At 68.9% G+C, this 113,826-nt stretch carries 102 protein-coding genes (2 of these 102 running past the window's edge); 55 read left to right on the top strand and 47 right to left on the bottom strand.

The window, feature by feature from the left end; all coding sequences use genetic code 11:
- Both betB and betA read left to right on the top strand, forming a co-directional pair.
- Positions 1-253, top strand: partial view of a betaine-aldehyde dehydrogenase gene (gene betB, locus FA743_RS02435; RefSeq protein ID WP_136884270.1) — the 3' end only. 1,193 nt of this gene lie to the left of the window's left edge; only the last 253 of its 1,446 coding nucleotides appear in the window; its start codon lies beyond the left edge, outside the window; it ends in the stop codon at positions 251-253.
- Positions 240-1,901, top strand: a complete 1,662-nt coding sequence (gene betA / locus FA743_RS02430; RefSeq protein ID WP_136884269.1) for a choline dehydrogenase — start codon at positions 240-242, stop codon at positions 1,899-1,901. Before betB ends, betA begins: the two co-directional genes overlap by 14 nt.
- Positions 1,902-1,933: 32 nt before the next feature.
- Here betA and metH read toward each other — a convergent pair whose 3' ends face one another.
- The 8 genes from metH to FA743_RS02390 all read right to left on the bottom strand — a co-directional run bounded on the left by metH (position 1,934) and on the right by FA743_RS02390 (position 11,874).
- A complete protein-coding gene (gene metH, locus FA743_RS02425) occupies positions 1,934-4,657 on the bottom strand; it encodes a methionine synthase (RefSeq protein WP_136884268.1) in 2,724 nt (907 codons plus the stop codon).
- Complete coding sequence (locus tag FA743_RS02420; protein WP_136884267.1) at positions 4,650-5,687, bottom strand: homocysteine S-methyltransferase family protein; 1,038 nt, start codon at positions 5,685-5,687, stop codon at positions 4,650-4,652. The genes metH and FA743_RS02420 overlap by 8 nt, the downstream gene beginning before the upstream one ends.
- 160 nt (positions 5,688-5,847) lie before the next feature.
- The gene (locus FA743_RS02415) at positions 5,848-6,891 is read right to left on the bottom strand and encodes an ABC transporter substrate-binding protein (RefSeq protein WP_136884266.1); all 1,044 of its coding nucleotides are present in this window, start codon (positions 6,889-6,891) and stop codon (positions 5,848-5,850) included.
- Positions 6,892-6,983: 92 nt separating this feature from the next.
- Positions 6,984-7,727: an SDR family oxidoreductase gene (locus FA743_RS02410; protein ID WP_136884265.1), complete on the bottom strand. Its 744-nt coding sequence runs from the start codon at positions 7,725-7,727 to the stop codon at positions 6,984-6,986.
- A 69-nt stretch (positions 7,728-7,796) separates the two neighbouring features.
- On the bottom strand, positions 7,797-8,681 hold the full coding sequence (gene ppk2 / locus FA743_RS02405) for a polyphosphate kinase 2 (protein ID WP_425467156.1): 885 nt from the start codon (positions 8,679-8,681) through the stop codon (positions 7,797-7,799).
- Between the two features lie 3 nt (positions 8,682-8,684).
- Complete coding sequence (locus tag FA743_RS02400) at positions 8,685-9,611, bottom strand: homoserine O-succinyltransferase (RefSeq protein WP_136884264.1); 927 nt, start codon at positions 9,609-9,611, stop codon at positions 8,685-8,687.
- Positions 9,612-9,615: 4 nt separating this feature from the next.
- On the bottom strand, positions 9,616-10,479 hold the full coding sequence (locus tag FA743_RS02395; protein ID WP_136884263.1) for an ATPase: 864 nt from the start codon (positions 10,477-10,479) through the stop codon (positions 9,616-9,618).
- A gap of 222 nt (positions 10,480-10,701) precedes the next feature.
- Positions 10,702-11,874 (bottom strand): OmpP1/FadL family transporter, encoded by a 1,173-nt coding sequence (locus tag FA743_RS02390; protein ID WP_136884262.1) that lies wholly within the window; start codon positions 11,872-11,874, stop codon positions 10,702-10,704.
- 209 nt (positions 11,875-12,083) lie between these two features.
- Here FA743_RS02390 and guaB point away from each other — a divergent pair, with 209 nt between their 5' ends.
- From guaB to FA743_RS02375, 3 genes are all read left to right on the top strand, one after another.
- On the top strand, positions 12,084-13,532 hold the full coding sequence (gene guaB / locus FA743_RS02385) for an IMP dehydrogenase (RefSeq protein ID WP_136884261.1): 1,449 nt from the start codon (positions 12,084-12,086) through the stop codon (positions 13,530-13,532).
- A 238-nt stretch (positions 13,533-13,770) separates the two neighbouring features.
- Positions 13,771-14,499, top strand: a complete 729-nt coding sequence (locus tag FA743_RS02380) for a cytochrome c oxidase assembly protein (RefSeq protein WP_136884260.1) — start codon at positions 13,771-13,773, stop codon at positions 14,497-14,499.
- The gene (locus tag FA743_RS02375; protein ID WP_246054795.1) at positions 14,496-14,996 is read left to right on the top strand and encodes a CopD family protein; all 501 of its coding nucleotides are present in this window, start codon (positions 14,496-14,498) and stop codon (positions 14,994-14,996) included. Before FA743_RS02380 ends, FA743_RS02375 begins: the two co-directional genes overlap by 4 nt.
- Before the next feature lie 29 nt (positions 14,997-15,025).
- Here FA743_RS02375 and FA743_RS02370 read toward each other — a convergent pair whose 3' ends face one another.
- Positions 15,026-15,550 (bottom strand): DUF2231 domain-containing protein, encoded by a 525-nt coding sequence (locus FA743_RS02370; RefSeq protein WP_136884259.1) that lies wholly within the window; start codon positions 15,548-15,550, stop codon positions 15,026-15,028.
- A 45-nt stretch (positions 15,551-15,595) separates the two neighbouring features.
- On the opposite strand from FA743_RS02370, the gene FA743_RS02365 reads away from it, so the two are divergent.
- The 5 genes from FA743_RS02365 to FA743_RS02345 all read left to right on the top strand — a co-directional run bounded on the left by FA743_RS02365 (position 15,596) and on the right by FA743_RS02345 (position 22,672).
- Positions 15,596-16,399 (top strand): cytochrome c oxidase subunit II, encoded by an 804-nt coding sequence (locus FA743_RS02365; protein WP_246054793.1) that lies wholly within the window; start codon positions 15,596-15,598, stop codon positions 16,397-16,399.
- Positions 16,396-18,963 carry a cytochrome c oxidase subunit I gene (gene ctaD / locus FA743_RS02360; protein ID WP_136884257.1) on the top strand — a complete coding sequence of 856 codons (2,568 nt, stop codon included), beginning with the start codon at positions 16,396-16,398 and terminating at the stop codon, positions 18,961-18,963. The genes FA743_RS02365 and ctaD overlap by 4 nt, the downstream gene beginning before the upstream one ends.
- Positions 18,960-19,268: a hypothetical protein gene (locus FA743_RS02355; RefSeq protein ID WP_136884256.1), complete on the top strand. Its 309-nt coding sequence runs from the start codon at positions 18,960-18,962 to the stop codon at positions 19,266-19,268. Before ctaD ends, FA743_RS02355 begins: the two co-directional genes overlap by 4 nt.
- Positions 19,269-19,349: 81 nt before the next feature.
- Positions 19,350-20,498, top strand: a complete 1,149-nt coding sequence (locus tag FA743_RS02350; protein WP_136884255.1) for an RsmB/NOP family class I SAM-dependent RNA methyltransferase — start codon at positions 19,350-19,352, stop codon at positions 20,496-20,498.
- A gap of 65 nt (positions 20,499-20,563) precedes the next feature.
- Positions 20,564-22,672, top strand: a complete 2,109-nt coding sequence (locus FA743_RS02345) for a hybrid sensor histidine kinase/response regulator (RefSeq protein ID WP_246054791.1) — start codon at positions 20,564-20,566, stop codon at positions 22,670-22,672.
- Positions 22,673-22,719: 47 nt separating this feature from the next.
- On the opposite strand, the gene FA743_RS02340 is transcribed toward FA743_RS02345, so the two are convergent.
- Positions 22,720-23,304, bottom strand: coding sequence for a sulfotransferase family protein (locus FA743_RS02340; RefSeq protein WP_136884253.1), 585 nt, complete (start codon positions 23,302-23,304; stop codon positions 22,720-22,722).
- 241 nt (positions 23,305-23,545) lie between these two features.
- On the opposite strand from FA743_RS02340, the gene recA reads away from it, so the two are divergent.
- The 4 genes from recA to FA743_RS02320 all read left to right on the top strand — a co-directional run bounded on the left by recA (position 23,546) and on the right by FA743_RS02320 (position 28,627).
- A complete protein-coding gene (recA, locus tag FA743_RS02335) occupies positions 23,546-24,628 on the top strand; it encodes a recombinase RecA (protein WP_136884252.1) in 1,083 nt (360 codons plus the stop codon).
- Positions 24,629-24,824: 196 nt separating this feature from the next.
- Complete coding sequence (alaS, locus tag FA743_RS02330; RefSeq protein WP_136884251.1) at positions 24,825-27,476, top strand: alanine--tRNA ligase; 2,652 nt, start codon at positions 24,825-24,827, stop codon at positions 27,474-27,476.
- A complete protein-coding gene (locus FA743_RS02325; protein WP_136884250.1) occupies positions 27,473-27,772 on the top strand; it encodes a DUF1330 domain-containing protein in 300 nt (99 codons plus the stop codon). The genes alaS and FA743_RS02325 overlap by 4 nt, the downstream gene beginning before the upstream one ends.
- A 60-nt stretch (positions 27,773-27,832) precedes the next feature.
- Complete coding sequence (locus FA743_RS02320; protein WP_136884249.1) at positions 27,833-28,627, top strand: class II glutamine amidotransferase; 795 nt, start codon at positions 27,833-27,835, stop codon at positions 28,625-28,627.
- Between the two features lie 2 nt (positions 28,628-28,629).
- Here FA743_RS02320 and FA743_RS02315 read toward each other — a convergent pair whose 3' ends face one another.
- Both FA743_RS02315 and gatB read right to left on the bottom strand, forming a co-directional pair.
- Positions 28,630-28,956: a DUF4177 domain-containing protein gene (locus FA743_RS02315; RefSeq protein ID WP_136884248.1), complete on the bottom strand. Its 327-nt coding sequence runs from the start codon at positions 28,954-28,956 to the stop codon at positions 28,630-28,632.
- Positions 28,957-29,021: 65 nt separating this feature from the next.
- Positions 29,022-30,533: an Asp-tRNA(Asn)/Glu-tRNA(Gln) amidotransferase subunit GatB gene (gene gatB / locus FA743_RS02310; RefSeq protein ID WP_136884247.1), complete on the bottom strand. Its 1,512-nt coding sequence runs from the start codon at positions 30,531-30,533 to the stop codon at positions 29,022-29,024.
- Between the two features lie 297 nt (positions 30,534-30,830).
- Here gatB and FA743_RS02305 point away from each other — a divergent pair, with 297 nt between their 5' ends.
- Positions 30,831-31,460, top strand: coding sequence for a lytic transglycosylase domain-containing protein (locus FA743_RS02305; RefSeq protein WP_136884246.1), 630 nt, complete (start codon positions 30,831-30,833; stop codon positions 31,458-31,460).
- A gap of 102 nt (positions 31,461-31,562) precedes the next feature.
- On the opposite strand, the gene FA743_RS02300 is transcribed toward FA743_RS02305, so the two are convergent.
- Positions 31,563-32,948: a M20/M25/M40 family metallo-hydrolase gene (locus FA743_RS02300; RefSeq protein ID WP_136884245.1), complete on the bottom strand. Its 1,386-nt coding sequence runs from the start codon at positions 32,946-32,948 to the stop codon at positions 31,563-31,565.
- 163 nt (positions 32,949-33,111) lie between these two features.
- Between FA743_RS02300 and hemA the strand changes: the two genes are divergently transcribed.
- Both hemA and FA743_RS02290 read left to right on the top strand, forming a co-directional pair.
- The gene (gene hemA / locus FA743_RS02295; RefSeq protein WP_136884244.1) at positions 33,112-34,341 is read left to right on the top strand and encodes a 5-aminolevulinate synthase; all 1,230 of its coding nucleotides are present in this window, start codon (positions 33,112-33,114) and stop codon (positions 34,339-34,341) included.
- Positions 34,342-34,503: 162 nt separating this feature from the next.
- On the top strand, positions 34,504-35,730 hold the full coding sequence (locus FA743_RS02290) for a helix-turn-helix domain-containing protein (RefSeq protein ID WP_246054789.1): 1,227 nt from the start codon (positions 34,504-34,506) through the stop codon (positions 35,728-35,730).
- Positions 35,731-35,770: 40 nt separating this feature from the next.
- Here FA743_RS02290 and FA743_RS02285 read toward each other — a convergent pair whose 3' ends face one another.
- Positions 35,771-36,820 carry a dipeptidase gene (locus tag FA743_RS02285; RefSeq protein ID WP_136884242.1) on the bottom strand — a complete coding sequence of 350 codons (1,050 nt, stop codon included), beginning with the start codon at positions 36,818-36,820 and terminating at the stop codon, positions 35,771-35,773.
- 132 nt (positions 36,821-36,952) lie between these two features.
- Between FA743_RS02285 and FA743_RS02280 the strand changes: the two genes are divergently transcribed.
- Positions 36,953-37,273: an antibiotic biosynthesis monooxygenase family protein gene (locus FA743_RS02280; RefSeq protein ID WP_136884241.1), complete on the top strand. Its 321-nt coding sequence runs from the start codon at positions 36,953-36,955 to the stop codon at positions 37,271-37,273.
- Between the two features lie 83 nt (positions 37,274-37,356).
- Positions 37,357-37,989, top strand: a complete 633-nt coding sequence (parA, locus tag FA743_RS02275) for a ParA family partition ATPase (protein WP_136884240.1) — start codon at positions 37,357-37,359, stop codon at positions 37,987-37,989.
- A 25-nt stretch (positions 37,990-38,014) separates the two neighbouring features.
- On the opposite strand, the gene FA743_RS02270 is transcribed toward parA, so the two are convergent.
- Positions 38,015-38,317: a hypothetical protein gene (locus tag FA743_RS02270; protein ID WP_136884239.1), complete on the bottom strand. Its 303-nt coding sequence runs from the start codon at positions 38,315-38,317 to the stop codon at positions 38,015-38,017.
- Positions 38,318-38,471: 154 nt separating this feature from the next.
- Complete coding sequence (locus FA743_RS02265; protein ID WP_136884238.1) at positions 38,472-38,660, bottom strand: heavy-metal-associated domain-containing protein; 189 nt, start codon at positions 38,658-38,660, stop codon at positions 38,472-38,474.
- Positions 38,661-38,812: 152 nt separating this feature from the next.
- Between FA743_RS02265 and FA743_RS02260 the strand changes: the two genes are divergently transcribed.
- The 3 genes from FA743_RS02260 to lepA all read left to right on the top strand — a co-directional run bounded on the left by FA743_RS02260 (position 38,813) and on the right by lepA (position 42,440).
- Positions 38,813-39,736: a DMT family transporter gene (locus FA743_RS02260; protein ID WP_136884237.1), complete on the top strand. Its 924-nt coding sequence runs from the start codon at positions 38,813-38,815 to the stop codon at positions 39,734-39,736.
- A gap of 130 nt (positions 39,737-39,866) precedes the next feature.
- The gene (locus FA743_RS02255; protein WP_136884236.1) at positions 39,867-40,562 is read left to right on the top strand and encodes a type 1 glutamine amidotransferase domain-containing protein; all 696 of its coding nucleotides are present in this window, start codon (positions 39,867-39,869) and stop codon (positions 40,560-40,562) included.
- Between the two features lie 78 nt (positions 40,563-40,640).
- Positions 40,641-42,440: a translation elongation factor 4 gene (gene lepA, locus FA743_RS02250; RefSeq protein ID WP_136884235.1), complete on the top strand. Its 1,800-nt coding sequence runs from the start codon at positions 40,641-40,643 to the stop codon at positions 42,438-42,440.
- Between the two features lie 74 nt (positions 42,441-42,514).
- Here lepA and FA743_RS02245 read toward each other — a convergent pair whose 3' ends face one another.
- From FA743_RS02245 to guaA, 8 genes are all read right to left on the bottom strand, one after another.
- Complete coding sequence (locus tag FA743_RS02245; protein ID WP_136884234.1) at positions 42,515-42,904, bottom strand: hypothetical protein; 390 nt, start codon at positions 42,902-42,904, stop codon at positions 42,515-42,517.
- A 248-nt stretch (positions 42,905-43,152) separates the two neighbouring features.
- Positions 43,153-43,260, bottom strand: coding sequence for an entericidin A/B family lipoprotein (locus FA743_RS02240; protein ID WP_136884414.1), 108 nt, complete (start codon positions 43,258-43,260; stop codon positions 43,153-43,155).
- A gap of 104 nt (positions 43,261-43,364) precedes the next feature.
- Positions 43,365-43,748 (bottom strand): D-ribose pyranase, encoded by a 384-nt coding sequence (rbsD, locus tag FA743_RS02235; protein ID WP_136884233.1) that lies wholly within the window; start codon positions 43,746-43,748, stop codon positions 43,365-43,367.
- 10 nt (positions 43,749-43,758) lie between these two features.
- Positions 43,759-44,937 carry a dipeptidase gene (locus FA743_RS02230; protein ID WP_136884232.1) on the bottom strand — a complete coding sequence of 393 codons (1,179 nt, stop codon included), beginning with the start codon at positions 44,935-44,937 and terminating at the stop codon, positions 43,759-43,761.
- 137 nt (positions 44,938-45,074) lie between these two features.
- Positions 45,075-46,895, bottom strand: coding sequence for a M3 family oligoendopeptidase (locus FA743_RS02225; protein ID WP_136884231.1), 1,821 nt, complete (start codon positions 46,893-46,895; stop codon positions 45,075-45,077).
- A gap of 142 nt (positions 46,896-47,037) precedes the next feature.
- A complete protein-coding gene (locus FA743_RS02220) occupies positions 47,038-47,838 on the bottom strand; it encodes a GNAT family N-acetyltransferase (RefSeq protein WP_136884230.1) in 801 nt (266 codons plus the stop codon).
- 66 nt (positions 47,839-47,904) lie between these two features.
- Complete coding sequence (locus tag FA743_RS02215) at positions 47,905-49,428, bottom strand: cryptochrome/photolyase family protein (RefSeq protein WP_136884229.1); 1,524 nt, start codon at positions 49,426-49,428, stop codon at positions 47,905-47,907.
- Positions 49,429-49,528: 100 nt separating this feature from the next.
- On the bottom strand, positions 49,529-51,088 hold the full coding sequence (gene guaA / locus FA743_RS02210; protein WP_136884228.1) for a glutamine-hydrolyzing GMP synthase: 1,560 nt from the start codon (positions 51,086-51,088) through the stop codon (positions 49,529-49,531).
- A gap of 133 nt (positions 51,089-51,221) precedes the next feature.
- Here guaA and FA743_RS02205 point away from each other — a divergent pair, with 133 nt between their 5' ends.
- Positions 51,222-51,737, top strand: coding sequence for a CAP domain-containing protein (locus FA743_RS02205; protein ID WP_136884227.1), 516 nt, complete (start codon positions 51,222-51,224; stop codon positions 51,735-51,737).
- Between the two features lie 57 nt (positions 51,738-51,794).
- Here FA743_RS02205 and FA743_RS02200 read toward each other — a convergent pair whose 3' ends face one another.
- The 7 genes from FA743_RS02200 to proS all read right to left on the bottom strand — a co-directional run bounded on the left by FA743_RS02200 (position 51,795) and on the right by proS (position 59,035).
- Positions 51,795-53,129: a branched-chain amino acid ABC transporter permease gene (locus tag FA743_RS02200; protein WP_136884226.1), complete on the bottom strand. Its 1,335-nt coding sequence runs from the start codon at positions 53,127-53,129 to the stop codon at positions 51,795-51,797.
- A gap of 10 nt (positions 53,130-53,139) precedes the next feature.
- The gene (locus FA743_RS02195; protein ID WP_136884225.1) at positions 53,140-54,147 is read right to left on the bottom strand and encodes a branched-chain amino acid ABC transporter permease; all 1,008 of its coding nucleotides are present in this window, start codon (positions 54,145-54,147) and stop codon (positions 53,140-53,142) included.
- A gap of 4 nt (positions 54,148-54,151) precedes the next feature.
- Positions 54,152-54,979 carry an ABC transporter ATP-binding protein gene (locus FA743_RS02190; protein ID WP_136884224.1) on the bottom strand — a complete coding sequence of 276 codons (828 nt, stop codon included), beginning with the start codon at positions 54,977-54,979 and terminating at the stop codon, positions 54,152-54,154.
- A complete protein-coding gene (locus tag FA743_RS02185; protein ID WP_136884223.1) occupies positions 54,976-55,758 on the bottom strand; it encodes an ABC transporter ATP-binding protein in 783 nt (260 codons plus the stop codon). The genes FA743_RS02190 and FA743_RS02185 overlap by 4 nt, the downstream gene beginning before the upstream one ends.
- Positions 55,759-55,875: 117 nt before the next feature.
- Positions 55,876-57,060 (bottom strand): ABC transporter substrate-binding protein, encoded by a 1,185-nt coding sequence (locus FA743_RS02180; RefSeq protein ID WP_136884222.1) that lies wholly within the window; start codon positions 57,058-57,060, stop codon positions 55,876-55,878.
- A 116-nt stretch (positions 57,061-57,176) separates the two neighbouring features.
- Positions 57,177-57,677: a DUF2937 family protein gene (locus tag FA743_RS02175; protein WP_136884221.1), complete on the bottom strand. Its 501-nt coding sequence runs from the start codon at positions 57,675-57,677 to the stop codon at positions 57,177-57,179.
- Positions 57,674-59,035 carry a proline--tRNA ligase gene (proS, locus tag FA743_RS02170; RefSeq protein ID WP_136884220.1) on the bottom strand — a complete coding sequence of 454 codons (1,362 nt, stop codon included), beginning with the start codon at positions 59,033-59,035 and terminating at the stop codon, positions 57,674-57,676. The genes FA743_RS02175 and proS overlap by 4 nt, the downstream gene beginning before the upstream one ends.
- Positions 59,036-59,172: 137 nt before the next feature.
- Between proS and FA743_RS02165 the strand changes: the two genes are divergently transcribed.
- The 4 genes from FA743_RS02165 to FA743_RS02150 are packed head-to-tail and all read left to right on the top strand — an operon-like array spanning position 59,173 to position 64,870.
- On the top strand, positions 59,173-60,384 hold the full coding sequence (locus tag FA743_RS02165; protein ID WP_136884219.1) for an AI-2E family transporter: 1,212 nt from the start codon (positions 59,173-59,175) through the stop codon (positions 60,382-60,384).
- 6 nt (positions 60,385-60,390) lie between these two features.
- Positions 60,391-61,098 (top strand): P-loop NTPase family protein, encoded by a 708-nt coding sequence (locus FA743_RS02160; RefSeq protein WP_246054786.1) that lies wholly within the window; start codon positions 60,391-60,393, stop codon positions 61,096-61,098.
- 28 nt (positions 61,099-61,126) lie between these two features.
- A complete protein-coding gene (locus FA743_RS02155) occupies positions 61,127-63,292 on the top strand; it encodes an RNA degradosome polyphosphate kinase (protein WP_136884218.1) in 2,166 nt (721 codons plus the stop codon).
- Between the two features lie 54 nt (positions 63,293-63,346).
- Positions 63,347-64,870, top strand: a complete 1,524-nt coding sequence (locus tag FA743_RS02150) for a Ppx/GppA family phosphatase (RefSeq protein WP_136884217.1) — start codon at positions 63,347-63,349, stop codon at positions 64,868-64,870.
- Between the two features lie 145 nt (positions 64,871-65,015).
- Here the strand turns inward: FA743_RS02150 and groL are convergent, their stop codons facing one another.
- Complete coding sequence (gene groL, locus FA743_RS02145) at positions 65,016-66,659, bottom strand: chaperonin GroEL (protein WP_136884216.1); 1,644 nt, start codon at positions 66,657-66,659, stop codon at positions 65,016-65,018.
- Between the two features lie 46 nt (positions 66,660-66,705).
- A complete protein-coding gene (locus FA743_RS02140; protein WP_131574468.1) occupies positions 66,706-66,993 on the bottom strand; it encodes a co-chaperone GroES in 288 nt (95 codons plus the stop codon).
- Between the two features lie 202 nt (positions 66,994-67,195).
- On the opposite strand from FA743_RS02140, the gene FA743_RS02135 reads away from it, so the two are divergent.
- On the top strand, positions 67,196-68,203 hold the full coding sequence (locus FA743_RS02135) for a TraB/GumN family protein (RefSeq protein ID WP_136884215.1): 1,008 nt from the start codon (positions 67,196-67,198) through the stop codon (positions 68,201-68,203).
- A gap of 3 nt (positions 68,204-68,206) precedes the next feature.
- Here FA743_RS02135 and FA743_RS20205 read toward each other — a convergent pair whose 3' ends face one another.
- Complete coding sequence (locus FA743_RS20205) at positions 68,207-71,446, bottom strand: hypothetical protein (RefSeq protein WP_169308738.1); 3,240 nt, start codon at positions 71,444-71,446, stop codon at positions 68,207-68,209.
- Positions 71,447-71,650: 204 nt separating this feature from the next.
- Here FA743_RS20205 and FA743_RS02125 point away from each other — a divergent pair, with 204 nt between their 5' ends.
- Positions 71,651-72,553, top strand: a complete 903-nt coding sequence (locus FA743_RS02125) for an SIMPL domain-containing protein (RefSeq protein WP_136884214.1) — start codon at positions 71,651-71,653, stop codon at positions 72,551-72,553.
- Positions 72,554-72,662: 109 nt separating this feature from the next.
- Here FA743_RS02125 and FA743_RS02120 read toward each other — a convergent pair whose 3' ends face one another.
- Positions 72,663-73,505: an AAA family ATPase gene (locus FA743_RS02120; RefSeq protein WP_136884213.1), complete on the bottom strand. Its 843-nt coding sequence runs from the start codon at positions 73,503-73,505 to the stop codon at positions 72,663-72,665.
- Between the two features lie 174 nt (positions 73,506-73,679).
- Here FA743_RS02120 and dksA point away from each other — a divergent pair, with 174 nt between their 5' ends.
- On the top strand, positions 73,680-74,102 hold the full coding sequence (gene dksA, locus FA743_RS02115) for an RNA polymerase-binding protein DksA (protein ID WP_135312456.1): 423 nt from the start codon (positions 73,680-73,682) through the stop codon (positions 74,100-74,102).
- An 81-nt stretch (positions 74,103-74,183) separates the two neighbouring features.
- Complete coding sequence (locus FA743_RS02110) at positions 74,184-75,314, top strand: FAD-dependent oxidoreductase (RefSeq protein ID WP_136884212.1); 1,131 nt, start codon at positions 74,184-74,186, stop codon at positions 75,312-75,314.
- A gap of 108 nt (positions 75,315-75,422) precedes the next feature.
- Here the strand turns inward: FA743_RS02110 and glmM are convergent, their stop codons facing one another.
- The 5 genes from glmM to FA743_RS02085 all read right to left on the bottom strand — a co-directional run bounded on the left by glmM (position 75,423) and on the right by FA743_RS02085 (position 82,069).
- The gene (gene glmM, locus FA743_RS02105) at positions 75,423-76,766 is read right to left on the bottom strand and encodes a phosphoglucosamine mutase (protein WP_136884211.1); all 1,344 of its coding nucleotides are present in this window, start codon (positions 76,764-76,766) and stop codon (positions 75,423-75,425) included.
- Positions 76,763-77,755, bottom strand: coding sequence for a dihydropteroate synthase (gene folP, locus FA743_RS02100; protein WP_136884210.1), 993 nt, complete (start codon positions 77,753-77,755; stop codon positions 76,763-76,765). The genes glmM and folP overlap by 4 nt, the downstream gene beginning before the upstream one ends.
- Positions 77,756-77,760: 5 nt before the next feature.
- Positions 77,761-78,549, bottom strand: a complete 789-nt coding sequence (locus tag FA743_RS02095; protein ID WP_136884209.1) for a dihydroneopterin aldolase — start codon at positions 78,547-78,549, stop codon at positions 77,761-77,763.
- A 56-nt stretch (positions 78,550-78,605) separates the two neighbouring features.
- Positions 78,606-79,256 carry a cell wall hydrolase gene (locus FA743_RS02090; protein WP_136884208.1) on the bottom strand — a complete coding sequence of 217 codons (651 nt, stop codon included), beginning with the start codon at positions 79,254-79,256 and terminating at the stop codon, positions 78,606-78,608.
- A 269-nt stretch (positions 79,257-79,525) separates the two neighbouring features.
- On the bottom strand, positions 79,526-82,069 hold the full coding sequence (locus tag FA743_RS02085) for a putative PEP-binding protein (protein ID WP_136884207.1): 2,544 nt from the start codon (positions 82,067-82,069) through the stop codon (positions 79,526-79,528).
- A 585-nt stretch (positions 82,070-82,654) separates the two neighbouring features.
- Here FA743_RS02085 and FA743_RS02080 point away from each other — a divergent pair.
- Entirely contained in the window at positions 82,655-83,116 is a 462-nt protein-coding gene (locus FA743_RS02080; RefSeq protein WP_136884206.1) for a hypothetical protein, read from the top strand.
- Between the two features lie 158 nt (positions 83,117-83,274).
- Positions 83,275-83,442 (top strand): 50S ribosomal protein L33, encoded by a 168-nt coding sequence (gene rpmG, locus FA743_RS02075; protein WP_135312657.1) that lies wholly within the window; start codon positions 83,275-83,277, stop codon positions 83,440-83,442.
- Positions 83,443-83,539: 97 nt separating this feature from the next.
- Here rpmG and FA743_RS02070 read toward each other — a convergent pair whose 3' ends face one another.
- Positions 83,540-84,454: a LysR substrate-binding domain-containing protein gene (locus FA743_RS02070; RefSeq protein WP_136884412.1), complete on the bottom strand. Its 915-nt coding sequence runs from the start codon at positions 84,452-84,454 to the stop codon at positions 83,540-83,542.
- Positions 84,455-84,576: 122 nt separating this feature from the next.
- Here FA743_RS02070 and FA743_RS02065 point away from each other — a divergent pair, with 122 nt between their 5' ends.
- From FA743_RS02065 to FA743_RS02040, 6 genes are all read left to right on the top strand, one after another.
- Positions 84,577-85,860 (top strand): NAD(P)/FAD-dependent oxidoreductase, encoded by a 1,284-nt coding sequence (locus FA743_RS02065; protein ID WP_136884205.1) that lies wholly within the window; start codon positions 84,577-84,579, stop codon positions 85,858-85,860.
- A gap of 181 nt (positions 85,861-86,041) precedes the next feature.
- A complete protein-coding gene (gene amaB, locus FA743_RS02060) occupies positions 86,042-87,559 on the top strand; it encodes an L-piperidine-6-carboxylate dehydrogenase (RefSeq protein WP_136884204.1) in 1,518 nt (505 codons plus the stop codon).
- Positions 87,560-87,589: 30 nt separating this feature from the next.
- Entirely contained in the window at positions 87,590-88,504 is a 915-nt protein-coding gene (locus tag FA743_RS02055; protein WP_136884203.1) for an aminotransferase class IV, read from the top strand.
- Positions 88,505-88,650: 146 nt separating this feature from the next.
- Positions 88,651-89,694 (top strand): NAD(P)-dependent alcohol dehydrogenase, encoded by a 1,044-nt coding sequence (locus tag FA743_RS02050; RefSeq protein WP_136884202.1) that lies wholly within the window; start codon positions 88,651-88,653, stop codon positions 89,692-89,694.
- 164 nt (positions 89,695-89,858) lie between these two features.
- Positions 89,859-90,692, top strand: a complete 834-nt coding sequence (locus FA743_RS02045; protein WP_136884201.1) for an XdhC family protein — start codon at positions 89,859-89,861, stop codon at positions 90,690-90,692.
- The gene (locus tag FA743_RS02040) at positions 90,689-91,231 is read left to right on the top strand and encodes a nucleotidyltransferase family protein (RefSeq protein ID WP_136884200.1); all 543 of its coding nucleotides are present in this window, start codon (positions 90,689-90,691) and stop codon (positions 91,229-91,231) included. The genes FA743_RS02045 and FA743_RS02040 overlap by 4 nt, the downstream gene beginning before the upstream one ends.
- A gap of 78 nt (positions 91,232-91,309) precedes the next feature.
- Here the strand turns inward: FA743_RS02040 and FA743_RS02035 are convergent, their stop codons facing one another.
- The 3 genes from FA743_RS02035 to FA743_RS02025 form a co-directional block, all read right to left on the bottom strand.
- Positions 91,310-92,680, bottom strand: a complete 1,371-nt coding sequence (locus tag FA743_RS02035; RefSeq protein WP_136884199.1) for an aspartate aminotransferase family protein — start codon at positions 92,678-92,680, stop codon at positions 91,310-91,312.
- Between the two features lie 10 nt (positions 92,681-92,690).
- Entirely contained in the window at positions 92,691-94,151 is a 1,461-nt protein-coding gene (locus tag FA743_RS02030) for an NAD-dependent succinate-semialdehyde dehydrogenase (protein ID WP_136884198.1), read from the bottom strand.
- A 117-nt stretch (positions 94,152-94,268) separates the two neighbouring features.
- Positions 94,269-94,754 carry an Lrp/AsnC family transcriptional regulator gene (locus tag FA743_RS02025; RefSeq protein ID WP_136884197.1) on the bottom strand — a complete coding sequence of 162 codons (486 nt, stop codon included), beginning with the start codon at positions 94,752-94,754 and terminating at the stop codon, positions 94,269-94,271.
- 65 nt (positions 94,755-94,819) lie between these two features.
- On the opposite strand from FA743_RS02025, the gene ehuR reads away from it, so the two are divergent.
- From ehuR to doeB, 9 genes are all read left to right on the top strand, one after another.
- The gene (gene ehuR, locus FA743_RS02020; RefSeq protein ID WP_136884196.1) at positions 94,820-96,217 is read left to right on the top strand and encodes a MocR-like ectoine utilization transcription factor EhuR; all 1,398 of its coding nucleotides are present in this window, start codon (positions 94,820-94,822) and stop codon (positions 96,215-96,217) included.
- Positions 96,218-96,377: 160 nt separating this feature from the next.
- A complete protein-coding gene (locus FA743_RS02015) occupies positions 96,378-97,388 on the top strand; it encodes a TRAP transporter substrate-binding protein (RefSeq protein ID WP_136884195.1) in 1,011 nt (336 codons plus the stop codon).
- Between the two features lie 75 nt (positions 97,389-97,463).
- The gene (locus FA743_RS02010; RefSeq protein ID WP_136884194.1) at positions 97,464-98,156 is read left to right on the top strand and encodes a TRAP transporter small permease; all 693 of its coding nucleotides are present in this window, start codon (positions 97,464-97,466) and stop codon (positions 98,154-98,156) included.
- Positions 98,153-99,439 carry a TRAP transporter large permease gene (locus FA743_RS02005; RefSeq protein WP_136884193.1) on the top strand — a complete coding sequence of 429 codons (1,287 nt, stop codon included), beginning with the start codon at positions 98,153-98,155 and terminating at the stop codon, positions 99,437-99,439. The genes FA743_RS02010 and FA743_RS02005 overlap by 4 nt, the downstream gene beginning before the upstream one ends.
- A gap of 4 nt (positions 99,440-99,443) precedes the next feature.
- Positions 99,444-100,148, top strand: coding sequence for a maleate cis-trans isomerase family protein (locus FA743_RS02000; RefSeq protein ID WP_136884192.1), 705 nt, complete (start codon positions 99,444-99,446; stop codon positions 100,146-100,148).
- Positions 100,142-101,089, top strand: a complete 948-nt coding sequence (gene eutB, locus FA743_RS01995; protein ID WP_136884191.1) for a hydroxyectoine utilization dehydratase EutB — start codon at positions 100,142-100,144, stop codon at positions 101,087-101,089. The genes FA743_RS02000 and eutB overlap by 7 nt, the downstream gene beginning before the upstream one ends.
- Positions 101,086-102,057, top strand: coding sequence for a cyclodeaminase (locus FA743_RS01990; protein WP_136884190.1), 972 nt, complete (start codon positions 101,086-101,088; stop codon positions 102,055-102,057). Before eutB ends, FA743_RS01990 begins: the two co-directional genes overlap by 4 nt.
- Entirely contained in the window at positions 102,050-103,246 is a 1,197-nt protein-coding gene (doeA, locus tag FA743_RS01985) for an ectoine hydrolase DoeA (RefSeq protein ID WP_136884189.1), read from the top strand. Before FA743_RS01990 ends, doeA begins: the two co-directional genes overlap by 8 nt.
- On the top strand, positions 103,243-104,229 hold the full coding sequence (gene doeB / locus FA743_RS01980) for a N(2)-acetyl-L-2,4-diaminobutanoate deacetylase DoeB (protein WP_136884188.1): 987 nt from the start codon (positions 103,243-103,245) through the stop codon (positions 104,227-104,229). The genes doeA and doeB overlap by 4 nt, the downstream gene beginning before the upstream one ends.
- A gap of 69 nt (positions 104,230-104,298) precedes the next feature.
- On the opposite strand, the gene FA743_RS01975 is transcribed toward doeB, so the two are convergent.
- From FA743_RS01975 to FA743_RS01965, 3 genes are all read right to left on the bottom strand, one after another.
- Positions 104,299-104,733, bottom strand: coding sequence for a PRC-barrel domain-containing protein (locus FA743_RS01975; RefSeq protein ID WP_136884187.1), 435 nt, complete (start codon positions 104,731-104,733; stop codon positions 104,299-104,301).
- A gap of 72 nt (positions 104,734-104,805) precedes the next feature.
- Entirely contained in the window at positions 104,806-105,828 is a 1,023-nt protein-coding gene (locus tag FA743_RS01970) for an AbrB family transcriptional regulator (protein ID WP_425467153.1), read from the bottom strand.
- A 118-nt stretch (positions 105,829-105,946) separates the two neighbouring features.
- Positions 105,947-106,630, bottom strand: coding sequence for an alpha/beta fold hydrolase (locus tag FA743_RS01965; RefSeq protein WP_136884186.1), 684 nt, complete (start codon positions 106,628-106,630; stop codon positions 105,947-105,949).
- Between the two features lie 92 nt (positions 106,631-106,722).
- Here FA743_RS01965 and FA743_RS01960 point away from each other — a divergent pair, with 92 nt between their 5' ends.
- The 7 genes from FA743_RS01960 to FA743_RS01930 all read left to right on the top strand — a co-directional run.
- Positions 106,723-107,604, top strand: a complete 882-nt coding sequence (locus FA743_RS01960; protein ID WP_136884185.1) for a LysR family transcriptional regulator — start codon at positions 106,723-106,725, stop codon at positions 107,602-107,604.
- 86 nt (positions 107,605-107,690) lie between these two features.
- Positions 107,691-108,179 (top strand): formate dehydrogenase subunit gamma, encoded by a 489-nt coding sequence (locus FA743_RS01955; RefSeq protein ID WP_136884184.1) that lies wholly within the window; start codon positions 107,691-107,693, stop codon positions 108,177-108,179.
- Entirely contained in the window at positions 108,176-109,693 is a 1,518-nt protein-coding gene (locus tag FA743_RS01950) for a formate dehydrogenase beta subunit (RefSeq protein ID WP_136884183.1), read from the top strand. The genes FA743_RS01955 and FA743_RS01950 overlap by 4 nt, the downstream gene beginning before the upstream one ends.
- Entirely contained in the window at positions 109,690-112,632 is a 2,943-nt protein-coding gene (gene fdhF, locus FA743_RS01945; protein WP_136884182.1) for a formate dehydrogenase subunit alpha, read from the top strand. The genes FA743_RS01950 and fdhF overlap by 4 nt, the downstream gene beginning before the upstream one ends.
- A gap of 11 nt (positions 112,633-112,643) precedes the next feature.
- Entirely contained in the window at positions 112,644-113,462 is an 819-nt protein-coding gene (fdhD, locus tag FA743_RS01940) for a formate dehydrogenase accessory sulfurtransferase FdhD (protein ID WP_136884410.1), read from the top strand.
- Positions 113,452-113,652 carry a formate dehydrogenase subunit delta gene (locus FA743_RS01935; protein WP_136884181.1) on the top strand — a complete coding sequence of 67 codons (201 nt, stop codon included), beginning with the start codon at positions 113,452-113,454 and terminating at the stop codon, positions 113,650-113,652. The genes fdhD and FA743_RS01935 overlap by 11 nt, the downstream gene beginning before the upstream one ends.
- Positions 113,653-113,727: 75 nt before the next feature.
- Positions 113,728-113,826, top strand: partial view of a diacylglycerol/lipid kinase family protein gene (locus FA743_RS01930; protein ID WP_136884180.1) — the beginning only. It continues 858 nt past the right edge of the window; only the first 99 of its 957 coding nucleotides appear in the window; its start codon is at positions 113,728-113,730; the stop codon falls past the right edge of the window.

Raw genomic sequence — 113,826 nt, 5'->3', positions numbered from 1 at the left:
CGCCAATGCCACGGGCTTCGGCCTGGCCGCGGGCGTCTTCACCCAGGACCTGACCCGCGCGCATCGCGTGGTGGCGGGGCTGGAGGCCGGGACCTGCTGGATCAACACCTACAACCTGACCCCGGTCGAGATGCCCTTCGGCGGCGTCAAGATGTCGGGGCTGGGCCGCGAGAACTCGGCCGCCGCCATCGAGCATTACTCGCAGCTGAAATCCGTCTATGTCGGCATGGGAGGCGTCGATGCACCCTACTGAGACCACGACCCCCGCCCCGCGCGGGGCCGCCCCCGCCGATTACGTCATCATCGGCGCGGGCAGCGCCGGCTGCGCGCTGGCTTACCGGCTGACCGAGGCCGGGCGCCGCGTCACGCTGATCGAGTTCGGCGGCAGCGACATGGGGCCCTTCATCCAGATGCCCGGCGCGCTGTCCTATCCGATGAACATGCCGCGCTATGACTGGGGATTCGCCAGCCAGCCAGAGACGAATCTGGGCGGGCGCCGTCTGGCCACCCCGCGCGGCAAGGTGATCGGCGGGTCGTCCTCGATCAACGGCATGGTCTTCGTGCGCGGCAATCCGATGGACTTCCAGCACTGGGCCGACAGCGGGGCTGCGGGCTGGGACTATGCGGGCGTGCTGCCCTATTTCAAGCGGATGGAGACCTGGCACGGCGATCCCGACGGGGCGCAGACCTCGCCCCTGCGGGGCACCGACGGCCCGCTGCACATCACGCGGGGCAAGCGCAAGAACCCGCTGTTCAACACCTTCATCAAGGCGGGCCAGCAGGCCGGTTGGCCGCGCACCGAGGATTACAACGGCGCCCGGCAGGAGGGTTTCGGCCCGATGGAGGCCACCATCTGGAAGGGCCGCCGCTGGTCCGCCGCCAATGCCTATCTGCGGCCCGCCAAGAAATCCGGCCTGCTGACCGTCGTGCGCGGCATGGCGCGGCGCATCCTCTTTCAAGGAAAGCGGGCCTATGGCGTTGAACTTGAAATGAAAGGCCGGATCGTCACGCTGGAGGCCACGCGCGAGGTCATCGTCTCGGCCAGCACGATCAACACGCCCAAGCTCTTGATGCTGTCGGGGATCGGCCCCGCCGACCATCTGGCGCAGCACGGCATCACCGCCCTGGCGGACCGGCCCGGCGTGGGGGCGAACCTGCAGGACCATCTGGAGGTCTACATGCAGTACACCTCGCTGAAGCCGATCACGCTCTACACCTATTACAACCTTCTGGGCAAAGGTCGGGTGGGCGTCGAATGGCTGCTGCAGAAGACCGGCCTCGGCGCGTCGAACCAGTTCGAAAGCTGCGGCTTTATCCGCTCCTCGGAGGCTGTGGACTATCCCGACATCCAGTATCACTTCCTGCCCCTGGCGGTGCGCTATGACGGCAAGTCGGCGGCCAAGGGTCACGGGTTCCAGGCCCATGTCGGGCCGATGCGGTCCAAGTCGCGCGGCTCGGTGCGGCTGTCCAGCGCCGATCCGGCGGCGGCGCCACAGATCCGCTTCAACTACATGTCGCACGAGGATGACTGGACCGAGTTCCGCGCCTGCGTCCGCCACACGCGCCGCATCTTCGACGCCCCCGCCTTCGCCGAGTTCCGGGGTGCCGAGATCCAGCCCGGCGACGACGTGCAGTCGGATGCCCAGATCGACGCCTTCATCCGCGAGCATGCCGAATCGGCCTATCACCCCTGCGGGACGGCCCGGATGGGCGCGGCCAGCGATCCGATGGCGGTCGTGGACCCGGAACTGCGGGTGATCGGGGTCGAGGGGCTGCGGGTGGCGGACAGTTCCGTCTTTCCGCGCATCACCAACGGCAACCTGAACGGCCCCTCGATCATGACGGGCGAGAAGGCCGCCGACCATATCCTGGGCCGCCCGATGCTGCGCGAGGACGCGTAACAAAGGGCCTGCATCGCTGCGGGCCCCTGTCGTCAGGCGGCGTCCGCGTCGGCGGCCGCCTGACGCTTGGTATAGTTCAGGACCGGAGCCAGCCAGCGCTCGGCCTCGTCCAGGGTCCAGCCCTTGCGGTCGGCATAGTCGCGGGCCTGATCCTCCTCGATCTTGGCCACGCCGAAGTAATAGCTGTCGGGATGGCCGATATAGAGGCCCGAAACCGACGATCCCGGCCACATCGCCATGCTTTCGGTCAGTTCCACCCCCGTCGCAGATTCCGCGTCCAACAGCCTGAAGAGCGTCAGTTTTTCGGTATGGTCGGGCTGGGCCGGATAGCCCGGCGCGGGGCGGATGCCCGAGAAGGCCTCGCCAATCAGTTCGGCGGGGGTGTAGTTCTCGTCCGGCATGTATCCCCAGTAGTCCCGCCGCACGCGCTCGTGCAGCATCTCGGCCATGGCTTCGGCAAAGCGGTCGGCCAGCGCCTTGACCATGATCGCGCCGTAATCGTCATTCGCACGCTCGTAGCGGGCCGAGATCTCGGATTCCTCGGGGCCTGCGGTGACGACAAAGCCGCCCACATGATCGGGGATGCCCGCGGGCGCCACGAAATCCGACAGCGCCACGTTGGGCCGTCCGTTCCGCTTGGTCACCTGCTGGCGCAGCATGTGCAGCGTCGCCAGGACCTCGGTCCGGTCCGCGCCGGTGAACAGCTGCACGTCGTCGCCCGTGGCATTGGCGGGCCAGAAGCCCACCACCGCGCGGGGCTTGAACCAGCCGCCCTCGATGATCCGGGCCAGCATTTCCTGCGCCTCCTCGAACAGCTGCCGCGCGGCCTCGCCCTGTCGTTCGTCCTCCAGGATGCGGGGATAGACGCCCTTCATCTCCCATGTCTGGAAGAACGGCGTCCAGTCGATATAGCGCGCGATCTCGGCCAGATCCCAGTCCTCGATCACCCGCGCGCCGGTGAAGCTGGGCGCGGTCGGGGCATAGGCCGACCAGTCGATCTTGAGCGCATTGGCCCGCGCCTTGGCCAGCGGCAGGCGGCTTTTCGAGGCCTCGGAACGTTCGTGCTTGTCGGCCACCGCCGCGTAATCGGCGCGGATGCCGTCGATATAGGCCTCCTTCTGCCCGGCATTCAGCAGGGACGAAGCAACGCCCACCGCCCGGCTGGCATCGGTGACATAGACCGCCGCCCCCTTGGTATAGCGCGGCGCGATCTTGACCGCCGTATGGATCTTTGAGGTCGTGGCCCCGCCAATCAGCAGCGGGATGTCCAACCCCTCGCGCTCCATCTCGGAGGCCATGTGCACCATCTCGTCCAAGGACGGGGTGATCAGCCCCGACAGCCCGATGATGTCGACCTTTTCGTCGCGGGCGACCTGAAGGATCTTCTGCGCGGGCACCATCACGCCCAGGTCGATCACCTCGAAATTGTTGCAGGCCAGCACGACGCCGACGATGTTCTTGCCGATGTCATGGACGTCGCCCTTGACGGTGGCCATCAGGATCTTGCCCGCCGTCTCGCGTTCTGTCCCGCCCGACAGGCGCTTTTCCTCTTCCATATAGGGCAGCAGCACGGCCACGGCCTGCTTCATCACCCGGGCCGATTTCACCACCTGCGGCAGGAACATCTTGCCCGCGCCGAACAGGTCGCCCACCACGTTCATCCCCGCCATCAGCGGGCCCTCGATCACGTGCAGCGGGCGCGTCGCGGCCTGCCGTGCCTCCTCGGTATCGGCCTCGATGAATTCGGTGATGCCGTTGACCAGCGCGTGTTCCAGCCGCTTCTCCAGCGGCCATTCGCGCCAGGACAGATCCTTCTCGCGCTTGGCGCCCGTGCCGTCGCCCCGGAACCGCTCGGCGATCTCCAGCAGGCGCTCGGTCCCGTCGTCGCGGCGGTTCAGGACGACATCCTCGCAGGCCTCGCGCAGATCGGGGTCGATCTGGTCATAGACCGCCAGCTGCCCCGCATTGACGATGCCCATGTCCATGCCCGCCTGGATGGCGTGATACAGGAACACCGCATGCATCGCCTCGCGCACCGGCTCGTTGCCGCGGAAGCTGAAGGACAGGTTCGACACGCCGCCCGACACGTGGGCGTGGGGCAGGTTCGCCCGGATCCAGCGCGTCGCCTCGATGAAGTCGACGCCGTAGTTGTTGTGTTCCTCGATCCCCGTGGCCACGGCGAAGATATTGGGATCGAAGATGATGTCCTCGGGCGGGAAGCCCACCTCGTCGACCAGGATGCGATAGGCCCGCTCGCAGATCTGGATCTTGCGGGCGCAGGTATCGGCCTGCCCCTGCTCGTCAAAGGCCATGACCACGACCGCGGCGCCATAGGCCAGGCACAGCCGCGCCTGCTCGCGGAACTGGTCCTCGCCCTCCTTCATGCTGATCGAGTTCACGACCGGCTTGCCTTGAACACATTTTAGGCCGGCCTCGATCACCTCCCATTTGGAGCTGTCGATCATCACCGGAACCCGGGCGATGTCGGGCTCGGCCGCCAGCAGGTTCAGGTATTCGACCATGGCGGCCTTCGAATCGATCAGCCCCTCGTCCATGTTGATGTCGATGATCTGGGCGCCGTTCTCGACCTGATCGCGCGCGACTTCCAGGGCTGCGGCATAGTCGCGGTTCTTGACCAGCTTGCGGAACCGCGCGGACCCGGTGACATTCGTTCGCTCGCCGATATTGACGAAGGGAATGTCGGGGGTCAGCACGAAGGGCTCCAGCCCCGACAGGCGCAACAAACGATCAGGCATAGGCGGGCACCTTTCTGGGGGCGAAGGGGGCCACGGCCTCGGCGATGGCGCGGATATGGTCGGGCGTCGTGCCGCAGCAGCCGCCGACCACGTTGACCAGCCCCGCGCGCGCGAAATCGGCGACCTGGGGGGCGGTATCCTCGGGGCCCTCGTCATACTGCCCGAAGGCATTGGGCAGGCCCGCATTGGGATAGGCGCAGATCAGCGTGTCCGCCACGCCCGACAGCTCGACCAGATGCGGGCGCATGGCGGCGGCGCCAAGCGCGCAGTTCAGGCCGATGGTCCAGGGGTTCGCATGGCGCACCGAATGCCAGAAGGCGGTGGGCGTCTGCCCCGAGAGCGTGCGCCCGGAGGCATCGGTGATCGTGCCGGAAATCATCATCGGCAGGCGCTGCCCATGGGCCTCCATCGCCTCGAGGCAGGCAAAGATCGCCGCCTTGGCGTTCAGCGTGTCGAAGATCGTCTCGATCAGGATGATGTCGGCGCCGCCGGCGATCAGCCCCTTGGCCTGCTGCAGATAGGCCACCCGCAGATCGTCGAAGCTGACCGCGCGATAGCCCGGATCGTTGACGTCGGGGCTCATCGAGGCGGTGCGGTTCGTGGGCCCGATCGCGCCGGCGACGAAACGCGCCCGCCCGTCCTCGGCCGTGGCGCGGTCCAGCGCCCGGCGCACCACCCGCGCGCCCTCGACGTTCAGGTCGTGGACGGCGTCCTGCAGCCCGTAATCGGCCTGCGCGATGGTGGTGGCGGAGAAGGTGTTCGTCTCGACGATGTCGGCGCCGGCGATGGCATAGCGGTAGTGGATCTCCTCGACCGCCTCGGGCTGGGTCAGGATCAGCAGATCGTTGTTGCCGGTCTGCGGATGGTCGGAATGATGTCGGCAGACATGGCCCGAACCCTGGCCGGTGTAATCCTCCTCGGCCAGACGCAATTCCTGGATTTGCGTCCCCATCGCGCCATCCAGGATCAGGATGCGTTCGGCGGCGGCGGCGTTCAGCGCCGCGAAGGCTGGCGAGGGGGGCAGGGGCATGGGACGGCCTTTCCAAGGGAACACCTCATATAGCCCCTGCACCTCCCATCGGCAAATTCATCCTTCTCGACAAGGTTATGAATCCCGCTCAAGTCGCCGCACCCTTTCATCTTGGCGAAAATATCCCGGGGGGTGCGGGGGGGCTGGCCCCCCGCCGTTGTCAGAACCCCGCCTTGATCTTCTCGAACTCCTCCAGCTGCCGCTGGCGCTGCTCGGGATCGTTGGGGGTCTGGGCCAGCACCGGTGCGTCGATTTCGGACAGCCCCTCGGTCACGGCGGGCTCGTCCGCGATGGTCGCCATCGCCTCGGTCGAGGTATGGCCATAGCCGATCGTGTCCAGCAGCGCCTTGCCGGCGGAGGGCTCCAGCCAGGCGTTGATGAAGTCATAGGCCTTGTCCTCGCTGCCCGGCCCGTCCTTCACGTTCACATAGCCACAGGTGAAGGTCGACGACCCCTCGACCGGCTCGCGCTGGAAGCCCACCGGATAGTCGTCGGCCTGCAGATAGGTCACGCCGTCGTTCCACGACCAAGCGACATCCACCGCCCCGGACGCCATCAGCTGCGCCTGCTCGGACGGATCGGCCCAATAGGCCGCGACATTCATATGCGCCTCGCGCAGCCAGGCGGCGGCGGCCTGGAACTGCTCCTCGGTGACGCCGTCCCAATCGGTCACGCCGGTCGCCAGATAGGCCAGCGCCCAGACATCGTCCTGACTGTCGGGCAGCGAGGTGCGGCCCTGATACTTGGGCGAGGTGAAGACGCTCAGGCTGGCCACGTCCTCGGCCGGGACGGTCTCGGTGTTGTAGGCGATGGCGGTGACGCCCCAGTCGGTCGGGATGAACCAGACGCCCTCGTCGTCGCGGAACACCTCGCTGTCCAGGAAGCGCTCGTCGATCTTGTCGAAGTTCGGGATCCGCGCGGTGTCCCAGGGCTCGATCAGCCCGGCATCGCGATACTTGCCGACCATCTGGCTGCAGGGATGGATGACATCGGCCCGGAACCCCGAGGCGACCTTCTGGAAGGCCTCGTCGTCGTCGCCGTAGAAGGAATAGGTCGGGCTGTCGCCATGCGTGTCCACATAGGACTGGAAGATCGAGGGTTCTTCGAACCCCGCCCAATCGAAGACGGTGAATTCGGGATCGGCGGCCAGCGCGGCTGCGGGCAGGGCGGCGGCGGCCAGGATGGTGGTTGTCAGCAAGCGCATGAAATCGGGCCTCTCTGGGATCGGTTTTTCATGACGCTAGACCCGCCTTTGCGCCCGCGCAAGCGTTTCGCACAACCGCCGCGCGCAGATGCTCAACGCATCCGCAATGCGCCGTCCAGGCGGATGGTTTCGCCGTTCAGATAGTCGTTCTCGACGATGACGGCCACCATCCGGGCATATTCCGACGGATCGCCAAGCCGCTTGGGAAAGGTCACCTCGGCGGCCAGGCTGTCCTGCACCTCGTCGGGCAGGCCCGCCAGCATCGGCGTGCCGAAGATGCCCGGCGCGATGGCGCAGACACGGATGCCCACCCCCGCCAGATCGCGCGCCAAAGGCAGGGTCATCCCCGCGATCCCCGCCTTGGAGGCCGCATAGGCCGCCTGTCCCTTCTGCCCGTCGAAGGCCGCGATGGAGGCCGTGTTCACGATCACCCCGTTCCGGTCGCGCCCGTTCGCGGCCATCCGCTCGGCGGCCAGGCGCAGGACGTTGAAGCTGCCGATCAGGTTGATCTCGACGGTGCGGCGAAAGCTGTCCAGCCGGTGCGGCCCGTCGCGGCCATAGGTCTTCTCGCCGATGGCGATGCCCGCGCAGTTGACGCAGACATCGATGCCGCCCATCACCGCCACGGCATGATCCAGCGCCGCCGTCACGCTGGCCGCATCGGTCACATCGGTCCGGGCAAAGCCCGCGCCGATGGCCGAGGCGGCCGCCTCGCCGCCTGCGTCCAGATCCAGCACCACGACCTGCGCGCCGTGCTGGCGGAAATGCGCGGCGGTCGCCGCCCCCAGGCCCGAGGCGCCCCCGGTCACGATGGCGCGGCATGTCGACAGATCCATCGGATCCTCCCTTGATGTCCCCGCCCGAAGATGTCGCACGGGCGGGCGCCGCCGCCAAGAGGCCCCGCCTCAGTCGCGCAGCAGGTCCGGCCCGCCTGCGATCAGCGGGTCGCGCGGTCCGATGGCGGCGCCGTCCTTGCCCGCGTAATCGACCGCGCCCAGGATGGTCTGGATCGCCGCGATCCGCGCCCGGCGCTTGTCGTCCGAGCGGATCAGCGTCCAAGGCACGATGGGCGAATGCGACCGTTCCAGCGTGTCGCGGATGGCCGCCGTGTAATCGTCCCACCGCGCCAGCCCCTCGACGTCGATGGGGCTCAGCTTCCACTGCTTCAGCAGGTCGGTCTCGCGGTCCAGGAAGCGGCGCAGCTGCTCGGCCCGGCCCACGTTCAGCCACAGCTTGACCAGGATGATGCCGTCATCGACCAGCGTCTGCTCGAAGCTGGGCAGCTGCCGGAAGAACGAGGCCCGCTGCGCATCGGTGGCAAAGCCGAAGACCCGTTCGACGACGCCCCGGTTGTACCAGCTGCGGTCGAACAGCGCGATCTCTCCGGCGGCGGGCAGCCAGTCGACATAGCGCTGGAAATACCACTGCCCGGCCTCGCGCTCGTTGGGCTTGGGCAGCGCCACGATGCTGGCCGAGCGGGGGTTGAGGTTCTCGCGCACGCGCTCGATCGTGCCGCCCTTGCCGGCGGCGTCGCGCCCCTCGAAGATCACCACCAGCCGCTTGCCGGTCGCGATCACGTCATGCATCATCCGCACCAGCTGCAGCTGCAGCGCCGCCAGATGCGCCTCGTAGTCGGCCTTGGGCATTTCCGCAGCGTAGGGAAAATCGGGGTCCAGGATGTCCTTGGACCCGGCCTTCTCGATCGCCTTGCGGATCGGGGCCGGGGCGCCCGTCTTCAGATAGTCGCTGATCTTGCCGACCAGCGGCAGGTCCGGCTGCATGGCGGTCATCGCTTAGCCCTCTCCGATGCGGGACATGTCGTACCATGTCGTCTGATAGATCTCGTTGATCCAGTTCCCATAGAGCAGATGCGCATGGCTGCGCCAACGGTTCGCGGGCATCTGCGCGGGATCATCGTCGGGATAATAGTTCGCGGGCAGGGTCACGGGCTTTCCGGCCGCCAGATCGCGGTCGTATTCCTCCTTCAGCGTGGTGCTGTCATATTCGAAATGGTTGAAGACATAGATGGCCCGGTGCCCCGGATCGGCCAGCAGGCAGGGGCCCACGTCGGGGCTGGCCAGCAGGGTGGTCAGGGCCGGGCGGGCATCGACCTCGTCCTGGCGCACCTCGGTCCAGCGGCTGACGGGCACCAGCACGTCGTCAGAAAAGCCGCGCAGGTAGGGCGAGGCCGGGACCAGGTTGCGGTGCCGGAAGCAGCCGAAGGCCTTGGCGGACAGGGGATGCTTGGGCAGCCCGTGGAAATGCCAGGCCATCGCCATGCCGCCCCAGCAGACCCCGAAGGTCGAATGCACATGGGTCTGCGTCCAGGCGAAGACGCGGGCCAGCTCGTCCCAATAGGTGACCTGATCGAAGGGCAGGTGTTCGATCGGCGCGCCGGTGATCACCAGCCCGTCGAACTTCTCGCCCGTGGCCTCGACCTCGCGGAAGGGGCGGTAGAAGCTTTCCAGATGGTCGGCGGCGGTGTTGCGGCTTTCATGGTCCGACATGCGGATCAGCTGGAAGTCGATCTGCAAAGGCGTGGCGCCGATGACGCGGGCGAACTGGTTCTCGGTCTGAATCTTCTTGGGCATGAGGTTCAGAAGCCCGATCCGCAGGGGCCGGATGTCCTGCGTCGCGGCCCGGCCCGGCGACATCACCATCACCCCCTCGTCCGAGAGGATGCGATAGGCGGGCAGGTTCTCGTTCAGCGTGATGGGCATGGGACTAGTTTTCCTTGCGCGCCAGGGCGCGGGCAATCAGGTCGGTGAAATCCTGCGGCGTGGCGACCCGGGCCACCTCTTCGGCCAGCACGGTGACGCCGCGCCGCGCCATCGCCGCATAGCGCGGCTGGCGGTGGGCCAGCGCCCGGGCATAGGTCCAGCGGATGAAGTCGTCGGGATTGACCTGAGGTCCCTCCAGCCCCTTCTCGACGCGGTAGGCGATCCAGGCGCGTTCCAGGAATTGCGGCTGGTAATACATGGGCTTGGGCGCGCGGTCGAAGCGGCGCACCAGCTCGGCCGTATGGGCGTCGCTGCCCTTGATCCAGACCAGCAGAAGGTCGCGTTCCAGCGCGGCCAGCACCGGATCGTCGGGGTCCTCGGGGTCCACGACCTCGCAGATCGACCCGCCGCTGTCGCAGACGAAATGCGGATGGCCATAGATGTCCCGGGCGCGGTCCATGAAATGGCGGGTGTCCAGCAGCGAGGCGATCTCGGCCCGGCGGTGCTGGTCCTGGCGCGCGCAATAGGCGTCGAAGTCCAGGCCCCCGCGCGACGGGCTGCCGGGCTTGCCCAGATAGGTGGACAGGGGCGCGAGATTGTCGAAGGTGATGTTGCTGGCGATATAGACGCTGTCCGACAGCAGCAGCTCGCGCAGGAACGGGACCTTCATGGCCTCGCGCTTGAAGTTGTCGGCGATGTATTCGCCCATGTAGCGGGTGCCGATGCGGTAATCGACCGAATAGTGGAACCAGGCCCCCGTCTCGCGCAGCATCGAGGACAGATGCGTCTTGCCCAGGCCCGACATGCCGAACAGCACGATCCTGCGCGAGGCCGCCGCCTGCCATTCCGCCGCGCTGCGATAGATCATGCCACGTCCCCTTCTGTGCCGGCGCCCCTGACTAATCCGCGGGCCCGACATTGGAAAGAGGCGCCGGCCACCTGCCGCGCACTCCGACCCGGACCCTTCCTCGGCCCGGCCTTTCATCTTGGCAAAAATATCCCGGGGGGTTGCCGGCTGGTGCGCCACTGGTCCGAGGACCAGCCGGCAACGGGGCTGGCCCCCCTGCCTGTCCCCGCGCGCCTGCCGGGATCAGAAGCGATAGCCGATCCGCACCCCGATCCCCAGGGCGTCGCCATCCTCCATCCGCGCCCGCTGCACGTCCGGCGTGCCGGTCTCGGGGCTGGCATCGCCAGGCTCGGTATAGTTGATGCCGGTGGTCACGCGCAGCGGTCCCTGGTTGTAGATCGCCGCCAGGGTGATGCCCTTGCGCCCGTTGGTGGGGGCCAGCGGCGAGACCAGATCGTCGCCCGCCTTCTCGAAGGTGAACGAGGCCGAGCCCGACCAGCGGTCGGTGAACTTGCGCCCGACGCCCAGGGTGTAGGTCGTCGTGTCCTCCAACTCGACCAGCCCGCCGCCGCTGACGGCCAGGAACTGCTGCGGATCGACGCGGAAGGCGCTCCACTCGACCCACCGGATCGAGCCGAAGACCAGCGTGTCCGCCGCGACGCCGGTCTGGAAATCCAGGTTCCAGCTTTCGGGCGTGGTGACGGTGGTGGTCGAGCTGGCATTCAGCAGCGGCAGCGCAGGCGCCGGGCCCGGACCGTCGGGATCGACCAGCGGGCCGGTCTCGACCGTGTCGAATTCGTGCTCCACATCCGAATTGTAGGTCAGCGAGACGCGGGCGCCGATCTCGGGGCGCTCCCAGGCGACGCCGGCCACCCAGCCGAAGGCCGTGTTGGCGTCCAGTTCGACATTATAGCCTGCGACCGGCCCGTAGGCGGCGCCGTTCAGCGTCACCTCGCCATCGGCGCGCGAGCCGCGCAGGCCGCCATGGACCGAGAAGGCGTTCCGGAACTGATAGCGGCCCAGTGCCGTGAAGGTGGTCGAATCGACGCGCGCGGCGGTGCCGCCCAGCAGGACCGAGCCCTCGGCGGACGGGTCGGGCAGCAGGCCGGGCTGCGACGGATAGAGGATGTCGGCGCCGAAGGGCTGCTCGACGATGATCGCGCCCGAGAAGCTGGGCGTGAACTGGTGCTTGTAGGACAGGCCCGCAAAGCCATAGCCCTGCGCCACGTCGCCGGTGCGGAAGCCCAGCGCGTCGGTGCCCTCGACGGTCGGATCGACGCCGCCGAAGCTGAGCTCGACATAATTGCCCTCTTCGAACAGCGCGGCCAGCGATTGCGGCGCGCGTTCGATGCCCCCGGCCCAGACAGGCGCTGTGCCTGCCAGCAGTGCGGCCATGCCTGTCATTGCGAATTTCATGTCAACCTCCCTCGAAGAGCCTGTCGCTCTTTTGATCACCTTATCGTCGAATATGCCTGGATCAATCGGACTTTTCGATCTGACGCCACGTCCTCTGCCACGCCGGGCCCGCGCGTGGCGCGAATGCCACGGCCCGCGACGGGCTGGACAATCCCCCCTGCCCGTGAAAGGGGAAACTGCCAAACGAGATTGCCGCAAGGACACCCCCCATGCAGATTCGTGAGGCCCTCACATTCGACGACGTTCTTCTGGTTCCGGCGGCATCGACGGTGCTGCCCTCGACCGCCGACGTGACCACCTTCGTCACCCGCGCGATCCGGATGAACATCCCGCTTCTGTCCTCGGCCATGGACACGGTCACCGAAAGCCGGATGGCGATCGCGCTCGCGCAGGCAGGGGGGATGGGCGTCATCCACCGCAACCTGACGACCGACCAGCAGGCCGACGAGGTGCGCCGCGTGAAGCGCTTCGAAAGCGGCATCGTCTACAACCCGATCACCCTGACGCCCGACCAGACCCTGGCCGATGCCAAGGCCTTCCAGGACCGCTACAATGTCACCGGCTTTCCGGTCGTGGACGCGGATGGCCGCGTGCTGGGCATCGTGACGAACCGCGACATGCGCTTTGCCGATGACATGCGCACCCCCGTCCGCGCGATGATGTCCTCCGAGAACCTGGCGATCCTGCGCGAGCCCGCCGACCGGGCCGAGGCAATCAGCCTGATGAAGGCGCGGCGGATCGAGAAGCTGCTGGTGACCGATGCCTCGGGCAAGCTGACCGGCCTCTTGACGCTGAAGGACACCGAAAAGGCCGTGCTGAACCCGCAGGCCTGCAAGGACGATCTGGGCCGGCTGCGCGTCGCCGCCGCCTCGACCGTGGGCGACGAGGGATTCGAGCGCAGCTGCGCGCTGATCGAGGCCGGGGTGGACATGGTGGTGATCGACACCGCGCATGGCCATTCGGCGGGCGTGGCGCGGGCGGTCGAACGCGTCAAGGCCTTCCGCGGCGACGTCCAGGTCGTCGCCGGCAACGTGGCGACCGCCGAGGGCACGCGCGCGCTGATCGGCGCGGGCGCGGACGCGGTCAAGGTGGGCATCGGGCCGGGCTCGATCTGCACCACCCGGATCGTCGCGGGCGTGGGCGTGCCGCAGATGACCGCGATCATGGATGCGGCAGGGGCGGCGGGCGACATTCCCGTCATCGCCGATGGCGGCATCAAGTATTCGGGCGATTTCGCCAAGGCGATCGCGGCGGGCGCCAGCTGCGCCATGGTCGGCAGCGCCATCGCCGGCACCGACGAAAGCCCGGGCGAGATGATCCTCTATCAGGGCCGCAGCTTCAAATCCTATCGCGGCATGGGCTCGCTCGGCGCCATGGCGCGGGGCTCGGCGGACCGGTATTTCCAGAAGGATGCGGCCTCGGACAAGCTGGTCCCCGAGGGGATCGAGGGACAGGTGCCTTACAAGGGCTCGGCGGGCGCGGTGATCCACCAGCTGGTCGGCGGCTTGCGCGCCGCGATGGGCTATACCGGCTGCGCCACCGTGGCCGAGATGCGCCGCAATTGCGAGTTCGTCCGCATCACCGGGGCGGGGCTGAAGGAAAGCCATGTCCATGACGTGCAGATCACCCGGGAATCGCCCAATTACCGTCTGAGCTGAGCGCGTCCGACCGGCGGGCCCGCCCCGACAAGGGCGGGTCCCTTTCCTGTCGCACGGCATTTTTTTCGCAAGACATCTGTCGCGTCCGCAGGGTCGGGGACGGCCTTGGCCCGGCCGCGCGCTTTTGCCCGACATTGCAAAGGTCTTTCGGCGGAACCTGCGCGGGAAGAGAGGGTTGACCCGGGGTTCCCGCGCCAGTTTTCCGATGCGGCCAACCTCCGGATGACAGGGACAGATGATGACCGACGCAGCCATGACCTATTGCGGCCCCGCGCCCGTGCCCGAGCAGATCTGGCGCGCCTGGAATCTGGACCCGGTCCTGCTGGCGGCACTGGCCGTGGCGGGAGGGCTGCTGCTATGGCGCACCGACCGCGAGGGGCGCACGCCCGCGCTGATCGCGATCGGAGCGCTGGTCGTGGCCTTCGTCTCGCCGCTCTGCGCGCTGACGGTGGCGCTGTTCTCGGCTCGGGCGGCGCATCACCTGCTGATCATCACCGTGGCCGCCCCCGCGCTGGCCCTAGCGCTGCCCTTGGCGGCGCGGCTGCCTGCCAGCCTGTCGCTGGTGGCCCTGTCGGCGGCGATGATCGCGTGGCACCTCCCGTCGGTCTATGCGGCGATCTGGTGGTCGGATGCGCTGTATTGGGGCCTGCAGGCGGCGATGCTGCTGCCGGCCTGGGCCTTCTGGTCCGCTGTCCTTGCGCCCGGCATCACCGCCGAGGACGCCGTCGCCCGCGCCCTGCTGATCGGGGGTCTGGCCGGGATCATGGGCCTTCTGGGCGCGGCGCTGACCTTCACGCCGGGCATCCTCTACATTCAGCACGTCACCGGTGCCGCGCCCTGGGGCCTGCCCGCGCTGGCCGACCAGCAGCTGGCCGGGCTGATCATGTGGGTGCCGGGCTTCGTGCCGCTGGCCGCGCTGGCGGGGCTGATGCTGCGCCGGGGCTGGGTGGCGGGATTTCGGGCATGATGATCGCCTCGCTGAAATACCTGCATCTGGCGGCCATGCTGTGCTGGTGCGCCTCGCTGATCGCCCTGCCGCTGCTGCTGAGCCTCTACGGCAGCACCTGGCGCAGCAGGGAGGGCGGCGAGGAACGGCAGGCCCGCTATGCCGAGTTCCGGCTGATCACCCATTACGGCTATGTCGCCTTCGCCACGCCTGCCGCCGTCATCGCCATCGCGGCGGGGACGGGGCTGATCTTCGCCGCCCAGATCTTCGACCTGTGGTTCGCGGCCAAGCTGGCGCTGGTGGCAGGCATGGCGCTGGTCCACGCCTGGCTGGGACATATCGTCCTGGTCTCGGCGGAACGTCGCGGCACGGGCTGGATGCCCTCGCCGCTCTATGCGCTGTTCATCGTCATTCCGCTGATGATGGGGGTCTTGTGGCTGGTGCTGGCCAAGCCCGATCTGGCCTGGATCGCCGACTGGCTGCCCGCCTTCATGCTGGCGCCCCGGGGCCAGGCATGAGCCGGTCGGATCAGAGGGAGGCGCCGCGCCTACTTGCTGCGCGTCTCCTGCTTGGTGCCGATCTGATAGTCGAAGACCAGCTTGCCGCCATGCCAGCCGGTGATGCCGGTCATCCCCGCGCCCAAGGCCGAGATCATGAAGCCCCAAGGCAGGACAGATCCCACCGGGTCGTCCAGCCGGTATCCCCAGTTCAGCCCCAGCACCGACAGCAGCATCACCGCCAGGATGAAATGCGTCCAGCTGGCGCTGCGGATGCGGATGCCGGGCACCATCAGCAGCTCGATCGTGCCGGTCACACCGGCGATCACGCCGATGCCGAAGGCCACGCCCGCCGCCCACAGCGCGACGCGCGGCCAGAACTCGTCGCCGGTCAGCCAGTACATCCCGTCGGCGCCGAAGACGGAAAAGGCCAAGGCGATGGGAAAGGCCACCATCATCGCATGCAGCGGATGGCCCGCGAAGGCGATCTTGCTCTCGGTGTCGCTGAAGGCGACATGCTCCTCGATCGGGTCGGTCAGCCGCCGGCGCTGCTTCCACGAATATTTCTGACGCATCGGAGATCCCCTCTGTTCCGCATTCACGGTCACAAGTCCGCGGCTTTGCTGGCGGTTCCGCTTCTGGCGGCCTGCAACGGTCCCCTCAGCACCCTGAACCCCGCAGGCCCCGCCGCCCAGCACGGCGCGCGCCTGTGGTGGGTCATGCTGGCGGGCAGCGCCCTGATCACCCTGCTGGTCGGCGTGATGCTGGTCCTGGCCATGCGCCATCGCGGCGAGGGCGGCATCGGCCGCGCCCCCGATCCGGCCCGCGAACGGCACTGGATCATGGGCTGGGGCCTGGGCTTTTCCCTGACGGTGCTGACCGCGCTGCTGACCTTCGCGCTGTGGACCGGAGAGCGGATCATCACCCGCGATGACGGCACCCTGCAGGTGCAGGCCGAGGCCGAGCAATGGGGCTGGACCTTCACTCAGCCCGGCCCGGGCGGCGCGCCGGTGCGGACCGAGGGGATCCTCTATGTCCCCGCAGGTCGACCCTTCGACGTGGCGCTGACCTCGCAGGACGTGATCCACAGCTTCTGGGTGCCGCAGCTGGGTGGCAAGATGGACGCGATCCCCGGCCATCAGAATGTCCACCGGCTCAGCGCCGACCGCCCCGGCATCTACGAGGGGCTCTGTGCCGAATTCTGCGGTCTGGGCCATGCCACGATGCGCTTCACCGTCGTGGCCTATGACCCGGACGGCCCGCTGCCGGCCTTCGAGAGCCAGCTTGCCGACACCGCGACCTCGCCCGTGCCGCCGGCGGAGGTCAGGGCAGCCGAACCCGATTCTGACCGGCTCGAACCAGGCGAGCCGACCCCAGAGCAATCCGCCACCGACCCGACCGACCCCGAGGAGCCCCGCCCATGACCGATGCCACGCAGCAGGGGTCCCAAGGACGCGCGGGCGCCCTGCCGGACGGGACCGTGGTCGAGGATGCCGACATCGCCGCCAACCCGCCGCAGCGCGCGCTGGTCCTGCACCGGCAGCTGGACGATGTCTGGCGCGATCTTCCGGGGTGGAGGGGCTTCTTCACCTCGGTGAACCACGGCACGATCGGGCTGCGCTTCATGGCGACCTCCTTAGTGTTCTTCGCCATCGGCGGCGTGCTGGCGATGATGATCCGCGCGCAGCTGGCCACCCGCGACGGCGCCTTCCTGGATGTCGAGCTGTATAACCAGATCTTCACGATGCATGGCAGCATCATGATGTTCCTCTTTGCCATTCCCCTGCTGGAGGGGCTGGCCCTGTGGCTGCTGCCCAAGATCCTGGGGGCGCGGGACATGGCCTTCCCGCGCCTCAGCGCCCTGGGGTATTTCTGCTATCTCTTCGGCGGCACGGTCATCGTGCTGTCGCTGCTGTTCGGGGTCGCACCCGATGGTGGCTGGTTCATGTACACGCCCCTGACCTCGCGGGCCTATTCGCCGGGCATCAATTCCGACATCTGGCTTCTGGGCGTCACCTTCGTCGAGATCAGTGCCATGGCGGCGGCGGTCGAGATCACCGTGACCATCCTGCGCTGCCGCGCCGCGCACATGCCGCTGACCAAGATGCCGTTGATGGCGTGGTACCTGCTGGGCACGTCCGTGATGATGCTGCTGGGCTTTCCGCCGCTGATCCTGGGCTCGATCCTGCTCGAGGTCGAGCGCGCCTTCGGCTGGCCCTTCTTCGACGTGGCGCGAGGGGGCAGCCCGCTGCTGTGGCAGCACCTCTTCTGGCTGTTCGGCCATCCCGAGGTCTATATCATCTTCCTGCCCGCCGCCGGTGCGCTGTCCACGATCATCCCGATCCTGTCGCGCACCACGATCCTGGGATACGGCGCCATCGTCGCGGCGGTCATCGGGCTGGTCTTCCTGTCCTTCGGGCTGTGGGTGCATCACATGTTCACCGTGGGCATCCCGCATATGGCGCTGGCCTTCTTCAGCGCCGCCTCGGCGCTGGTGGCGGTGCCGACCGCGATCCAGATCTTCGCCTGGATCGGCACCATGTGGGAGGGGCGCGTGACGCTGCGCCTGCCCATGCTCTATGTGATGGGCTTCTTCGCGACCTTCGTGATGGGCGGGCTGACCGGGGTCATGCTGGCCATGGTGCCCTTCAACTGGCAGGCGCATGACACGCATTTCGTCGTGGCCCACCTGCATTACGTGCTGGTCGGAGGTTTCGTCTTTCCGATGCTGGCCGCCGTCAGCTACTGGATGCCGCTGATCAGCGGGCGCTGGCGCGTGGCGGGCCTGGGCGAGGCCGCCTTCTGGCTGATCCTGATCGGCTTTCACGGCACTTTCTTCATCATGCACCTGACGGGCCTTCTGGGCATGCCGCGCCGCGTCGCCACCTATCCGGGCGATCCGGAATGGGAATGGCTGAACCTGATCTCGTCGATCTTCGGGATGGTGCAGGCGGCGGGCTTCGCGCTGTTCGCCTTCGACATCGTCATGCAATGGCTGTTCGGGCGGCGCAGCTGGCGCAACCCGTGGAAGGCGCCGACCCTGGACTGGGCGATGCCGCTGCCCGCGCCCTCCTACAACTTCGCATCCTTGCCCGGGCCGCGCCAGCCCGATGCGGATGCGATCCTGCCCCTGGCCCGGGGCGAGGGGCTGCTGCCCGGCGCGCCGCGCGGCTGGCGCGAGACGCTGGTCGTGGAACCCGGCAGCGGGCGGCCCCAGCATGTCATGGTGCTTGCCACCAACACCGCCCTGCCGGTGGCCACCTCGGCCGCGATCGGCAGCTTCTTCGCGATGATGCTGGCCGGGCTCTACTGGCTGGCGCCCCTGGGGATCCTCGCCACGCTGATCATGGCTTGGCGGTGGGGCGAGATCATGGGCACCACCACCGACCATCCCCCGGCCCAGGTCGCGCCGGGCCTGACGCTGCCGCTGCACTGGCAGGTGCGCAACACCCTGGCCCATACCGGCGCGGTGGCGCTTCTGGTGGCGGATGCGACGCTGTATGCCTCGCTGCTGTTCGGGGTGGGCTTCCTGACCGTCGTGGCGCCGGGCTGGCCCGCGCCCGAGACGGGCTTCGGCCCCTGGATGCTGCCCCTGGCGCTGGCCTCCCTGGCGGCGATGGCAGTCTCCACCGTGGTCGCGCATCTGTCCGAGACGCGGCGTGACAGCGCCGCGCTGCGGGTCTGGACGCTGGCGGGCCTCGTGGCGGCGGGCCTGGGCCTGGCCCTGCTGGCGCCGCTGGCTTGGGGCCTCGACGATCCGACCCGGCATGCGCGCGATGCGCTGCGCGGGGCGGTGGTCGGCTTTGCCGCGGCCCATGGCGTGATCGCGGTGATGCTGGCGCTGCGCGCCCATGTCGATGCGGTGCGGGGTCGGATCGGCGGCGACCGGCGCGGCGCCCTGCCGGTCTGGCAGCTGTTCCAGAAGTTCTGGCTGGCCACCTCGATCGTCTCGGTGGCGCTGATCTGCGCGCAGGAGGTGCTGGCATGATCTGGATGGCGCGCGTCCTGGCGGGCCCGGTGCTGTGGGCGGTGCTGTTCTCGGCCGTCTATGCGCTGCACGGCGCGGGCTGCCATCTGGGCTGGACCGACCGGCCCCTGGGCTTCACCGACCTGCATCACGGCGCGATGTGGGCGGCCTGGATCGGCGGTCTGCTGCTGCATGCGGCGCTGGTCGTCTGGATGCCGACGGGGCAGGGCCGGGCGCGCTGGATCATCGTGGCGGGCACTTGGATCGGGCTGGTGTCCAGCGCCTTCACGCTGTTCCCGGTCATCGTCACCTCGACCTGCTTCTGACGGGGGCGTTTGCCCAATTGAGGCGGGGCGGTCGGGCATGCTAGGCGGCACCAACCTCTGCTACCCGCGAAAGGCCCGCCCATGACCCCCGCCGCCCGCATCGCCGCCGCCATCACCGTTCTGGACCAGATCCTGTCCGGCAGCCCGGCCGAGCAGGCTCTGCTGCGCTGGTCCCGGGCCAGCCGCTTTGCCGGATCGGGCGACCGCATGGCGCTGCGCGATCTGGTCTTCGGCGCGCTCCGCCGGCGCGACAGCCTGGCGGCCCTGGGCGGGTCGCTGACCGGGCGTGGGCTGATGATCGGCCATGCGCGCCAGGCCGAGCTGGACCTGCCCGCGATCTTCACCGGCGCGCGCCACGACCCCGCCCCCCTGACCGAGGCCGAGGCGGCGCTGACCCCGCCCGAGACGCTACCCGACGATCTGCCCGACTGGCTGCGCCCCGCCTGGACCGCCGCCCTGGGTCCGCAGGCGGCCGAGGTCGCTCGCGCCATGACCGACCGCGCGCCCCTGTGGCTGCGAGTCAATCCGGCCCGCACGACGCCCGACGCCGCCGTTGCCGCGCTGGCCGCCGAGGGCATCGACACCGTGCCCGCCCCCGATTTTCCCCAAGCCCTTCGCATGACGTCGAACGAGCGCGCGCTGGCCCGCTCGGCCGCCTACCGGGACGGTCTGGTCGAGCTGCAGGACCTGTCGCCCCAGCAGGCCTGCGCGCTTCTGCCGCTGGCCCCGGGGCTGCGGGTGCTGGACTATTGCGCCGGCGGCGGCGGCAAGGCGCTGGCCCTGGGGGGTCGGCAGCCCGGCATGACGATCACTGCCCATGACGCGCTGCCCGACCGGATGGCCGACCTTCCCGCCCGCGCCGAGCGCGCCGGCCTGCGCATCGCGCTGGAGGCCCGCCCGCGCGGCCCCTTCGATCTGGTCGTGACCGACGTACCCTGTTCGGGCTCGGGAACATGGCGGCGGACGCCGGATGCAAAATGGCGGCTGGACGCGGCGCAACTGGACGAATTGCTGGCGCTGCAGGCCCACATCCTGGACCGCGCCGCCCCGCTGGTGGGGCCGGGCGGGCATTTGGCCTACATGACCTGCTCGCTTCTGACGGCCGAGAACGAGGACCAGATCCGTGCCTTCCATGCCCGCCAATCGGGCTTCGTGGCGGTGATGCAGCGCCTCTGGACGCCTCTGCAGGGCGGGGACGGCTTTTTCTTAGCACTATTGCGCCGCGATTAATGTAATTTTAACATTTGATAAGTTACCTCTGAGACATGGTTGCCCGAAAGAGGAGGCTGCTTGCCATGCTGGATCTGGACAAACAGGTTGGCCTGCCCCGCGGGGCCCTGGCCGCCTTGCCCCTGCTTCTGGCGCCGATGGTGCTGGGCGCGGCGGTGCTGGTGGTGCGTCCCGGCTCGCCCGTAGGGCTGGGGGGGCTGATCGTCTCGACCGTGGCGGTGGCATGGTACCTTCTGGGCGGCCTCGTCACCCTCTCGCAGGTGCTGCAGGGCTTTGCCGCGCGCCGTGCCCTGCTCGCCATCCGGGCCGAGGTCGCCGCCTCCCCGGATCCGATCTGGCTCAGCGATGCGCGGGGCCATGTGCTGTACCAGAACTCGGCAGCCCACCGGGCCTTCTCGGACCTGAACGGCCGGCCCATCCTGATGCTGATGGCCAAGCTGCGCGCCGATGCCGAGGGGCAGATGGCGCAGCTGACCGCCCGGGCCCTGCGCTTGGGAACGGCCGATCTGGACCTCGAGGGGGGCCGGATCCTGACGCTCAGTTGCCTGCCCGAGGCGCCCTTGCAGATCTGGTCGGTCACCCGCGCGGGCGCCGCCACGGTCGAGCTTGCCCCGGACCCCGGCGACGCGCCCTGCGACGACTTCGACGCGGTGCCCGTGGCCCTGCTGCGCCTGACCCCGGACGGGCAGATCTGCCGGGCCAATCCCGGCGCCCGCCAGCTTCTGGGCGGCCTGCCGTCGGCAGAGGAAGACCGGCAGAACCTGTCGGAACTGCTCGAGGGGCCGGGGCGGCCCCTGTCGGACTGGCTGGCCGATCTCTGCGCCGGACGCGCCACGAACGGCACCCAGATGCTGCGCCTGCGCCATGCCGAGACCCGCCCCGCGGACATGCGCGACCATCACCTGCAGCTGACCGTGGCGCAGGATCCCTCGACGCCGGGACGGCTTCTGGGGGTGCTGACCGATGCCAGCGCGCTCAAGACGCTCGAGGCGCAATTCGTCCAGAGCCAGAAGATGCAGGCGATCGGCCAGCTGGCCGGCGGCATCGCGCATGACTTCAACAACCTGCTGACGGCCATCATCGGCCATTGCGACCTTCTGATGCTGCGGCGCGACAAGGGCGATCCCGATTACGCGGACCTGGACCAGATCGGCCAGAACGCCAATCGCGCCGCCGCCCTGGTGGGCCAGCTGCTGGCCTTCTCGCGAAAGCAGACGCTGCAGCCCCAGATCCTGGACCTGCGCGACACGCTGGCCGACCTGACGCATCTGCTCAACCGCCTCGTGGGCGAGCGGATGGGGCTGACCATCACCCACGACCCGGCGCTCTGCGCGGTGCGCGCCGACAAGCGGCAGCTGGAACAGGTGATCATGAACCTGGTCGTCAATGCCCGCGACGCCATGCCCGGCGGCGGAGAGATCACCGTGCGGACCGAAAACCTGCACCTGACCGAGCCGATGACCCGCGACCGCGTGACCCTGCCTGCGGGGCGCTACGTGCGCATCTCGGTCTCGGACCGGGGCTGCGGCATCGCCGCCGACCACCTGGGCAAGATCTTCGAGCCCTTCTTCACGACCAAGCGCACCGGCGAAGGCACCGGGCTGGGCCTGTCCACGGCCTATGGCATCGTCAAGCAGACCGGCGGCTTCATCTTCTGCGACAGCATCCTGGGCGAAGGGAGGACCTTCACGCTGTATTTCCCCGCCCATGCCCATTCGGATGCCAAGGTCACGACCTTGCCTCGGCCCGTCCTGCGCCCCGTGGTGCAGTTGCCCACCGGACCGCGCGCCACCGTGCTGCTGGTCGAGGACGAGGCCCCCGTCCGCGCTTTCGCGGCGCGGGCGCTCAAGCTGAAGGGCTACGAGGTGCTGGAGGCCGGATCGGGAGAGGCGGCCCTGGCCCTGCTGGAGGCCGGCGACCGCAAGGTCGACATCTTCGTCACCGATGTGGTGATGCCCGGCATGGACGGGCCAACCTGGGTGCGCGAAGGGTGCCGGCTGTTGCCCTCGGCGCGGGTGATCTTCATGTCGGGCTATACCGAGGACATCTTCGTCGACGGGCAGGTGCCGGTCCAGGGCGCGGCCTTCCTTGCCAAGCCCTTCACGCTGATCGAGCTGACCGGACTGGTCGAGGCCCAACTGTGCAACCCCGAGGGGGGCAATCGGCTGAACTGAAAGGTCCGTCGGGGATGCCGTCCCTGACGGATCTCGTCAGCGGCACGCTACAACGAGTCGTAAAGCGCCAGATCGCGCGCCATGGCCACACGCAGTGCGGCCTCGGCCCCGGGGTCCAGATTGACGTCCACACTGGGCGGCACGTTGATGCGCGGCAGCTCGATCGCGCAATCCAGCCGGCCCTCCAGGAAGTCGACGAAGCCGTCGATCCGGTCATAGCGGAAGATCCGGTCGACCCGCGTGTCCGCCTCGGTCAGGAAATCGACCTGGCGGCCGATGCCCATCCGTGCCGGCCCGTCGGGCTGGCCGTACTCCGCCGCGAAATCGGCGAACCCGATCCCCGCCATGGCATGCTGCGGATCGTCGTCATCGTCGCGCAGCTTGAAGCGGTACCAGCTGCGCAGCCAGTCCACCGGCTCGCGCATCAGCGCCACCGTGGTGAAGGTCTCGCCGGTCTGGGCCGCGAGCCAGGGCCCCAGATAGCGGCGGAAGCTGCCGACATCGGTGTGCTTCAGCGCCGCCGGGCGTTGCAGCGAGGCCGAGGCCAGCGAATCCAGCGCCATCTCGATCGCGGTCGACCCGGCCTTGGGCGTGGCCAGGAAGACCAGCCTCTGGTCCCAGAAAATCAGCATGCGTCAGGCCCCGATCTGTTGCTTTGGCTGCATCGGGTGCTGGATAGCGGCCCCGTCCGGGGCTGTAAACGTCTTGTTAACCGCGCTGCGCCATCCTGAGACGAGACGAATCGGAAATCGGCCTCTGCGGCCTTGAAACTTGCCGTGCAAAGGCGCATCTAGTCGTGAACAAGACAAGAACATCCGGTCGGCCGAACTGATTGCCCCGCCCGGAGGGCTGTGAAATAACAAGGTGGATCACATGGCACAGGCGAGCATCTTCGACATGACGGACAAACGCGCGGCGGCAGACAAGCAGAAGGCTCTGGACAGCGCCCTGGCCCAGATCGAACGGCAGTTCGGCAAGGGCTCGATCATGAAGCTGGGCAAGGACAACCCGGTGGCCGAGATCGAATCGACCTCGACCGGGTCCCTGGGTCTGGACATCGCCCTGGGGATCGGCGGGCTGCCCAAGGGCCGCATCATCGAGATCTTCGGGCCGGAAAGCTCGGGCAAGACCACGCTGACGCTGCATGTCGTGGCCGAGGAACAGAAAAAGGGCGGCGTCTGCGCCTTCGTGGATGCCGAACACGCGCTGGACCCGCTCTATGCCCGCAAGCTGGGCGTGAACCTGGACGAGCTGCTGATCAGCCAGCCCGACACGGGCGAGCAGGCGCTGGAGATCGTGGACACGCTGGTGCGCTCGGGCGCGGTCAGCCTGGTGGTGGTCGACTCGGTCGCCGCCCTGACGCCCAAATCCGAGATCGAGGGCGACATGGGCGACATGCAGATGGGCAGCCAGGCCCGGCTGATGAGCCAGGCGATGCGCAAGCTGACCGCCAGCATCGGGCGCAGCAATTGCATGGTCATCTTCATCAACCAGATCCGCATGAAGATCGGCGTCATGTTCGGCAACCCCGAGACGACGACGGGCGGCAATGCGCTGAAATTCTATGCCTCGGTGCGCCTGGACATCCGCCGCATCACCTCGGTCAAGGACCGCGACGAGGTCGTGGGCAACTCGACCCGCGTCAAGGTGGTCAAGAACAAGGTCGCGCCGCCCTTCCGACAGGTCGAATTCGACATCATGTTCGGCGAGGGCATCAGCAAGGTGGGCGAGCTGGTCGATCTGGGCGTCAAGGCCGGCGTGGTCGAGAAATCCGGTGCCTGGTACTCTTATGGCGACGAGCGCATCGGCCAGGGCCGCGAGAATGCCAAGCAGTTCCTGCGCGACCGTCCCGAGATCGCCTTCGCGATCGAGGACAAGATCCGCGCCAGCCACGGGTTGGAATTCGGCGTCGGCAACGATGCCGTCACGGATGACGGGGCCGTCACCGAGGAGTGATCTGACCGGAACGTCAGGAACGGCGCGCGGGGGGTGACCCTCGCGCGCCGTTTGCCTTCGCCCCGGCCGGCCGATGCGCCGGGATCTTTTCCCGAAGGTGCGGGCGGGGCGATTGCTGGACAGGGATGCGGGGCGCGGATAGACCGGGGGCCAGACCGGCCTGGCCGGACCCACCGATCTGCGATGAAGGCCTGCCATGCCCAGTCTGAATGACATCCGCTCGACTTTCCTTGGATATTTCGAGAAGAACGGCCACCGGGTCGTCGACTCGAGCCCGCTGGTGCCACGCAACGATCCGACGCTGATGTTCGCCAATTCCGGCATGGTGCAGTTCAAGAACCTGTTCACCGGGCTGGAGACGCGCGACTATAACCGCGCCACGACCGCGCAGAAATGCGTGCGCGCCGGCGGCAAGCACAACGATCTGGACAATGTCGGCTACACCGCCCGGCACCACACCTTCTTCGAGATGCTGGGCAATTTCAGCTTCGGCAACTATTTCAAGACCGAGGCGATCCCCTATGCCTGGGAGCTGCTGACGAAGGAATTCGGCATCCCCAAGGACCGGCTGCTGGTCACCGTCTATCACACCGATGACGAGGCCGCGCAGATCTGGAAGAAGGTCGCGGGGCTGACCGATGACCGCATCATCCGCATCCCGACCAGCGACAATTTCTGGCAGATGGGCCCGACCGGCCCCTGCGGCCCCTGCACCGAGATCTTCTTCGATCACGGCGACAAGATCCCCGGCGGCCCTCCGGGCAGCCCCGACGAGGATGGCGACCGCTTCATCGAGATCTGGAACTTGGTCTTCATGCAGAACGAGCAGTTCGAGGACGGCTCGATGCGGGCGCTGGACATGCAGTCCATCGACACCGGCATGGGGCTGGAGCGGATCGGCGCGCTGCTGCAGGGCAAGCACGACAACTATGACACCGACCTGATGCGGTCCCTGATCGAGGCCAGCGCCCATGCGACCAGCGCCGATCCCGACGGGCCAGGCAAGGTCCATCACCGGGTGATCGCGGACCACCTGCGCTCGACCAGCTTCCTGATCGCGGATGGGGTGATGCCCAGCAATGAGGGGCGCGGCTATGTGCTGCGCCGGATCATGCGCCGCGCCATGCGGCATGCGCATATGCTGGGCGCGCAGGATCCGGTCATGCACCGGCTGGTGCCGGCGCTGGTGCGCCAGATGGGCGCGGCCTATCCCGAACTGACCCGCGCGCAGGCGATGATCGAGGAGACGCTGCGCTCCGAGGAGACGCGCTTCCGCCAGACGCTGGACCGGGGCCTGCGCCTGCTGGACGACGAGCTGGCGCGGCTGCCTGAGGGCGCGGATCTGCCGGGTGCTGCGGCCTTCAAGCTGTACGACACCTTCGGCTTTCCGCTGGACCTGACGCAGGACGCGCTGCGCGAGAAGGGCCGCGCGGTCGAGGTCGAGGGCTTCGACAGTGCCATGGCCGAGCAGAAGCGCATGGCGCGGGCGGCGTGGAGCGGCTCGGGCGAGGCGGCGGATGCGACGATCTGGTTCGAGCTGGCCGAGGCCCATGGCGCGACCGAGTTCCTGGGCTATGACACCGAAGAGGCCGAGGGGCAGGTGCTGGCGCTGGTCAGCGACGGCGCGGATGCCCCCGAGGCGGGCGAGGGCGCATCGGTCGCCATCGTGGTGAACCAGTCGCCCTTCTATGCCGAAAGCGGCGGGCAGGTCGGGGATCAGGGTCTGATCCGCACCGAGACGGGTGCGGCGCGGGTGACCGACACCAAGCGGGTTGCGGGCATCGTCATCCATCAGGCCGAGGTCACGATGGGCACGATCAGCCGCGGGCAGGGCGCGACCCTGTCGGTCGATCACGACCGCCGGAGCGCGATCCGGGCCAACCACTCGGCCACGCATCTTCTGCACGAGGCGCTGCGGCGCGCGCTTGGCGATCATGTCGCGCAGCGGGGCAGCCTGAACGCGCCCGACCGGCTGCGCTTCGATTTCAGCCACAACCATGCGGTGACGGCGGAACAGTTGGCGCAGGTCGAGGCCGAGGTGAACGGCTTCATCCGCCAGAACAGCCCGGTCGAGACGCGGATCATGACGCCCGACGACGCCCGCGCGATCGGCGCGCAGGCGCTCTTCGGCGAGAAATACGGCGACGAGGTGCGCGTCGTGTCGATGGGCGCCCATCCCGGCAGCGGCAAGGGGGCGGATGGCGCGACTTATTCGCTGGAGCTGTGCGGCGGCACCCATGTTGCGCGGACGGGCGACATGGGGGCCTTTGCGCTGCTGGGCGACAGTGCCTCCAGCGCCGGGGTGCGGCGGATCGAGGCGCTGACCGGACAGGCCGCGCTGGACCATCTGCGCGATGCCGACCGCCGGCTGACCGAGATCGCGGGCATCCTGAAATCGCAGGCCGCCGAGGTCGTGAACCGCGTCCGCGCGCTGGCCGACGAGCGCAAGGCGCTGGCCAACGAGGTCGCGCAGCTGAAACGCCAGATGGCGATGGGCGGCGGCAGCGAGGCCGAAGAGATCGCAGGCGTCAGGTTCATCGCCCGGCAGGTCGAGGGCGTGGGTGGCAAGGAGCTGGGCGCGCTGGTCGACGAGATGAAGGCGCAACTTGGCAGCGGCGTCGTGCTGGTGCTGGCCGAGGCCGATGGCAAGGCCACCGTCGCGGCGGGCGTGACCCCGGATCTGACCGCCCGCGTCAGCGCCGTGGCGCTGGTGCAGGCCGCGACCGCGGCGCTTGGCGGCAAGGGCGGCGGCGGCCGTCCCGACCGCGCGCAGGGCGGCGCCCCCAGCCTGGAGGCCGCCGAGGCCGCCTTCGCCGATGCCCGCAAACTGATCGAGGAAAGCGCATGACCGCACTCTGGATTGCCCATGTGACCGTCACCGACCCTGAGGCCTATGGGCGCTATGCCCAGGGCGCCGGCCCGGCCATCGCCGCGCATGGCGGGGTGTTTCTGGCCCGCGCCGGGCGCTATCACGTGCTGGAGGGTGCGGATCACGCCCGCCATGTGGTCGCCCGCTTCCCCAGCCTTGATGCGGCGGTTGCCTGTTATCACAGCAGCGAATACCAAGCGGCATTGGCACATGCCAAAGGCGCCAGCGAACGCGACCTCGTGATCGTGGAAGAGGCAGCGCCCGCGACGGAATGAGGTGAAACCTTCATCCTTTCGTGCTAGGGCTGTCACAAAGCAGACACGAAGGGGCAGGGCATGTGCCGGTGGGCCGCCTATCTGGGCGAACCGATCTTTCTGGAAGACATCGTCAGCCGTCCGGCGCATTCGCTGATCCGGCAGAGCCAGGGGGCGACGCGCTGTCCCACGCCGGTCAATGCCGACGGCTTCGGCATCGCCTGGTACGGCGAACGCCCCGAGCCCGGCCTGTATCGCGATGTCATGCCCGCCTGGTCGGACCCGAACCTGCGCAGCCTGGTGGGGCAGGTCCGCTCGCATCTGTTCATGGCCCATGTGCGCGCCTCGACCGGGACGGCGACCAGCCGCAACAACTGCCATCCCTTTGCCGCCGGGCGCTGGTCCTTCATGCATAACGGCCAGTTCGGCGGCTACGAGGCGTTCCGCCGCCATGCCGACGTGCTGATCCCCGACGAGTTCTATCCGCATCGCAAGGGCGCCACCGACAGCGAGGCGCTGTTCCTGGTCGCCTTGGGCAAGGGGCTGGACAGCGACCCGCAGGGCGCGATGGAGCGGGCCCTGGGCAAGCTGGGCGCCTTGGCCTTCCAGCGGGGCACGGCGCCCCATGTCCGCGCCGCCTGCGCCTTCTCGGACGGGCAGCGGCTTTATGCGCTGCGCTACAGCAGCGACGATCAGGCGCCGTCCCTGTACCACCGCTGGTCGGCCTCGCGGCAGGGCTGGGCGGTGGTCTCCGAACCGCTGGAGACCGATCAGGCCGACTGGCAGGAGGTGCCGCCGGGCAGTTTCTGCATCTTCGAGAAGGACCGGGTGCAGATCCTGCCCTTCCATCCCGAAAGGCTCAGCGCCGCCGCCTGAAATTAGGCCGGCGCGGCGCCGGTCGGGGCAGGGGTCGCGATGGGGCCCGTCTCAGGGGTCGCCTCGGGCTGGGGCAGGCGCTTGACCTCGGGGTCCGCCGCCTGCGGACGGCGGAAGACCAGCACGTTGTGATAGACCGTCGCGCGCCCGGTCAGGCCGCTGCGCTCTTCACTGGGCAGCACGTCGGCGCGCAGATATTCCCAGCCCTCGGCCGCCATCCGGTTCAGCTCGGCCGTCAGCGACAGGGCGAAGCGGTCGGTCGGCGTCTTGGCCTCGCGGGCCTTCTCGGTCCGGGTCGGGGCCGGAATGACGGAATATTCGAAACGCATGGGCGGGTCCTGTCGCGGATGGGGGCCGAAAGGGGGTGCGGCCCGGAGGGGCCGCAGATCGGGGCTTACAGCCCCAGCTTCTGCGCCACCAGATCGTTGACGGCGGCCGGGTTGGCCTTGCCGCCGGTGGCCTTCAGGACCTGACCCACGAACCAGCCCGCCAGCTTGGGATTGGCCTTGGCCTTCTCGACCTGCGCGGGGTTGTCGGCGATGATCTGGTCGACCGCCGCCTCGATGGCGCCCAGATCGGTGACCTGCTTCATGCCGCGCGCCTCGACGATGGCCGCCGGATCGCCGCCCTCGGTCCAGAGGATCTCGAACAGGTCCTTGGCGATCTTGCCCGAGATGGCCTTGTCCGCGATCAGGTCGATCACCCCGCCCAGTTGCGTGGCCGAGACCGGAGAGGTGGCGATCGTCAGCCCCTCCTTGTTCAGCCGGCCGAACAGCTCGTTGATGACCCAGTTGGCGGCCATCTTGCCGTCGCGGCCTGCGGCCACGGCCTCGAAGTAATCGGCATTCTCGACCTCGGCGGTCAGCACGCCGGCGTCATATTCCGACAGGCCCATGTCGCGCACGAAGCGCGCCTTCTTCTCGTCGGGCAGTTCAGGCATGGAGGCCGCGATGTCGTCCACCCAGGCCTGCTCGATCTCCAGCGGCAGCAGGTCGGGGTCGGGGAAGTAGCGATAGTCATGCGCCTCTTCCTTGGACCGCATCGACCGCGTCTCGCCCTTGTCGGGATCGTAGAGGCGGGTTTCCTGCACGATGCTTCCGCCATCCTCCAGGATGGCGATCTGGCGCCGCGCCTCGTAATCGATGGCCGCCTGGATGAAGCGCATCGAGTTCATGTTCTTGATCTCGCAGCGCGTGCCCAGATGGCCGAAATCGCCGGTTTCCTGGAAGCGCTCGTAATCGCCGGGCTTGCAGACCGATACGTTCACGTCCGCGCGCAGGTTGCCGTTCTGCATGTTGCCGTCGCAGGTGCCCAGATAGCGCAGGATCTGGCGCAGCTTGACGACATAGGCGGCGGCCTCCTCGGGGCCGCGGATGTCGGGGCGGCTGACGATCTCCATCAGGGCGACGCCGGTGCGGTTCAGGTCGACGAAGCTCATCGTCGGGTCCATGTCGTGGATCGACTTGCCGGCATCCTGCTCCAGGTGGATGCGCTCGATCCGCACGCGGCGGGCGATGCCCGGGGCCATGTCCACGATCACCTCGCCCTCGCCCACGATGGGGTGATAGAGCTGGCTGATCTGATAGCCCTGCGGCAGGTCGGGATAGAAATAGTTCTTGCGGTCGAAGGCCGACCACAGGTTGATCGCGGCCTTCAGCCCCAGCCCGGTGCGCACGGCCTGCGCCACGCAGAATTCGTTGATCACCGGCAGCATCCCCGGCATCGCCGCATCGACGAAGGCCACATTGCTGTTGGGTTCGGACCCGAAGCGCGTCGAGGCGCCCGAGAACAGCTTGGCGTTCGAGGCGACCTGGGCATGGACCTCGAGGCCGATCACCAGTTCCCACTCTCCCTGCGCGCCCTGGATCACCTTGGGCTGGGGGGCGGTATAGGTCAGGTCAAGCATGGCGGGCCTCGTTGGCGGCAAACGGTCTGGCAGGGCTTTTAGGGCACGCCTGCGCGATTGTCACGGGCCGCTGCGGTCCGGACCGGCTTTGCCGCGCGAATCGGCAGGGTCGCGGCGCATCTGCAAATCTGCGTCAAATTGCAGGCGCTTGGACCACCGCCGCCTCGCCGTCGGCGGGAATCCGACCATGATGTCGCAGGGGTGCGGCAGGTTCCCGCCGACCTCGATCGGCGTCGCTTGCCAGAGGACCGGGACCGTCTAAGGCAGGATGCAGCGAAACAATCCCCTGAGGTCCCGATGCGCGCTGCGCTCTCCCTTGCTGCCCTTGTGCTGATGGCCGCCTGCGCCGCGACCCCGTCGGGTCCCTCCGAGGCCGAGGTCGAGGCCGAGGTCGCGGCCCAGGAGATGTCCCTGGCCCAGGTGCCTCCGATGCGGTGGGGAGACAAGAGCGGCTCCGAGGCCTGGACCCGGGCGACGCTGGAGGCGCTGGACCGCGAGGGCGTGGTGATCATGTCGCGCGTGCCCCATGACATCCAGGAATACTGCCCCAACTATCGCGCGCTGACCCAGACCGGGCGCAAGGCCTTCTGGGCCGGGCTCCTGTCCTCGGTCGCGCGCCATGAAAGCACCTTCAATCCGCAGGCGGCGGGCGGCGGCGGGCGCTGGCTGGGCCTGATGCAGATCGCCCCCGCGACCTGGCGGCATTACGGCTGCGACGGCAATATCCGCGACGGGGCCGACAACATGGCCTGTTCGGTCAAGATCATGTCGCATCAGGTCGGGCGCGACAATGCGGTCGCCCGGGCCGATGGCGGCTGGCGCGGAGTCGCCCGGGACTGGGCCCCCCTGCGCAGCGCCAAGAAGCGCGCCGACATCGCCGCCTGGACTTCCAGCCAGAGCTATTGCACGGCCACGGCGGAGAGCTGAACAGGCCGGGGGTTGAAGAAAGCCGGGGGCCAGCCCCCGGACCCCCAGGGATATTTGGACCAAGATGAAGGGGCGGGCCGCAGGGTCCGCCCCTTTCGTCGTTCAGCGCAGCGCGGTCAGGATGCGCGCCCAGGAGCGGGCGCCCTTGGCGAAGCTTTCGACATCGTATTTCTCGTTCGGCGAATGGATGCGGTCGTCGTCGCGGGCAAAGCCGATCAGCATCGAATCCATGCCCAGGATCTGCTTGAAATCCCCCGCGATCGGGATCGAGCCGCCCGCGCCGATATAGGCCGCATCCTGCCCCCACTCCTCGCTCAGCGCTTCCTTGGCCAGACCGAAAGCCGGGTCCGAGATGTCCATGACGCTGGCCGGGCTGGCGCCGTGATCGTGGAAGGTCGCGCGGCAATCGGCGGGCAGATGGGCGCGCACATGGTCCTGGAAGGCGGCGCGGATCGCTGCCGGGTCCTGGGTGCCGGTCAGGCGGAAGCTGACCTTGGCGCGGGCCTGCGCCGGCAGGACGGTCTTGAACCCGTCGCCCGCATAGCCGCCGGCGATGCCGTTGATCTCGGCCGTGGGGCGGTTCCACATCATCTCCAATGCCGTGCGGCCCGCCTCTCCGATGGGGGTGGACAGGCCCACGCGGCCCAGGAACTCGGGCGCGTCAAAGCCCAAAGCCTGCCAGTCGCGCGCGAGTTCCGGGGCCAGATCCTCGACCCCGTCGTAGAAGCCGGGCAGGGTGACGCGGCCCTGGTCGTCCTTCAGCGCAGCCAGGGCAGCCGCCAGCACCATGATCGGATTGGCGGCCAGCCCCCCGAAGCTGCCCGAATGCAGATCGCGGTCGGCGGCGTCGATCACCACCTCCTGTCCCACCAGCCCGCGCAGCTGCGTGGTAATCGCCGGGCGCCCGTCGGCATGGCGCCCGGTGTCGCAGATCACCGCCAGCGAGGCGCGCAGATCCTCCGCATGGGCACGCAGGAAGGGCCTGAGCGAGGGCGAGCCGGATTCTTCCTCGCCCTCGAAGAGCAGGATCAGGTCCGAGGGCAGGGTGCCATGCACCGCCTTCCACGCGCGGAACGCCTCGATGAAGGTCATCAGCTGGCCCTTGTCGTCCGAGGCGCCGCGTGCGCGGATGACGCGGCCCTGGGCCGTGTCCTCGATGATGGGATCGAAGGGGGGTCGGTCCCACAGGGCCAGGGGATCGACGGGCTGCACGTCGTAATGGCCGTAGAACAGCAGCGACCGCGCGCCGCCAGGCTGGCTGCGGGCGGTCACCATCGGATGGCCGGGCGTGTCGTGGACGGTGACCTCGAAGCCCAGATCGCGAAGCTCGTCCGCCAGCCAGGCGGCGGCGGCACGCACATCGCCCGCATGGGCCGGATCGGTCGAGATTGACGGGATCCGCAGGAAGCGGGCCAGCCGCTCCAGCCCCGCCTCCAGGCCCTCGTCCAGATGCGTCAGGATGTCCTGCAGTCTTGCGTCATTGCCCATGATTTCTACCTTTTGTACCGAAGATCTCGGGTCCATGCCTGCCCCTTTCGTCGAATTGCGACGTTTTCGGCCTGTTTTCTTCGCGCTTTGACCTCTATCAAGGCAATCAGCGCGCGGTCGGAGAATGATCGCACCCAGCCAGCTACGCAAGGGATCGCCCGCAATGAAGTACGACGCCGCTCTGGATCAGGCCATTTCACGCCTTCACGAAGAAGGGCGCTATCGCACCTTCATCGATATCGAGCGGGCCAAGGGCAAGTTCCCCAAGGCCGTGTGGAACCGTCCCGACGGCGAACGCCAAGACATCACCGTCTGGTGCGGCAACGATTATCTGGGCATGGGCCAGCATCCGGTCGTGCTGCAGGCGATGCACGAGGCGCTGGATGCAACCGGCGCGGGTTCGGGCGGCACGCGCAACATCTCGGGCACCACGGTCTATCACAAGCGCCTGGAAACCGAGCTGGCCGACCTGCATGACAAGGAGGCCGCGCTGGTCTTCTCCAGCGCCTACATCGCCAATGATGCGACGCTGTCGACGCTGCCCAAGCTGTTCCCCGGGCTGATCATCTATTCGGACGAGCTGAACCACGCCTCGATGATCGAGGGGATCAAGCGTCATGGCGGCGCCAAGCGCATCTTTCGCCACAACGACCTGGCCCATCTGCGGTCCCTGCTGGAGGCCGACGATTCCGACGCGCCCAAGCTGATCGCCTTCGAGTCGATCTATTCTATGGATGGCGATTTCGCCCCGATCGGGGCGATCTGCGATCTGGCGCAGGAATTCGGCGCGCTGACCTATCTGGACGAGGTCCATTCGGTTGGCATGTACGGCCCGCGCGGCGGCGGCGTGGCGGAGCGCGACGGGCTGGCCGGACGCATCGACATCCTCAACGGCACGCTCGGCAAGGCCTTCGGCGTCTTCGGCGGCTATATCGCGGCCAGCGAGAAGATGTGCGACGCGATCCGCTCCTATGCGCCGGGCTTCATCTTTACCACCTCGCTGCCGCCCGCCGTGGCCGCCGGGGCCGCGGCCTCGATCGCGCTGCTGAAGACGCCCGAGGGGCAGAAGCTGCGCGACGAACAGCAGTTGCATGCCCGCATCCTCAAGATGCGGCTGAAATCGCTCGGCATGCCGATCATCGACCATGGCAGCCATATCGTGCCGGTCCATGTCGGTCATCCGGTGCATTGCAAGGCGCTGTCCGACATGCTGCTGCAGGATTACGGCATCTACGTCCAGCCGATCAACTTTCCCACCGTCCCGCGCGGGACGGAACGCCTGCGCTTCACCCCCTCGCCGGTGCATGATCCCAAGCAGATCGACCATCTGGTTCGCGCGATGGATGCGCTTTGGTCGCACTGCGCCCTGAATCGCGCGGAATTGAGCGCGTAACTCAATCCACGGATGAACTGCTCTCGCCTGCGTGATACTCTCTGATTTAAGAAGACTTGAGGGCGTGCGATTCGCGGCCCTCACATAACGGGCGACGAGGCATAGGCAATGAGCAGGCTGCGGGCAGATGACCCGGCAGAAGGGATCTCGCAGGTGGAGGATATGGCACATATTCTCGATGACGACACCCGCTTGGGAGATCTGATGCGCGGGGAACGGGCGACGTTGGGCAAGTCCCTTCTGGACGTCCAGAGAGAGCTGCGGATTCGCGCCTCCTACGTGGCCGCGATCGAGAATTGCGACATTTCCGCCTTCGACACGCCCAGCTTCATCGCGGGCTATGTGCGGTCCTACGCCCGCTATCTGGGCATGGACCCCGATTGGGTCTTTCGCCGCTTCTGTCAGGAATCGGGATTTCAGCCCATGCATGGCATGGCGGCCTCGGCCGCCGGTCCCAAGCCCGGGCGCCGTCCCTCGGACCCGGCCGAGGCGCTGGCCAATCCGCGCGCGCTGTTCATCCCGCAAGAGCGGGGCTTCCTGTCCGAGATCGAGCCGCGCGCCATCGGCGCCATCGCGGTGCTGATCGCGCTGATCGGCGGCCTCGGCTATGGATCCTGGTCGCTTCTGCAGGAGGTGCAGCGTGTCACCCTGACGCCGGGCGACGATGTGCCCGCCGTGGTGGCCGAACTGGACCCGACTCAGGGTGCGGGCTTGTCCGACCCGACCCTCGAAGGCGCGGCGGTGGGCGATCTGGCCCAGACCCTGCCGCAGCCCGAGGCGCTGGACCGGCTTTATCGCCCGCAGATCCTCGAGGCGCCGCTGATGACCGCGCGCGACGGCCCCATCGCCGCCATCGACCCCGGCCTGCTGAGCGGCGCCACTTCGGTCGAGGATGTGATCGCCTCCGCCGGCAGCGTGACCGAGGTGCCGCAGCCCGCGCCCGATGCCGTGCAATCCCAGCCCGCCACGCCCGGCGCCCAGCAGGTTGCCGAGGCGCCGGTCGAGGGCGGCGTGCGCACGCTGGCCCCGGATGCGCCAGGGTTGGAGCTGTTGTCCGTGCGCCCGGCTTGGGTGCGCGTGACCTCGGCCGATGGCACGGTGCTTCTGGAAAAGATCATGGATGCGGGCGAACGCTTCGCCCTGCCGCCCCTGGAGCAGCCGCCGGTCCTGCGGACGGGCAATTCCGGCGCGGTCTATTTCGCGGTGAACGGCCAGACCTACGGCCCCGCCGCGCCGGGCGCACAGGTCATCAGCGGGGTGGAACTGTCTCCCTCAAGCCTGACCGAGCGGTTCGACCTGGCCGATCTGCAGACCGATCCCGAACTGGCGCAGATGATCGCGATGGCCCAGATCGACGCGCCCGAGGATCAGGCCGACAGCGACGAGTGACCGAAACCCGCGGGGCGACGCTTGCCGTCCCGCTCAGGCTTCAGCGCCCCCAGACCCGCTCCAGCATGGCGATCCAGTTGTCGCAGGCGATCTTGGCGATCAGCTTCGTGCCATAGCCCGCAGCCTCCATCGCCGCGATCAGCCGGGGCAGGGCGGCAGCATCGGCCAGATCGCGCGGCATCAAGGCGCCGTCGAAATCCGACCCAAGCGCCACGCCGTCCTCGCCCAGGATCGCCAGCAGGTGATCCAGATGCCGGATCACCACGCCCAGCTCCTCCAGAGGCTGCCGACGCCCGTCCGGGCGCAGGAAGCTGGAGGCGAAGTTCAGCCCCACCAGCCCGCCGCTGTCCGCGATCTGGCGCAGCTGCCGGTCGGTCAGGTTGCGGCTGCTTTCGCAAAGCGCATGGACCGCGCTGTGGCTGGCCACCAGCGGCGCATCCGACAGGCGGGCCACATCGTCGAACCCCGCCTGATTGAGATGCGACAGGTCCAGAAGGATGCCAAGCGCGTTGCACTCGGCGACCAGCGCGATCCCGGCGGGCCTCAGCCCCTCGCCGATATCCGGGCCGGCGGGATGGGCGAAGGGCACGCCGTGGCCATAGCGCGTGGGCCGCGACCAGACCGGACCCAAGGACCGCAGCCCCGCCGCGTGCCACAGATGCAGCGCGTCCCTGTCGCGGATCGCCTCGGCGCCCTCCATATGCATCACGGCGGCGATGCGCCCCTCGGCCAGACAGGCGCGCAGCCCGGCCGCGTCGCGCACCACCCGCAGCGTGCCCGTCCGCTCCAGCGCCAGCAGGGCCGCAGCCTGGGCAAAGGCATGGGGCAGGGCGGCGTCATGGGGGATCTCTTCCGCCAGAAGCAGGGCGAAGGGTGGGTTCTCCATTGCCCGCAGCGCATCGGGGTCGGAGAGGCCGGCGGGCGAGGGGATCCAGATCGCGAAGAACCCGCCCACCAGACCGCCCGCCTGCATGCGCGGCAGATCCAGATGCCCCGTCCCGTCGCCCTGCAGCCACAGCCGCGCCGCCTCGGGCCCCGCGCCGACCAGCCGCTGCAGGAAATCGTTATGGCCGTCGAACACGGGTGTCATGGCAGATCCTCTCATGATGTTGCCGACAGCTTGCACGTCCTGCAATCGCCCCGCAATGACGCATCGCGCTTGCACGGGCCGCGCGCCGCTCTAGGCTGAAGGCCCCAGCCCTGCCTGAAGGAAGGCCAGCCCATGCCCCAGATCACCGCCGCCTTCGACGGCCAGACCGTCATCACCACCTTCGAGGTCACCCCCGGCAGCGCGCAGGACGTGCTGGATCTGCTGACCGCGGCCTGGGCCGAGGTGATCAGCGAGCGCCCCGGCTGCCTGGGCGGCGCGATCCACCTGAACGACGCGCAGACCCGCATCGCCACCTATTCCCAGTGGCGCGACCGCCGCGACTATCAGGGCATGCTGCGCGATCCCGAGATGCGCCGCCGCAACCGCCAGATCCACGAGATGTGCAAAAGCTTCGAGCCGGTGATGTACGAGGTGCAGTCGGTCTATCCCTGAGGCCGATGCTGCAGGCGCAGAAACCCCGTGCAATCGCCCGTGGCGCTGACTAGGCTCGAGCGAATCGGACGGAGGATGGCGGCATGGCGGGGCGGATCATCACGGTGGCCCAGCAGAAGGGCGGCTCGGGCAAGACCACATTGGCGGTGAACCTTGCGGTTTGCCTTCACGCGCGCGGACATTCCGTGGCGCTGGTGGACACCGACCCGCAGGGCAGCATGGGCCGCTGGTTCATCGAGCGGATGACCGCACGGGGCGAGGACGAGGCGCTGGATTTCTCGACCTCCTCGGCCTGGGGGGCCAGCTACGAATCCGAAAAGCTGAAGAAGCGCTTCGATTACGTCATCATCGACACGCCGCCCAAGATCGACAGCGATTTGCGCCCGGCGCTGCGGGTGGCCGATCTGGTGGTGGTGCCGGTGGCGACCAGCCATGTCGATCTGTGGGCGACCGAGGGCGTTCTGGATCTGGCGCGGCGCGAGAAGGCCGAGGTGCTGGTGGTGCTGAACCGCACCCGCCCCCATACCAAGCTGTCGGTCGAGGTGGCGCAGAAGGCCATCGAACTGGGGGCCGAGGTGGCGGCGACGCAGGTGTCGAACCGCGTGGTCTATGCCGAGACCCTGGGCCTGGGCCTGGGCGCGATCGAGCGTCCCAAGGGGCCTGCCACGGCCGAGATGGCCGCGCTGACCGACGAGATCCTGGCCCGGATCGGCTGACCGCCCTTTCAGGCGGTCAACGTCCTTAGCGGCACAGACGCTCGGATTGCGCGGCAAAGTTGCGATAGCGGCGCCAGAAGGCATTGTCGGCATCGGTCTTGGACGTGCGGACCTCTTGCGCGCGATGCGGGTCGCGGAAGAACTGCGCCGCGCGGCGCTGGTCGGACCGCGACAGGGTCTGGTTGGCGACCTGCTGGATGCAGCCGCAGAGCGGCGCATTGCCCCGCGCCCGGTCGGACCTGACGCAGGCGCTGTCGACCGGCCCCGCCATCGCCAGCGGGGTCGTCATGACGATCGCGGCGGCCGCGATGATGAAACGGTTGAGCATGGACTGTCTCCTCGATTGCCTCGGGCCTGCGGCGTGCCGGTTCGTCCGGTCTTGGTCGCTCAGGCGCCTGAGAGTGTCATACCAGCATCGGCGCTTCGGCTCAATCACGCTTGCGGGAACGATCGCACGTCAAGCGTGCAATCATGGCCGCATGTCACGCCACAGGTTGCGCCGGAAACCCCGCCGCGCGCAGCACTGCCTCGGCTTGGGTAGGGTCCAGACCCTCGACCGTGACGCGCTTTTGCGGCAAATCCACTTGCGCCCGGCCTCCGGCCCCGGCAATGGCGGTTTCGATGGCGGCCTTGCAATGGCCGCAGCTCATGTCGGGAACGGAATAGATCATCGGACCTCCACGGATGTGTCTGGGGCGATCATGCGGCGCCCCGCGCGCCGTGGCAAGCGATGCGGGAACATCCGGCGGGGACAGGAAAGCAGGGCGGCGATGAGGGATCAGCAGACCACGGACCGGACCGCCCGCCGTGCGGGACCGCGCCCATGATCGGCGCGGGCCTGACCGACAACGGGCGCGCGGCGCTGTTCATGATCGCCTCGATGGCGATGTTCGCGATCGAGGACGCCTTTCTCAAGACGCTGACGCAGACGATGCCGATCTGGCAGATGCTGGTGATCGTCGGCGCGGTCTCGACCGTGATCTTCGGGCTGCGCCTGCGGCTGCGCGGGCAGCGGCTGTGGACGCGGGGGCTGGGCCATCCGATGGTCCTTCTGCGCAATCTGGGCGAGATCGTGGGCGCGGTCACCTTCGTCACCGCGCTGGCCTTGGGGGATCTGTCCGCGACCTCGGCCATCCTGCAGGTGCTGCCGCTGACGCTGGTGCTGGGGGCGGCGCTGTTTCTGGGCGAGGCGGTGGGCTGGCGGCGATGGGCCTCGGTCGGGGTGGGGTTCGCGGGGGTGCTGCTGATCCTGCGCCCCGGCACGGCGGCCTTCGATCCGGCGATGCTCTGGGCCTGCGCGGGGGTGGCGGGGCTGACGCTGCGCGATCTGGCGACGCGGCGCATCCCTGCGGGCGTGGCCTCGGACCAGCTGTCGGGATCGGCCTACGGGGCGATCACCGTGGCGGGGCTGGTGCTGGGACTGGCGACGGGGCCGAGACCGGTGATGCCGGATCTCGTGCAGGCGGGCCTTCTGGCGGGGACGGTGGTCTTCGGCGTCCTGGGCTATGCCACGCTGGTCGCCGCCTCGCGTTTGGGCGAGGCCTCGGTCGTGGCGCCCTTCCGCTATGCCAGGCTGGGATTCGCCCTGCTGGTCGCGGCGGTGGTCTTTGGCGAGCGGCCCGACCTGCCGATGCTGGCCGGATCGGGGCTGATCGCGCTGGCGGGCGGCTATGCGATGTGGCGCGAGGCCCGCAAGCCGCGCCGCCCCGCCCCGGTCGACGGGCTGATCCGCCCCGGCCCCAACTGAGCCCCCCCAGCCAATCTGGTGACGCTGCGGCAGGGGAACCGGGGCCGGGCGCCGATCATTGACGCGGTGACAGAGGGCGCGCCACCCGGGCGCGACCCTCGCGTTTCCCCATTCCCCAAGGAGGCATCCCATGCCCAAGGCCCTGATCATCCTCACCTCGCACGACCGCTTGGGCGACACCGGCACGCCCACCGGCTTCTACTGGGAGGAACTCGCCGCCCCCTACTGGATCCTGTCGGATGCCGGCTGGCAGGTCGAACTGGCCAGCGTGCAGGGCGGCAACCCGCCCGCCGATCCCTCCTCGGCCACCGACGAGACGATGACCGACGAGGTCCGCCGCTTCATGGCCGATGACGCCGCGATGAACCGTCTGGCCCATACCGAGAAGCTGGACGAGATCGACGTGTCGGGCTGCGACATCGTCTATCTGCCCGGCGGCCACGGCACCATGTGGGACCTGCCCGAGTCGCAGGCCCTGGGCCAGCTGCTGGCGACGGCCTGGGACAAGGGCGCGGTGATCGGCGCGGTCTGCCACGGCCCGGCGGGGCTCTTGTCGGCACGCCTGCCCTCGGGCAAGCCGCTGGTCGACGGGCGCCGCGTCGCGGGCTTCACCAACAGCGAGGAAGAGGCCGCGGGCCTCACCGACACCGTGCCCTTCCTGCTCGAGGATCAGCTGAAGGCGCAGGGCGCGCGCCACGAGAAGGGTCCCGACTGGCAGCCCTTCGCGCTGGCCGACGGGCGGCTGGTGACGGGCCAGAACCCTGCCTCCTCGGCCGAGGTGGCGCGGCTGATGCTGCAGGCCGCCGATCAGCCCGCCATGCGCTGACCGGGCAGGCCGCGACCAAACGCACGGGCGCCGCGAAACCCTCTTTTCGCGGCGCCTTTCGCCCTGTATAGCCCGGCCATGACCGACCTTTCCCTCATCCGCAATTTCTCGATCGTGGCGCATATCGACCACGGAAAATCCACCTTGGCCGACCGGCTGATCCAGTCCACGGGCACTGTCGCGGATCGCGACATGAAGGCCCAGATGCTGGACAGCATGGATATCGAGCGCGAGCGGGGGATCACCATCAAGGCCAACACGGTCCGGATCGCCTATCCGGCCAAGGACGGCCAGACCTATGTGCTGAACCTGATCGACACGCCCGGCCATGTGGACTTCGCCTACGAGGTCAGCCGGTCGATGCGCGCGGTCGAGGGGTCGCTGCTGGTCGTGGACGCCACGCAGGGGGTCGAGGCGCAGACGCTGGCCAATGTCTATCAGGCCATCGACGCGGGCCACGAGATCGTCCCGGTCCTGAACAAGATCGACCTGCCCGCCGCCGAGCCCGACCGCGTGAAGGCGCAGATCGAGGATGTGATCGGCATCGACGCCGCCGACGCCATCGCGATCAGCGCCAAGACCGGCCTCGGGATCCCCGACGTGCTGGAGGCGATCGTCACCCGCCTTCCCGCCCCCAAGGGCGACCGCGACGCGCCCTTGAAGGCGATGCTGGTCGACAGCTGGTATGACGCCTATCTGGGCGTCGTCGTGATGATCCGCGTCATGGACGGGGTGATCCGCAAGGGCGACCAGATCAAAATGATGCAGACGGGCGCCTCGCACCGCATCGACAAGCTGTCGGTCCTGACGCCCGCCATGGTCGACATCCCGGAACTGGGCCCGGGAGAGATCGGCGTCTTCACCGGCTCGATCAAGCAGGTCCGCGACACCCGCGTGGGCGACACGATCACCCATGAGAAACGCGCCTGCACCACGGCGCTGCCCGGCTTCAAGCCTGCGCAGCCGGTGGTCTTCTGCGGCCTCTTTCCGGTCGACGCCAACGATTTCGAACCCCTGCGCGACGCGATCGAGAAACTGGCCCTGAACGACGCCAGCTTCTCGAGCGAGATGGAGACCTCGGCCGCGCTCGGCTTCGGCTTCCGCTGCGGCTTCCTGGGCCTCCTGCACCTCGAGGTCATCCGCGACCGTCTGGAACGCGAATACGATCTGGACCTGATCACCACCGCCCCCTCGGTCGTCTTCCGCCTGCACATGCGCGACGGCGAGGTGAAGGAGCTGCACAACCCCGCAGACATGCCCGACCTGTCGCTGGTCGATCATATCGAGGAGCCGCGCATCAAGGCCACGATCATGGTCCCCGACGACTATCTGGGCGACGTGCTGAAGCTGTGCCAGGACCGCCGCGGCATCCAGCTGGACCTGACCTATGCCGGCGCCCGCGCCATGGTCGTCTATGACCTGCCGCTGGCCGAGGTGGTCTTCGACTTCTACGACCGGCTGAAATCGGTGACCAAGGGCTATGCCAGCTTCGACTATCAGATCAGCGAATACCGCGAGGATTTCCTGGTCAAGATGTCGATCCTGGTGAATGACGAGCCCGTCGACGCCCTGTCGATTATGGTCCATCGCGACCGCGCCGAGGCGCGGGGCCGGGTCATGGTGGAGAAGCTGAAAGAGCTGATCCCCCGGCACATGTTCAAGATCCCGATCCAGGCCGCCATCGGCGCCCGCGTGATCGCGCGCGAGACCCTGTCCGCCATGCGCAAGGACGTCACCGCCAAATGCTATGGCGGCGACGCGACGCGCAAGAAGAAGCTGCTGGAAAAGCAGAAGGCCGGCAAGAAGAAGATGCGCCAGTTCGGCAAGGTCGAGATCCCTCAGACCGCTTTCATTCAGGCATTGAAGATGGACAGCTGATCGGGCCTCGGACAAGGGCCGCGCCGGCTAGGCGCGATCCCTTGTCCGGCCCTGACGATCTGCCGCGCGTGACCTCACTCCCGCCACAGTGGCACGATCACCCGGCAATGCCCCGACACCGCCGCGCCGACCGAGATCGCGCCATCCTGCGGTCCCCCGCCGAATTGCGACAGCCCGGCACCCTCGGCCCGATCGGCCGGGTCCAGCGTGAAGAGGATCCCCGCGCCGGCCTCGCGCGGCTTGGGGCTGGCGCGCCACAGCCGGGTGCCGACCGGCTGGTTCAGCACCCGCTGCGCATAATCGCCCGCCGCGCACCAGTAATCCGTATCCGACCGCCCCGAGCGGAAGGCGACCGCGATCCCGGTCGGACCGGCCTGCGCGACCTCCATCCCGTTGCGGGCCGTGAAGGCCGCCGCCGGCAGCGGCAGCATCAGCATCAGCAAGACGATCAGCAAGGCGCGCATGTCGACCTCCTCCGGTCTCCGGGGTCCCGTGCAGAATGATCCCATCCAAGGGCAGGATATTCAATCGCGACGATCCCGCAGGGCACTGCCTGACGGTAAACAATTCCTGAACCGACCGTCCGCACCCTGTGCACGCCCTGTGTCGCCCCTGTGCCACGACGGTGCAGTCCCGGTGCGCCTGCCGCCGGACAGAAAAAAGCCCCCCGGCAGCGCGCTGCGGAGGGCTTTCGCTGACGGTCAGCAGGGGATCACATCCCGGACTGAACCTCGGCGCTCTCTTGCTGCACGACCGCCCCAGCGGTGGAAATGTCGCGCCCGGCGCCTTGCACGGTCTCGCAGGCAGCCAGCGTCATCATCGCCAGAACGGCGCTCAGGCCCAGGATCTTCTTTTGCACGGTACATTCTCCTTGTGGGTAACCATCTGACCTTGCAACGCAATCCTTCGCCATCGGTTCCCAGATTAAAAGGCGACCCCCGCATATAGGCAGATATTGGCATAGGGCGTGAATTCGCCCGTGCGCACCACCGCCCGCGCCTCTGCCATCCCGGCCTTCAGCGCGTCATGCGGCATCAGCGCGACGGCCCCGATCTGCCGCGCCCGGAAACGCCCTGCCAGATCCGCCCCCGCCTCTTCGGCCAAGGCCGAGCGTTCCACCACCATCTCGGCCAGCACCGCGTCCAGGACATCGAAAACCCCGGGAATTCCGCGCGTGACCGCCAGATCGACGACGCGCACCCCGCGCGGCACCGGCAGCCCGGCATCCCCGATGACCAGCAGATCCCCATGCCCCATCGCGGCCACCAGCCTCGACAGCTCGGCATTCAACAGCACGCTGCGCTTCATTCGATGTCCCTCATGCGTCCGGAAGCATCTCGGCCAGATAGCGCATCATGTTGCCGCCCATGACCTTGGCGATCTGCGCCTCGTCCAGACCCTGATCCAGCAGCGCCTGCGTCAGCGCCGGCAGATGTGCCGCATCGAAGGGCACGTCCACCGACCCGTCCCAGTCCGAGCCGAGCGAGACGTGATCCTCGCCCGCCACCTCGATCGCGGCAACGATCGCCCTGGCCACATCGGCGGGCGTGGTGCCGCAGACGACATCCGACCAGAAGCCGATGCCGATAATTCCCCCGGCCCCGGCGATGCGCGCCACCAGTTCGTCGGGCAGGTTGCGCGGGCTGGGGCAATGGCTGGCGATGCCGGTATGGGACAGCACGGGCCGCGTGCCGGGCAAAGCCAGCACATCCTCGACCATCTGCGGGGCGGCATGGGTCACGTCGATGATCATGCCCCGCGCGACCATCGCCTGCACCACCTCTCGTCCGAATTTCGACAAGCCGTCGCCGCTGCCGCCCTCGCCATGCAGGCTGCCGCCCAACTCGTTGTCGAAGAAATGCGTCAGCCCCATCAGCCGGAACCCGGCATCGTAGAGCACGTCCAAGTTGGCCGGATCCCCCTCCAGCGGATGCCCGCCCTCGGACCCCAGCAGGGCGCCCAGAACCTGCTCGCCCGCCGCCCGCCGGGCCAGCAGATCCTGCAGATCCCCGCGCGAGCGAATGATCATCAGCCGGTCGGGCGCCCTGTCGGCGGCCCGCTGCAGCGCCTCGGCCTGCACCAGCGCCCGCTCGCGCAACGAGCCCCACGCCCGCACCGGCCGCAGCTGGCCGATGAACAGCGGGGTGATGTTGTCGCCCGCCGCCGTGCTGTTCTGGTCATAATTCTGCCCGCGCGGGCTTTTCGTCACGGTGGTGAAGACCTGCAGCGCCATATTGCCCTCCAGCAGGCGCGGCACATCCGCATGGCCCCGGTCGACCCGCCGCAGTAGGTCGCGATCCCAAAGGAGCGCATCCGAATGCCAGTCCCCGATCACCAGCCGGTCATGCAGCGCCTGGGCCCGGGGCCCGACCGGCCAGCCCTCGGCGGGCATGGTGACCGGGTTCATGTCGCGCTCCACATAGCCCGGGGCGATCATCAGAAACGCCGCGACCGCTGCCACGACCAGCGCCCCCACCCCAAGACCGATCCGCTTCATCGCCTCTCCCCTGCGCCCGAGGACGCGACGCTGCTCAGGCCCGCCGCGCCCCCCCTGCATTGGTCCTCAAATATCCGCGGGGGTGCGGGGGCGGCAGCCCCCGTGGGCCAGGCGCACCGCTCCATGCCCCCCGAGGATCACGCCTCCAGCGCCTCCAGCTCGTCGATGAAGCCCTCGATCATCGACAGGCCCTTGTCCCAGAAGGCCGGGTCCGAGGCGTCCAGCCCGAAGGGGGCCAGCAGCGTGCTGTGATGCTGCGATCCGCCGGCCTTCAGCAGCGCGAAGTACTTTTCCTGGAACTCGGGCAGCCCGTCCTCGTAGGCGGCATAGAGCGCGTTCACCAGCCCGTCGCCGAAGGCATAGGCATAGACGTAGAAGGGCGAATGCACGAAATGCGGGACATAGGTCCAGAAGGTCTCATAGCCCGGCATGTACTCGAAGACCGGGCCCAGGCTTTCGTGCTGGACCTCCATCCACAGCGCGTTGATGGCGTCGGGGGTCAGCTCTCCCTCGGCGCGGGCGGCGTGCAGGCGGCATTCAAAGTCATAGAAGGCGATCTGGCGCACGACGGTGTTGATCATGTCCTCGACCTTGCCGGCCAGCAGGGCCTTCCGCTGCGCCGGATCGGTCGTCTTCGCCAGCAGCGCGCGGAAGGTCAGCATCTCGCCGAAGACCGAGGCCGTCTCGGCCAGCGTCAGGGGCGTCGAGGCCAGAAGTTCCCCCTGCTCTGCCGCCAGCCGCTGGTGGACGCCGTGGCCCAGCTCATGCGCCAGGGTCATCACGTCGCGCGGTTTGCCCAAGTAGTTCAGCAGGATATAGGGATGCGCGGTGGTCACGGTCGGATGGGCGAAGGCGCCGGGCGCCTTGCCGGGCTTGACGGCGGCGTCGATCCAGCCGCGATCGAAGAAGGGTTCGGCCAGCGCGGCCAGTTCAGGCGAGAAGCCCGCATAGGCGTCCAGCACCGTCGCGCGCGCCTCGGGCCAGTCGATGCTGCGGGGCGTCTCGGTGGGCAGGGGCGCGTTGCGGTCCCAGACCTGCAGCTTGTCCAGCCCCAGCCATTTGGCCTTGAGCGCATAATAGCGGTGCGAGAGGCGCGGATAGGCCTTGGTCACGGCATCACGCAGCGCCTCGACCACCTCGGGCTCGACATGGTTGGACAGGTGGCGGCCATGCTGGGGGCTGGGCATCTTGCGCCACCTGTCCTCGATGGCCTTCTCCTTGGCGAGCGTATTGTGGACGCGCGCGAAGAGGCCGACATTGGCGGTGAAGACCTTGGCCAGCGCCCGGGCGCCCGCCTCGCGACGCGCGCGGTCGTGGTCGGTCAGGAGGTTCAGCGTCGCCTCCAGCCCCAGGGTTTCGCCACCCACCTCGAAGCTCAGCCCGGCCATCGTCTCGTCGAAGAGCCGGTTCCAGGCGGCGGCGCCCACGACCGAGGTGTCGTGCAGGAACTGCTCCAGCTCGTCGGAGAGCTGATGGGGGCGCATCGCGCGCATCCGGTCGAAGACCGGCTTGTAGCGGACGGGCCCGTCTGAGGCCGCGAAGACCGAACTGTAGATTTCATCGGGGATGCGGTTGAATTCCAACCCGAAGAAGACCAGCGGCGTGGTCAGGTCGGTGATCTTCGCCTGCAGGTCGCCCATCTGCTTGGCGCGCAACGGATCGGTTGTGTTCTGGTAATAGCGCAGGCCCACATAGGACATGATCCGCCCCGCCAGGATGTCGATCTGCTGATAGGTCTCGATGCAGGCCAGCATCGCTGCGGGCGAGAGGTCGGCCAGCTTGCCCTGATACGCGGCGGCGAAGGACCGGACCATGGTGCCGAGCCGGTCGATATCGGCGGCCAGTTCCGGGCTGTCGGGCGCGGGATAGAGGTCGGCCAGGTCCCATTCCGGGAGGGCGCCGAAATCGCCCTGCGCCATGTTGGCCTCTGCGGCGTCGAATACCATCTGGGTCGGCATGATCGGTCCTTTCTGTCGGTTGGTCCCGATGTGGAGGCTGGGGCGGCCGGGTGCAAGGCTGCGCGGGGTGGCGAGGGTGGCGGGGGGCGCTGCCCCCATCGCGTTCCGCGATCCCCCCGGGATATTTTCGCCAAGATGAATGTCAGAGCTCGTGGAAGGCCGGGGCGTGGGTGATCCGTGAGCCGGGGGGCAGCGCGCCATGGATCTGCAGGGCAGGGCCAGACCAAGGGGAGGCGAGATCGGCGGGGAGGAAGCCGCAGCCGGCGTAGAGGCCGGGATCGCCGAGGGCGACGACCGGGCGGTCGCCGGCGGCGGCGAGGGCGGCGGCGGTCAGGGCCCGGCCCAGACCGCGGCGCTGCAGGGCGGGGTGGACGGCAATCGGCGTCAAGGCCAGGGCGGGCCGGTCCGCCTGCAGGGGCGAGAGGGCGACATGGGCGATGGGCACGCCTTCGGCATGGGCCAGCAGCGAGACGGCCAGATCGCCATCGGCCCGCAGGCGGCGCAGCAGGCGCGCCTCGTCGGGGCGGCCGAAGGCGAGGGTCAGCAGGCGGTCCAGCGCCTCGTGGTCGCCGGGGGCCTCGGAGCGGATCAGGGGCTGCACCTCGTGGCGGTGGAAGTCGCGGGTGAGGGCGCGGCTGGCTTGGCCCCAGGGGCTGGCCGTGGTGCGGGTCTGGTGGGCGGCGAAGGCCGCGTCATCGGCGAACAGCTCGGTCAGGGTCCAGACCATCGGGTCCTCGGACTGTTCGACATCAAAGCGCAGGCAGCCCGGCTCGGCGCGGCTGAGGGCCCGGTGGTCGGGCAGCAGGTCCAGCGCCGTCAGCATCTGGGACATGTCGGTGCAGATGAGGCGCCCGTGGAGCGCCACCAGGGGCCGGGCCAGCGGGACCGGGCGGCCCGAGACATCTGCCGGGGCAGGGTGGTGGTGGCCGCAGGCGCAACTCATCGGGGATCCTTCCGGTCGGGTCGCCCGCAGCATCGGCGGTGCGGCGCGGGACGTCAAGCGGTCGGCTCAGACCGGCTCGCCCGCATCCAGGCGCTGCAGGAAATCCGCCGCTTCGGCCCGGATCGTCCGGCGCCGGTCGTCCTCCATGCGGTCCCAGGTGCCGTAGACCCGGCCGATGCGGGGATTGGCCTCGAACCGGTCGCGGTGGCGGGCGAGAAAGTCCCAATAGAGCAGGTTGAAGGGACAAGCGTCCGGGCCGGTCTTGGCCGCGACCTTGTAGGCGCAGCCCTTGCAGTAATCCGACATCTTGTTGATGTAGTTGCCGGAACTGACATAGGGCTTGGAGCCCACCACGCCGCCATCGGCGAACTGGCTCATGCCGATGACATTGGGCGCCTCGACCCATTCATAGGCGTCTAGATAGACCTCGAGATACCATTCATGCACCTGATGGGGATCGCAGCCCGCCAGCAGGGCGAAATTGCCGGTCACCATCAGGCGCTGGATGTGATGGGCATAGGCATGCTCGCGCGTCTGGCCGACCGCATGGGCCAGGCAGTTCATCTTTGTGGGCGCCCCCCAGTAGAGCGGCGGCAGGTCGCGGTGATGGCCAAGCGCATTGCGCGCGGTGTAATCCGGGCCTTCGAGGAAGTAGATGCCGCGCATGTATTCGCGCCAGCCGATGATCTGGCGGATGAAGCCCTCGGCCGAGTTCAGGCGCACGCGGCCCTTGGCATAGGCATCGGCGGCGGCCTGGCAGACCTCCAGCGGCGACAGCAGGCCTGCGTTGATATAGGGCGACAGGATCGAATGGTTCAGGAAGGGATCGTCCTGCAGCATCGCGTCCTGGGTGGGGCCGAACTCGTCCAGCGCATGGGCGATGAAATGGTCCAGCACCTGCAGGGCGCCGTCGCGGTCGGTGGCGAAGGTGAAGGGGCGCAGCCGGCCGAAATTCTCGGGAAAGCGGGCCTCGACCAGATCGAGCACCTGGGCGGTGATGTCGTCGGGGTCGAACCGGGGCGGCCTGGCGCGTAACAGGTCGGCTTGGGCGGGCTTGCGGTTGTCGTGGTCGTAGTTCCACTTGCCGCCCTCGGGCTGGTCGCCCTCCATCAGCAGCCCGGTCTTGCGGCGCATCTCGCGATAGAACCACTCCATCCGCAATTCCTTGCGGCCCTCGGCCCAGGCCTCGAACTCGGCATGGCTGGCCAGGAAGCGGTCGTCGGGCAGTTGGCGCAGGGGGATGGGCAGATCGTCCAGCGCGGAGATCAGGCGCCATTCGCCGGGCTGGGTGGCGAAGACCTCGGAGGCGCCATGCTCGGCCGCGCGGCGCAGCAGTTCCGAGGGGATGGACTGGCCGTTGTCGGGATCGTCCAGCGCGGTGTAGGCGACGGTCAGCCCCTCGGCGCGCAGCGCATGGGCGAACTTGCGCATCGCGGCGAAGAGGAAGGCGATCTTCTTGGGGTGGTGGCGGACATAGCTGGCCTCAGACATCACCTCGGCCATGACGATCACGTCACCGGGGCGGGCCTCGCGCAGGGCGGACAGGTCGCGGGACAGCTGGTCGCCCAGCACAAGGATCAGACGCGGCATGGGGCACCCCCGAAGACGACAGGACGCACAGGGTGCCCCGCGCGGTCCCGTTTCACGATGCGGCGGGGTGCCGCGTCAGCCTGTCATTCCCACTCGCCCGTCATTCCCATTCGATCGTGCCCGGGGGCTTCGAGGTAATGTCATAGGTGCAGCGGTTGATGCCGCGCACCTCGTTGATGATCCGCGTCGCGGTCTCGCCAAGGAACTCGTGGGTGAACGGATAGTAATCCGCCGTCATCCCGTCGACCGAGGTCACGGCGCGCAGCGCGCAGGCGAAATCATAGGTGCGCCCGTCGCCCATCACGCCGACCGTGCGCACCGGCAGGATGGCCACGAAGGCCTGCCAGATCTCGTCATAGAGACCGTGGCGGCGGATCTGGTCGATGAAGACGGCATCGGCCTTGCGCAGGATCTCCAACTTCTCGCGGGTGATCTCGCCGGGGCAGCGGATGGCGAGGCCCGGGCCGGGGAAGGGGTGGCGGCCGATGAAGCTGGCGGGCAGGCCCAGCTCGCGGCCCAACTCGCGCACCTCGTCCTTGAACAGCTCGCGCAGCGGCTCGACCAGCTTGAGGCCCATCTTTTCGGGCAGGCCGCCCACGTTGTGATGGCTTTTGATCGTGACCGAGGGCCCGCCCGAGAAGCTGACGCTTTCGATGACGTCGGGATAGAGCGTGCCCTGCGCCAGGAACTCGGCCCCGTCGATCTCGCTGGCGTATTTCTGGAAGACGTCGATGAACAGCCGCCCGATGGTCTTGCGCTTGACCTCGGGGTCGCTGACGCCCTCCAGCGAGCCCAGGAACAGCTCGGCCTCGTCCGCATGGATCAGCGGGATGTTGTAGTTGTCGCGGAACATCTTGACGACTTCGGTGCCCTCGTTCAGGCGCAGGAGGCCGTGATCGACGAAGACGCAGGTCAGCTGGTCGCCGATCGCCTCGTGGATCAGCACCGCCGCGACCGAGGAATCCACGCCGCCCGACAGGCCGCAGATGACCTTGCGGTCGCCCACCGTCTCGCGGATTTTGCGGATCGCCTCGTCCTTGTAGCTGGCCATGGTCCAGTCGCCGGTGAAGCCCGCCAGCCGGACGAAGTTCTCCAGCATGGTGCGGCCATTGGCGGTGTGATGCACCTCGGGATGGAACTGGACGCCGTAGAAATGGCGCGTCTCGTCCGCGATCATCGCGATGGGGGCATTGGGCGAGGTGCCGATCACCTCGAAGCCGGGCGCCAGGCTGGTCACGCGGTCGCCATGGCTCATCCAGACCTCTTCGCGGCCCGTCCCGAAGAGGCCCGCGAAGATGCCGTCGGTCTTGTGGCCCGGGGCGGGGGTGATGTAGGCGCGGCCGTATTCGGCATGGTGGCCGGCTTCGACCTGGCCGCCCAGCTGCTCCATCATCACCTGCTGGCCATAGCAGATGCCAAAGACCGGCACGCCCAGCTCGAAGACGGCCTGGGGCGCGCGGGGGCTACCTTGCGTCGTGACGCTGGCCGGGCCGCCGGACAGGATGACCGCCTGCGGGGCCATGTCGCGCAGGGCCTGGTCGGTCACCGCGTTGAACGGGTGGATTTCGCAATAGACGTTCAGTTCCCGCAGGCGACGCGCGATCAGCTGCGTCACCTGGCTGCCGAAGTCGATGATCAGAAGGCGCTGGTGCTGGGTCATGGATGCGCTTTAAGCGCGGAAACAGCACCTTGCAAGAGTGTCGCGACCCTTCGGGGGCGGAACCGGCGACAGGCGGGGGCGTTTGCCCGCAACAGACCCGCGCCCGCGCGCCCGAACCGGAGGTTTCCGTCCCATGTTCCGATCGTCCTTGTCCCTTGTCTGCCTGATGTCCCTCTCCGCCTGTGCGACCGGCCCGATGATATCGCTGCCCGAGACCGCCCCCGCCGCCGAGGAGGCACTGGCCGCCCAATGCGCGGGCAATCCCGAGCAGGGCGCGCGGCTTGGCGCCGCCGTGAACGCCGCGCGGGCCGCCGATGGCAAGACCGTGCTGGCCCAGAGCGAGGCGCTGGACACGATCGCGCTGTCCCATGCCTGCGACATGGCCCAGCAGGGGCGCGCGGATGTGGCGGGCTCGAACGGCTCGAACGTGGTCGATCGCGCCCGCTCGGTCGGCTATCCGACCTGCGGCGTCGCGCAGCTTGTCGGCAGCGGCGGCACGCCCGAGGGCACGGTCGCGGCCTGGACGGTGCCGGGCCCGCAGCGCGAGCAGGTGATGGGCCAGCTGAGCTACGAGATCGGCAGCGGCGTGGTGCAGGGCGCCGACGGGCGGCTGTGGCACAGCGTCGTTCTGGGCAACGACTGCCAGTAAGACGACGGCCAAGCAGACGGGAAAGGGGCGCGGATCAGACCGCGCCCCTTTTTCAGGTCACTTCTCGGGCAGCAGACCCCGGGGCGCGAAGCGCAGCACCAGAAGCAGCACCAGACCCATCGCGATGAAGCGCATATGCGGCGCGCTGTCCAGAAGGTGGGACTTGAAGGCGCTGTCCGGCAGCGGCGCGGTCAGTAGCGCGAACAGCGCCGGCCCCCAGACCTCGGCCTTGATCCAGAGGAACCAGATCGTCACCGCGCCCAGCACCGCGCCCCAGTTGTTGCCGGACCCGCCGACGATCACCATCACCCAGATCAGGAAGGTATAGCGCAGCGGGTTGTAGCTGGTCGGCGCCAGCAGCCCGTCCAGCGTCACCATCATCGCGCCCGCCACCCCGATCACCGCCGATCCCAGGATGAAGACCTGCAGGTGGCGGCGGGTGACGTCCTTGCCCATCGCCTCGGCGGCGGTCTCGTTGTCGCGGATCGCGCGCATCATCCGGCCCCAGGGGGATTTCAGCGCCAGTTCGGCCAGCAGGATGATCGCCAACAGCACGACCAGGAACAGCGACATGTAGGACAGCTTGACCCAGATCCCCGAGGCCTCGGCGGCCGCAAAGCCCCAGCTTGAGGCGAACTCGACGAAGTCGGGGTTGTTCTGCAGGTCGACCTCCTGCGCGACGGGGCGCGGGATCGAGGTGATGTTCATCACCCCGCGCGCCAGCCAGTTCTCGTTCTTCATGACCGCGACGATGATCTCGCCGATGCCAAGCGTGGCGATGGCCAGATAGTCCGACCGCAGGCCCAGGGCGACCTTGCCGATGGCCCAGGCCGCGGCGGCGGCGAAGAGGCCCCCCACCGCCCACGACAGCAGCACCGGCAGGCCGAGGCCGCCGATATTGCCGTGGCGGGCGGGGTTGTTGGCCTCGATCGCGACGACCGCCGGGTCGAAGAGCCAGCGATAGGCGACGAAGCCCGCGATCAGCACCGCCGTGGTGGCGATGCCGCTGCGCGTGCGCGTCCAGGCCAGCTTGGCCATGGCCAGCGTGCCCAGGCCCACCAGCAGCGCCCCCATCAGCCGGGTGCCGCCGGCGGCCCAGGCCCCCTCGACCGGGGGCAGGGACACCAGCACCGGGGCCAGCGCGCCCATGGCCAGAAAGCCCACGACGCCGACGTTGAAGAGGCCCGCATAGCCCCATTGCATGTTCACGCCCAAGGCCGTGATCGCGGATATCAGCCCCATGTTCAGGATCGCCAGCGAGGTGTTCCAGCTGCCCGAGAACATGGAATTGCGCACCGTCCCCTCCAGCACGAACAGCACGGCGAGGACGGCGAACAGCACCGGCGCGCGCCAGCGGCTGGAGGAGGAGGCGGCTTGACGGTTGGTGGCCATGATCTTCCCCTTACACCGATTTTCCGCGGAACAGGCCCGTGGGCCGGAACAGCAGGACGACGATCAGAATGACGAAGCTGACCGCGAACTTGTATTCGGTCCCCAGCAGCTGCATCAGCCCCGAGGGCTCGTAGCCCGGCACCAGATAGCCCACCACGCGGACCCAAGGGTAGGTCACCGCCACCTCGGAAAACGCGACCAGGAACCCGCCCGCGATGGCGCCGAGCGGATTGCCGAGGCCCCCCACGATGGCGGCGGCGAAGATCGGCAGCAGGATCTGGAAATAGTTGAACGCCTTGAAGGACTTGTCCAGCCCGTAGAGCGTGCCCGCGATGGTCGCCAGCCCCGCCGCGATGATCCAGGTCAGGCGCACGACCCGCTCGGGGTCGATGCCCGACAGCAGCGCCAGATCCTCGTTGTCGGAATAGGCGCGCATGGCCTTGCCGGACTTGGTGCGGTTGAGGAACCAGAACAGCGCGACCATGACGACCAGCGCCACCCCCACGGTCAGCGCCTGCGTGGACCGCAGCGCCAGACCCTCGGGCAGGCCGGTCATCTCGCGGAAGGTGCGCACGTCCATGATGAAGCGCGCGCCGTCGTCGAAGCGGTATTCGTCCACGCCGATCAGCACCCGCGTCAGCCCGTTCATCACGAACATGACGCCGACCGAGGCCATGACCAGGATGATCGGCGCCGCCTTCTGCTTGCGGTAGAAGCGATAGACCGCGCGGTCGGTGCCCAGCACCAGAAGCGCGGTCAGCGCGATCCCGAAGGGCAGGGCGATCAGCGCGGTGGGCAGGGGCCCGGCGCTGATCCCCATGGCCTGCAGCCCCCAGGTCAGCAGGATCACCGTTCCGGTCCCGAAGGCCATCGTGTCGCCATGCGCGAAGTTGGAAAACCGCAGGATGCCATAGACCAGCGTCACCCCAAGCGCACCAAGCGCCAGCTGCGCGCCATAGGCGGCGGCGGGGATGAAGACGAAGTTCAGAAAGACCACGAGGGCGTTTGCGATATCCACAGGCTCAGCCCCCCAGGAAGGTGCGACGCACCTCGTCGTTCTTCATCAATTCCTCGCCCGTGCCGGTATGCGCATTGGCACCCTGCACCAGCACATAGGCCTTGTCGGCGATCATCATCGCCTGGCGTGCGTTCTGTTCGACCATCAACACCGGCAGCCCGCCCCGCGCGATGGCGATGATGCGGTCGAACAGCTCGTCCATGACGATGGGGCTGACGCCCGCGGTCGGCTCGTCCAGCATCAGCACCTTCGGTTGGGTCATCAGCGCGCGGCCCACGGCCACCTGCTGGCGCTGGCCGCCCGACAGCTCTCCGGCCGCCTGGCGGCGCTTGGCGGCGACGGCGGGGAACAGGTCATAGACCTGCGCCATCGTCGCCTTGATGTCGTCGCGGCGGATATAGGCGCCCATCTCGAGGTTCTCCTCGACCGTCATCGAGGGGAAGATGTTGTTCACCTGCGGCACGAAGCCCATCCCCGCCTTGACGCGGTCCTGCGGGTTCAGCGCGGTGATGTCCTGCCCGTTCAGCCGGACCGAGCCCTGGCGCAGGTTCAGCATCCCGAAGATCGCCTTCATCGCGGTCGACTTGCCGGCGCCGTTCGGGCCCACGATCACCGCGATCTGGCCCTGCTCCACGGCGATGGTGCAGTCATGCAGGATGTCAGCGCCCTTGCCATAGCCGCCGGTCATCGCCTCGCCGATCAGGAAGGGATCCCCCGCCTGTCCCGGTCCCAAAGGACCCGAGCGGCGGGTGCCGTCGATGGTGCCGCGCCCCTTGGGGTTCACCACCGAGGCGTCGCGATTGCCCCGGTTGCCGAAGGTCGTGTCGCTCATGCGCCCACCATGTCCTTGTTCTTCAGGCCGGTGCCCAGATAGGCCTCGATCACCGCCTCGTTCTTCATGATGTCCTGCGCGCTGCCGGTGGCCAGGACCTTGCCCTCGGCCATGACGATCACCGGGTCGCAGAGCTTGCCGATGAAATCCATGTCATGCTCGATCACGCAGAAGGTATAGCCGCGCTCGCGGTTCAGGCGCAGGATCGCGTCGGCGATGGTCATCAGCAGGGTGCGGTTCACGCCCGCGCCGACCTCGTCCAGAAACACGATCTTGGCGTCGACCATCATCGTGCGGCCCAGTTCCAGCAGCTTCTTCTGCCCGCCCGACAGGTTGCCGGCCTTCTCGTGCGTCAGGTGGCGGATGGTCAGGAAATCCAGAACCTCATCGGCCTTGCGCCGCAATTCGGCCTCTTCGCGCTCGATCCGGCCGCGCTGGAACCAAGTCTTCCAGATCGTCTCGCCGGCCTGTGCGCCCGGCACCATCATCAGGTTCTCACGCACGGTCATCGAGCTGAATTCATGCGCCATCTGGAAGGTGCGCAGCAGGCCCTTGTGGAACAGCGTGTGCGGCGGCAGGCCGGTGATGTCCTCGCCATCCATGAAGACGCGCCCCGAGGTGGGGGGCAGCACGCCCGCGATCACGTTGAACAGCGTCGACTTGCCCGCGCCATTCGGGCCGATCAGCCCGGTGATGGAGCCGGTCTCGATGGTCAGGCTGGCGCCGTCGACGGCGCGGAAGCCGCCGAAATGTCTGTGAAGGTCCTCGACCCTGATCATGCTTCTACGTCCCTGTCTTCACATTCGGGGTGAAGATGTGCCTGCAAGAGGCTGTTATAAATTTGGAAAACAGCCCGGTGCGCGATCGCGCCCCGGGCTGTCCGCCGTCAGATGGGATCAGCGATAGCCGACCACCTCCAGCTTGCCGTCGGTGATCTGGACCTCGCGATAGCTGCCGGCGGATTCGCCGCCGCCCACCATCTCGACCGCCGTGGCGCCGACATAGTCGACATCGCCACCCTCGGCGATGATCTCCAGCGCGCGGGCCAGCTGGCCGGGCAGGATCTCCTCGCCGGGCGCGTTGGACACGTCCATGATGCTGTCCTTGTAGGTCGCCGGATCCGACGAGCCCGACTTGGCCATCGCCAGCAGGATCAGCGCCGCCGCGTCATAGGCCTCGGCCGAGAAGGCACCGGTGCCGTCGAAGCCCGCCTCTTCGGCCATCGCCAGATAGGCGTCGCGGCCCGGGCCTTCGGCGGCCGGGTTCTGGCCGAAGCTGCCCTCGATTTCGGACCCGAAATTGGACTCCAGCGCGTTGCCGACCATGCCGTCGGGGAAGACGAAGGTCTCGAAGGCGCCGGTGTCCAGCGAGGCGCGGACCACGCCCGAGCCGCCCTGATCGACATAGCCCGCCACGACCAGCGCCTCGCCGCCGGCGGCGGCCAGTGCGGCGACCTCGGCCGAATAGTCGGCCTTGCCGTCGTCATGCGCGCTGTTCACGGTCACGCTGCCGCCGGCCTCCTCGAAGGCCGCCTGGAAGCTGTCGGCCAGGCCCTTGCCATAGTCGTTGTTGGTATAGGTGACGGCCACGCTGGTGATGCCGCGATCGGACAGGATGTCCGCCATCACCTGCCCCTGGCGCGCATCCGAGGGCGAGGTGCGGAAGAACAGCCCGTCATCCTCGATGGTCGACAGCGCCGGCGAGGTGGCCGAGGGCGAGATCATCACCACGCCATTGGCCTTGGCGACGTTCTCCAGCGAGGCGATGGTCTCGCCCGAGCACATGCCGCCGATGATGCCCTTGACGCCTTCCGAGGCGATCAGGCGCTCGACCGTGGCGGTGGCGGCGGCGGCATCGATGCAGGTCGAATCGCCGGTGACGGCGGTGACGGTCGATCCGTCCAGCAGCAGGCCCGAATCGCTGACTTCCTTCATCGCCAGCTCGGCGCCCTGCTGCATGTCGGGGGCCATGGATTCCAGCGGTCCGGTGAAGCCGAGCGAGATGCCCAGCTTGATCTCCTCGGCGCCGACGGCACCGGCCATCAATGCACCGGCGGCGGTCGCAAGAAGAAGATTTTTCATTTGGTTGTCTCCCAGTTGGAACATTGTCCTGCGCGTCACGTTAGAAGCGGGTTTCCGAAAAAGGAAGGGTGAACTGGTCCGCCCTGCGTACCGGGGCGCCACGTCAAGGGCGTGCCTCAGCGCCAGCCAAGCCGCTCGTCGCGCCGCAGCGTCCGGCCCGCAAGGCGCCCCAGCAGCGCCGCCAGCACCCAGCCCAGGGCAAAGCCGATCCCAGCCGCGATCAGCCCCGACGAGGTCAGGGGCAGGGCAGGCCGGAAGTCTGTCCAGGTGGCGCGCAGCGTGTCGGCGTCGCGCAGACGGTGGGGCAGGACCATCCGTTCCAGCGGTCCGGCCAGGCGCAGCATCGCCAGATCGGCCTGCGCCCGGTCCAGCCGCCCGAAGGCGCGCAGCATGTCGGCGCGGTGGCCGTCGCGGAAGGCGCTGCCCGACAGGTCGGCCAGCGCCTCGTCGCGGGTCATGTCGGCGCGGGCGGCGCTGGCGTCGAAATCCTGCGCCACCAGTGTCAGCGCATCGACCTGCCCGCCAAGCCGCTGCACGTAATGGTCCGAAAACGCCGGGAACTGCGACAGCAGCGCGGCCACGACCGCCGCCAGCGCCAGTCGCAGCAGCCCGATCACCGGTCCTGGACCGTCAGGCCCAGCACCGGCTGATAGATCTGCGCCACCCGGTGGATCGCATCGGCGGGGGACAGTTCCTCGGTCTGGCCGGTGCGGCGGCAGGTCAGCTCGACCTTGTTGTTGGTCAGGCCGCGCGGCCCCACGGTGATGCGCCACGGCAGGCCGATCAGGTCCATCGAGGCGAATTTCGCCCCCGCCCGCTCGTCCCGGTCGTCATAGAGCGGGTCCATCCCGCGATGCTGCAATTCGGCATAGATCGCCTGGCAGGCGCTGTCGGTCGAGTTGTCGCCCTGCTTCAGGTTCACGATGCCCACGTGGAAGGGCGTCACGCCCTCGGGCCAGATGATGCCCCGGTCGTCGTGGTTGGCCTCGATGATCGCGCCCAGCAGGCGGCTGACGCCGATGCCGTGGCTGCCCATGTGGACCGGCACCTGGCTGCTGTCCGAGGTGCGCACGGTCGCGCCCATCGCCTCGGAATACTTGGTGCCGAAATAGAAGATCTGGCCGACCTCGATGCCGCGCGCGGTGCGGCGGCGCTCCTCGGGGATCTGATCGAAGATGGCCGCGTCATGCGTCTCGTCGGTGCGGGCATAGCGCGAGGTGAACTCCTCCAGCACCGCCTGGCATTCGACCACGTCGTCATAGTCGATCTGCCGGTCGCCGAAGGTCAGGTCGGTGATCTGGCTGTCATAGAAGACCTCGGATTCGCCGGTCTCGGCCAGCACCAGGAATTCATGCGTGTAGTCGCCGCCGATCGGCCCGCCATCGGCGCGCATCGGGATGGCCTGCAGGCCCATGCGCTCGTAGCTGCGCAGATAGCTGACCAGATGCCGGTTATAGGCATGCAGCGCGTCTTCCTTGGTCAGGTCGAAATTGTAGCCGTCCTTCATCAGGAACTCGCGGCCGCGCATCACGCCGAAGCGGGGGCGGATCTCGTCGCGGAACTTCCACTGGATGTGGTACAGCGTCAGCGGCAGGTCCTTGTAGCTGTTCACATGCGCGCGGAAGATATCGGTGATCATCTCCTCGTTCGTGGGCCCGTACAGCAGGTCGCGCTTGTGGCGGTCGGTGACGCGCAGCATCTCCTCACCGTAATCGTCATATCGGCCGGATTCGCGCCACAGGTCGGCGGGCTGCAGCGTGGGCATCAGCATGGGGATATGGCCCGCGCGCTGCTGCTCCTCGTGGACGATCTGCTCGATCCGCTTGAGGACCTTGAAACCCAGGGGCAGCCAGGAATAGATGCCCGCCGCCTGCTGCTTGATCATGCCCGCGCGCAGCATCAGGCGGTGGCTGACGATCTGCGCCTCCTTGGGGTCTTCCTTCAGCACGGGCAGGAAATATCGCGACAGGCGCATGGTCGAAGTCCTTCGAAACGGTTTGGGCAGCGTTACCGGATCGGCCCGGCCTTGCCAAGCATGGCGCTTGCAACCGGCGCGCGGGGGCGGCACATTCGCCGCAGTTTTCAGGGCAGAGTCAGGGCAAAGGTCGAACCATGCGCATCCCCGTACGCAAGCAGGTCATGTGGTGGGGGATCGCGGCCTTCACGCTGGCGCTGACCCTGTGGCTGCTGGGCCAGGCCGTGCTGCCCTTCATCTTGGGCGCCGGAATCGCCTATCTTCTGGACCCGGTCGCCGACCGGCTGGAGCGGGCGGGCCTGTCGCGCACCCTGGCGGTCGTCGTGATCACCTTCGCGGTCGTGCTGGCCTTCGTGGCGGTGATGCTGCTGATCGTGCCGATCCTGCTGCGCCAGGCCACCGCCCTGGTCGAGACCGCGCCCGAGATGCTGGAGCAGGGCCGGATGTTCTTCGACAGCCGCTTTCCCGACCTGATCCCGCAGGGCGCGGGGCTGCAGCAGACGCTGGTCGACCTGCAGGCCGCGGTGGGCGAGCAGGCGGGGCGGCTGGCCTCGACGGTGCTGGGCTCGGTGACGGGCGTGCTGGGCTGGATCGCGCTTCTGGTCATCGTGCCGGTGGTGGCCTTCTACCTGCTGCTGGACTGGGACAACATGGTCGAGGCCATCGACCGCTACCTGCCGCGCGAACATGCCGGCACCATCCGCCAGCTGGCCTCGGAAATCGACGACGCGCTGTCGGGCTTCCTGCGCGGGCAGGCGGTTGTGATCGCGATCCTGGGGACATGGTACGCCTTCGGGCTGATGCTGGTCGGGTTGCCCTTCGGCTTCTTCATCGGGATCATGGCGGCGGTCCTGTCCTTCATCCCCTATGTGGGCGTGCTGATCGGCGGGGCCACCGCCATCGGCGTGGCGCTGTTCAGCTTCTGGGGCGATCCGCTGTGGATCGGCGCGGTGGTGGCCATCTTCGCCATCGGCCAGATCGTCGAGGGCAACTATCTGCAGCCCAAGATCGTCGGCGGCCATGTCGGCCTGCATCCGGTCTGGCTGCTGCTGGCGCTGTCGGTCTTCGGCACGCTGTTCGGTTTCGTGGGGCTGGTCATGGCGGTGCCGATGGCGGCGGCGCTCGGCGTGCTGGCCCGCTTCCTGATCGCACAGTACCGCGACAGCTCGCTGTTCACGGGCCAAGCGGTGCCGGACGAGCCGGCCCAGCCCCTGCTGGTCGAGATGGTGCCCACCGGCACCGTGGCCGACCGCCTGCGGGCCGCGCGCATGGCCTCGGACCGGGTGCGCAGCCGGCAGCAGATCGAGGACATGCAGGAAGACCTGTCCCGCCGGGACGCCGAAGGGTAGGGCCGCGTGACGACGGGCTTTCCCCTCTCTCGGCAACTGACGCTGGACCTGACCACGCCGCCCGCCCATGCGCGGGCGGATTTCCTGCCCGCGCCCGCCAATCATGCGGCGCTGGCGGCGCTGGAACGCCCGCAGGACTGGCCGCAGGGGCGGATGCTGCTGATCGGCCCCGAGGGGTCGGGCAAGTCCCATCTGGCGGCCTTCTGGGCGGCCGAGAACGGCGCGCGGCGCATCACCGCCGCCGCCCTGCGCCCCGACGGGGCCGATCTGCTGGCGGCCGAGGGCGGCGCGGTGGTGGTCGAGGATGCCGACCATGCGGGCTTCGCGGCGGGGGCCGAGCAGGCGCTGTTCCACCTGTGGAACCTCTGCGGGCCGCGCGAATGCCTGCTGCTGCTGACCGCGCGCACGCCGCCGCGCGATTGGGGGCTGGTGCTGCCGGACCTGCGGTCCCGGATGGATGCGATGCCGCAGGTGCGGCTTGGCCCCCCGGACGAGGCGCTGCTGGCCGCCGTGCTGGTCAAGCTGTTCGCGGACCGGCAGCTGGCGGTGCCCTCGGGGCTGATCGATTGGCTGGTGCTGCACATGGACCGGGATCTGGGTCTGGCGCGGCGTCTGGTGGCGGCGATGGACCTGGCCGCGATGGCGCGCCAGGGCCCGGTGACGCGCCGCATTGCCGCCGACCTGCTGGACAAGCTGACCGAGGCTGACGCATGATCGGCCCATTGCCCGATCCCGGAACACCATGACCCAAGCCGACTTCCTCCGCACGCCCTTTCCCGATGCCAAGGATCTGCCCGGAGGGACGCCCGAAGGCCCCGCCCGGTTCTTCAACCGGGAACTGTCCTGGCTGTCCTTCAACTGGCGCGTCCTGGACGAGGCGCGCAATCCCCGCGTGCCTTTGCTGGAACGCCTGCGCTTCGTGTCGATCAGCGCCACCAACCTGGACGAGTTCTACAGCGTCCGCGTGGCCGGCCTGCGCGAACTGATGCGCGAGGGCAGCACGACGCCTTCGGATGACGGGCTGACGCCCGCCGAGCAGCTGGCCCTGATCAACGCCGATGCCCGCCGCCTGATGGGCGCGCAGCAGGGCGTCTGGACCGCGCTGCGCCGCGAGATGGAACAGGCGGGCATCGTCATCCTGTCCCGCCAGCGCCTGACCCGCGCCGAAGAGGAATTCCTGCGCGACCATTTCCAGAACCTGGTCTTTCCGGTCCTTTCGCCCCTGGCCATCGACCCGGCGCATCCCTTTCCCTTCATCCCGAACCTCGGGTTTTCGCTGGCGCTGGAACTGGCGCGCGAGACCGACGGGCGGCAGATGCAGGCGCTGCTGCCGATCCCCGCGCAATTGCCGCGCTTCGTGCCCCTGCCGGGCGGCCAGCGCTTTTTGCGGCTGGAGGATCTGCTGCTGATGCACCTCTCCAGCCTCTTCCCGGGCTATCGCGATGTGGGCCATTGCAGCTTCCGCGTGCTGCGCGACAGCGATCTGGAGGTCGAGGAAGAGGCCGAGGATCTGGTCCGCGAGTTCGAGACCGCGCTGAAGCGCCGCCGCCGGGGCAGCGTCATCCGGCTGAAGATCACCGGCGGCGCCCCGGACCGCCTGCGCCGCCTGATCATGGACGAGCTGGAGGTCAGCGCCGACGAGGTGATCGAGGTCGAGGGTCTTCTGGGCATGGCCGATCTGTCCGAACTGGTGCTGGACAGCCGCCGCGACCTTCTGTGGCCCGCCTTCGTGCCGCGCGTGCCGGAACGGGTGCAGGACCATGACGGCGACATGTTCTCGGCCATCCGGCAAAAGGACATGCTGCTGCACCATCCCTACGAGACTTTCGACATGGTGGTGCGCTATCTGGCGCAGGCGGCGCGCGACCCCGACGTGCTGGCGATCAAGCAGACGCTGTACCGCACCAGCCGCGACAGCCCCATCGTGGATGCGCTCTGCGAGGCGGCCGAGGCGGGCAAGTCGGTGACCGCGCTGGTCGAACTGAAGGCCCGCTTCGACGAGGCCGCCAATATCCGCCAGTCGCGCCGTCTGGAACGGGCGGGCGCGCATGTCGTCTACGGCTTCGTCAACTACAAGACCCATGCCAAGATCAGCACCATCGTGCGCCGCGAAGGGGCGGGGCTGGTCACTTACACGCATTACGGCACCGGCAATTATCACCCGATCACCGCGCGCATCTATACCGACCTGTCGCTGTTCACCTGCAACCCGGCGCTTGGGCGCGATGCGACCAAGGTCTTCAACTATCTGTCGGGCTATGTGCAGCCTGCGGGGCTGGAGAACCTGTCGATCTCGCCCATCGATCTCAAGACGCGGCTTCTGGACCTGATCGGGCGCGAGGCGGAATATGCGCGGCAGGGACGCGCGGGCGCGATCTGGGCCAAGATGAATTCGCTGATCGAAAAGGACGTGATCGAGGCGCTCTATGCCGCCAGCGCGGCGGGCGTCAGGATCAGCCTGATCATTCGGGGCATCTGCGGAATCCGTCCTGGGATCAAGGGCTTGTCCGAGAATATTCGCGTGAAGTCGATCGTCGGGCGCTATCTGGAACACAGCCGGATCGTCTGCTTCGGCTCGGGCCACGGGCTGCCCTCGGCCAAGGCGCGGGTCTTCATCAGCTCTGCCGACTGGATGGATCGCAACCTGAACCGCCGGGTGGAAACGCTGGTCGAATGTGTCAACGACACGGTCAAGGCGCAGATCGTCAATCAGGTCATGTCCGCCAACATGGCCGACGAGGCGCAAAGCTGGCTGTTGCAGCCGGATGGGCGGTTCCTGCGTTATCTTCCCGAAGGCCGGGATGATCTGTTCAATTGTCATCGCTTTTTCATGGAAAACCCCTCCCTGTCGGGGCGGGGAACGGCAGGCGCGCGCGATGTGCCGGCGCTGACCCATTCGGCGGATTGACGGTTGGCCCCGCCCGGGGCCATCAACCCCAGACCTAAGGCAAGGGATATCAAGATGAACGGGGTGCGAACCACCAGCGGCCGGATGATCGACCCTTTCGGGCCGAAATTCCGCAAGCTGCCCAAGCGGGCGCTGAGCCGGCTTGGCGTCGTCGATGTCGGATCGAACTCGATCCGGCTGGTCGTCTTCGACGGGGCGGCCCGCTCGCCGGCCTATTTCTACAACGAGAAGGTCATGGCGGGCCTGGGTCAGGACATGGCCCGCACGGGCAAGCTGAACCCCAAGGGGATCGAGAGGGGCTTTTCCGCGCTGGTCCGCTTTGCGGCGCTGGCCCGGGCGATGAAGATCGAGCCTTTGACCTGCGTGGCCACCGCCGCCGTGCGCGAGGCCGAGGACGGCCCCGCCTTCCAGCGCCGGGTCGAGAAGGAGACCGGCCTTAAGCTGCATGTCATCGACGGCGAGGAGGAGGCGCGGCTGTCCGCGCAGGGCGTCCTTCTGGGCTGGCCCGATGCCAAGGGGCTGGTCTGCGACATCGGCGGCAACTCGATGGAGCTGGCCGAGGTGGCCGGCGGCAAGGTGGGTCGGCGCGTGACCTCGCAGCTGGGGCCGTTCCGGCTGCAGCAGATCCCGCCCGAGGACCTGCGTGCTCATATCTCGGGCGTGCTGCGGGGGTTGGCCGAGCAGATCGGCACCGATCACGAGCGGATCTATCTGGTCGGCGGGTCGTGGCGCGCCATCGCCCGGCTGGACATGGAGCGCTGCGGCTACCCGATGACGGTGCTGCACGAATACCGCATGACCCCCGAGGCGGTCGCCCAGACCGTCGACTGGATCGGCCAGCACGACCTGAACGCGCTGCGGGCGACGGTCGGCATCTCGGCCTCGCGGATCGAGCTGGTGCCCTTGGCGGCCCAAGTGCTGTCGCAGATGATCGAGGTCTTCGGGCCCAAGGAACTGGCCGTCTCCAGCTACGGGATCCGCGAGGGGCTGCTCTACGAGCACATGTCCACGACCCTGCGCAAGCGCGACCCCCTGCTGGAAGCCGCGCGCTTCACCGAAAAGCAGATGGCCCGCCTGCCGGGCTTCGGCAAGAAGCTGTACCAGTTCCTGCTGCCGCTGTTCCCCGACATGGCCCCCGAGCGTGACCGGCTGGTGCGCGCGGCCTGCCTGCTGCATGACACGGCGTGGCGCGCGCATCCCGACTATCGGGCCGAGGCCTGCTTCGACAATGTCACCCGCGCCAACATGGCCGCGCTGAGCCACCCCGAGCGCATCTATCTGGGGCTGGCCCTGCTGCACCGCTACAGGAACAGCCGCGCGCAGTCGCAGATGGCGCCGCTCTTCGCGCTGCTGGACGAGGCGCAGATCCGCGAGGCCGAGATCCTGGGCAAGGCGATGCGCTTCGGCGCGATGTTCGCCACCGACGATCCCTCGGACGCGGCCAGCCTGAAGCTGATCCCGGGCGAGGCGGTCGAATTGCGCCTGACCGCGACGGGCCGCAACCTGATGGGCGAGGTCGCCCTGTCGCGCTTCCAGTCTTTGTGCAAGTCGATGGGGGTCGAGGGCGTGCTGCGCTAGGCCCGTCCGCCACCGCATCTGAAAGAGGGCGCCCCACCGGGCGCCCTTTTTACATGTCCCAGGATCGCCCCCCGGATGCCACCATGAAAAAGGGCGCCCGATGGGGCGCCCTTTTCCGTCAGTCCTGCAAGGGGCAGGGGGATGATTACATCATTCCGCCCATGCCGCCCATGTCGGGCATGCCGCCACCGCCGCCCTGGCCTTTCGGCTCGGGCTTGTCGGCGATCATGGCTTCGGTGGTGATCAGCAGGCCTGCGACCGAGGCTGCATCCTCCAGCGCGGTGCGGACGACCTTCGCGGGATCGATCACGCCGAACTTGAACATGTCGCCATATTCTTCGGTCTGCGCGTTGAAGCCGAAGGTCTTGTCGGTCGACTCGCGGACCTTGCCGGCCACGACGGCGCCGTCGACGCCCGCGTTCTCGGCGATCTGGCGCATCGGAGCTTCCAGCGCACGACGGACGATGGTGATGCCCGCGTTCTGGTCGCTGTTCTCGCCGGTCAGACCTTCCAGAACCTTGCCGCCCTGAACCAGAGCCACGCCGCCGCCGACGACAACGCCTTCCTGGACTGCTGCACGGGTCGCGTTCAGCGCGTCATCGACGCGGTCCTTGCGCTCCTTGACCTCGATCTCGGACATGCCGCCGACGCGGATGACTGCGACGCCGCCGGCCAGCTTGGCCACGCGCTCCTGCAGCTTTTCCTTGTCATAGTCCGAGGTGGTTTCCTCGATCTGCTGACGGATCTGGGACACGCGTGCCTCGATCTCGGACTTCTCACCGGCGCCGTCGACGATGGTGGTGTTGTCCTTGTTGATCGTGATCTTCTTGGCACGGCCCAGCATGTCGATGCCGACATTCTCCAGCTTCATGCCCAGGTCTTCGCTGATGACCTGACCGCCGGTCAGGATCGCGATGTCCTGCAGCATCGCCTTGCGACGATCGCCGAAGCCCGGTGCCTTGACGGCCGCGATCTTCAGGCCGCCGCGCAGCTTGTTGACGACCAGCGTGGCCAGGGCCTCGCCTTCGACATCTTCCGAGATGATGACCAGCGGCTTGCCCGACTGGATCACGGCTTCCAAGAGCGGCACCATCGGCTGCAGCGAGGACAGCTTCTTCTCGTGCAGCAGGATATAGGCGTCTTCCAGATCCGCGATCATCTTGTCGGGATTGGTGACGAAGTAGGGCGACAGGTAGCCGCGGTCGAACTGCATGCCTTCGACGACTTCGACCTCGGTCTCCATCCCCTTGTTCTCTTCGACGGTGATGACACCCTCGTTACCGACCTTCTGCATCGCGTCGGCGATGAAGCGGCCGATATTGGCTTCGCCATTGGCCGAGATCGTGCCGACCTGGGCGACTTCGTCGCTGTCGGTGACGGGACGCGAGGCGGCCTTGATGGCCTCGACGACCTTCAGCGTGGCCAGGTCGATTCCGCGCTTCAGATCCATCGGGTTCATGCCGGCCGCAACGGCCTTCATGCCCTCTTTGACGATGGCCTGAGCCAGCACGGTGGCGGTGGTGGTGCCGTCGCCCGCTTCGTCATTGGTGCGCGACGCGACTTCGCGGACCATCTGCGCGCCCATGTTCTCGAACTTGTCGGACAGCTCGATTTCCTTGGCGACCGTCACACCGTCTTTGGTGATGCGCGGCGCGCCGAAGGATTTGTCGATGACCACGTTGCGGCCTTTCGGGCCCAGGGTCACCTTGACGGCATCGGCCAGGATGTTGACGCCTTTCAGCATGCGATCGCGCGCGTCGGTGCTGAACTTGACTTCTTTGGCAGCCATTATGAATCTCCTAAATTCTGGGGGGAAGGATGGAACAGTCCGGGGATCAGTTGATCACGCCCAGGATGTCGCTTTCCTTCATGATCAGCAGCTCTTCGCCGTCGATCGTGACTTCGGTGCCCGACCATTTGCCGAACAGGACGCGGTCGCCGGCCTTGACCGACGGTGCGATCAGCTCGCCCGAGTCCTTGCGTGCGCCTTCGCCGGTCGAGATGATCTCGCCTTCGGCGGGCTTTTCCTTGGCGTTGTCCGGGATGATCAGACCGCCCTTGGTCTTCTCTTCGCCTTGGACGCGGCGGACCAGCACGCGGTCATGCAGGGGTGTGAAAGCCATGATAGAACACTCCGATATTTCAGGTTGCAGTGTTTCGTTGTTGGCACTCACCGACTGCGAGTGCCAATGACGGTGATCTAGGCAAATCGGGGGCCCGTGTCAACAGCCGTCATGCCCCCGGCGGGCTGGATTCCGCCCGCCGGACGTGACAGCCTGCGCCCCGAACCGACCGAGACGCCGACCGATAAGGACCTGATCCCCCATGCGAATGACGATCCCTGCCGCCCTGTTCCTGTTGGCGGGTCAGCCTGCCTGGGCCGCCTGCGAGGGCCAGAACCTGTTCGACACCATGCCCCCCGAACGTGCTGCCGCCATCGAGGCCGCGACCGAGGGCGTGCCCTATCGGCGCGGCCTTCTGTTCGAGGCGCGGCAGGGCGATCGGCACATCATCCTGGCCGGAACCTATCATTTCGCCGATTCGCGCCATCAGGTCATGGTCGACCGGCTGCGCCCGATGATCGCCGAGGCGCAGGCGCTGTATGTCGAGGCCGGCCCCGAGGAGGAGGCGCATCTGGCCGAGGCGCTGACTGCGGACCCCACGCTGATGGTCGATCCCGACGGCCCGACCCTGCCCGAGCGGCTGTCGACGCCGGAATGGCAGGCGCTGGCCGCGGCCATGTCGGATCGCGGCACCCCGGCGGTGATCGCGGCCAAGATGCGGCCTTGGTATGTGGCGATGATGCTGGGCGTGTCGCCCTGCATGGTCCGCACGATGGCCGAGACGGGCGATGCGGGCGGGCTGGACCACCTGCTGGTCGCCGAAGCCGAGGCGGCCGGCACCCCGATCCGTGCGCTGGAGCCCTGGGACACGATCTTCGGCCTCTTCCAGGGGCTGACGCCCCAGCAGGAGCTGGACATGATCCGCGCGGGCCTGCCCGCGGCGGGCTATGCCGATGATTACGCGGTGACGCTGACGGATGCCTATTTCGACGGCGACGTGTGGAAGATCTGGGAGTTCGGGCGCTTCGACGCGCTGGCCAATTCCGGCCTGCCCGAGGCCGAGGTCGACCGCCAGATGACCCTGGCGCAGACCCGGCTGATGGATGACCGCAACCGTGCCTGGATCGCGCCCCTGACGCGCGGCGCTGCCGAGGCCGCGTCGGAGGGGCAGGGCATCGTCGCGGCCTTCGGGGCGTTGCACCTGCCCGGCGCGGCGGGGGTGCTGGCCCTGCTGGAGGCCGAGGGCTTTGCGATCCGGCGGCTGGACTGACGCCTACTGCCCGTTCAGCACGCCCAGGGCATGGGCGCGGCCCTGCTTCTGATAGGTGATGCGGCTGTCGCCGATCTCGCTGATCGTGCCGCCATTGATGCGGTCGCCGATCCGCAGCGTCAGCACCCGCCCGTTCGACAGGCGCACCAGCGCCCGGCTGGCGCGACCCGCGCCGATGGTGCCGATGATCTGGGTGCTGTTCAGCTGGATGCCGTCGCTGACGGTGGCGCTGGCGGCGGCATTGCCCACGGCATTCTGCGGCACGGCGGCGACCACGTCGGGCTCGGCATCCACCTCGGGCGGCTGATAGCGCTGGTTGCGCGCGGCGGCCCGCTGCTGTTCTGCCTGGGCCTGTGCGCGGGCGCGGGCCTCGGCGGCGGCGCGGGCCTGCGCGTCGGCGCGCGCATCGGCGGCAGCCTGGGACCGGGCCCGCGCCTCGGCCTGGGCCTGCAATTCGTCATCCTGGCGGCGCTGCGCGGCAAGGGCGGCCTGTGAATTCTGGGCCGCCGCGGCGGCGGCTGCGGCGGCCTGTGCCTCGGCGGCGGCCCGCAGGTCCGAGGCCGAGGGCGTCAGCGCGGCGGCGACCGGCGCGGCCGAGGCCATCATGGAATTGACCGCGGCCCCGGTGGCCCGTGCCGCCCGGCGCGGCGGCACCTGCGACGAGGTCAGCGCCGTCAGGGCGACCGCGCCGGGCCGGGCCGGGCTGTCGTCGATGGCCGAGGCGATGGCCTCTTCGACCGCCGCGCCCGAGACGCGGTTGGGGGCGGCCTGCGTCTCGGGCCGGCTGGCGGGCCGGGCCGAGCGCTGGATGGTCCCCGTGGAGGCTGCCGTGACGGCGGGTGCCGGGCTGGCCGAGGCGGGGGGCGAGACGACATCCGCCGCGATGCTGGCGCGCGCGGCGGGGCGGGGCGCGGACACGGAACTCTGCGCGGCGCGCGGCGCGGGGACGGCGCCTGCCGTGGGCTTGCGGATCGGGCGGGCATCGGCCAGCTGGAAGACCATCCCGCGCTCGGCCCGGCTCAGCGGCGCCGCGCCGGCCTGCGCCGTGCGCAGGTCGCGCTGCTGCTGCCGCAGGCGGTCCTCGGCGGCGTCGACCCGCGCAAGGCGCACCGGGTGCACCAGCGGATCGCGGTCGGCCAGGGACCCGACGCCCATCTGGGGCACGCCGAGGTCGCTCAGCTGCAGGGCGGTCTGGCCCCGCTCGGCCAGGGTCAGGCGGCGCGGCTGATCCGCCTCGGCGGCGCTGCCCTCGTCCAGCTGCGACAGGCTCTGAGGCCGGGCCGGCGGACGCGAGGTCGATTCGACCGGGGTCGCCGTCGGCGCCGGGGCGGGGCTTGGCGCAGAGGTCGGGGCAGGGTTCGGGCTTGCGCTGGCAGCCGGGGGCCGGGCCCCGTCAGGCCGCGCCGCCGGAGCCGTGGCGGTCGGAGCCGCCGGTGCCGGGGTCGGTGCGGCGGCTGCCGGCGCAGGCGTTGCGGGGCCGGTTGCCGCGGGCGCCGGAGCGGGCGCGTCGGCTTGAGGTGCCGCCGCCGGGACGGTCGGGCGCGACCGGGGCCGCGTGGCGGCAACGGCGGGCGCCTCGGGCGCGGGCTGCACCTCTGCCTGGAAGGGCAGAGGGCTTTCGGGCACGGTCGGGCGGCTGTCGGGGGCCGCGGGCTGCGCGGCGGCCTCGGGCGCCGTCCGGGGGGGCGGGCGCACGGAACGGGCCAGCGGGCCGGTGGCCGCTGCCGAAGGCGCTGTGGCAGGAGGTGCCGCAGGCGGTGGGGTCGCGCCCTCCGTTTCGGCGGGGGATCCCGGCGCCGGCGCGGCAGGGGCGTTCTCGGCGGGAACGAACTCCGATGCCGGAGCCGTCGCGGAGGCCGTTCCGGTCGCCGCGCCCGTCACGGGAAGACCCGCCGCCGCAGAGGCGGCGGTCGCGGCGCTGGCGGCGGCCTCGGGCGTCACGCCCGCAGCCGGAGGCGCCGTCCCGAGAGCCTCGGCCAAGGCACGGTCCAGCGCATCCGGTTCGGTCGCGGGCGCTTGGGTCGGGGCGACCGGCGCCGGCGCGGCACTCTCAGCCGGGGCGTCCGGTGCCTCGGCCAGAGGGGCATCAGGTGCCGTGACGGGGGCCGTCTCAGCCGCCGTCTCGGGCGCCGTCTCCGGCACAACCGGCGCCACCTCGGCGGGATCCGCCGCGGGCGCAGGGGCCGCCGGCAGCTCGCCCTCGGGTTGTGCCGAAGGCGCCTCAGCCACTGGAACCTCCGTCGGCGGCGCCTCGGCGACCGGGGTCTGCGAGGTCGGGCGGCCGAAGACCAGCAGCGCCAGCACCAGGATCAGCACCAGCCCGCCCAGCATCACCGGCAACCGCCCGGGATCCAGCGCCCGCAGCCGATCGGCAAGACCGCGCGTCGGGACGGGATCCGCGGCCTCGGCCGCGCGCTGCGCCTTCGCCGTGGCGGCACGCTGATGCAGGGCCTCGGCCCGCGGCGAGAGGCGGCTGGCGGTCAGCGCCCCGCCATGCCGGATGACGGCGCCAGACGCCCCCCCCTCGGCCGGACTGGCGTCCCCGGCATCGGCATCGGCGACAGCATCCGTCGCGACCACCGCATCCGCCGGCATCTGCACCGGCACATGCGGGGTGATCCGCGAGACGGCGGGCTGCGCGGCCATCGCCGGGGCCGCGCCCGGTTCGACCTCGATCACCGGGGCGGTGACGCGGGCCTGCATCAGGTCGGGCGCGCTGAAGGGACGGCGGTCGAACTGTTCCTGCGCCAGGCGCGTGGGGCCGAAATCGGGCTGCCCCTCGAAACGGTCATCGCCCGGCCGGGCCTGGAAGCCCGAAGGGCGGAACCCCTGCGCGCGCGCGAAATCCTCGGCCTCGTCCAGGGTGCGGCGGGCCACGGCGGCCACGCGCAGCGTCTCGATGTCGCCATTGGCGGCGGGACACCAGTCGAAGGCCAGATCCTCGGCCCGGTAGGGCGACGAGGCCTCCAGTGCGCGCGCGATGGTGGCCGCCGTGTCGGACCCGAAGGGCACCGTCAGCACCGTATACAGGATCTGGTCGTCGGGGATCACCAGCACGGTGTCCAGCTCGCCGGCCTGACCCCCGGCCTCCTTGCGCAGGGCGTTGAGGACCGAGGCCAGGTCGCCGCCGGCAAAGCGGGCCTGGCCGAGCGGCTGCCATTCGGGGCCGTCGCGACATTCCAGTTGCACGGCCTCCTGGGTAAAGCTCATGGCGAATTCAGGGGACGCGGCATGCTGGTTCATGGATGTGTTCACTGCTCGGTTTGCATGGTGCGATGCGTGCGCGCCATGTCGTTGGCCTCGTCGTCCTCTCTACCGCAAATTGTGGAGTGTTGAAAGAAGAACTGCCACATCTGTGATCGGATTTGCGCGCAAAAGGGCTGTGCATCGCAGGAGGTCCGAGGCATCACAAGGCACGCCCAACGTGTGATCAGAAAGGATCCCCCGATGCGACCTTCCCTCCGTGCCCCGCATGCCCGCCGCCTGGCCCTGAGCGTGGCGCTGGCCGCGCTGACCGCCGGTCCCGCCCTCGCCGCGCCGATGGCCTGCGGCCCCGCCGGCCCCTCGCGCATGACCGTCACGGGCGAGGGCCAGTCCCGGACCGCCCCCGACATGGCCAGCATCCAGCTGGGCGTCACCACCCAGGCCGACAGCGCCGCCGAGGCGATGTCGCAGAACAACGACCGCCAGAGCGCGGTGATCGCGGCCCTGACCGACACGGGGATCGACGCCGCGCAGATCCAGACCTCGGGCCTGTCGCTGAACCCGCTGATGCAATATGGCGAGAACCAGGCGCCCACCGTGACGGGCTATCAGGCCAGCAACATGGTGACCGTCCGCGTCTCGGATCTGGGGACCTTGGGCGAGGTGCTGGACGCGATCGTGGGCGCCGGCGCCAACGAGATCAACGGCATCACCTTCACCCGCGAGGATGGCGCCTCGACCCAGGACGACGCCCGCCGCGAGGCGGTCGCCGATGCGCGGCGCAAGGCCGAGGTCCTGGCCGAGGCCGCCGGCGTCGAGCTGGGTCCGCTGATGACCCTGCGCGACGTGGCGACCGGCAATGGCGGCCCGCGCCCGATGATGCGGATGGAGGCGGCGATGGCCGACAGCACTCCCGTCCAGCCCGGCGAGGTCGAGACCACGGCGCAGGTCGAGGTCGAGTTCGCGCTGGCGGGCGAGGGCGCCTGCGCCCCGATGCCCTCCCATGGCCGCCACCATGGCGGGCCCCAGGGTGGGCCCGCCCCCGCCCCGGTCGATCCCCCGATGCCGGGCGACGGCGCCCCCGCCGCCGATGAACCCATCGTCCCGGGCATCGTCGAGCCGCTGCCCGAGGCCCCCGCAAACTGACCGTTGGACCGGGGCCCGGGCCCCGGTCCTCACGCCCACCTTTCATCTTGGCTGAAATATCCCGGGGGGAGTCCGCAGGACGGGGGGCAGCGCCCCCCTCCAACCCCGCCTACCGCCCCTGACGCCGGGCCATGAAGGCCAGCTTCTCGAACAGCGCCACATCCTGCTCGTTCTTCAGCAATGCCCCGTGCAGGCGCGGCAGCATCGTCGCGGGATCGCGCGCCAGATCCTCGGGCGCCAGATCCTCGGCCAGGATCAGCTTCAGCCAGTCCAGGAACTCGCTGGTCGAGGGCTTCTTCTTCAGCCCCGGCGCCTCGCGCAACTCCAGAAACTGGGTCAGCGCGGTGTCCAGCAGCCGCGGCTTCAGGCCCGGATGATGCACCTCGACGATGGCCTTCAGCGTCGCGGCATCGGGAAAGCGGATGTAATGGAAGAAGCAGCGCCGCAGGAAGGCGTCGGGCAGCTCCTTCTCGTTGTTCGAGGTGATGATGACGACCGGGCGATGCGCGGCGCGGACGGTCTCGCCGGTCTCGTAGACATGGAACTCCATCCGGTCCAGTTCCTGCAGCAGGTCGTTGGGGAACTCGATATCGGCCTTGTCCACCTCGTCGATCAGCAGCACGACCCGGGCTGGCGCCGCGAAGGCCTGCCACAGCTTGCCCCGCCGGATATAGTTCGACACGTCGTTGACCCGCGCATCGCCCAGCTGGCTGTCGCGCAGCCGGCTGACCGCGTCGTATTCGTACAGGCCTTGCTGCGCCTTGGTGGTCGATTTCACATGCCATTCGAGGATCGGCATCCCCATGCTGGCGGCGACCTGCCGGGCCAGCTCGGTCTTGCCGGTGCCGGGCTCGCCCTTGACCAGCAGCGGACGCTGCAACGTGATCGCCGCATTGACCGCCAAGGCCAGGTCGGGCGGCGCCACATAGCTGTCGGTCCCGATGAATTGCATGAAGACTTCTCCTTCTGGCCAAGGTGCTTGGCCGCGATGGCCCGCGCGGGCGGGCAGATTTGCACGCCGCGCATGATTACCCTGCGCAACCCTAGTGACAAGCGCCACGCCATACTTTATGGGGGCGCGCAAGGTGCCGGTAAATTAGCTCCGCCCGGCGCTGCCGGAGGACGTATGAAAGCCCAGACCTTCCTTCCCCAGGATTATCGTCCCGCCGAGGACGAGCCCTTCATGAACGAGCGTCAGCTCGAATATTTCCGGCGCAAGCTGGAAGCCTGGAAGCAGGAATTGCTGGACCAGTCGGCCGAGACGCTGGAAGGCCTGCAGGACAGCGCCCGTGCGGTGCCCGACCTGGCCGACCGCGCCAGCGAGGAAACCGACCGCGCGCTGGAACTGCGCACCCGCGACCGCCAGCGCAAGCTGGTCAGCAAGATCGACTCGGCACTGCGCCGCATCGAGACCGGCGATTTCGGCTATTGCGAGATGACCGGCGAGCCGATCAGCCTGCGCCGTCTGGATGCCCGCCCCATCGCCACCATGACGCTGGAGGCGCAAGAGCGTCACGAGCGCAAGGAGCGCGTCCATCGCGACGACTGACCGGCCCGCAAGCCGCGGCCCCCATACCGGGCCGGTCCGCGATGCTTCAGGGCATCTGACCGGCGCCCCTCGGGGGCCGCGATGACCGGCGCCCTGACCGGCCGGCCCGCCACCGTGATCGGCGCCGGGATCGGCGGCCTGACCGCCGCGCTGGCCCTGGCGCGGCGCGGCGCCCGCGTGACCGTCCTCGAACGCGCCCCGGCCTTGTCCGAGGTCGGCGCAGGCATCCAGCTCTCGGCGAATGCGGTGCGGGTGCTGGACGCCCTCGGGCTGGGTCCGGCGCTGGACAGCGCCAGCCTGCGCAACCGCGCGGTCCAGTTGAACGACGCCCAAGGCCGCCGCGTGCTGCGCATGGACCTTGCCGCGCACCGGCCCGAGGCGCGCTTCCTGCTGATTCACCGCGCCCGGCTGATCGAGCTGTTGGCCGATGCGGCCTTGGGCGCCGGGGTCGATCTCCGCCTGGGACAGGACATCGCGACGCCCCCCGACCTGCCGCTGCTGATCGGCGCCGAGGGCGTCAGAAGCCCCCTGCGCCGCGCGCTGAACGGCCCCGAGACCCCGTTCTTCACCGGCCAGACCGCCTGGCGCGCGCTCATCCCCGAGACCCCCGGGGCCCCGCCCGAGGCGCAGGTCTTCATGGGCCCGGGTCGCCATCTGGTCAGCTATCCGCTGGCGGGCGGGCGGCGCAATCTGGTGGCCGTCCTCGAGCGCGCCGACTGGCAGGACGAGGGCTGGTCCCGGCCCGGCGACCCCGGTGATCTGCGCACGGCCTTCGCGGGCTTCGGCGGCCCGGTGCCCGGCTGGCTCTCTGCTGTTTCAAAGGTCCATCTCTGGGGCCTCTTCCGCCACCCCGTCGCCGCCCGCTGGCACGACGATCGCCGCGCGATCCTGGGCGATGCCGCCCATCCGACCCTGCCGTTCCTGGCGCAGGGCGCGGGCATGGCGATCGAGGATGCCTGGGTGCTGGCCACCTGCCTCGACGCGGGTCCCGATCAGCCCGCAGCCCTTGCCCGCTATCAGGCCCTGCGCCAGCCGCGCGTCACCCGCATCACCGAGGCCGCCACCGCCAATGCCCGCAACTATCACTTCAAGGGCCCGATGCGCCTCGCCGCCCATACCGTGCTGCGCCTGGCCGACCGCCTCGCCCCCGCTTTGATGCCCGGCCGCTTCGACTGGCTCTACGACCACGACCCGGTCACGGCCAGCCCCTGAGGCACAGACCGGCACCCCTTTTCATCTTGGCAGAAATATCCCGGGGGGTGCGGGGGGCTGGCCCCCCGCCGTCGCGGGACGCGCTCAGGCCCCCACCGCGGGACGCGATCAGGCCGCGTGTTCGACCGCCGCGACGATGCCCTCGACCACCTCGCGCAGGACATGCTCGTCCTCGGCCTCGGCCATGACCCGGATCAGGGGCTCGGTGCCCGACTTGCGGATCAGCACCCGGCCGGTGCCGGCCAGCCGCGCCTCGGCCTCGGCGATGACGCGGCGGACCGGCTCGGCTGCCAGGGGATCGGCGCCGGCGGCATAGCGGACGTTCTTCAGCATCTGCGGGACTGGGTCGAACTGGGCGACCAGCTCGCTGGCGGGCAGGCCGGTCTCGGCCATGGCCCCCAGAACCTGCATCGCCGCCACCAGCCCGTCGCCGGTGGTGGCATAGTCGGTCATCACGATATGGCCCGACTGCTCGCCGCCCAGGTTGAACCCGCCCTCGCGCATCCGCTCGACCACATAGCGGTCACCCACCTGGGTGCGCTCCAGCCGCAGCCCCTGGGCCGCCATGAAATGCTCCAGCCCCAGGTTGGACATGACGGTGGCGACCAGCGCCCCGCCCTTCAGCCGGCCCTGCGCGGCCCATCGGCCCGCCAGCAGCGCCATGATCTGATCGCCATCCGCCACGCGGCCCGTTTGGTCCACGATCACCACCCGGTCGGCATCGCCGTCCAGGCTGATGCCCAGATGCGCGCCATGGGCCAGCACCGCCTTGGCGCAGGCCTGCGGATGGGTGCTGCCCACGCCGTCATTGATGTTGAAGCCGTCGGGCTTCACGCCAAGCGGGATCACTTCGGCGCCCAGCTCCCACAGCACGTCGGGGGCGGCGCGATAGGCCGCGCCATGCGCGCAGTCCAGGACCACCTTCAGACCGTCCAGCCGCAGACCCGAGGGCAGGGTCGTCTTGGCATATTCCATGTAGCGCCCGCGCCCGTCGTCGATGCGCTTGGCGCGGCCGATATTGGCGGGCTGGGCGGGGGCGACCTCGCTTGCGACGATGGCCTCGATCTCGGCCTCGGCCTCGTCGGACAGCTTGAAGCCGTCGGGGCCGAAGAACTTGATGCCGTTATCCTCGGCCGGGTTGTGGCTGGCCGAGATCATGATGCCCAGATCGGCGCGCATGGACCGGGTCAGGAACCCCACCGCGGGCGTGGGCACCGGGCCCAGCAGCAGCACGTTCATGCCCGTGCTGGTCAGCCCGGCGGTCAGCGCGTTCTCCAGCATGTAGCCCGACAGGCGCGTGTCCTTGCCGATCACCACCCGATGGCGGTTGCGCCCGTCGCGGCGGAAATAGCGCCCGGCGGCGGCGCCGAGGCGCAGCGCCATCTCGGCGGTCATGGGATGGGTGTTGGCGCGTCCGCGCACCCCGTCGGTCCCGAAAAGCTTCCTGCTCATGTCCCCGTCTTTCCTTCTTCGTCGTTCAGCGCCGCGATCAGGCGCAGCCCCTGTGCATGCTCGGCCACGTCATGGACGCGGTGGATCTGGACCCCCTGCGCCACCGCCATGACGGTCAGCGCCAGCGTGCCGGGCATCCGGTCGCCGGGCGCCTCGGCCCCGCCGATCGTGCCGATGAAGCGCTTGCGCGACAGGCCCAGCAGGATCGGGCAGCCCAGACCGTGATAGACCGAGATGCGCCGCAGGATCGCCAGATTATGCGCCATCGTCTTGCCGAATCCGATGCCCGGATCGATCACGATCCGCTGCGCGGGAATGCCCGCCGTCACCGCCCGCGCGATCCGCGCCTCCAGCGCGTCATAGACGTCCAGCAGCACGTCGCCATAGCGCGGATCGTGCTGCATCGTCGCCGGTTGGCCCTGGGCATGCATCAGGCAGACCGGCACGTCCGCCTGCGCCACGACGCCCGCCAGATCCGGGTCGAAATCGAAGCCCGAGACATCGTTGACCATGCCCGCCCCCGCCGCCAGAGCGGCCTGCGCGACGCGGGCCTTGCGGGTGTCCACGGACAGCGGCACCGCGCCCGCCATGGCATGAAGGGTCGGCAGGATGCGCGCGATCTCGTCGTCCTCGGGCACCTCCTCGGCGCCGGGGCGGGTTGATTCGCCGCCCAGATCCAGCAGATCGGCGCCCGAAGCGACCAGCGCTCGGGCCTGCTGGGGCGGATCGTAATGCCCGCCATCCGAAAAGCTGTCGGGGGTGGCGTTCACGATCCCCATCAGGCGCGGGCGGTCAAGCGACAGGCCCAGCAGCGGCGCGCGGGGCGCGGTCAGGGCGGCCATGACCTCGTCCGGGGCGCGGTCCACCACCTGCGGGGGCTGGCCGCGCTGCAGGCGCTCGAACAGGGTGAAGCCGGTCCAGCCTCCGGCCAGCCGCCAGCGGGCGGCGCCGGGCTGCGGAATCGGGCGGTAATAGGCGCGCTCGGACATGATCCCTACCGCGCGGGCAGGCGGGAGAGGGTCAACACCAGACCCTCGGGCAGCGCGGGCAGGGGCAGGGGCTCGGGGCGCGCCACATCCAGCCGATGCGCGCCGATCCGGCCCGCCAGCCACAGCGACAGGCTGTCGGGGGTCTCGCCTGCCGCAGGGGCATCGGCGGCCAGCCGCGCGGGCGCCCAGACCACCGGCTGGCCGGCCTGGATGGCGGCCTCCAGTTCGGTCCGCGTCTCGGCGATCTCCAGATCCAGCGCTCCGGCCAGCGCCCAGGCCATCTGATCCAGCGCCAGCAGCGCGATGCGCCGGGCGTGGGGGCCCTCGGCCGGCACGGGCGCATCGCCCGGCAGCACCACGACCGCGCCCTGCGGGGCGGGTGCGCCGGGGCCGTGGATCAGGATTGCCACCGAGGCCGCGACGCCCGAGGCCGGCACGCGGCCCCGATGACGGGTGATCGACACGCCAAGCGCGCCGGGGCCGCGATCCAGCTTCTCGACGGTGACATGGATGCAGGCGGCGCGGGGATGGGCCAGGACCTCGGCGGCGATGCGCTCGGCCAGGGTCTCGACCAGGTTGTAGCGCTGGTCGGCCAGCGCGGTCGTCACGCCCTGGGTCAGCACATCATAGGACAGGATCTGGTCCACATGATCGTCGCTGCCCGCGACCGTCTCGCGCAGTTCGACGGTCAGGTTGAAGCGCAGGCGCTGGTCGCGGCCGCGTTCGGACTGGAAGGCGCCGATCTCGGCCGAGAGGACGTGATCGCGCAGAAAGATGCGGTCGGGATGTTCCATCAGGCCATTCACAGCAAATCGCTGGCGCGGGCAAGTCCCGCCCGCATCCCGCAGCCTCAGTTCGAGGCGACGCGCTGGTTGCCGCGATAGAAGATGTGGCGGCCGATCTGCACGGTGCGCTGGAAGCGGTGCGACCAGGCGGGGCGCACGGCGGGGGTGTGGAAATAGGTGGCGCCGCCGGTCAGGGCGCGGGGGGCGCCCGACAGGGCAGCCTCGGCGATGTCGCGGGCGCGCAGATAGGCGCCCTTGTTGCGGATCGGCTTGGCGCCGCCGATGGTGTAGCTGAACTGGCTGGGCTGGTTGATCACCCCGCAGACGGTGCCCGGAAAGGCGCCGCTGTCGACGCGGTTCAGGATCACCTCGGCCACGGCGGCCTGGCCCTGGCGACCCTCGCCGCGCGCCTCGTGATAGAGGGCCTCGGACAGGCATTCCAGATCGGCGCGGGAATAGCTGGACCGGGTGCTTGCCAGATGAAGTTCTTCGACCGGCGCATCGGGTGTAATTTCCACTTTCGCAGGCTCGGCGCCGGTGTATAGAAGCGGCGTCAGGCGGGCATGGCTCGAGGTCGATTGCAGGGCGCTCAGAAGGACCGCGTCGGACGAAAACAGCGATCCGTTCCCCCCTGCGGTGGCGATGGTCGAGGCGAAGGGGACGGCGAAGGCGGCACATAAGGTCACGTGCGCCAGCCGGTGAAGCAGCTTGGGCATGGATCGTCCTATAACAGGGCACCCGTTGACGGGGCATTAAGGCCCGGCGACAGGAGCAGACCGTCATGCCGGGCGGTCTGACGAAGTGATTAGGATTTTCGACACGCCTCCGGCTATCCCCGTTCCCTGCGAAGGGGGGATTGGGCCGTGTCCAAGCAGTTTTGGGCAGTAATCCGCTGGACGGTTCAGTCCAGTTTGGCGGGTTCCGGCGCATGGGCCCCAAATAGGTCCGAACCGTCCCGATTGGTCGGCAACTTGTGGTTGCAGACTCAGATTTCCGCGCGACCCTGAGACATGCGAATCGCCGATTGCGCCGCCGCCAGCCGCGCCACCGGCACCCGGAAGGGCGAGCAGGACACGTAATCCAGCCCCGCCTTGTGGCAGAAGGCGATGGATTCCGGGTTTCCGCCATGCTCTCCGCAGACGCTCAGCGTGATGCCGGGCTTGTGGGCGCGGGCGCGCTGGACGCCGATCAACAGCAACTCGCCCACCCCGTCCTGATCCAGCACATGGAACGGATCCTCGGCATAGACGCCCTGACCGACATAGGTGCCCATGAAGCGGCCCGCATCGTCGCGCGACAGGCCGTAGGTCATCTGCGTCAGATCGTTCGTGCCGAAGGACAGGAAGGCGCATTGCCCGGCGATGTCGCCCGCCCGCAGCGCGGCGCGCGGCGTCTCGACCATGACGCCAAGACGATAGGTGAAATCCGTCCGCGTCTGGTTGCGGACGGCGGCGGCGACGGCGTCGATGCGGGTCTTGACCAGCTCGACCTCGCGCATGGCGCTGACCAGCGGGATCATGATCTCGGGGACCACCGGATCGCCCTTGCGGCTGGCCTCGATGGTCGCCTCGAAGATGGCGCGGGCCTGCATGTCATAGATCTCGGGGACGGTGATGCCCAAGCGCACGCCGCGCATGCCCAGCATCGGGTTGAACTCGGTCAGGGCCTCGACGCGGCGGGTCACGTCGGCCAAGGGCAGGTCCAGCGATTCCGCCAGCTCGCGCAGGCCCTCGCGGTCATGGGGCAGGAATTCGTGCAGGGGCGGGTCGAACAGGCGGATGGTCACCGGCAGTCCGGCCATGATCTCGAACAGGCGGCTGAAATCCTGGCGCTGCATGGGCAGGATGCGGTCCAGAGACAGGCGGCGATCCTCGGGGCTGTCGGCGAAGATCATCTCGCGCATGGCCGGCAGGCGCTCGCCGTCGAAGAACATGTGCTCGGTCCGGCAGAGGCCGATCCCCTGGGCCTGGAAGCGGCGCGCGGTGATCGCATCCTCGGGCGTGTCGGCATTGGCGCGCACGCCCATGCCCCCGGCATCGGCGGCCCAGTCCATCAGCTGGGTGAAGGCGTCGTCCAGCGCCGGGGGCAGCAGCACGGCGGCCCCGGCCAGCACCTCGCCCGAGGAGCCGTCGATGGTGATCTCGTCGCCCTCGCGCAGCATCCGCGTGCCCGCGCGCAGGGTCCGGGCGCGGGCATCGATGCGGATCGCGCTGGCCCCCACGATGCAGGGCAGGCCCAGGCCGCGCGCGATGACGGCGGCATGGCTGGTGGTGCCGCCCCGTTCCGTCAGCACGCCGACCGAGGCATGCATGCCGCGGATATCCTCGGGGATGGTCTCGCGCCGGACCAGGATGCAGGGCTCGCCCCGGGCATGGGCGGATTGCGCGGCGGCGGCGGAAAAGACGATGCGCCCGGTGGCGGCGCCGGGGCTGGCATCGATGCCGCGGGTAATCACGTCGCGGGGGGCGCGCGGATCGACCTGATGGTGCAGCAGGTCGGCCAGGGCGCGGGGCTCGACCCGCATCAGAGCCTCGGTCGGGGGGATGATGCCGTCACGCGCCAGGCTGACGGCGATGCGCACGCTGGCGCGGCTGCCGCGCGCGACGCGGTCGGCGTCGATGACGCTGATCTGCCCGCCGGTGACGACGAACTCGATCTGCATCTCCTCGCGCAGGCGTTCGCGGGCGGCGATGCCGAAGCGGACCAGATCGGCAAAGATCTCGGGCGCGGTCTCCTCCAGCGAGGGGCCGCGCGTGTCGCGGGTCAGGTACAGCGTCTCGGCCCCGGTGCCGATGGTGGGGCCGTGGCGCTGTCCGCGGAACCGCCCGGTGACGCGGGGGGCGCCGGTGACCGGATCGATGAACTGGATCGTGCCGGAGCCGCAGATACCCGGCCCCAAGGCCAAGGCCATCTCCTGCACGACCAGCCCCAAGGGCGCGTCGGGCGGCGCGCCCTTGGCCTGACGCAGCAGCCGGGCGGTCGGGCCGTCCCAGGCCCGCGCCATGCTGCGCAGTACCTCGGACAGCTGTTCGGCGGGATCCTGGGGGAAGGGGGCGTCCATTTCGTCGCAATAGCAGCGCAGAGCGCCCGCCAGCGCGCCGGGGCCGTCCTGGGTGAACAGGTCGGGATCCAGCCGGGCGATGTGGATGGCATAGCTTTGCACGAAGGACAGATAGACCGCATCCGCATTGGCCTGGCCGATCCGGCCCGCCAGCCGGTCGTGCAGCGCGTCGTTGATGCCCACGTTCAGCACCGTGCCCGGCCCGCCCCATTCGGGCATCACCGCCGAGGGGCGCACGCTGACCAGCCCGCTGCCGTCGAAGATCGGCGACAGATCGGCGGGCGGGGGGCGCCGCCCTTGGGCGATCATCCGCACGTTGTCGCAGCCGATGGCAAAGCTGCGCGGGACCGGCAATTCCATGCGGATCAGCCGTTGCAGGCACTTTGCCCGCCAGCCGTGCAGATCGCGCACGACCGGGGCCGAGGGCGTGATGCGGATTGCCGTGGGGGGCGGGGGTGCGATGGTCATGACGGCTGCATCCTAGGGGTCATGCCGTTCCTGTCGCAAGGGATATATGCGGCGCCGCAGCACGCCGCCACGGGGCGCAGCAGGTGCCGATTGCCGCACCCCCGTCGATCGCGCCGCCCCGCCGATCCCGAGGGACCCCTGCTGGAGAGGCGGGGCAGGGGTCTGCGGTGCCCCGCGCCCATGCTGTCTTGGCATTTCGGAGGTTCGGTACGCCCCCGTCGGAAAAGGGGCCCTGCCTTGCGGCGGGCCCCTTTTACGGTTCGAACGACATCTGCAACTTGCTACGTCCCCTCAACATGCCGCAGCGCAGAACGTTCCCTCGCAATCGCAGGATTTGGGGCGAAAACCGGTCCTTTTTTGCAGCGGTCACGCGCCGTCCGCGCGGAATGAACCCAAGCCGCGCCCGTCGCGTTGGCCCCGACACCAAAGGAGAAACCCATGTTCCGTCTTTTCAAGTATTTCGCGATCTTCAAGATGATCCGCCGTTTCATGCGGCGGCGCTGAGGACATTGCCACGGCCCGGATGCAGGGCGCGTCCGGGCGTGATACCATGCCCACCTTGAGACCCCGGACAAGGATGACGCGGTGTTTGCGCAATGGAAGCAGGAAAAGGCCATCTCGGGCCTTGTCGACGAGGCGCAGGCGCTGGCCGACCGGCTGGCCGGGACCAAGCCGCATTTCGTGGAAAGCCACGCTGCCGCCGCCCAGTTCTGGGCTGCCCATCACCTGTCCCAGGGGCAGGATCTTCACGACCTCGCGCAATGGCCCAAGAAGGACGTCGCGCGTTTCGTCTCCAGCGCCCAGACCCGGATTGCGGCCCTGCGCAAGGAGCGTCACTACGACAGCAGCGACGGGCTGGCGGTCTGGCTGCACACCGCGCGGGCGGTGACCGAACCCCGGATCCTGCCGGCCATCCGCGAGGTCTGGCAGCATCTGATGAAGGCCGGGCCGAATGCCGATTCCATGGCCGAGGACCTGATCCGCGAGGCCGACCTGCCGCCCGGCAAGGGCCGGCAGATCCCCACCGGGTTCACGACCGAGGACTGACGCCGAAATGCGGCCCGTCCCTTGGCGCCGACCCGCACTTTCCCGACAGCGGGTCGGTTTGGCGGTTGACACTCCCGCGCCTGAGGCTAAAAGGCGTCTTCATCAGGAATTCCACGGGGTGTGCGGCGCGCGATTGCCCCGAAGCAGGAGCGATTATCATGGCGAAGCCGACCACCATCAAGATCCGGCTGAACTCGACCGCCGGGACCGGCCACTTCTATGTGACCAAGAAGAATGCCCGCACGATGACCGAGAAGATGGCCGTGCGTAAGTACGACCCCGTCGTCCGTCAGCATGTCGAATACAAGGAAGGCAAGATCAAGTAAGGATCCTGCCGACCGGCTTGGCACGCGCCGGGCCCATCTGAACTGTAGAAATGGGGTGCCACGGCAATGTGGCGCCCCGTTTTCCCATGCGCCGCCCTCAGCCGGGTCCGGGCGCGTCGGGGGTGGGGCCGGCGGTCTCCTCGATCAGCCAACGGCGCAGGTGCTGCAAGGGCGGGAAATCGTCGCGGTCGCGGGGCCAGGACAGGTAGTAGGCCTCGGTGCCGCGAAAGGGCAGGGGCAAGGCCTCGACCAGCCGGCCCTCGGCCCGTTCCGCCTGGAACAGTTGCTCGGGCAGCAGCGCCACCCCCAGGCCCGCCACCGCCGCCGCGCCCAGCAGCGCGAACTGGTCGAACAGCATCCCGTGGATGGCGCTGTCATCCACGTCATATTCGCGCAGCCAGCGTTCCCAGGCATCGGGGCGGGTGGTCAGGTGCAGAAGCGGCATCCCGCGCAGATCCTGTGGCAGGCGCGGCGCGTGGCGTGCGGCCAGTTCGGGCGCGCAGAGCGGCAGCACCGTCTCGGGCTGCAGCATCACGGCGGGCTCCTCGCCGCGCCCGGGGCTGCCGAAGCGGATGGTCGCATCGACGATGCCGTCGCGGAACTCGAACCGGGCCGCGCGGCTGAGGATGTTGACGGTGATGTCGGGGCATTGTGCGGTGAAGCGCGGCAGGCGCGGGATCAGCCAGCGCGCCCCGAAGCCCGGCGGCACGCCCAGGGTCAGGGCGCCTGCCGGGCTGGCGCGCAGGTTCATCGAGGCCGCCGAGATGCGCTGCAGCGCGTCGCGCACCTCGCGCGCATAGCCTTGGCCGCCCAGGGTCAGCGCGATCGTCTGCTTCTCGCGCACGAACAGCGTGACGCCCAGCTGCCCCTCCAGCGCCCGGATCTGGCGCGAGACGGCGGATTGGGTCAGCGCCAGCTCCTGCGCGGCCTGGGTGATCGACCCGGTCCGGGCAGCGGCTTCGAAGGCTGCCAGTAGCGGCAGCGAGGGCAGGAACCTGCGGGGCGTGGCCATGGTCATTCCGGGATGGGCAGATGTCATGAAAAACTGGCGCTATCTTAACTGCCGGGGCCGGCGGACAAAAGTCCCCCGAGGGGCGTGGCGACACGGGCCCCGCCATGAAAGGGGCCCGACCGATGCGCGATGATCCCTGCACCCACGGATTGTGGGAACGCACCGCCCCCGCCGCCCCGCCGACAGGCCGGCTGGAGGGCGAGACCACCGCCGAGGTCGTCATCGTCGGCGCGGGCTATACCGGCCTCTCCACCGCCCTGCACCTGGCCGAGCGCGGCATCGACGCGGTCGTGCTGGAGGCGGTCGAGATCGGCTTCGGCGGCGCGGGGCGCAATGTGGGGCTGGTCAATGCGGGCATGTGGGTCATGCCCGACCAGCTGGTGGCGACGCTCGGCCCCGATCAGGGGGGGCGCCTCATCGCGCTGCTGGCCGAGGGTCCGGCCCGGGTCTGGGACATCGTGCGCCGCCATGACATCGCCTGCGAGGCCACGCCCACGGGCACCCTGCACGCGGCGGTCGGGCCTTCGGGCTGGGCCGAGCTGTCCGAACGCGCCCGCCAGTGGCAGCGCCTCGGCGCCCCGGTCGAGCTGCTGCCGCCCGACGAGGCCGCCGCGATGATCGGCAGCAAAGTCTATGCCGGTGCGCTTCTGGACCGCCGGGCGGGCACGATCCAGCCCTTGGCCTATGCGCGCGGGCTGGCCCGGGCGGCTTTGGGGCAGGGCGCGAGGATCTTCACCGGCTCGCCCGCGACGGGGCTGCAGCGGCAGGGCGCGGGTTGGCGCGTGACCACCCCGGCGGGATCGGTCACCGCGCGGCGGGTGGTCATGGCGACCGACGCCTATACCCGCCACCTGACGCCGGAACTTCGCACGCAGCAGGTCTTCCTGCCCTATTTCAACCTGGCGACCGAACCCCTGTCTGACGATGTCGCCCGGACCATCCTGCCCGGGCGGCAGGGCGGATGGGACACGCAGGAGGTGCTGACCTCGTTCCGGCTGGACCGGCAGAACCGGATGGTCTTCGGCTCGGTCGGCGCGCTGCGCAACAGCGGCGATCTGGTCCACCGGGCCTGGGCACGGCGCGCGCTGCGGCGGATCTTTCCGCAGATCGGAGAGGTCAAGTTCCAGACGGGCTGGTTCGGGCAGATCGGCATGACCGGCGACAACCTGCCCCGGTTCCACCGGCTGGACGAGGGTGTCTACAGCTTCTGCGGCTACAATGGCCGGGGGATCGCACCGGGCACGGTCTTCGGGCAGGTCCTGGCGGGCTATCTGTCGGGTGAGATCCCCGAGGCCGACCTGCCGCTGCGCCCTTGCCAGCCCCAGCCCGCCGCGTTTGGACGCCTGCGCGCCGCCGGGTTCGAGATCGGCGCGCAGATGGTGCATCTGGTCGATGCGCGGCGCTGACCAAGGAGACGCGCCCCGCCCGCGCCATTCCGGGGCCGCATCACCTCAGTCCCAAACAACCCGTTCCAAGGTGGGGGCGATGCTGTAAGAAGGCCCCCGAACCCGCGCCCCTGCGGCACGCCGACATCCACAGACCTGAACGGGCCTCGCGCCCTCGCACGACCGACAAGGACCCATCCCCATGACCGACAGCATCGCCACCGTGACCCGCGACGTTCTGGACCGCCTCGGCGTCGGATCCGCGCTCTATACCGGCGGCACGCTGGACAGCTTCTCGCCGGTCACCGGCGAGCGCATCGCCACGCTGCCCGAACAGGGCGCCGCCGAGGTCACCGCCGCTATCGACCGCGCTGCGGTGGCCTTCCGCGCCTGGCGCACGGTTCCCGCGCCGCGCCGGGGCGAGCTGGTCCGGCTGCTGGGCGAGGAATTGCGCACCGCCAAGGACGATCTGGGCCGCCTCGTCTCGATCGAGGCGGGCAAGAGCCCGTCCGAGGGCGCGGGCGAGGTGCAGGAGATGATCGACATCTGCGATTTCGCCGTGGGCCTGTCGCGCCAGCTCTATGGCCTGACCATCGCCACCGAACGCCCCGGCCACCGGATGATGGAGACCTGGCACCCGCTTGGCGTCGTGGGCGTCATCTCGGCCTTCAACTTCCCGGTCGCGGTCTGGTCGTGGAACACCGCGCTGGCGCTGGTCTGCGGCAATCCGGTCGTCTGGAAGCCGTCCGAGAAGACCCCGCTGACCGCGCTGGCCTGCCAGGCGATCCTGGACCGCGCCCTGGCCCGCTTCGGCGACGCGCCCGAGGCACTGAGCCAAGTGATCGTCGGCGGCCGCGAGACGGGCGAGGCGCTGGTCGAGGGTCCGCGCGTGGCGCTGGTCTCGGCCACCGGCTCGACCCGGATGGGGCGGCAGGTGGGGCCCAAGGTGGCGGCGCGCTTCGGGCGCACGATCCTGGAGCTGGGCGGCAACAATGCGGGCATCGTCTGCCCCTCGGCCGATCTGGACATGGCCCTGCGCGCCATCGCCTTCGGCGCGATGGGCACGGCGGGCCAGCGCTGCACGACGATGCGGCGGCTGTTCGTCCATGACAGCGTCTATGACCAGCTGGTCCCGGGGCTGGTCAAGGCCTACGCCTCGGTCACGGTGGGCAACCCGCTGACGACGCCCGCGCTGGTCGGCCCGCTGGTCGACCGCGCGGCATATGACGCCATGCAGGCGGCGCTTCAGGCCGCGAAGGCCGCCGGCGGCACCGTCCATGGCGGCACGCGCGTCACCGAGGCAGGCCCCGAGGCCGCCTTCTACGTCCGCCCCGCGCTGGTCGAGATGCCCGCCCAGACCGGCCCGGTGCTGGAGGAGACCTTCGCGCCGATCCTCTATGTCATGCGTTACGGCGATCTGGACGAGGCGATCGCGCAGCACAATGCGGTCGGCGCGGGCCTCTCGTCCTCGATCTTCACCACCGACCTGCGCGAGGCCGAGACGTTCCTGTCGGCGGCGGGGTCCGATTGCGGCATCGCCAACGTGAACATCGGCACCTCGGGCGCCGAGATCGGCGGGGCCTTCGGTGGCGAGAAGGAAACCGGCGGCGGGCGCGAAAGCGGCTCGGACGCGTGGAAGGGCTACATGCGCCGCGCCACCAACACGATCAACTACTCGCGCGAGCTGCCCCTGGCGCAGGGCGTCAGCTTCGACATCTGACCTGCAGACATCCCGACAGAAGGCCGCATCATGACCCCGCTCAGCAGTTCCTCGTCGCAAAGCTATGTGAAGGATCCCCGCAACGAGGGGGTGCAGATCTATGTGAACGGCGACTTCTTTCCCCGCGATCAGGCCAAGGTGTCGATCTTCGATGCGGGCTTCGTGCTGGGCGACGGCATCTGGGAGGGGATCCGCCTGATCGACGGGCGCCTTCTAGCCATCGACGACCATATCGACCGCCTCTTCGAAGGCGCGACGGCGATCCAGCTGGACATCGGCTTCACCAAGGCCGGGCTGGTCGAGGAAATCTGGAAATGCCTGCGCCACAACGACATGCAGGACGGCGTGCATATCCGCATCATGATCTCGCGCGGGGTGAAATCGACGCCGAACCAGGACCCCCGCTTTATCACCGGCGGCGCCACCATCGTCATCGTGGCCGAATGGAAGCAGCCGAACCCGGCCCTGAAGGAGACCGGGATGGCGCTGATGACCTCGACCATCCGCTGTTCCACGCCGGATGTGTTCGACCTGCGCCTGAATTCCCATTCGCGGCTGAACTTCATCCAGGCGCTGCTGCAGGCGATCAACATGGGCGCGGACGAGGCGCTGATGCTGGACGACCGGGGCTTCGTCGCCTCGTGCAATTCGACGAACTTCTTCATCTTCCGGGGCGACGAACTGTGGACCTCGGACGGGCTGACCTGCTTCAACGGCATCACCCGCAAGGCCGCCATCCGGCTGTGGCGGCAGGCGGGGCTGACGGTGCGCGAGGCGCCCTTCACCCTGGCGCAGGTCTATTCCGCCGACGAGGCCTTCGTCACCGGCACGCTTGGCGGCATCACCCCGGTGGCGACCATCGACGGGCGGCCCATCGGGGATGGCCGTCCCGGGCCGCGCACCGCCCGGATGAACGCGCTCTATCAGGACTATCTGGCGGGCTGACCCCTGCAGTCCCGCCCGCAAGGCCGATCGCTTTTTTCCTGTCTTGCGAAATTTGCCGCGATTTCCCGCGGGGCGACATTGACACCCCGCGGCGGTCGCCGTCCTGCTGGCCGCGCAGAGAAACGACCCGCAGGGAGGGGATCACCATGGCGAAATCACTGGTGCTGGAGGCCAAGGGCCAGCTGTCGCTGCGCGAGATCGCGCTGGACACGGATCTGGGGCCGGACGATGTGCGCATCGCCATCCGCACGGTCGGGGTCTGCGGATCGGACGTGCATTACTATACCCATGGCAAGATCGGCCCCTTCGTCGTCACCGAGCCGATGGTGCTGGGCCACGAGGCCTCGGGCGTGGTGACCGAGGTCGGCGCGCAGGTCCGCCACCTGAAGCCCGGCGACCGCGTCTGCATGGAGCCGGGCATCCCCGACCCGACCTCGCGCGCGGCCAAGATGGGGATCTACAACGTCGATCCCGCCGTCCGGTTCTGGGCGACGCCGCCCATCCATGGCTGCCTGACGCCGCATGTGGTCCATCCGGCGGCCTATACCTACCTGCTGCCCGACAACGTCTCCTTCGCCGAGGGCGCGATGGTCGAGCCCTTCGCCATCGGCATGCAGGCCGCGCTGCGCGCCCGCATCCAGCCCGGCGACATCGGCTTGGTCAACGGCGCCGGTCCCATTGGCATGATGACCGCGCTGGCCGCGCTGGCCGGCGGCTGCGCCAAGGTCTACGTGGCCGATCTGGCCCAGCCCAAGCTGGACATCATCGCCGCCTATCCCGGCATCGAGACGATCAACATCCGCCAGACCCCGGCAGCCGAGGCCATCGCGGATGCCACGGCTGGATGGGGCGCGGACGTGGTCTTCGAATGCTCGGGCGCGGCGCCCGCCATCCTGGGCCTGCCGCAGCTGGCCCGGCCCGGCGGCACGGTCGTGCTGGTCGGCATGCCGGTCGATCCGGTGCCCGTCGACATCGTGGGCCTGCAGGCGAAGGAGCTGCGGATCGAGACCGTCTTCCGCTATTCCAATGTCTATGACCGCGCCATCGCCCTGATCGCGGCGGGCAAGGTGGACTTGACGCCGCTCATCTCGCTGACGATGCCCTTCGCCGACAGCATCGCCGCCTTCGACCGCGCCGCCGAGGGCCGCGAGACCGACGTCAAGATCCAGATCGAGATGCCCGCCGCCTGAACCGCGCCGCCCCCGGGCCTTCCAGGATCGCACAGTCTGATGTCTGGAGCGATGACCGAGGGCGTCCTACCTCGCACACCGCCTCAAGGTTGCAGATTTCCGTGCATCCAAATCCGGGGCAGGGGCGTTACAGGGGCTGCGACCCTTTGTGCCGGAATCCTGCCATGTCGATCTCTGCCCCCATCGCCGCCACGGGCACCTGCCCGGTCAAGTCCCTGCTGCGCCGCCCCGGCGGGGCCCTGGCGCTTCTGACCGGCACCACGGGCGGCTTTCCCCGCCGCCCCGGCGCGATGATGGCGCTCTGGCCCGATGGCACGCGCGTGGGACGCTTGGGCGCGGGCTGCATCGATGGCGACATCGCCGCGCATCTGGACCGCCCCGGCCCGGTCACGCGGCTGACCTATGGCGTGGGCGGGCCGGTGGATCTGCCCTTGCCCTGTGGCGGCAGCGTGGACATCGCGCTGATCCACCGTCCCGATCCCGACTGGCTGGGCGCCATCTGGGACGACCGCATCCGCCGCCGCTCGGGGCGCTGGTGCGTGAACCTGCAGACCGGACGCCCCTGCCGGACCGAGGCGCCGGACACGGCCGATTTCGCCCTGACCCTGCCGCCCCCGCCGGCCTTCCAGATCCATGGCGAGGGCGACGAGGCCCAGGCCCTGACCGCCCTGGTGGCTGCGCTGGACATGCCGATCCTGGGGCAGGAGGCCCGCCCCGATGCCTACAGCGCCGTGGTCACCCTGTTCCACGACCACGACCGCGAGCTGCCGGCCCTGACCCGCGCTTTGCAATCCGAGGCCTTCTACATCGGCGCGCTCGGCTCGCAGCGCGCCCGCGCCGCCCGTCATGCGGCGCTGGCGCAGCAGGGCGTCGATGCGCCGACCCTGGCCCGCCTGCGCGGTCCGATCGGTGTCATCTCGCCCGCCCGCGACCCGCGCCTGATCGCCGCCTCGACCCTGACCGAGATCCTCGCGGCCTACGAGGCGCTTACCGCGTGATCCGCACCGGCCTCCTGCTGGCCGCCGGCGCCTCGCGCCGCTTCGGGCCGCAGGACAAGCTGCTGGCCCTGCTGCACGGACAGCCGCTGGTCACCCATGCCGCAGATGCGCTGCGCGACACGCCTCTCGACCACCGCATCGCCGTCATCGCCCATCCCGAACTCGCACGTCTGCTCGACGGGTTCGAGATAATCCTGATCCCCCCGGGCCAGCAATCCGACAGCCTGCGCGCGGGACTGCAGGCGGCCGGCCAGCCCGACCGCCTGCTCATCGCCTTGGGGGATATGCCCGACGTGACCGCCGCGCATCTGACGCGCATCCTGACCGCCGCCACCGAGGACCTGCCCGCCTGCAGCCATGACGGTACCGCCCCGCTGCCCCCCGCCTGCTTCCCGCAGGCCCGCCTTGCCGACCTGCACAGCCTGAACGGAGACCAAGGCGCCGCCCGTCTCCTCCAGGACCTGCCGCCAACCCAGTACATCGACGCCCGCAGCCTTCTGCGCGACATCGACACTCCCGACCAGATCGCCCCAACCTAACCCTTTCATCTTGGCCCAAATATCCCGCGGGGGGTCCGGGGGGCGCGAAGCCCCCCGGCCGTCGCGGGACGCAAAGCCTCAACCCAGCACCTCGGCCAGCGCCTCCGCCGTCACCTCGACGATCCGGTCCGCCTCCTCTCGCGTCAAACACAGAGGCGGCGCAAAGCCCAGGATGTCGCCCTGCGGCATGGCCCGCGCGATCACCCCGCGTTTCAGCATGGCGGCGACGACCTTGGCGCCCTTGCCCTCGGACGGATCGAAGAACCGCCGCGCGTCGCGGTCGGCGACCAGCTCGACCGCGCAGAGCATCCCCTCGCCGCGCACCTCGCCGACATGGGCGTGATCGCCCACCGCCGCCGTCATCCGCTCGTTCAGATAGGCGCCGACCGTGCCGGCATTTTCGACCAGCCCCAGGCTGTCGATCAGCTTCAGGTTGGCAACCCCCGCCGCCGCGCCGATGGGATGGGCGGAATAGGTCCAGCCATGGCCCATGACGCCGTTCTCGTCGGTGCCGCGTGCCAGCACGTCCCACATCCGCTGCCCCACGATCGAGGCCGAGAGCGGCGCATAGGCCGAGGTCAGCCCCTTGGCCGAGGTGATCAGGTCCGGCTTCATGCCATAGTGATCCGACCCGAACATGCTGCCCAAGCGGCCGAAGCCCGTCACCACCTCGTCGGCGATTAGCAGGATGTCATGGGCGTCCAGCACCGCCTGGATGGCGGGCCAGTAGCCTGCGGGCGGGGGCACGATGCCGCCCGTGCCCAGCACCGGCTCGCCGATGAAGGCGGCGATGGTGTCGGCCCCCTCGGCCTGGATCAGCGCCTCCAGCTTGTCGACGCAATAGCCCACGAAATCACCCTCGGACATCGAGGCATCGGGGCGGCGGAAGTAATAGGGCGCCTCGGTGTGGATCACCTGCTCCAGCGGCAGGTCGAACTTGCGGTGGAACAGGTCCAGGCCGGTCAGCGAGCCGGTCATCAGCCCCGAGCCGTGATAGCCGCGCCAGCGGCTGATGATCTTCTTCTTCTTCGGGCGGCCCAGGATGTTGTTGTAGTACCAGACCAGCTTGATGTTGGTCTCGTTCGCATCCGATCCCGACAGGCCGAAATAGACCCGCGCCATCCCCTCGGGCGCGCGGTCCATGACCATCTTGGCCAGGGTGATCGAGGCCTCGGTGCCGTGACCGGCATAGGAGTGGTAGTAGGCCAGCTCGCGCGCCTGATCGGCGATCGCCTCGGCGATCTCCTGGCGGCCATAGCCCACGTTCACGCAATAGAGCCCCGCGAACCCGTCCAGCAGCTTGTTGCCGTCACGGTCGTGGATGTGGCAGCCCTCGCCGCCGGTCACGATGCGCTGCGGCGCCTCGCCGCGCGCGAATTGCGCCAGATGGGTCGAGGGGTGGAAGAAGTTCTCGCGGTCCCATTTCGCCAGTTCGTCATTGGTCAGCATCGTCATCTCCTCAGGCCCAATCGCGGCACACATACTTGATTTCGGTGAAGGCCTCGAGCCCCTGCCGGGCGCCCTCGCGGCCGATCCCGGACTGCTTCATCCCCCCGAAGGGGATCGGCGCGCCGGTGACCTTGGTGCGGTTCACGGCGACCATGCCATATTGCAACGCGCGCGTCAGGCGATAGATCCGGCGCGGGTCCAGGCTGTGGACATAGGCCACCAGCCCGTATTCGCTGGCATTGGCCCGCGCGATCACCTCGTCCTCGGTGTCGAAGACCGACAGGGCGGCGACGGGACCGAAGGTCTCCTCGCGCATGATCAGGGCCTCGTCAGTCACGTCGGCCAGCACGGTCGGCTGGAAGAACAGCGGCCCCAGATCCTGGGCGACCCCGCCGCCGGTCAGCAAACGTGCGCCGTGGGACAGCGCATCCTCGACATGGGCCACCTGCTTGGCGATCTGGCGGTCGTGGATCAGCGGACCCAGATCGCCGTCCTGCATCCCCGGCGCCAGAGTCAGCTTCTCGACCGCTGCCGTGAAGCGGGCGCAGAAGTCCTCATAGACCGGGCGGTGGATGTAAAACCGGTTGGCGCCCAGGCAATCCTGACCCGAGGTCGCGAACTTGGCCTTGACGGCCTCGGCCACGGCGCGGTCCAGATCGCAGCCCTGAAAGACGATGAAGGGCGCGTGGCCGCCCAGTTCCAGCACCAGGCGCTTCACCGTGTCGGCGGATTGGCGATAAAGCAGCCGCCCGACTTCCGTGGACCCGGTGAAGGACAGCGCGCGGACCCGCGCGTCGCCCGTCCATTCGCCCACGATGGTCGCGGCATCGCCGATGACGGTGTTCACCACGCCCTCGGGGAAGCCCGCGCGCCGTGCCAGCACCGCCAGCGCCAGCGCCGACAGCGGCGTCTCGGCGGACGGGTGGATCACCACCGTGCAGCCCGCGCCCAGGGCGGCGGCGGCCTTGCGGGTGATCATCGCGCAGGGAAAGTTCCAGGGCGTGATCAGGGCGGCGACGCCCACGGGTTCGCGCCACAGCTCCATTTCCGCATCGGGCAGGTGGCTGGTCACGCCCTCGATATTGGGGCGGAGCGCCTCCTCGGCATAGAAGGCCACGAAGCTGGCGGCATAGTCGATCTCTCCGCGCGCCTCGCTCAGGGGCTTGCCCTGCTCGGCCACCATGATGCGCGCCAGATCCTCGCGCGCCTCCAGGATCATCGCATGCCAGCGGTGCAGGATGGTGGCGCGGTGCTGGGGCAGCATCGCGGACCAGCCGGGGAAGGCGGCCTGCGCGGCATCCACCGCCGCCCGGGCGCCGGGCGCCGCGCTGACGGCGACCTGCGCGACCAGCGCGCCGGTGGCGGGATCGCGGACGGCCAGGCGCCCCTCGGCGGGAAAATCGCCATGTCCGGGCAGCAGCCCGGCATCGGCCAGCCGTTCGGTCAATTGGCTCTGGTGGTCGTCGAACATCGGTCACCTCTCTTGCTCTGGCCGCATCATGACGCAGGGCGCGCAGGGGATTTGCCTGTTCGGGACGAGGGGTGCAGAGGATTCCTCTGTTGTGGCCCGCGCCCGCCGGGGATTCCTCTAGCCGAGCAGGGCCGAGGCCGGGGGCTGGTCCTTGACCGGCTTGGTGACGATATAGCTGAAATAGCGCCTGACCCCGGCCCGGCTTTCCAGAAGCCCGTCCATCAGCGTCTGGAAGGCCGCCACATCGGGCGCGATCACCAGCATCAGGTAGTCGTAACCGCCGCCGATGGCCCAGCAGCCGGTGATGGGGTCCATCCGCGCGATCACCCGCTCGAAGATCTGGAAGCTTTCGGCGCGGTGGCTGTCCAGCTCGACCGTCACGAAGACCTGCACATGCGGCCCGAGCGCCGCCAGATCGACCTGCGCGCGATAGCCCCGGATCAGCCCCGCCTGCTCCAGCCGCTTCATGCGGTCCCAGCAGGGGGTGGGCGACAGGTTCACCCGGGCGGCCAGGTCGGTCTTGGCGATGCGCCCCTCGCGCGACAGGATCGCCAGGATGGCGATGTCGCGGTCGTCCAGGCGGGGGCTGCGGGGCGGGATCATGGGGGCGGTTGTTCCCGGCGCGGCGCGGCTTGTCAATCGGGCCCGGCCACGCGATCCTGCGGGCCATGTCGCATTGGCCCCTCCGTCGAACGGATATCACCCGCCCCGCCTATCGCAGCCTCGCCCAGGGGGTGGCCGCCGCCATCGACGCGGGCAGCCTTGCGCCCGGGGCCCGCCTGCCGCCGCATCGCGATCTGGCCTGGCAGTTGGGCGTCAGCGTGCAGACCGTCAGCCGCGCCTATGAGGAGCTGATCCGCGCCGACCTGATCTCGGGCGAGGTGGGGCGGGGCAGCTTCGTCAAGCGCGGCCCGCGCGAGACGATCGAGGTGCCGTGGTTCCGCGCGCCCACCGACCGGCCCCCCATCGACCTGTCGATGATGACTCCGGTGGCCCTGCCGCAGATCGCCCAAGCCTGGTCGGAGACGCTGGTGCGCCTGTCGGACCGGTTGCCGGCCTCCGCGATGATGTCCTTCCGGCCCCGGCAGACCATGGCGCTCTATGGCGGGATGGCGGCGGCCTGGCTGGCGCGCTGCGGGATGGTGGTGCCGGCGCAGCGCATCCTGATCACCAACGGCACCACGCCCGCGATGTTCGTGGCCCTGTCCTGCGCCGCCCAGCCCGGCGACATCATCGCCACCGAAGAGACCACCTGCCACACCCTGCGCCCCGCCGCGCTGCACCTGCATCTGCGGCTGAAGGGGATCGCGGGCGACGATCGCGGCATGGATCCCGATGCGCTGATCGCGGCGGCGCGGGCGGCGGGCGGACGGATGAAGGCGGTGTTCCTGCTGCCCTCGGGCGGCGGCCCCTCGGCCCGGATCATGGACCGCGACCGGCGCGAGGCGCTGGCCCAGGCCGCCGCAGGGGCCGGGCTGGTGATTCTGGAAAGCGACCCGACCGGCCCCATGCCGCCGCGCCGACCCCCCGCCCTGTCCAGCTTTGCCCCCGAGCGCAGCTTCTACTTCACCGGCCTCTCGAAATGCCTGTCGCCGGGGCTGCGGCTCGGTTTTCTTGCCATGCCCGAAAATTTGGCAGAGGTCGCGCTGAACCGGCATCTGTCGATGGCCTGGATGGCGACGCCGCTGATGGCCGAGATTGCGCAGGACTGGATCACCGGCGGCACCGCCGAGACGCTGCTGGCCGCGCAGCGGAGCGAGCTGGCGGCGCGCAACCGGCTGGCCGCCCGCATCCTGCCCGGATCGCAGGGTTTCCTGCATGGGCTGCACCGCTGGCTGCCGCTGCCGCCCGGCTGCGACGAGGCGCGGACCCTGGCCAAGGCGCTGGACCGGCAGGTCGCGCTGGCCCCCGGCGCGGGCTTTGCGATGCGGCCGCAGGGGCCGGCGCTGCGGGTCTCGATCGGGGGGGCGCCGATGCGCGATCTGGAGCAGGCCCTGCGCATCGTTTCGGCAGTCCTGCCCCCCGGCGAGCCTGCCCAGAATGGGCTTGTGAAGCCGTCGGTTTGACTCTCGGCCCCAGAATTGTCATGATTTAATATAGAAATTGACTTGGAATCCGCTTCGTCCGAACTCTCGGGCCAAGCTTGGACGGGTAAATCTGCCCGAATCTTGCAACCCGAGGCGCCGGATGCCGTTGCATCACGCGTGCCCGTCGACAGGAGAGATCATGACCTTCAAGACACTCACCACCGCCAGCGTCACCGCCCTGATCCTGGGCTCCGGCACCGCCTTCGCCGACACCTGGCGCTATGCCTTCGAAGAGGCTCTGGACGAGGTCCAGGGCGTCTATGCCCAGAAGTTCAAGGAAGAGGTCGAGGCCAATTCCGACCACGAGGTCCAGCTGTTCCCCTTCGGGACGCTCGGCGAATCCGACAACATCATGGAACAGGCGCAGTCGGGCATCCTGCAGTTCGTGAACCAGTCGCCCGGCTTCACCGGCGCGCTGATCCCCGAGGCGCAGGTCTTCTTCGTGCCCTACCTGCTGCCCGAGGATCAGGACCAGTTGGTTAGCTTCTTCCGCAACTCGGAAACCATCACCAGCATCTTCCCCGAGCTTTATGCTGAACAGGGGCTGGAGCTGCTGAAGATGTATCCCGAGGGCGAGGTCATGCTGACCACGAAGACCCCGGTGGAAAGCCCCGCCGATCTGGACAACGTCAAGGTCCGCGTGATGACCAACCCGCTGCTGGTCGAAAGCTATCGCGCCTTCGGCGCCACGCCGACGCCGCTGCCTTGGGGCGAGACCTATGGCGGTCTGCAGACCGGCATCATCGACGGTCAGGAGAACCCGGCCTTCTTCATCGAATCGACGCGGATGTACGAGGTCACCGACCACATCACCCGGCTTGGCCACAACAACTTCACCACCGCGCTGATGGCCAATCAGGAGTTCTTCGCAGGCCTCGACGAGGCCGACCAGCAGGTGATCCAGGCCGCGGCCGATGCCGCCTTCGACCACATCATCGACTATCAGCAGGGCCTGACCGAGACCGCGCTGGAGGCGATCATGGAGGCCAAGCCCGACATGACCGTCACCACGCTGACCGAGGAACAGCGCGCTCCCTTCCGCGAGACGGCAGCCGATGTCGAGGCGACCTTCCTCGAGATCGGCGGTCCGCGCGCCCAGGAGGTGCTGGACCAGATGAAGGCCGACCTCGAGGCCGCAGCCGCCGGCTGAGGCCACCCCCATCGGGACCCGGCCGCAGGACTGCGGCCGGGTCCTCCGACCAACCTTTCCGAGGCACAGGTGGCCATGACGCGCGATGTCGATCCCGGCGGGCCTGGCCCCGACGATGCTTCCCCCGAACACCGAACCGCGACCGTCGATGCTGAGGTCCTGGCCGCCGCCGAGGCGACGCAGGCGCAGGACGACATCGACGATTCGCTGTACGATTCTGGTCTGCCGGGGCCGCTTGGCCTGCTGGACAAGGGCATCGCGCGGCTGGAGGCGTTCTGCCTGGCCTTCGGCGTCCTCGCCATGGCCGGGATGACCGTGGCCAACGTCGTCGGGCGCTTCGTCTTCGGGCGCTCGCTGTACTTCGCGGAAGAGGTGAACCAGGGGCTGATCGTGCTGATCACCTTCGCGGGCATCTCCTACGCGGCGCGGCACGGGCGGCATATCCGCATGTCGGCCATCACCGACGCGCTGCCCTTCCGGGCGCGCAAGGCGATGATGGTCATCATCTCGACCGTGACGGCGGTGCTGCTGCTGGCCCTGTCCTGGTACGCGCTGTCCTATGTGATGACCACTGCCGGGCGGGGCCGGGTGCTGCCCGCGCTCAGCATCCCGCAATGGTGGATCCTGGTCTGGGTGCCGGCGGGCCTGTTCCTGACCGGACTGCAATATGCGCTGACCGCGCTGAAGAACCTGACCGATCCCGAAATCTGGCTGTCGACCGCCACGCGCGACGGTTATGACCTGCCGCACAAGGACAGCGCCCCATGACCGCCGCCATTCTGGGCACGATGATCGTGCTGCTGCTGCTGGGATTTCCGATGATGGTTCCGCTGATCATCGGCTCGATGGTCGGCTTCGTGGGCCTCTTCGGGGGGCTAGGACAGCTGGAGACGCTGGTCCAGCAGGTCGTCGCGGGCATCCAGCCCGCCAGCCTGATCGCCGTGCCGATGTTCATCTTCGCGGCCGAGATCATGACCCGCGGCCAGTCGGCCGAGCGGCTGATCGATCTGGTCATGGCCTTTCTGGGCCATATCAAGGGCGGGCTCGCGATCTCGACCGCCGGGGCCTGCACGATGTTCGGCGCGGTGTCGGGTTCGACGCAGGCGACCGTGGTGGCGGTGGGCGGCCCGCTGCGCCCGCGCCTGCTGAAGGCGGGCTACAGCGACCGCTTTTCCCTGGCGCTGATCATCAATGCCTCGGACATCGCCTTCCTGATCCCGCCGTCCATCGGGATGATCATCTATGGCGTGGTGTCTGGCACCTCGATTTCCGAACTGTTCCTGGCGGGGATCGGGCCGGGGCTGCTGATCCTGCTGCTGTTCTCTATCTATTCCTACATCTATGCCGTGCGCCACAACGTGCCGACCGAGCCCGCCGCCACCTGGTTCGAACGCCTGCGCGCGATGCGCCGCGCGATCTGGCCCCTGGGCTTTCCGGCGATCATCATCGGCGGCATCTATGGCGGCATCTTCTCGCCAACCGAGGCCGCCGCCGCCTGCGTCCTCTACGCCATCGTGCTGGAGATGATCGTCTTTCGCGAGGTCACCCCGCGCCAGCTGTATGCGACGGCGAAATCGACGGGGCTGATCACGGCGGTCGTGTTCATCCTGGTCGGGGCGGGCGCGGCCTTCAGCTATGTCATCAGCTTCGCGCAGATCCCGCAGGCCATCCTGGGCGGCATCGGCATCGACGAGATGGGGCCCTACGGTGTCCTCTTCACCATCTCGGTCGCCTTCTTCATCGGCTGCATGTTCGTCGACCCGATCGTGGTGATCCTGATCCTGGTGCCGATCTTCGCGCCCGTGGTGCAGGCGACGGGCCTGGACCCGGTGCTGGTCGGCACCATCGTGACGCTGCAGGTGGCCATCGGCAGTGCCACGCCCCCCTTCGGCTGCGACATCTTCACGGCCATCGCCGTGTTCCGGAGGCCCTATTGGGAGGTGATCCGCGGCACCCCGCCCTTCATCATCATCCTGCTGTCGGTCTCGGCGCTGCTGATCTTCTTCCCGCAGATCGCGCTGTTCCTGCGCGATCTGGCGATGGCGGAATAGATCCATGCGCCGCGACAGCCTGACCCGCTTCGGCCTGGTGATCCTGGCCACCGACATGACCATCGAGGGCGATGGAGCCCGGCTGATGCCGCGCGACACGCAGCTGCACGTGACCCGCATCGCCTTCGACAATCCCACGACCGAGGAGAACCTGCGCCGGACCGGCCCGCGCCTGCGCGCGGCGGTGGACCTGCTGGTGCCGGGCGTCCCGCTGGCGGGGATCGGCTTCGGCTGCACCTCGGCCTCGGCAGTGCTGGGTGACGAGATCGAGGCGCTGGCGGGCGGGCGCGCGCCCGTCACCACGCCTGCGGGCGCGGCGCTGCGGGGCTTTTCGGCGCTTGGGCTGGACCGGGTGGCGCTGATGACGCCCTATCTGGCGGCGACGACAGATCTGGTGGGCGATCATTTCCAGAAGCACGGCGTGCAGGTGCTGCGGCGCAGCTCGATGGGCCATGCCGACGACCGCGACATGGCGATGCTGCGCGACGCCGAGATCCTCGAGATGGCCGAGGACAGCGACCATCCCGATGCGCAGGCGCTGTTCATGTCCTGCACTGCGCTGCCCGCGCTGGATCTGATCGACGAGCTGGAGGCGAGGCTTGGCAAGCCGGTCCTGACCTCGAACCAGGCGCTGTTCTGGGCGATGCTGGATCAGGCGGCAATCCCTGCGACCGGCCCCGGCGCGCTGTTCCGGGCGCGCACATGGTAGGGCTGGATCAGGTTCTGGCCGCCCGGGACCGCATCGGACGCGATGTGCTGCGCACCCCCGTGGCCCTGTCGGACGCCCTGTCGGCGCGGGCGGGGGGCGAGGTCTGGCTGAAGCTGGAACACCGCCAGACCACCGGCGCCTTCAAGCTGCGCGGTGCGACCAATGCCGTGGCGGGGCTGGGGGATGTGGCGGGGGTCACCACCGCCTCGACCGGCAATCACGGCCGCGCGCTGGCCCATGCGGCCCGCGCCCGGGGGCTGCGCGCGGTGATCTGCATGTCGCGCCTGGTGCCCGCCAACAAGCTGGAGGCGATCCGCGCGCTTGGCGCCGAGGCGCGGATCATCGGCGACAGCCAGGACGATGCCTTCGTCGAGGCGCACCGTCTGGCCCGCGACGAGGGCTTCGCGCTGATCCCGCCCTTCGACCATGCGGACGTGATCGCCGGGCAAGGCACGCTGGCGCTGGAGATCCTGGACCAGATCCCGCAGGCCCCCAGCATCGGCGTGCCTCTCTCGGGCGGCGGTCTGCTGGCGGGGGTCGCGGCGGCCGCCAAGGCGCTGCGTCCCGATATCCGCATCATCGGGATCAGCATGGAGCGCGGCGCCGCCATGGCGGCAAGTTTGGCCGCCGGGCATCCTGTCGAGGTCACCGAATTGGCGACGCTGGCCGACAGTCTGGGCGGCGGGATCGGGCTGGGCAATCGGCTGACCTTCCCGATGGTGCGCGACCTGATGGACGACCTGATCCTGCTGACCGAGGATCAGATCGCCGCCGGCATCCGGCATCTGGCATCCGAGGGCCATGTGGTCGAGGGCGCCGCCGCCGTGGGCGCCGCCGCCGTTCTGGCGGGGCGCCTTCAGGGGCCGTTCCCGCTGGTCCTGATCCTGTCGGGCGCCAATATCGACCCCGCACAGCATGCCCGGCTGCTGGAGGCCGCATGACCCCGCTGATTTTGTCCGAACCCGACCTGCGCGCCCGCGTGCCCTTGGACCTGGCCGCCATCGACGTGGTGGAGGCCGCCTTCGCCGGGCTGGCGGGGGGCGGCGTGGTCATGCCGCCGGTCATGTCCATGCACCTGCCGCAGGTGAATGGAGAGGTGGACGTCAAGACCGCCTATGTGCCGGGACTTCAAGGGTTTGCGGTCAAGATCTCACCCGGTTTCTTCGACAATCCGGGGCGCGGGCTGCCCTCAACCTCGGGGTTGATGGTGGTGCTGGATGCGCTGACGGGGCGGGTCCGGGCGGTGCTGCTGGACAATGGCTATCTGACCGACATCCGCACGGCGGCGGCGGGCGGCGTGGCCGCGCGGCATCTGGCGCGACCGGACGCCACCCGCGCGGCGATCTTCGGCGCGGGCATGCAGGCGCGGCTGCAATTGCAGGCCCTGCGGCTGGTGCGGCCCCTGACCCATGCGGTGATCTGGGCGCGCGATCCGGCCAAGGCGCAGGTGCTGGCCCGCGAAATGGACGCCCCCGGTTTCAGCGTCACCGCGACCGCTGATCCCGCCGAGGCGGCGGCAGAGGCCCATATCATCGTCACCACCACCCCCGCGACGCAGCCGATCCTGCAGGCCGACTGGCTGCGCCCGGGACAGCACATCACCGCCATGGGCAGCGATCAGCCCGGCAAGGGCGAGCTGCATCCCGACTGCCTGGCCCGCGCCGACCTCTATGTCGCGGACCGCACCAGCCAGACCCGCCTGATGGGCGAGCTGCGCACAGCCATCGCCGCAGGCACGATGCCTGATGGCGAGCATCCCGAACTGGGCCAGATCATCGCCCGCACCCATCCCGGACGCCGGACCCCCGACCAGATCACCATCTGCGATCTGACCGGCACCGGCGTGCAGGACACCGCCATTGCCACCCATGCGCTGGACGCATTTTCGAAAGACGACCCGAATGCCTGAACTGCAAAGGACGCCCGAACGCTTCTCGACCGCCGAATACGAGGAGCGCCTGAAGAAGACCCGCGCCAGCATGGAGAAGCTGGGCCTGGATCTGCTGATCGTCAGCGATCCGTCCAACATGGCCTGGCTGACCGGCTATGACGGCTGGTCCTTCTATGTCCATCAATGCGTGATCGTCGGGCCGACCGGGGCGCCCATCTGGTTCGGGCGCGGGCAGGATGCGCAGGGCGCGCTGCGCACCGTCTGGATGAGCGACGATCACATCATCGGCTATCCGGACCATTACGTGCAATCGACCGAACGGCACCCGATGGACTATCTGTGGGCCACGCTGGCCGACAAGGGCTGGCATACCGGCTTCATCGGCGTCGAGATGGACAACTACTACTACTCGGCCAAGGCACATGAGCGTCTGGTCCACGGGTTGCCCGAGGCGCAGATCCTGGACGCCACCGGCCTGGTCAGCTGGCAGCGTGCGGTCAAGACGCCCAAGGAGCTGCAATACATGCGCAAGGCGGCGCGGATCGTCGAACGCATGCATCGCCGCATCGCCGACAAGATCGAGGTGGGCAAGCGCAAATGCGATCTGGTGGCCGAGATCTATGATGCGGGCCTGCGCTATGACGAATGGTCGGGCCATGGCGGCGACTATCCCGCCATCGTGCCGCTGCTGCCCTCGGGGCCGGATGCCGCCGCCCCGCACCTGACCTGGGACGACCAGCCGATGAAGGTGGACGAGGGCACCTTCTTCGAGATCGCCGGATGCTATCAGCGATACCATGTGCCGCTGTCGCGCACGATCTTCCTGGGCACGCCGCCGAAGGAGATGCTGGAGGCCGAGAAGGCCGTGCTGGAAGGGATGGAGGCGGGTCTGGGCGCCGCCCGCGCGGGCAATACCTGCGAGGATATCGCCAATGCCTTCTTCACCGTCCTCGACCGCTACGGCATCGTCAAGGACAACCGCACCGGCTATCCGATCGGCCTGTCCTATCCGCCGGACTGGGGAGAGCGCACCATGTCGCTGCGCCGGGGCGACCGGACCGAGCTGAAGCCGGGCATGACCTTCCACTTCATGACCGGCCTGTGGATGGAGGGCTGGGGCTATGAGACGACCGAATCGCTGGTCATCACCGAGGCCGAGCCCGAGCTGTTCTGTTCCATCCCGCGCCGGATGCTGGTGAAGGCATGAGCGCCGTCCAGCCCACGATCCCGCTGGACCGGCCCGGCAAGCATCACGGCTTCCTGCGCCTGCCCCATTCGCGCAACGACAGCGCCTGGGGCAGCGTGCTGATCCCGCTGACCGTCATCGTGGGCTCGGAAGGGCCCACGGCGCTGCTGACCGGCGGCAATCACGGCGACGAATACGAGGGCCCGATCGCGCTGCAGCAACTGGCATGGGAGCTTGATCCGGGCCAGGTGCAGGGCCGCATCATCATCCTGCCGACGATGAACGCGCCCGCCTTCCGGGCGGGCACGCGGGTCAGCCCGATCGATCAGATCAACATGAACCGCTGCTTTCCGGGCCGAGCCGATGGCAGCGTGACGCAGAAGATCGCGCATTACATCAGCCATGCGCTGGTGCCGATCTCGGATCTGGTGCTGGATTATCATTCGGGCGGCAAGACGCTGGATTTCCTGCCCTATGCGGCGGCGCATTACCTGGACGACGACGCGCAGCAGACGGCCTGCGTGGCGGCGATGCGGGCCTTCGCCGCGCCCTGGTCGATGATGATGCGCGAGATCGACGCGGTCGGCATGTTCGACACCGAGGTCGAGGCGCAGGGCAAGGTGTTCGTCACCACCGAACTGGGCGGCGGCGGCACCGCCACAGCCGCCAGCGCGCGCATCGCCATCCGGGGGGCGCGCAACGTTCTGCGCCATGCGGGCATCCTGTCGGGCGAGGTCGAGGGCGCCGAGGACAGCCGGATGCTGGACATGCCCGGCGACGACTGCTTTCACTTCGCGCCAAGCGATGGGCTGCTGCATCCGCTGGCCGATCTGGGCGACACCGTCTCCGAGGGTCAGCCGCTGGCGCAGATCTGGCCCGCCGACCGCACCGGCGTGGCGCCGATCACGGTCACGGCCAATCGCGCGGGTCTGGTGGCGGCGCGGCATTTTCCGGGCCTCGTGCAATCGGGCGATTGCCTTGCGGTGATCGCGACCGAGGTCTGAACCACGGGGCGCAACGAAAGACGGCCAGAGGCGGGTGCCTCTGGCCGTCCTGTCCGACAGATCCGCAGATCAGTCGTCATGTTCCTCGAACGAGGCGACATCGGCATCCGCCGACAGCTCCAGCGCGTCATCGGCGACGCTCAGCATGTCCAGCGGCACGATCCGGTCCTCGCCCTCATAGCCCTGATCGTCGTCGAAATCGACCACGATGGCTTCGGCGGTCTCGTCGCGGCCCAGCACCTCCTCGACTTCGCCGATCTGGTTGCCGTCGGCATCATGGACGTCCATGTCCTCGACATCGTCGACCGACATGTCCCAACCGGTGATCATGACGGAATCGTCCAGCTCGCTCATGTCCGCCATGGCGCCCGTCTCGGCGGCGCCGGGCGCGACGGTCATGTCCAGGTTCGGTTCGGGAACGGCGGTCGGCGCGGGCGTGTCCTGCGCCATGGCGGCGGTGCCAAGCGACATCACGGCGGCGATCGCGATCACAGAGGTTTTCATGGCTTGTCTCCAGTGTCTGTTGCTTCGGCAGGGCAACACGGGCCGGGCGGACTGCGTTCCTGCCGGGCAGGGTCACGGTTTCTTGACCAGCCGGGCCACCAAGGGCGCCAGCAGGATCACCAGGACGATGCGCAGGATATGGTGGCTGACCACATAGGCCAGGTCGGCGCCCGCGATGATGGCGATGACCACCATCTCGGCCTGTCCGCCGGGCAGGAAGGCCAGGAAGGCGTCCAGCCCCGGGGCTAGGCCCAGCAGATGGATTGCCTCGAGAAACATCAGGCTGATGAGGGCCAGGATCAGCGAATAGACGACCCCCGCCGTCACGTCGATGCGCAGCTCGCGCCCGGTGATGCCCATGTACTTCGCGCCGATGGCGATGCCGATGAAGAATTGCGACGCTTGGATGACCTCGGCCGGGGGGCGGGTTTCCAGGATCCCCGCCAGCGACAGCCCCGCCGTCAGGATCATCGGCCCCAGGATCGACGCGCCGAAGAGGCCCACCCGTTCCGCGCCCTTCCAGCCGATCAGCCCCGCTGCGACCATCAGCGCCAGCTGGTCCCACGCCACGGATGTCAGGGGCGCACCGGGCGGCGCGGTCAGGTCCAGCCCCCACCACAGCGTCATGATCAGCGGCGCGACGGTGACGATGATCAGCACCCGGGTCGCATGGATCAGCGACAGCGCGCGAATGTCGCCGCCCGCCTCCTCGCCGAAGACCAGCATGTCCTGCAGCCCGCCCGGCATGGCGGCGTACCAGGCGGTGGGGTGGTCGAAGCCGAAGACGCGGCGGAACAGCGGATAGCCGATCGCCGCGATCACCCCGATGAACACCGGCACCATCGCCAGCGAGGCCGCCATCTCGGGCAGGCCCGCCAGCACCTCGGGCGTGATCGAGGCGCCGACCGCCACACCCAGGAAGGTCCGCATGAAGACGCCCAGTTGCCCCGTGCCCGCCAGCCGCTGCCCCGCCAGCGCCGCGATCAGGCAGGCGATCATCGGTCCCAGCAGCCAAGGCAGCGGCAGGCCGAGGACAAGGAACAGCGCCGCGCCGGTCAGTGCCGTGGCGAAGGTCGCCAGATGGGTCAGGGTCACAGGTCGTTCCTTGGCCGGGGACGCGCCGGGGGTCGGGCGCCACGCGGGACACCAAGCAAGGATTTGCGCGATCTGCAAGTGCTGGCGCGGGGCGGGGGCTGCCTGTGGCGCATCTGCGTCAGGGATGGGCGGGGTGCAGCCCCTCGGCGCGGATAATCCGGTCCAGCAGGGCGGCGAGCCCCTCGGGGTCGGACAGGAAAGGCGAATGGCCCCAGGGGGTTTCGTGCAGATGCTCGACGGGCGCGCGGGCGATCATCGCGCGCTGCAGGGCGGGCGGGATCGCGCGGTCCTGCCCGCAGAGGATATAATGCCGCCGCACCGACGCGCGGTCCGGTCCCGGCAGGGGGTCGCGCATCGGCCCCAAGGGCTGCGGGCGCAGGCGGGCCAGCGCGGCGGTCGCGAGATCCTCGGGAAGGTCGGAATAAAGCATCGCCCGCGCGGCCTTTGGCGGCAGGATCAGGCGGCTTTCGGCGTCGCGCGGCCAGCTCCGCGCCGGGCTTGGCAGCAGCCGGTCCAGCGCCGCCAGACTGTCGCCCGGCAATGGCAGATAGGAACACAGATGGATCAGCAGGCGCGGCGGGCGGGCCTGCGCCAGCGCCTCGGCCACCATCCCGCCCATCGAATGGCCCAGCACGACCGGCGCCCCAGGCAGCGCCGCCACGCATTCGGCCAGCCCGGTGGCGGGCGCCCCCGGCAGGTCGGGGCAGAGCGCCCGATGCCCGCGCGCCGCCAGCGCCCGGGCCAGCGCCGCGAAGCAGTCGCCGTCATGCCAGGCGCCGTGGATCAGCAGGATGTACGTCATCGCCCGACAGTGCCGCCCCCGCCGCGCCCCCGCAAGCGCCTTGACCCCGCCCCCCGCCTGCGGCCTGATGCGCGGCCAAGGGGGGCCGCGCGATGATCGACAAGCTGGAAATGTTCCTGGCCGTCGCCAAGGAGGGCCATTTCGGCCGCGCCGCCGCGACCTTGGGGATCACCCAGCCCAGCCTGTCCGCCGGGATCAAGCAGCTGGAGGAAACCCTGGGCGTCCTGCTGATCTTTCGCGGCTCGCGCTATGGCGGGCTGACGCCCGAGGGGCAGTCGGCGCTGGTCTGGGCGCGGCGCATCGTGGGCGATGCGCGCCAGCTGAAGGACGAGATGCGTGCCACCCGCCACGGGCTGTCGGGGCGGCTGCGCATCGCGGTGGTGCCCACCGCGCTGACCTGGGCCGCGCGGCTGGCGGCGCGATACGGCGAGGCGCATCCCAATGTCGGCTTCACCATCCTGTCGCGCAGCTCGGTCCAGATCCTTCAGATGATCGAGGATCTTCAGGTGGATGCGGGCATTTCCTATCTGGACAACGAGCCTCTGGGCAAGGTCAGCGCCGTGCCTCTGTATGACGAAAGCTATGCGCTGGTGGCGCCGCGAGATCATCCGCTGGCGGGGCGGCATCCGGTGCCTTGGTCGGCGCTGGACGGGCAGCGGTTGTGCCTTCTGACCCCCGACATGCAGAACCGCCGCATCATCAACCGCCGCCTGACGGATGCCGGGGTCACCCCGATGGCGATGGTCGAATCGAATTCGACCGTGGTTCTGGTCTCGCAGGTGCTGGCGGGGGGATGGCTGACCATCCTGCCGCAGGACATCGCGGGCTTTCTGGCGCAGGGCAAGCCCTTGGCGCTGATGCCGATGGAGGGCGAGGGGCCGGGCCATGCGGTGGGCCTGATCGCCCCGTGGCGCGAGCCGCATACCCCGGTGCTGGAGGCCTTGCTGACCGAGGCGCGGCGCATGGTTCGATAGGCAATGACTATCGTTTGACGGATTTGCGATATTGATTTGACGCATGAATGGCGGTGTGATGGTGGACCGAACCTGAAAGGCCAGCCATGCAGTCGACCGCGCCAGCCCTGTTGCCCACCTCTCCCGCGCCCGAGGAGATCCGGGATGTCATCGCCCCCCTGACCGCGCTGGAGGGGCCATTGCTGCCGATGCTGCATGCCATCCAGGCGGTCTGGGGCCATGTCCCGCAGGCGGCCGTTCCGGTGTTGGCCGATGTGCTGAACCTGGGCCGGGCCGAGGTGCATGGGGTCATCAGCTTCTATCACGACTTCCGCGACCATCCGTCCGGGCGGCATGTGCTGAAGATCTGCCGGGCCGAGGCCTGCCAGTCGGTGGGCGGCACGGCCATGGCCGATGCGGTGCTGGCGCGTCTTGGCGTGGACTGGCACGGCACGACCGCCGATGGCGCGGTGACGGTGGAACCGGTCTATTGCCTGGGCCTCTGCGCCTGCGGGCCCGCCGCGATGATCGACGGGCGGGTGCTGGGCCGGGTCGATGCCGACCGGCTGGCCTCGGAACTGGAGGCCGCAGGATGAAGATCTGGGTTCCCCTGGACAGCGCCGCCAAGGCGCTTGGCGCGGATGCGGTGGCCGAGGCGATCGCGCGCGAGGCGGCCGCGCGCGGCATCGACGTGCAGATCATCCGCAACGGCTCGCATGGCATGGTCTGGCTGGAGCCGCTGGTCGAGGTCGATGCGGGCGAGGGGCGCGTGGGCTATGGCCCGGTCACGCCCGCCGACGTGCCAGCGCTGCTGGATGGTCGGTTGAATAGCCTCGGTCCGGTCGAGGATCTGGACTGGATGCGCCGCCAGACCCGCCTGACCTTCGCGCGCTGCGGGGTGATCGACCCGCTGGATCTGGACGATTACGCGGCCCATGGCGGATTGGTGGGCCTGCGCCGCGCCATCGGCATGGACAGCGCCGCCATCGTCGACGAAGTCACTGCCAGCGGCTTGCGCGGGCGCGGCGGCGCGGGCTTTCCGACCGGCATCAAGTGGAAGACCGTGGCCGGGGCGGTGGCGGATCAGAAATACATCGTCTGCAATGCCGACGAGGGCGACAGCGGCACCTTCGCCGACCGCATGATCATGGAGGGCGACCCCTTCACCCTGATCGAGGGGATGGCGATCGCGGGTCTGGGCGTCGGCGCCACGCGGGGCTATGTCTACATGCGCTCGGAATATCCGGTGGCGATCGACGTGCTGGAACGCGCCGTGGTGATCGCCCGCCAGCGCGGGATGCTGGGGGCGGACGTGCTGGGCTCTGGCCGGGCCTTCGACATGCAGGTCCGCGTGGGCGCGGGCGCCTATGTCTGCGGCGAGGAGACCAGCCTGCTGAACAGCCTGGAGGGCAAGCGCGGCACGGTGCGGGCGAAACCGCCGCTGCCCGCGCTGGAGGGGTTTCTGGGCAAGCCCACGGTGGTCAACAACGTGATCAGTCTGGCGACCATCCCGGTGATCTTCGAGAAGGGCGCGCAGCATTATGCCGATTTCGGGCTGGGCCGGTCGCGCGGCACGGTGACGCTGCAGATCGCCGGGAATGTCCGGCGTGGCGGGCTGTTCGAGACGGCCTTCGGCATGTCCCTGGGCGAAGTGGTGAACGATATCGGCGGCGGCACCCTGTCGGGGCGGCCCGTCAAGGCGGTGCAGGTGGGGGGGCCCCTGGGCGCCTATATGCCCGTGTCGAAGTTCGACACGGCCATGGGCTACGAGGATTTCGACGCGGCGGGCGGGCTGATCGGCCATGCGGGCCTCGTGGTCTTCGACGACAGCGCCGACATGCTGGCGATGGCGCGCTTTGCGATGGAGTTCTGCGCCATCGAATCCTGCGGCAAATGCACGCCCTGCCGGATCGGCGCGGTGCGCGGGGTCGAGACGATCGACCGCATCGCCGCCGGCGATCCCGGGGCCGCCGCCCTGCTGACCGATCTCTGCGAGACGATGAAGGACGGGTCGCTCTGCGCCCTGGGGGGCTTCACGCCCTATCCGGTCATGTCCGCGCTGACGCAATTTCCCGACGATTTCGCCACCCACAAGGAGGCAGCCGAATGAAAGATTTCATCATCCCCGTCTATGCGCCCGGCGACGAGCGCGACATGGGCACCCCCGCCCGGCAGGGCGCGCCGGTGGCGCTGGTCGTGGACGGCATCGAGGTCGTCGTGCCCGAGGGCACCTCGGTCCTGCGCGCGGCCTTCGAGGCCGGGATCGAGATCCCCAAGCTGTGCGCCAGCGACAACCTGGAGGCCTTCGGGTCCTGCCGCCTCTGCGTGGTCGAGATCGACGGGCGGCGCGGCACGCCCGCCAGCTGCACGACCCCGGTGGCCGAGGGCATGGTCGTCCGCACCCAGTCCGACAAGATCCGCAAGCTGCGGAAAGGCGTGATGGAGCTGTATATCAGCGACCACCCGCTGGATTGCCTGACCTGCGCGGCCAATGGCGATTGCGAGTTGCAGGATGCGGCGGGGCAGGTGGGCCTGCGCGACGTGCGCTATGCGCCCGGCGACAACCATTTCGACCCCTCGGGCACCGGCGCGCGGTCCCAGGCCGAGGCGCGCCTGCGCGGCGGGCAGGACAATCCGCAATACATCCCCAAGGACGACAGCAACCCCTATTTCACCTATGATCCCAGCAAGTGCATCGTCTGCTCGCGCTGCGTGCGGGCCTGCGACGAGGTGCAGGGCACCTTCGCTCTGACCATCGAGGGCCGGGGCTTCGACAGCCGCGTCAGCGCCGGGACCAGCGCGGATGACTTCTTCACCAGCGATTGCGTCAGCTGCGGCGCCTGCGTGCAGGCCTGCCCGACCGCGACCTTGCAGGAGAAATCGGTGGCCGAGCTGGGCACGCCCACGCGGTCGGTCATCACCACCTGCGCCTATTGCGGCGTCGGCTGCAGCTTCAAGGCCGAGATGAACGGCGACCGGCTGGTGCGCATGGTGCCGTGGAAGAACGGCAAGGCCAATCGCGGGCACAGCTGCGTCAAGGGCCGCTTCGCCTATGGCTATGCCGCGCATCAGGACCGCATCCTGTCGCCGATGATCCGCGACAGCATCGATGAGCCCTGGCGCGAGGTGGCGTGGGACGAGGCGCTGTCCTTCGCCGCCGCCCGGATGCGCGGCATCCAGGAGCGGCATGGCAAGCGCTCGGTCGGGGTCATCACCTCCAGCCGCTGCACCAACGAGGAGACCTATCTGGTCCAGAAGCTGACCCGCGCGGTCTTTGGCAACAACAACACCGACACCTGCGCCCGCGTCTGCCATTCGCCCACGGGCTATGGTCTGGGCAAGACCTTCGGAACCTCGGCCGGCACGCAGGATTTCGATTCGGTCGAACACACGGACGTGGTGCTGATCATCGGCGCCAACCCCACGGACGGGCACCCGGTCTTTGCCAGCCGGTTGAAGAAGCGCCTGCGCGCCGGGGCCAAGCTGATCGTCGTCGATCCGCGCCGCACCGACATCGTGCGCTCGGCCCATGTCGAGGCGCAATATCACCTGCCGCTGCGGCCCGGCACCAATGTGGCCGTGGTCAGCGCGCTGGCCCATGTGATCGTCACCGAGGGGCTGATGGACGAGGCCTATATCCGCGCGTGCTGCGATTGGGACGAGTTCCAGCATTACGCCGACTTCATCAGCAATCCCCGCCATGCCCCCGAGGCGATCGAATCCGTGACGGGCGTGCCCGCCGCCGATCTGCGTGCCGCGGCGCGGCTGTTCGCCACCGGCGGCAACGGCGCGATTTATTACGGGCTGGGCGTGACCGAGCATAGCCAGGGCTCGACCACGGTCATGGCGATCGCGAACCTGGCGATGCTGACCGGCAATATCGGGCGGCCCGGCGTGGGCGTGAACCCGCTGCGGGGCCAGAACAACGTGCAGGGCGCCTGCGACATGGGCTCGTTCCCGCACGAGCTGCCGGGATACCGCCATGTCAAGCTGCCCGATGTGCGTGCCATCTATGAGCGGGAATGGGGCGTCGAGATCGACCCCGAGCCGGGGCTGCGCATCCCCAACATGCTGGATGCGGCGGTCGAGGGGACGTTCAAGGGCCTCTATTGCCAGGGCGAGGACATCCTGCAATCGGATCCCGACACGCATCACGTGGCCGCCGGCCTGCGGGCGATGGACTGCGTGATCGTCCACGACCTGTTCCTGAACGAGACGGCGAACTATGCGCATGTCTTCCTGCCGGGCAGCAGCTTCCTGGAAAAGGACGGCACCTTCACCAATGCCGAGCGCCGCATCAACCGGGTGCGCAAGGTGATGGCGCCGCGCAATGGCTATGAGGATTGGGAGATCACCCAGATGCTGGCCAATGCCCTGCTGCAGGGCCAGGACGGCGCCAAATGGCACTACACCCATCCCAGCCAGATCATGGACGAGATCGCCTCGACCACGCCCAGCTTCACCGGCGTCAGCTATGAGCGGCTGGAGGAACTGGGCAGCGTGCAATGGCCCTGCGACGAGAATGCCCCCGCCGGCACGCCGATCATGCATGTGGACGGGTTCCGGTCCGGCAAGGGTCATTTCATGGTCACCGAATACGTGGCCACCGACGAACGTGCCGGGCCGCGCTTCCCGCTGCTGCTGACCACCGGGCGCATCCTGTCGCAATACAACGTGGGCGCGCAGACCCGGCGAACCGAGAACAGCGTCTGGCACGATCAGGACGTGCTGGAGATCCATCCCCATGATGCCGAGACGCGCGGCATCGCCGACGGGGACTGGGTGCGGCTGGCCAGCCGGGCGGGCGAGACGACGCTGATGGTCACGCTGACCGAACGGGTGGCGCCGGGGGTGGTCTATACGACCTTCCATCACCCGGCGACGCAGGCTAACGTGGTGACGACCGATTTCTCGGACTGGGCGACGAACTGCCCCGAATACAAGGTCACCGCCGTGCAGGTCAGCCCCTCGAACGGTCCCTCGGACTGGCAGGAGACCTACACTGCCCAGGCCGAACGGTCGCGGCGGATCCTGTCAGCTGCGGAGTGAACCACGTGACCCTGCCTGCCCCCGTCCATGCCGCGACCGCCACCCATGTCCGGGCCGGCCGTCGCGGCCACGTCACCCGCGCCCTGCCCGAGGAGCTGCCGGTGGCGATGGTCTATGGCGGATCGACCCAGGCCGTGATGATGGCCACGCCCTTGGATCTCGAGGACTTCGCGGTGGGGTTCTCGTTGACCGAGGGGATCGTGACCGATGCCGGCCAGATCGAGCGGCTGGAGGTGATGACCCATCCCAAGGGCGTCGAGGCGCAGATGTGGCTGGGCGAGGATCGCGCCGAGGCGCTGTCGGCGCGGCGTCGCTTCATGGCCGGGCCGGTGGGCTGCGGGCTGTGCGGCATCGACAGCCTGGACGAGGCGGTGCGGGCGCTGCCCGACCTGCATGGCACCGGGCCGGTGCTGGATGCGGCCCAGATCGCCGGGGCGACCGAGGATCTGCGCGGCTGGCAGCCGCTCCATGACCAGACCCGCGCCGTCCATGCGGCGGGCTTTCTGATGCCGGGTCGGGGGATCGTCTTGGCACGCGAGGATGTGGGTCGCCACAATGCGCTGGACAAGCTGATCGGCGCGATGGTCCGCCAGGGCCTGGATGCCGGGCAGGGGGCCTTCGTGCTGACCAGCCGCGTCTCGGTCGAGATGGTGCAGAAATGCGCCATCGCCGGGGGCGCGGTGCTGATCGCCGTGTCGGCCCCCACGGCCCATGCGCTGCGCCTGGCCGAGGGATCGGGCATCACGCTGGCGGCCTTTGCGCGCGGCGAGGGCTTCGATCTGTTTTCCCACCCTGAACGGCTGCGCGCCGAGGTGTCCGATGTCGCCTGAGAAGATGGTCATGATGGCCAACCAGATCGCCACTTTCTTCGACAGCCAGCCCGGCGATCCCGCCGAGAAGGTCGCCGATCATCTGCGCGACTATTGGGAGCCGCGGATGCGGGCCCAGCTGCTGGCCTTCCTCGACAGCGGCGGGGAGGGGCTGAAGCCCTCGGCGCTGGAGGCCGCCCGCCGCCTCTGAGGGATCATGCAACCCTTGCCGGGGGTTGCGGGTTGCATCCTCAGAGAGACCGAATAGGCCGGGGACAGGCAACCAATGCAGGACAGCACCGAGGGTTTCGACCTGGCTCAGGCACGGGTCTGTGTCGTCATGAATCGCGGCTCGGGCAAGAAAAAGCACCAGGAATTGCGGCAG

It is taken from the genome of Paracoccus gahaiensis (genome assembly GCF_005048225.1).
Lineage (GTDB): Bacteria > Pseudomonadota > Alphaproteobacteria > Rhodobacterales > Rhodobacteraceae > Paracoccus > Paracoccus gahaiensis.
This window is presented reverse-complemented; position numbering and strand designations above follow the sequence as displayed.

What these genes read in the sequence shown, in the direction of transcription:
- betA (WP_136884269.1), top strand. Translation starts at nt 240, where the DNA reads ATGCACCCTACTGAGACCACGACCCCCGCCCCGCGCGGGGCCGCCCCC.
- metH (WP_136884268.1), bottom strand. Translation starts at nt 4,657, where the DNA reads ATGCCTGATCGTTTGTTGCGCCTGTCGGGGCTGGAGCCCTTCGTGCTG.
- FA743_RS02420 (WP_136884267.1), bottom strand. Translation starts at nt 5,687, where the DNA reads ATGCCCCTGCCCCCCTCGCCAGCCTTCGCGGCGCTGAACGCCGCCGCC.
- FA743_RS02415 (WP_136884266.1), bottom strand. Translation starts at nt 6,891, where the DNA reads ATGCGCTTGCTGACAACCACCATCCTGGCCGCCGCCGCCCTGCCCGCA.
- FA743_RS02410 (WP_136884265.1), bottom strand. Translation starts at nt 7,727, where the DNA reads ATGGATCTGTCGACATGCCGCGCCATCGTGACCGGGGGCGCCTCGGGC.
- ppk2 (WP_425467156.1), bottom strand. Translation starts at nt 8,681, where the DNA reads ATGACCGCCATGCAGCCGGACCTGCCGCTGGTCGGCAAGATCAGCGAC.
- FA743_RS02400 (WP_136884264.1), bottom strand. Translation starts at nt 9,611, where the DNA reads ATGCCCATCACGCTGAACGAGAACCTGCCCGCCTATCGCATCCTCTCG.
- FA743_RS02395 (WP_136884263.1), bottom strand. Translation starts at nt 10,479, where the DNA reads ATGATCTATCGCAGCGCGGCGGAATGGCAGGCGGCGGCCTCGCGCAGG.
- FA743_RS02390 (WP_136884262.1), bottom strand. Translation starts at nt 11,874, where the DNA reads ATGAAATTCGCAATGACAGGCATGGCCGCACTGCTGGCAGGCACAGCG.
- guaB (WP_136884261.1), top strand. Translation starts at nt 12,084, where the DNA reads ATGCAGATTCGTGAGGCCCTCACATTCGACGACGTTCTTCTGGTTCCG.
- FA743_RS02380 (WP_136884260.1), top strand. Translation starts at nt 13,771, where the DNA reads ATGACCGACGCAGCCATGACCTATTGCGGCCCCGCGCCCGTGCCCGAG.
- FA743_RS02375 (WP_246054795.1), top strand. Translation starts at nt 14,496, where the DNA reads ATGATGATCGCCTCGCTGAAATACCTGCATCTGGCGGCCATGCTGTGC.
- FA743_RS02370 (WP_136884259.1), bottom strand. Translation starts at nt 15,550, where the DNA reads ATGCGTCAGAAATATTCGTGGAAGCAGCGCCGGCGGCTGACCGACCCG.
- ctaD (WP_136884257.1), top strand. Translation starts at nt 16,396, where the DNA reads ATGACCGATGCCACGCAGCAGGGGTCCCAAGGACGCGCGGGCGCCCTG.
- FA743_RS02355 (WP_136884256.1), top strand. Translation starts at nt 18,960, where the DNA reads ATGATCTGGATGGCGCGCGTCCTGGCGGGCCCGGTGCTGTGGGCGGTG.
- FA743_RS02350 (WP_136884255.1), top strand. Translation starts at nt 19,350, where the DNA reads ATGACCCCCGCCGCCCGCATCGCCGCCGCCATCACCGTTCTGGACCAG.
- FA743_RS02345 (WP_246054791.1), top strand. Translation starts at nt 20,564, where the DNA reads ATGCTGGATCTGGACAAACAGGTTGGCCTGCCCCGCGGGGCCCTGGCC.
- FA743_RS02340 (WP_136884253.1), bottom strand. Translation starts at nt 23,304, where the DNA reads ATGCTGATTTTCTGGGACCAGAGGCTGGTCTTCCTGGCCACGCCCAAG.
- recA (WP_136884252.1), top strand. Translation starts at nt 23,546, where the DNA reads ATGGCACAGGCGAGCATCTTCGACATGACGGACAAACGCGCGGCGGCA.
- alaS (WP_136884251.1), top strand. Translation starts at nt 24,825, where the DNA reads ATGCCCAGTCTGAATGACATCCGCTCGACTTTCCTTGGATATTTCGAG.
- FA743_RS02325 (WP_136884250.1), top strand. Translation starts at nt 27,473, where the DNA reads ATGACCGCACTCTGGATTGCCCATGTGACCGTCACCGACCCTGAGGCC.
- FA743_RS02320 (WP_136884249.1), top strand. Translation starts at nt 27,833, where the DNA reads ATGTGCCGGTGGGCCGCCTATCTGGGCGAACCGATCTTTCTGGAAGAC.
- FA743_RS02315 (WP_136884248.1), bottom strand. Translation starts at nt 28,956, where the DNA reads ATGCGTTTCGAATATTCCGTCATTCCGGCCCCGACCCGGACCGAGAAG.
- gatB (WP_136884247.1), bottom strand. Translation starts at nt 30,533, where the DNA reads ATGCTTGACCTGACCTATACCGCCCCCCAGCCCAAGGTGATCCAGGGC.
- FA743_RS02305 (WP_136884246.1), top strand. Translation starts at nt 30,831, where the DNA reads ATGCGCGCTGCGCTCTCCCTTGCTGCCCTTGTGCTGATGGCCGCCTGC.
- FA743_RS02300 (WP_136884245.1), bottom strand. Translation starts at nt 32,948, where the DNA reads ATGGGCAATGACGCAAGACTGCAGGACATCCTGACGCATCTGGACGAG.
- hemA (WP_136884244.1), top strand. Translation starts at nt 33,112, where the DNA reads ATGAAGTACGACGCCGCTCTGGATCAGGCCATTTCACGCCTTCACGAA.
- FA743_RS02290 (WP_246054789.1), top strand. Translation starts at nt 34,504, where the DNA reads ATGGCACATATTCTCGATGACGACACCCGCTTGGGAGATCTGATGCGC.
- FA743_RS02285 (WP_136884242.1), bottom strand. Translation starts at nt 36,820, where the DNA reads ATGACACCCGTGTTCGACGGCCATAACGATTTCCTGCAGCGGCTGGTC.
- FA743_RS02280 (WP_136884241.1), top strand. Translation starts at nt 36,953, where the DNA reads ATGCCCCAGATCACCGCCGCCTTCGACGGCCAGACCGTCATCACCACC.
- parA (WP_136884240.1), top strand. Translation starts at nt 37,357, where the DNA reads ATGGCGGGGCGGATCATCACGGTGGCCCAGCAGAAGGGCGGCTCGGGC.
- FA743_RS02270 (WP_136884239.1), bottom strand. Translation starts at nt 38,317, where the DNA reads ATGCTCAACCGTTTCATCATCGCGGCCGCCGCGATCGTCATGACGACC.
- FA743_RS02265 (WP_136884238.1), bottom strand. Translation starts at nt 38,660, where the DNA reads ATGATCTATTCCGTTCCCGACATGAGCTGCGGCCATTGCAAGGCCGCC.
- FA743_RS02260 (WP_136884237.1), top strand. Translation starts at nt 38,813, where the DNA reads ATGATCGGCGCGGGCCTGACCGACAACGGGCGCGCGGCGCTGTTCATG.
- FA743_RS02255 (WP_136884236.1), top strand. Translation starts at nt 39,867, where the DNA reads ATGCCCAAGGCCCTGATCATCCTCACCTCGCACGACCGCTTGGGCGAC.
- lepA (WP_136884235.1), top strand. Translation starts at nt 40,641, where the DNA reads ATGACCGACCTTTCCCTCATCCGCAATTTCTCGATCGTGGCGCATATC.
- FA743_RS02245 (WP_136884234.1), bottom strand. Translation starts at nt 42,904, where the DNA reads ATGCGCGCCTTGCTGATCGTCTTGCTGATGCTGATGCTGCCGCTGCCG.
- FA743_RS02240 (WP_136884414.1), bottom strand. Translation starts at nt 43,260, where the DNA reads ATGATGACGCTGGCTGCCTGCGAGACCGTGCAAGGCGCCGGGCGCGAC.
- rbsD (WP_136884233.1), bottom strand. Translation starts at nt 43,748, where the DNA reads ATGAAGCGCAGCGTGCTGTTGAATGCCGAGCTGTCGAGGCTGGTGGCC.
- FA743_RS02230 (WP_136884232.1), bottom strand. Translation starts at nt 44,937, where the DNA reads ATGAAGCGGATCGGTCTTGGGGTGGGGGCGCTGGTCGTGGCAGCGGTC.
- FA743_RS02225 (WP_136884231.1), bottom strand. Translation starts at nt 46,895, where the DNA reads ATGCCGACCCAGATGGTATTCGACGCCGCAGAGGCCAACATGGCGCAG.
- FA743_RS02220 (WP_136884230.1), bottom strand. Translation starts at nt 47,838, where the DNA reads ATGAGTTGCGCCTGCGGCCACCACCACCCTGCCCCGGCAGATGTCTCG.
- FA743_RS02215 (WP_136884229.1), bottom strand. Translation starts at nt 49,428, where the DNA reads ATGCCGCGTCTGATCCTTGTGCTGGGCGACCAGCTGTCCCGCGACCTG.
- guaA (WP_136884228.1), bottom strand. Translation starts at nt 51,088, where the DNA reads ATGACCCAGCACCAGCGCCTTCTGATCATCGACTTCGGCAGCCAGGTG.
- FA743_RS02205 (WP_136884227.1), top strand. Translation starts at nt 51,222, where the DNA reads ATGTTCCGATCGTCCTTGTCCCTTGTCTGCCTGATGTCCCTCTCCGCC.
- FA743_RS02200 (WP_136884226.1), bottom strand. Translation starts at nt 53,129, where the DNA reads ATGGCCACCAACCGTCAAGCCGCCTCCTCCTCCAGCCGCTGGCGCGCG.
- FA743_RS02190 (WP_136884224.1), bottom strand. Translation starts at nt 54,979, where the DNA reads ATGAGCGACACGACCTTCGGCAACCGGGGCAATCGCGACGCCTCGGTG.
- FA743_RS02185 (WP_136884223.1), bottom strand. Translation starts at nt 55,758, where the DNA reads ATGATCAGGGTCGAGGACCTTCACAGACATTTCGGCGGCTTCCGCGCC.
- FA743_RS02180 (WP_136884222.1), bottom strand. Translation starts at nt 57,060, where the DNA reads ATGAAAAATCTTCTTCTTGCGACCGCCGCCGGTGCATTGATGGCCGGT.
- proS (WP_136884220.1), bottom strand. Translation starts at nt 59,035, where the DNA reads ATGCGCCTGTCGCGATATTTCCTGCCCGTGCTGAAGGAAGACCCCAAG.
- FA743_RS02165 (WP_136884219.1), top strand. Translation starts at nt 59,173, where the DNA reads ATGCGCATCCCCGTACGCAAGCAGGTCATGTGGTGGGGGATCGCGGCC.
- FA743_RS02155 (WP_136884218.1), top strand. Translation starts at nt 61,127, where the DNA reads ATGACCCAAGCCGACTTCCTCCGCACGCCCTTTCCCGATGCCAAGGAT.
- FA743_RS02150 (WP_136884217.1), top strand. Translation starts at nt 63,347, where the DNA reads ATGAACGGGGTGCGAACCACCAGCGGCCGGATGATCGACCCTTTCGGG.
- groL (WP_136884216.1), bottom strand. Translation starts at nt 66,659, where the DNA reads ATGGCTGCCAAAGAAGTCAAGTTCAGCACCGACGCGCGCGATCGCATG.
- FA743_RS02140 (WP_131574468.1), bottom strand. Translation starts at nt 66,993, where the DNA reads ATGGCTTTCACACCCCTGCATGACCGCGTGCTGGTCCGCCGCGTCCAA.
- FA743_RS02135 (WP_136884215.1), top strand. Translation starts at nt 67,196, where the DNA reads ATGCGAATGACGATCCCTGCCGCCCTGTTCCTGTTGGCGGGTCAGCCT.
- FA743_RS20205 (WP_169308738.1), bottom strand. Translation starts at nt 71,446, where the DNA reads ATGAACCAGCATGCCGCGTCCCCTGAATTCGCCATGAGCTTTACCCAG.
- FA743_RS02125 (WP_136884214.1), top strand. Translation starts at nt 71,651, where the DNA reads ATGCGACCTTCCCTCCGTGCCCCGCATGCCCGCCGCCTGGCCCTGAGC.
- FA743_RS02120 (WP_136884213.1), bottom strand. Translation starts at nt 73,505, where the DNA reads ATGCAATTCATCGGGACCGACAGCTATGTGGCGCCGCCCGACCTGGCC.
- dksA (WP_135312456.1), top strand. Translation starts at nt 73,680, where the DNA reads ATGAAAGCCCAGACCTTCCTTCCCCAGGATTATCGTCCCGCCGAGGAC.
- FA743_RS02110 (WP_136884212.1), top strand. Translation starts at nt 74,184, where the DNA reads ATGACCGGCGCCCTGACCGGCCGGCCCGCCACCGTGATCGGCGCCGGG.
- glmM (WP_136884211.1), bottom strand. Translation starts at nt 76,766, where the DNA reads ATGAGCAGGAAGCTTTTCGGGACCGACGGGGTGCGCGGACGCGCCAAC.
- folP (WP_136884210.1), bottom strand. Translation starts at nt 77,755, where the DNA reads ATGTCCGAGCGCGCCTATTACCGCCCGATTCCGCAGCCCGGCGCCGCC.
- FA743_RS02095 (WP_136884209.1), bottom strand. Translation starts at nt 78,549, where the DNA reads ATGGAACATCCCGACCGCATCTTTCTGCGCGATCACGTCCTCTCGGCC.
- FA743_RS02090 (WP_136884208.1), bottom strand. Translation starts at nt 79,256, where the DNA reads ATGCCCAAGCTGCTTCACCGGCTGGCGCACGTGACCTTATGTGCCGCC.
- FA743_RS02085 (WP_136884207.1), bottom strand. Translation starts at nt 82,069, where the DNA reads ATGACCATCGCACCCCCGCCCCCCACGGCAATCCGCATCACGCCCTCG.
- rpmG (WP_135312657.1), top strand. Translation starts at nt 83,275, where the DNA reads ATGGCGAAGCCGACCACCATCAAGATCCGGCTGAACTCGACCGCCGGG.
- FA743_RS02070 (WP_136884412.1), bottom strand. Translation starts at nt 84,454, where the DNA reads ATGGCCACGCCCCGCAGGTTCCTGCCCTCGCTGCCGCTACTGGCAGCC.
- FA743_RS02065 (WP_136884205.1), top strand. Translation starts at nt 84,577, where the DNA reads ATGCGCGATGATCCCTGCACCCACGGATTGTGGGAACGCACCGCCCCC.
- amaB (WP_136884204.1), top strand. Translation starts at nt 86,042, where the DNA reads ATGACCGACAGCATCGCCACCGTGACCCGCGACGTTCTGGACCGCCTC.
- FA743_RS02055 (WP_136884203.1), top strand. Translation starts at nt 87,590, where the DNA reads ATGACCCCGCTCAGCAGTTCCTCGTCGCAAAGCTATGTGAAGGATCCC.
- FA743_RS02050 (WP_136884202.1), top strand. Translation starts at nt 88,651, where the DNA reads ATGGCGAAATCACTGGTGCTGGAGGCCAAGGGCCAGCTGTCGCTGCGC.
- FA743_RS02045 (WP_136884201.1), top strand. Translation starts at nt 89,859, where the DNA reads ATGTCGATCTCTGCCCCCATCGCCGCCACGGGCACCTGCCCGGTCAAG.
- FA743_RS02035 (WP_136884199.1), bottom strand. Translation starts at nt 92,680, where the DNA reads ATGCTGACCAATGACGAACTGGCGAAATGGGACCGCGAGAACTTCTTC.
- FA743_RS02030 (WP_136884198.1), bottom strand. Translation starts at nt 94,151, where the DNA reads ATGTTCGACGACCACCAGAGCCAATTGACCGAACGGCTGGCCGATGCC.
- FA743_RS02025 (WP_136884197.1), bottom strand. Translation starts at nt 94,754, where the DNA reads ATGATCCCGCCCCGCAGCCCCCGCCTGGACGACCGCGACATCGCCATC.
- ehuR (WP_136884196.1), top strand. Translation starts at nt 94,820, where the DNA reads ATGTCGCATTGGCCCCTCCGTCGAACGGATATCACCCGCCCCGCCTAT.
- FA743_RS02015 (WP_136884195.1), top strand. Translation starts at nt 96,378, where the DNA reads ATGACCTTCAAGACACTCACCACCGCCAGCGTCACCGCCCTGATCCTG.
- FA743_RS02010 (WP_136884194.1), top strand. Translation starts at nt 97,464, where the DNA reads ATGACGCGCGATGTCGATCCCGGCGGGCCTGGCCCCGACGATGCTTCC.
- FA743_RS02005 (WP_136884193.1), top strand. Translation starts at nt 98,153, where the DNA reads ATGACCGCCGCCATTCTGGGCACGATGATCGTGCTGCTGCTGCTGGGA.
- FA743_RS02000 (WP_136884192.1), top strand. Translation starts at nt 99,444, where the DNA reads ATGCGCCGCGACAGCCTGACCCGCTTCGGCCTGGTGATCCTGGCCACC.
- eutB (WP_136884191.1), top strand. Translation starts at nt 100,142, where the DNA reads ATGGTAGGGCTGGATCAGGTTCTGGCCGCCCGGGACCGCATCGGACGC.
- FA743_RS01990 (WP_136884190.1), top strand. Translation starts at nt 101,086, where the DNA reads ATGACCCCGCTGATTTTGTCCGAACCCGACCTGCGCGCCCGCGTGCCC.
- doeA (WP_136884189.1), top strand. Translation starts at nt 102,050, where the DNA reads ATGCCTGAACTGCAAAGGACGCCCGAACGCTTCTCGACCGCCGAATAC.
- doeB (WP_136884188.1), top strand. Translation starts at nt 103,243, where the DNA reads ATGAGCGCCGTCCAGCCCACGATCCCGCTGGACCGGCCCGGCAAGCAT.
- FA743_RS01975 (WP_136884187.1), bottom strand. Translation starts at nt 104,733, where the DNA reads ATGAAAACCTCTGTGATCGCGATCGCCGCCGTGATGTCGCTTGGCACC.
- FA743_RS01965 (WP_136884186.1), bottom strand. Translation starts at nt 106,630, where the DNA reads ATGACGTACATCCTGCTGATCCACGGCGCCTGGCATGACGGCGACTGC.
- FA743_RS01960 (WP_136884185.1), top strand. Translation starts at nt 106,723, where the DNA reads ATGATCGACAAGCTGGAAATGTTCCTGGCCGTCGCCAAGGAGGGCCAT.
- FA743_RS01955 (WP_136884184.1), top strand. Translation starts at nt 107,691, where the DNA reads ATGCAGTCGACCGCGCCAGCCCTGTTGCCCACCTCTCCCGCGCCCGAG.
- FA743_RS01950 (WP_136884183.1), top strand. Translation starts at nt 108,176, where the DNA reads ATGAAGATCTGGGTTCCCCTGGACAGCGCCGCCAAGGCGCTTGGCGCG.
- fdhF (WP_136884182.1), top strand. Translation starts at nt 109,690, where the DNA reads ATGAAAGATTTCATCATCCCCGTCTATGCGCCCGGCGACGAGCGCGAC.
- FA743_RS01935 (WP_136884181.1), top strand. Translation starts at nt 113,452, where the DNA reads ATGTCGCCTGAGAAGATGGTCATGATGGCCAACCAGATCGCCACTTTC.